Origin of the sequence: Roseburia sp. OM04-10BH (assembly GCF_003462605.1) — a bacterium.
Classification (GTDB): domain Bacteria; phylum Bacillota; class Clostridia; order Lachnospirales; family Lachnospiraceae; genus Roseburia_C; species Roseburia_C amylophila.
In genome coordinates this window covers 1-115,343 of record NZ_QTZI01000004.1, presented here as the reverse complement: position 1 = coordinate 115,343, position 115,343 = coordinate 1, and the positions used below count along the sequence as shown (strand labels likewise).

The window sequence follows — 115,343 nt, the reverse complement described above, 5'->3', positions numbered from 1 at the left end:
CAGATTAACTGGTACAGGCGGAACTGGTCTCTGGATAAAGATTCCTTTACCATTACCGGTGTTCTTGTAATATCAGACGGACGGATTGCTTCATGGGCATCCTGAATCTTGTTACTGCTCTTCTTTTCCTGTACATGGGAAGAAACATAATTTTCGCCATACTGCTCTGCAATAAAGCTGCGTGCCATAGCATCTGCTTCTTCTGAAATACGGACAGAATCTGTTCTCAGGTAAGTAATCAGACCAACCGTTCCGATTCCCTTTACATCCACACCTTCATATAACTGCTGTGCTAAGCGCATGGTTTTCTGTGTGGAGAAATTCAATACCTTGGATGCTTCCTGCTGTAAGGTACTGGTGATAAACGGCTGTGGAGCCTTTTTATTACGTTCCCCTTTTTTCACATCTGTTACGGTAAATTTTTCTTTTTCAAGCTCTGCCATAATAGCATCTGCCTGTTCTCTTGAGGTGATATTCATTTTTTCTTTTTCTGTTCCGTAAAACTTCGCAGTTAGTGGTTTCTTCTCACCTTTTACTTTCAGGCTGGCATCTAAGGTCCAGTATTCTTCCGGTATAAATGCATTGATTTCACTTTCACGGTCGCAGATCAAACGCAATGCCACAGACTGTACACGTCCTGCACTTAAGCCTCTTTTTACCTTTGCCCATAGTAACGGGCTGATCCGGTAACCCACCATACGGTCTAACATACGGCGCGCCTGCTGGGCATTCACTAAATCCATATCGATGTCTCTCGGTTTTTTTAAAGAAGTTTTTACTGCATTCTTGGTAATCTCATTGAAACTGATCCGGTAAACCTTTTTATCAGAATTTGCCAGATTCAGTGCCTGATATAAATGCCAGGAAATTGCTTCTCCCTCACGGTCCGGGTCAGTTGCAAGATAAATGACATCTGCTTTTTTCACTTCTTTTCTTAATTTTGCAAGTACATCACCTTTTCCCCGGATGGTAATATACTTTGGTTCAAATCCATGCTCTGCATCAAATCCTAAGGTACTCTTCGGTAAATCACGCACATGTCCATTGGATGCATCCACTTCATAATTTTTCCCAAGAAATTTTTTAATTGTTTTAACTTTTGCCGGTGACTCAACAATAACAAGATATTTAGCCATAACCCTGCTCCTTTATTTTGTTCTCTCTATGCGGTTATTCATGTATTTTTATATAATAATTCTTATATACTTCTTTGATAAAACCTGCATTTTCCAGCGTCAGCAGTATCTCACACATCCGGTCTACCGGAAGCTTTGTTTCTTCCAAAATCTGCTGGGCACTTTTCGGTTGCAAATCGAGAACACTATACACCACCCCTTCATCTTTTTCAAGTACCTTTTTTGAAAAAGCATTGGGAACTACTATATTGGCAAGGTCAATTTCAAGATCCTTAAGCCATTCCTCCGGAGACACAATGATGCCCGCCCCCTGCCGTATCAGGCGGTTACAGCCTCCACTTAACACATCTCCAACACGCCCCGGAAGTGCATAAATATCTTTTCCCTGCTCTAAGGCAAAGTCTGCCGTAATCAATGAACCGCTCCGCTCCTTTGCTTCTATTACAACTACCACATCTGAAAGCCCGCTGATTAACCGGTTCCGTTGCGGGAACAACTTTCCCAAAGGTTTTGTCTGTGGCATATATTCAGATAGAATTCCGCCTTTTTGTGTCATAGTCTGATAAAGACTCTGATTCTGTCTGGGATAACAGTAATCTGCCCCGCATCCCATAACAGCATAAGTTTCTCCCTCTGCCGCCATGGCACCACTGTGGGCTGCTCCATCAATTCCTGCAGCCAGTCCACTGATTATAATGCAGCCTGCTTTTACTGCCAGTTCCGCCAGATGTTTTGCATAGTAACGACCGTATTCACTGCATCTTCTTGCTCCCACAATAGCAATACTTTTCTTATCTTCCGGTGGCAGACTGCCCTTATAAAAAATTCCATAAGGTGGCTTATTGATATATAAAAGACGTTTCGGATAGTTTTCATCCTCTCTTGTTACAAGATACAGTCCACTTCTTTTTAAATTCTCCCATGCTTCTTCTAAGTTCCATGCTTTTTTATAGGTAAGAACAGACTTCACATCTGCTTCGGTAATGCCCTGAATCTGCATTAATTCCTTTTCTGACATGTCATATAAGACTCCTGCACTTCCGGCAAAACGAAACAGTTTTTCCACTTTTCCGGTTCCAATGTTTTCTGCCATCTGTGCCATACACGCCAGCCAGTATTTATATTTCATTCCATTTATCCCTCCCAGAATTTCTTATCTACATTCCGATAACAGACCGCCTCACTTAAATGTCTGGTTAGGATTTCATCTGAACCGTCCATATCTGCAATGGTTCTCGCCACCCGCAAAATCCTATGATAAGATCTGGCTGTCAATTCCAGCTTCTGATAAATGCTTTCCATATACTGTTTTTGTTTTGTCGATAATCTGCAATATTTTGTCAGTAATGCCACCGGAATTCTACTGTTATAGCGAATGTTAGTTCCGGCAAACCTTTGCTGCTGCCGCTCCATAGCTGCAACCACCCTTTTTCTAATTTCTGCCGAAGTCTCCTGATGCGGATTTTCTTTAATTAAATCCTGATATTCCACACGCTTTGTCTCTACACAGATATCAATTCTGTCCAATAAAGGCTGACTGATTTTCTTTAAATACTGTTCCACCATTCCTTTCGTGCAATGACAGCGGTTCAAATCCGGATAATATCCACACCGGCAGGGATTCATGGCAGCCACCAGCATAAAATCCGCCGGAAATTCATAATTTCCGGCAAGCCTTGCAAGCTTTACACAATGTTCTTCCATAGGCTGTCTTAAAATTTCCAAAGTTTCCCGCCGAAACTCCGCCAGCTCATCTAAAAAGAGCACACCATGGTGGGCGAGACTGATTTCTCCCGGTCCCGGAACCATTCCACCACCTGCCAGTCCCTGTGGTGTTATGGTATGATGTGGATTACGGAAAGGACGTTCCGCCATCCATGCTTCACTTTCCGTCAGAAGGCCCCTTACACTGTATATTTTTGTTACCTCCAGGGTCTCCTCTTCCGTCATCTCCGGCAGAATACCTGGAATTCTTCTTGCAATCATTGTCTTTCCTGCTCCCGGTGGTCCAATCATCAGGAGATTATGTCTGCCGCTTACCGCAATCTCACAGGCTCTTTTCACAAACTGTTGTCCATTAATTTCTGAAAAATCCGGTACTTCTTTTCTCTTAGCCTTTTTCTCATGCCCGATTTCTTCTTTCTCAGGCTCCCAGAATTTTATTTCATCATTAAAGCCTTTTATCACTTCTTCCAGTGTGCTTACACCAAACAGACGGATTCCTTTTACCAATGCAGCTTCTTTGACATTTTCCACCGGCACCATACAGGCGTCCATCCGCTCCTGCGTTGCCTTTGTCACGATGGGCAATACTCCATGAATCGGTTTTATTCTTCCATCCAGTCCTACTTCTCCTACAATCAGAAGCTGTTCCAGCCTGTCTTTCGGAATAATCCCCATTGCTGCAAGCACTGCCACTGCTACCGGCAAATCAAAGGACGAACCGGATTTTCTTACATATGCCGGCGAGAGATTAATCGTAATCCGTTTTGGTGGGAGACGGTATCCACAATTTTTAAGGGCTGTCCGCACCCGCTCTCTTGCCTCCCGCACTTCTGCCGATAAAAATCCTACCATTTCAAACACTGGCATACCATCCGTCACATCTGCTTCCACGCGGATAGGAATGCTCTCAATGCCACGCACGATTGCCGTTGATACAATACTGTACATTAAATTTCACCTTTCTGTTTTGCAATTATTCTGTTTTTTGTAATTATTTCATTTTCTCTGTTCATTTTGTTTGTCCGGGATTTTTCTGCAGAAGAACTCTGCAATTTACATGAGTAGCCCCAAGATGGGTTATTCATCATTTATTTCGATAAAAAAGATGGACTCATCATATCATGAAATCCATCCTTTTCAAATACCAATTTAACACATTATAAAAATTTAATAATTGTAACCTTTTTCAAAATAAGCTTTCAGCTTCTCCAATGCCCTTTTTTCAATTCGTGAAACATAGGATCTCGAGATATTTAAATTTTTTGCAATCTCCTTTTGTGTCACCGGACAGTCCGTTTTTAGGCCATAGCGCAGGTTTATGATAATCTGTTCCCGTCTGTTTAGTACCCGCGGCAGTATTTCATATAATGTCTTCACATTTCTGTCATACTCCATCTGCTCCACCACATCCGGTTCGTTATGCTCTACAATATCCAGTAAATGTATCTGGTTTCCCTCTTTATCTGTTCCGATTGGCTCATAAAGAGACACTTCCCTGGCAATTTTACGCTTACTGCGCAGATACATCAGAAGTTCATTTTCAATGCATCTCGCTGCATAAGTTGCCAGCTTATTTCCTTTTTCTACCCGGAAGGTATCGATTGCTTTAATCAATCCAATGGTTCCAATCGATATCAGATCTTCCATATCCTCTTCCACATTCTGATATTTTTTTACCACATGTGCTACCAGACGCATATTATGTTCTATCAGAATATGTTTTGCTTCAAGGCTGCCTTCCCCAAGCTGCTTTAAATATTGCTTCTCTTCCTGTATAGTCAATGGAGATAAAAATGTTTTCAATACAGCACCCTTAAAAAGCGATTTATTATATTCTATGCGTCTGCCAGGTTCTTCGTGCCTTTCCTCTTTTTTTATCTCTATCCTTTTCTTCTGTGTCTTTTTCCTTTATAATTATCTTTATGAAGCGAATATTAGACTATACCATAACAAATGAATACAAAAACTATACGATAAGAGAATTTCTTACGGAAAAAGGATACCCGAAAGGGCTCCGGGCACATCTTTTCCGCACCAAAGATGTTCTTTTCCGAAACGGTGATACCGGGCACAGCAGTGACCGGCTGAAGGTTTCTGATAAATTAAAGATTATTTTAGAAGAATCTATGCCAAAAAGCTATCCCGCACCGGAAAACATTCCCCTTTCCATCCTCTACGAAGACGAAGATATTCTCGTTATCAATAAACCGGCACATATGCCTGTCCACCCATCCATGACACATTACGAGCATACCCTCTCCAATGCTGTCTTTTATTATCTGGGCAGAAAAAACGAAGCCGGTCCTTTCCGCTGCATCAACCGGCTGGATAAGGATACTACCGGTATCACAATCCTTGCAAAAAACAGTCTCAGTGGCGGTATCTTAGGCAGACAGATGAATGAACGGAAAATCCACCGCACCTATCTTGCCATTGTCCGTGGTATTACCCCGGAATCCGGTACCATTACTGCGCCAATCGGCAGAAAGGAAGGTTCTGTATTAGAGCGTCAGGTAGATTTTGGGCAAGGTGAATACGCCTGCACCCATTACCGCAGACTAGCTGTGAAAGAAATTTTTCCAAAAAATACTTTTTCAAGGGAGCCTCTTTCACCGGATGCATTCTCCCTTATTGCTTTGCGGCTTGACACCGGCAGAACCCACCAGATTCGTGTCCATATGAGCTACCTCGGCTACCCTTTAATTGGAGATTTCCTTTATAACCCGGATTTTTCCCTGACAAAAAGGCAGGCTCTTCATGCCTGCCAGTTAAAATTCGAACATCCAATCACAAAGGAACAGCTCTGCTTTACAGCTCCACTTCCTGCCGATATGCAAATGCTGTTCCCTGAATTTCATGTTCCAGATTTGGACAATCTATTTTCGGATTAACGGATTCTTTCGGTAAGTCCGACTTTCTTCTGCACCTTACGCAAGGTCTTATTAGAATAATAAGCTGCTTTTTCGTCATTCATTTTAATCATGCTGTCAAGATAGGTCTTGTCTGCCATCAGTTCCCCATAACGTTTCTGCAATGGCTCTAACTCTGCAGCAACTGCTTCTCCTACTGCCAGTTTGAAATCACCGTAGCCTTTTCCGTCAAATTCTTTTTCGGTTTCTTCTCTTGTCTTACCGGTTACACAACCATAAATATCAATCAGATTACTAATGCCCGGTTTATCTTCACGATATACAATTTCACTGCCGGAGTCGGTTACTGCACGTTTAAATTTGCGGATAATGGTATCTTTATCATCTAAAAGGCGGATAGTTGCATTCGGATTCTCATCGGACTTTGACATCTTTTTCTCCGGCTCCTGCAGACTCATAATCTTTGCACCTGCTTTTCCGATATATGCCTCCGGAATTGTAAATACATCTCCGTAAATAGCATTAAAACGCTGTGCAATGTTTCTGGTAATCTCAAGATGCTGCTTCTGGTCTACTCCAACCGGAACCACATCTGCCTGATACAATAAAATATCAGCCGCCATTAATACCGGATAGGTATAAAGACCTGCATTGATATTATCTGCATGCTTTGCAGCCTTGTCCTTAAACTGTGTCATACGGTTTAACTCTCCCATATAAGTAAAGCAGCCTAATATCCAGCTTAATTCTGCATGTCCGGATACATGGGACTGATAATAAATACAGTTTTTCTCCGGGTCTAATCCTGCCGCTACATATAATGCATAAAGAGAACGAGCATTTTTACGGAACTCTGCCGGCACCTGTCTTAAGGTAAGGGAATGTAAATCCATAACACCATAGATACATTCATATTCATCCGTAAGATTTACCCAGTTTTTCAATGCTCCCAAATAATTTCCAAGGGTAAGGGTTCCTGTTGCCTGCATTCCACTATATAAAATCTTCTTTCCGTCTAACATTTATTTATCCTTCTTTCTTTTATTTTTCAATACTTCATATCGAATATATGCATAAGTCTCTTCTTCGCCGCGGTCTGCCAGCATATGAAGAAGGCTCTCTAAAAGTTCTCTTGATTCCTCATGAATAATATGATACTGCTTTCCATGTTCGTAATAAGCCAGAGGACTTTCGTCGGTATATTTTTCTCTCTGGTAATTCCTGCTTGCTGCCACCCGGTCAATAAACATCTCAACAACATATTTTGTTGGCATCTTCATTCCAGTAATTCCGGTGCATTTCTCCGGTCCGTAATCAATCCAGTATTCCATATGATGCTTGTTTCTGCCCTTGTGATGCAGCCACGCTGCGGAATACCCCTTGTCCTCACGTTCTGCATTATTCGGGCTCATATTTCCCTGAAAATACTTACAACCCACTAAAAATTCCGTTGGTGAATATTTCGACAAATCATGCAATAAACCCTGGCGGTAAAGTCCAACTTTAAAACAGCCTTTCATGACCAACATCTTGTGATGATTAATTGTGCAAAAATGTTTCCATGCTTTCATCTTACTTTATTTCCCTATTAATATCTGAATGGACATCCCGGCAATTTCTACCTGGACTGCATCCATTATCATTTCTTTCTCCAGAAAACCATTTTCATTTCCTGTATCCATTACTTTATACCATTTTTTGCTTTTTGGCAATTTCGGAAGTGCAAGGAACTGTTTTCCGGTGTGAAAATTATATGCCACATAAATCATTTCCTCACAATCCGCATACAGTCCGCAATAAAGCATCCCAACCGACTGGCGGTTCGGGCTAAATCCCACAGTCCATGCACTATCGCAATGAAAAGAAAGATCCGGATATCCCAGTCCCTTATAATCATTCATCCGCATCGGCTCTTCCATCCGAAGAACCGGGTGTGCCTTACGAAAGGCTGCCATTTTCTTTACAAACTGTTGTAAGGATGCATATTTCTTATCATTTTTCCAGTTTACCCAGCCAACTGCATTATCCTGGCAATAAGCATTATTATTTCCCCTCTGGGAATTACCAATCTCATCACCGGCAGCAAGCAGTGGAATACCCTGTGCTAAAAATACTGCCGTAATCGCATTTCGAAGCTGTTTTTTACGCAGGCTTTCTATATATTTTTTGCGGGTTGGTCCTTCAATGCCATAGTTGTCACTGTAATTCCAGTCATTTCCATCAGCATTGTTTTCCCCATTTGCTTCATTATGTTTCTCACTGTACATAAATACATCTGCCAGTGTAAAACCATCATTAGATGCTGCATAATTCACAAATCCGGCATATTTCTTCTGCTTACGCATCTGGTTTACAAAATCGGTAAGACAGATTTCCTTATGATTTAACATTTTCCGCAACGGATAATAAAATTCATCCCGGTAAACAAATAAATGCGGATATGCATAATCCTGTTCCAGCAAATCCTCCGGAATCGTATCTGCAAACAGCTTACTGCGGCACAAAATCAAATCCTGTGCCATAGCACGAACCGGAAGATTTGCTCCCATCAGACGGAATCCATCCACATGATATTCCATCACCCAAAAGCGCAGGGCTTCTAACATCAGATTCTGATTGATGGTATCAGGAAAATAAATTTCCATAATACATTCCATGTCATTTTTATGCAATGCCTTAATTAATGATTTCAAGGCATGCTCCGGCTGTCTGCTTCTGGTAAATGCAGCCTTCGGCGCAAAATAATTGCCTTCGGTATAGCCCCAGCAATTTATCTTCTCAACTTCCGGCAGCTTCTTTGTATCCGTCTTCTGTTCTTCCTTCCAGGTCACATAATCCGGCAGTTCACAGGTTGCCGGTATCATCAGTTCTTCAAATTCATAAAAAGGCATAAATTCAACGGTTGTAACGCCCATATCACGAAGATATCCTATCCGGTTCTCTACTGCTTCAAAAGTTCCTTTTCTTGCTCCGCCATTACTACCCTCCATGGTAAAATTTCTCACATGAAGTTTGTACATGACCATATCCTTTTTGGCAATTTCCGGTGCCACATCCTCTTCCCAGTCAAAAACATCTGTGGAGAAACCGCTTTTCACCTGATAATCCATACCAAAGCGTTCCTTTTCTCCCCACTTTTCCCTGCCTACAATTCTTCTGGCATATGGATCTGGCATAACCTTACCGTCTATTTCAAAATTATAATCAAAAGAAGCCGGTTCAATGCCCATTACCATAATTGAGCGAAGTGCACCCACATAGTAAGTATCCGGAACCGGTATTTTCTCAATTTTCCCTGTTTTCTTTTCATACAGTACAATACTGCATTTCTGCTCTTTTCTCCCCTCAAAGGTAAATACAACCCCATCACGATGCACAACTGCTCCCATGGTTCTGTAATCGCCTTCCCGAACATTGTATTTCATTTCATCATCCTGCACTTTCCTATATTCAAGTCTCTTGAAAAGATTATAACACGATTCATTGACAATTGATATGTAAATTTTTATAATTATAGTGTAGTGTATTGTTAATTAGTGATATAAGAGGTATATTCATGCATACAGTTGCAACAAAGGATTTACAACCTGGCATGGTGACTGCCGCTCCTGTCATGAGCAGGCATGGGCAGATGATTGTAGAAGAACACAAAATGCTGACAACCCAGATGATTGCGCACCTTGAGTTTTATGGAATTGAGAGTGCCAGAATAATAGACGGTGTTCTGCCTGTTGATGCCATTCAGTCAATGGCTGAAGAAAAGGAAGCAGTTGACCGGTATTCTGAACGGGTAAGAAACAGTAAAGAATTCAAAGTTTTTAAAGCAAATTACGAAAAAAAAGTACCTTTTTTAGAAAAATCCATCAATGATTTTGTCACAAAAAACATTCCTTTTGATCAGGAGGCTCTTTTATCCTGCGCTTTAGATCTTTTTGCCAGACATTCCACTACAATTTCCATGTTCGATATGCTGCACAATATGCGCAAAATTACCGATTCCACTTATGCCCACAGTCTGAATGTTTCTTTAATCAGCCGAATGATTGGTATGTGGCAGAATTATAATGCAGATGATTTAGAAACTCTGACTCTGGGTGGTCTCTTACACGATATAGGTAAAAGTAAAATTCCACCGGAAATCATTAACAAGCCAGGACGCCTGACCCCGGAAGAATATGAACTGGTGAAAAAACATTCCGAATATGGTTATGAACTGCTGAAAAATCAGAATGTATCTGTCCGCATCAAAAAAATTGCTCTCACCCATCATGAACGCTGTGATGGAAGCGGCTATCCAATCGGACTTATCGGAGATGATATTGATGATTTTGCCAATATCGTTGCTATTGCAGATGTCTACGATGCCATGACTGCTGACCGCTGTTATCGCCGCGGCGTCTGCCCGTTTGAGGTCATTGCCACTTTTGAGCGGGAGGGTCTGGGTAAATACAAACCCCAGTTTATTACCAGCTTCTTGGAGCATATTGCCAATACATATATTAACAATGATGTCATGTTAAGTAATGGCATGACCGGTAAAATTGTGCTGATTAACAAGCATCGCCTGACTCGTCCGGTGGTTCGGTTAGAAGACAGTATATTTATCAATCTGGAAAAACGTCCGGAACTCTACGTTCAGACAATTATATAAAGAAAGAGGTATTTTATGGAAAACAAACAGTTAAAAGATGAAGACGATATCATGGTGACATTGAATTTAGACAATGGGCAGGATGTGGAATGCAAAATTCTTACTATCTTTGAAGCAGGAAAACAGGATTATATTGCGCTGATGCCCTTAGATGAAAAGGGAAATGAAAATGCAGATGGTGAAGTATATATCTATCGTTACTCCGAGGATGAGGATGGAAATCCTTCTTTAGATAATATTGACAGTGACGAAGAATACGAAGTTGTCTCCGACCGTTTTGATGAATTATTAGATGAAGCAGAATTTGACGCAATGGACAACTAATCATCCATTACGTTTCCTGCAATTCTTTTAAGAACCGGGATGGTTCTGCACTGTGATTATTCAACAGCTCTACCGAGAAGAGGTAGAGCTGTTTTTTTGCTCTGGTCATCCCCACATAGAACATTCTGCGTTCCTCTTCCAGATCCGCATCTAAAACAGCTTTCTTATAGGGCATGATTTTCTCATTTACATCAATCAAAAATACCACATCATACTCTAATCCCTTCGAGCTATGTAGGGTTGATAAGACAACGCCCTCTCCCTTCGTCCGCTGCTTCTCCATGGCACGCTGTAATTCTTTTAAATATTTCTCTTTCTGTTTCTGCCAGTCATCAAAGCTATCGAACTCTTTGGTCATATCGGTAAGCTGTTCTAGAATATCCAAAAGTTCTTCCTCATTCATACCTCTCTGATCTGCATATTCTTTGATATAGTCATCGTAGCCGATTCCCTTGCGGATATAATTCACCGCTGCAAAAGGCTTCATTCCGGCTAACATTTTGCAGTCATGATAAAGCCGGTCGATTCTTCGTGCAATCCAGGACTGCTCCATTTTATCATAATAATCTGCCCAGACATCAAATGCTACAGTATCCTCTTCCAGGCTGTCCCGCCCAATATAACGGTTCGGCCGGTTCATAATCTGTAAGAAGTCTGCCCTTCTTCTGCTTCCATGGGCAATCCGAAGATAACTTTCCATATCTTTTGCAATCCAATGCTCATAAATATTAGGAATATTATCCCTTGTACGGAAAGGAATATTATATTCCATCAACTGCTGCATCAGAAGTCTTGGCTGTGTATTAGTGCGAAACAGCACCGCTGCGTCCGACCAGTCACCACCAGCTGCGGTATATTCCTTAAGTGCATGAATCAATCCTAAATTTTCTTCCCGCTGCGTCCGGTAAGTCTTACATACTACCGCTTCCTTTGCCGGATGAAATGCCTTAATATCCTTTGCAAACCGCCCTGTATTGTGGGCAATCAGTCTTCCTGCCGCTGCCACAATATTTCCATCGGAACGATAATTATAATTTAATACAATTCGCTTTGCATCAGCATAATCCTTCTCAAAGTTCAGCATAATCTCCGGTCTTGCCTGGCGGAACCTGTAAATAGACTGGTCATCATCCCCTACCACAAAGAGATTATTTTCCGGTGCTGCAAGCATCCTTATAATCTCATATTGTAATCCATTGATATCCTGAAACTCATCAATTAAAATATATCGGAACTTCTTCTGCCAGAGTGCTAAGATATCCTTCCGCTGGCTGAAAAGTTCATAGGTATAAACTAACATATCATCAAAATCAATCAGCCGGTTCTTCTGCAGCATCTTCTGATAATTCATAAATACATCCCGGAATGTATGCTCTGGAAAATTAGAAGAATAATAATGTTCAATGGGAATGTTCGAATTCTTTACACCGCTGATTTCAGATAACAGAGTCTGGATGCATTCATTTTCATCTTCATAGTCAATCGGAAAATGACGTAAAAGATTCCGGATAAATACCACCTTCTGCTCATCTCTTATAATATTTTCTGCCCGATAATGATAAGCATACTTTAATACCGTAAAAAACACCGCATGAAAAGTACCAAAAGTAGCCGTTGTGGATGTCTGATTCGTTAGCGAAAGAAAACGCTCCTTCATCTCCATAGCGGCTGCTTTTGTAAATGTCACCACCAGAATCTCTGATGGTGACACCCCATATTTTTCTATTAAATTTTTCGTTCGATGGGTAATTACGGCAGTTTTGCCTGAACCGGGCCCCGCCAGTGTAAGGCAGGGACCCTGATAAAAATCAACAGCTTCCTGTTGTGCTTCATTAAATTGCATGAAATGCCTCGTAACTTTTATTTCTCAAGTGCTTTCGTAAGAAGTGTAATTCCGGTACGGATACGTTTTAAGGACTCCTCCTTACCAATAATTTCCATAATCTCAGTTGCACCTGCCGGTGTCATCTGTTTACCGGAAACCGCTGTACGAACCGGCCATAATACATAACCATTCTTGCAGCCCTTCTCTGCCACAAAATCACAAAGTGTCTGATACAGTGCATCATTACTGTAATCCTGCTGAGCCTCTAATACCGGAAGAATCTCTGTCAAGACTTCCAAAGAGCTCTCTTCTGTGGTCTTCATCTTCTTATGGGTATACATTGCGGTATCATACTCTGGAAGTTCCTCAAAGAAGTCAATCAGATTCTCAATATCCGGGAAGATTTCAATTCTGGTCTTCACCATCTCTGCAATCTTGCGGATATCATAATCCCTGGTAATTACTTTCCGGATATATGGCTCTGCCATTTCAAAGTACGAATCAAAATCCATTGCCTTGATGTATTCGCCATTCATCCATTTCAGCTTTGTATAGTCAAATACAGCCGGTGATTTACTCATATGATGATAATCAAAGGCTTTTACCAGCTCCTCTAAAGAAAAGATTTCCCGGTTATCTGCCGGACTCCACCCCAGTAATGCCACAAAGTTTACAACTGCCTCTGTTAAAAATCCCTGTTCAATCAAATCTTCGTAGGAAGAATGTCCACAACGTTTACTTAACTTCTGATGCTCTTCGTTGGTAATTAACGGACAGTGTACATACACTGGCACATCCCAGCCAAAAGCTTCATACAGACGGTTATACTTTGGAGAAGAAGAAAGATATTCATTTCCTCTTACTACATGTGTAATTCCCATCAAATGGTCATCTACTACGTTGGCAAAGTTATAAGTCGGATATCCGTCTGATTTAATCAGAATCATATCGTCCAGCTCCGCATTATCAACGGTAATATCTCCATAGATTTCATCATGAAAGGTTGTTGTTCCTGTCTGAGGATTGTTCTGACGGATAACGTATGGAACACCTGCAGCAAGCTTTTCTTCTATTTCTTCCTTGCTTAAATGCAGGCAATGCTTATCGTAAACAATAATCTCTTTACCTGCAACAGTCTGACGCAGACTCTCTAAACGCTCCTTATCACAGAAACAATAGTATGCTTCTCCTTTTTCAATGAGTTTCTTCGCATACTCCAGATAAATTCCCTGTGCCTGACGTTCACTCTGCACATATGGGCCAACACCGCCATCCTTGTCCGGACCTTCATCATGTAACAATCCAGTCTTCTCAAGGGTACGGTAGATAATATCTACCGCTCCCTCAACATAACGTTCCTGGTCTGTATCTTCAATTCTTAAAATAAAATCTCCGCCCTCATGCTTTGCAATTAAATATGCATAAAGTGCTGTACGCAGATTTCCTACATGCATTCTTCCTGTAGGACTTGGTGCAAATCTGGTTCTAACCTTGCTCATTCTATTAACCCGCTTTCTTACTATTAATTTAATTCGATTTCCCGTAATTCCTTTGGAGGAAGCTGCTTGGTAGAAGCTTTCTTAATCTTCTCGATTTCCTGTTTTGCTTTCGGAATCGGAAGAATAGTTCCTGCTCCGGCGATACATCCGCCAGGACATCCCATTCCTTCAATCATATATCCATTCATCTTACCAGCCTTGGCAAGCATCAGCATCTTCTTACATTCAGCAAGACCTTCTGCATGTTCAATCTTAACATCCACATCCGGATAATATTCATGTACACATTTTTCAATGGCATCTGCAACACCACCGGCACATGCATATCCACGACCAGCAGCAGTTGCATCATGCATGGAGCTTTCACCCTCTGTCTGGTTCGGATCAATTCCTTTTGCTGCAAACATAGCGTCTAACTCTTCAAATGTGATTACAAAATCAACATCGCTTCGTACAGTTCTTCTGCTTGCTTCCAGTTTCTTAGCAGCACACGGTCCGATAAATACTACTTTTGCATTCGGATGTTCTTTCTTAATGCTTCTTGCTGTAGCAACCATAGGTGTAAGCTCAGAAGATACGCTCCCGATTAAATCCGGGAACTGTGTCTTTGCAAGCATGGACCATGCAGGACAGCAGGATGTAAGTAAGAAAGGAAGCTCTCCTGTTGCAACATGATTTGCATAGTGATGTGCTTCTGCTACTGCACCGATATCAGCTCCAAGTGCAACTTCAACAACTTCTGAGAAACCAAGTTCTAATAAAGCTGCCTTTACATGCTTTGGAGTAGCTCCAGGTCCGAACTGACCTACAAATGCAGGTGCAATTTCAGCGATAACTTCTCCGCCTTCTTTCATACAACGGATCAACTGGAAAATCTGTGATTTATCTGCAATTGCTCCGAATGGGCAGCTTACCATACACTGACCACAGGATACACATTTATCTGCATCAATCTTTGCTCTTCCGTATTCATCTGTTCCAATTGCTCCAATTCCACAAGCCATGGAACAAGGTCTTTCTTTCTTGGAAATTGCATCATATGGGCAGGCTGCTTTACATCTTCCACATTTGATACATTTCTCCTGGTCGATTACAGATTTGCCATCTACCTGGGAGATTGCTCCCTTTGGACATACCTCCATACATGGATGTGCAATACATCCCTGGCACATATTGGATACTTCATATTTCTTTTCTTCGCACAGATTACATGCAGATGGAATTACCTGCATAAGAGGTGGCTCATAATATTTTTCTGCCACATTGCTCTCTTCGAGACCACTGGTAACATGTACCGGTTTATCCTGTGGCCGTAAAGACATACCCATAGCAAGTCTTACTCTTTCTGCTGCAATCGCACGTTCTCTATAAATACTTTCACGGTATGTAGGAACATCTCCAGGGCAAACTGTATATGGAACTGCCTCAACGGCATCGTTCAGGTTTGCACTGTCTGCTTCATAAGCAATTTTTGCTACCTCCGTAAAAATGCTTTTTCTCAAATCTGATACTGGTGTACGTAGTCCTCTCATCGTTTCCTCCTAGAAAAAATTGTATTATATCATTGTTCATAACCACGCACAGTATTATCAATATATAACACTATGCTAACAATAATCTAGCACACCACTTTCAATAATACAAGTAGCCTGCTCTTATGTTCTAAAATAAATACTTTTTACAACTTTTTCCTCCGGGAACATTCTTTGCAGACCGCATCCGTATCTGTCCTTCCACTACATCCGCTGCAGCCAATGCAGCCTCCCTCTTTTTTCTTTTTCATCATAGCATATACCGCAAAGGCGCACCAGCAAAGAATCAGTAATAGCAAAATAATATCATTAACGCCCATACTATCTGCCTCCTAAAAAATCAGGCTGCCAATCTGAAAGACAACAAATGCTGCAATCCATGCAACCACGCACTGCATTACCACAACACCAAGTGCCTGAAGCTTTGAACCCATCTCCCGTCTGATTGCTGCAATCGCTGCTACACATGGTGTATAAAGTAACGTAAACACCAGGAAGCTGACTGCTGATACCGGCGTAAACAGAGTTCCAAGGCTGTTGCCCAAAGCAGTCACACTGGTTCCAAGAAGTACACTCATGGTACTGATTACTGCTTCTTTGGCAGTAAATCCGGTAATCAAAGAAGTGGATACTCTCCAGTCCCCAAATCCAAGCGGAGCAAAAACTGGTGCAATCACACGGCCGATTAATGCCAGCAGGCTGTCTGCGCTGTCAGATACTACATTCAGTCTGGTATCAAAAGACTGTAAAAACCAGATAATAATCGTTGCAAGGAAAATAACGGTAAATGCCCTCTCTAAGAAATCCTTTGCCTTGTCCCACATCAGGAGTACCACGCTCTTTAAAGATGGCAGCCGGTAATTCGGAAGCTCCATGACAAAAGGCATCGGTTTTCCACGGAATGCGGAATGCTTGAATAAAAGTGCCACCAGAATTCCCATTACCATTCCACCAACATAAAGTGCAATCATAACAAGTGCCTGATACTTTTTAAAAAATGCTGCTGTAAACACCGCATAAATCGGTATTTTCGCCGAACAGCTGATAAATGGTGTCAGCATAATGGTCATTTTCCGGTCTCTTTCGGATGCTAAAGTTCTGCTTGACATTACTGCCGGAACCGTACAACCAAATCCAATCAGCATTGGAACAAAACTTCGTCCGGAAAGTCCAATCTTACGCAGCAGTTTATCCATAACAAAGGCAACTCTTGCCATATAACCGGAATCTTCCAGAATAGACAGGAAGAAAAATAAAACCACAATAATCGGCAGGAAGCTTAACACACTTCCTACTCCGGCAAATACACCATCAATAATCAGGCTGTGAACCACCGGGTTAATTCCATAAGCAGTCAGCCCCTTGTCTGCAAGATTCGTTATGTATGCAATAAAAACAGCCAGATAATCGCTCAAAAATGCTCCGATCACACCGAAGGTCAGCCAGAATACAAGCAGCATAATCAGAAGAAACAACGGAATAGCAAGATATTTATTCGTTAATACATTGTCTATCTTCACACTACGAATATGTTCTTTGCTCTCATGGCACTTTGTTACTGATTTACTGCACACCTTTTCAATAAAGGTATATCTCATATCCGCCAGAGCGGCATTTCTGTCCATATGATGGTCTGTTTCCATTTCTTCAATACTGTGTTCCATCATATCCAGTTCGTTCTGGCTCAGCTTCAGTCTGTCAATAATGTCTGTATCCTGTTCTACAATCTTCGTTGCTGCAAAACGTGGTGACATTCCGATATTCTGTGCATGGTCTTCTACCTGATGGGATACCGCATGAATGCAGCGGTGCACAGGACCTTTCTCGCAAAAATCCGTTACCTTTGGATATATCTTCTGTCCTGCCACCTTCATGGCGCTGTGTACCAGGTCTTCCACTCCCTCTCCCTTTACCGCACTGATTGGAATGACCGGAATTCCCAGTTCTAAAGACATCTGTTTTACATCAATACTTCCGCCGTTGTTACGCACCTCATCCATCATATTCAGAGCTAATACCATCGGAATATGCATTTCTAACAACTGCAGGGTCAGATAGAGATTTCGCTCAATATTTGTTGCATCTACAATATTGATAATTCCATCCGGCTTTTCATTTAAAATAAAGTCTCTTGTTACAATCTCCTCACTGGTATAGGGACGCAGAGAATAGATTCCCGGCAGGTCAACTACCGACGCATCCTTATGTTCTCTGATTTCTCCCATTTTCTGGTCAACCGTTACACCCGGAAAATTTCCAACATGCTGGTTGGAACCGGTGAGCTGATTAAATAATGTGGTCTTACCACAGTTCTGGTTTCCTACTAATGCAAATATCATTCTAGTTCTCCTCCGGTTCTACTTCAATTTTTCCGGCATCTTCTTTTCGTATGGTCAGTTCATATCCACGAATCCGGAGTTCAATCGGGTCTCCCATAGGTGCTACTTTACGCACCTGCACCTTTGTCTTTGGAATCAGCCCCATATCTAAAAATCTACACCGCAGTGCTCCTTCTCCCCCTACTTTGGTTATTACCGCTTCTCTTCCAATTTCAAGTTCATCCAGTGTCATCTATTTTCCTCTTCTCTTGTTATTGATATTTTTTCTCAATTAAGTATTTTACCGCAGGATTCTTTTTTTCACAATATAAAATCTCACATTCCTTTTCATCTGCACATATATTAATATGAATATTTTTATTGAGGTCAGCATATGAACAACTGTAATTGTCAGCCACAAAGCAGCCGTCCGGCTGTTCCGACACCTTATACGAAACAGTTTGCCTGTAATCAGGAACTTGCCATGGCTTATGTTCCATGGCAGCAGTTCGGCAATCTGTACGAACCTGACCAGGCTCTGCGTAATGGCACAGTCTTTCAGGATTTAAATAAGCCTTTCCATGGTTCCATGAAAGGAGGCAGATTCTGATGAACAATATGCCAATGAACCAGTCCCAGCTTTTAGACTGGATTAATCAGGTCAGCTTTGTAGCTTATGATACTGCCCTTTACCTTGACACCCATCCTTATGATGAAGAAGCACTTTCCTTCTATAACCACTACCGTACCCTGCGGTTAAAAGCAGTGAAAATGTATGAAGAAAAATATGGTCCCCTGACTTTAGACGGTGCCGACACAGACGGTCACTGGAGCTGGGGAAGCATGAGAAATCCATGGGAAGGGGGAAATTGTTAAATGTGGCAGTATGAAAAAAGACTGGAATATCCGGTCAACATCAAACAGACCGATCCGAAAACCGCACAGTATATCTTAAGCCAGTACGGAGGTCCTGACGGAGAAATCAACGCATCCTTACGTTATCTCTCCCAGCGCTATTCCATTCCTTACCGTGAAGTAGCCGGACTGCTTACCGATATTGCGACAGAAGAAATTGCCCATTTTGAGATGATTGCAACCATCGTGCACCAGCTTACCAGAGACCTGACTCCGGAGGAAATCAAAGCCTCTAACTTCGGTCCTTACTATATTGACCACACCCTTGCCGTATGGCCACAGGCTGCCGGTGGTGTTCCACAGAATGCCTGTGAATTCCAGTCCAAAGGCGATCCGATTACTGACCTTATGGAAGATATGGCTGCAGAGCAGAAAGCCCGCACCACTTACGATAACATTCTTCGTGTCGTAAAAGACCCGGACGTTGTAGATCCGATTCGTTTCCTGCGTGCCAGGGAGGTCGTACACTTCCAGCGTTTTGGCGAAGCACTCCGGATGGTACAGGAACACCTTGACTCCAAGAACTTCTATGCATGTAACCCGGCTTTCGATAAGAGCTGCGGCTGCAAATAAAACTGTGATAGAAAAGAATGTGCCTTGGCACATTCTCGCGCCTGCGGCGATTGCTTGCGACATCTACCTTATACGCCGCAGTGTGCATCCTCGCGGAGCGTTTTTTACTTTACAGGAAAGCAATTTCCTGTAAAGTAAAAAATAGCGTATCACCGATATTTTCTATCGATGATACGCTATTTTCATTCTCCGGTTCCGCAGAGCCGGTCCACAGAATTAATAATCTCACGGACTTCCGGGATTTCCTCATGATACTCTTTCATGAGTTTTTCAATTTCTTCCTTCTGTTCTAATACTACATCCATGTTATATTCAATGGATGCCCGGATTTTCTGCCGCCGGCTCAATAATTCATGCTTGATTTCCACCATTTCACGCTTATCTACCAGTGCATTGGGTTGACTAATCCAGACCTTTGCATCATAAAGTTCATATTTTTGCAGCATGCGTACTAACTTTCCATTAAAATATTCCAAGTCATCACTATTCCGCTCAAATTTCTCTCTTTCCCGCTTGGCTTCTAAGTACTGCTCCCAGAGATAGGTCAGTTCATAGGAATTATGCACATGGTATTTCTCGCAGGCATAATCCACCGCATTCGTAGAATTTACATACTTTATTTTAGTACGGTTCAAAAGAGTAATGGCATGATTCATGTTCACTTCTGCCCGCTTGATTTCTCTTGTATTATTCTGATTCCGGAACAGCATAAAGAATCCACTGGCTGCCGCAGCTACCATCAGAATCGTAAATAGAATCCGTACATCCATTTCCAATGCCACATGAAGAACCAATATGACTGCAAGGAATGCCAGTACCATGCCAAATACTACATAGGATGCCTTCCGCAGAATCTTCTGTTCTTCCATTAACTCTTCCCGGTAATAAGCCCATTCATTCTTCTCCCCTTCCAGGTAATTCATATCACGCTTTACGGCCGCCTGATACATCTCATTTGCCTGCAGGGTCCGGATGGATTCCGTCAGAGTCTCCTCTTCCTGTTCCATCTGTGCATACTGCGTATCTGTCAGCTTCTTGGTTGCTTTCAGATAATCGGAACGGGACTGATCCAGTGTAAGAATACTGTTTGCAGTATCTCTTAAAGCAGCTGCCTCATCTTCCGGCAGTTCTTCAATAATCTGGATATCCTTTAAATAAGAAGTCACCACACGATATTCAGACTTTTCATTTTCCAGGGTCTTTGTGGTGTCAATCATCTGTTCACAGTGACCCAGAACATAATGTTGTACTTTATGTTCATCCTTCCGGTCTTCTTCCGATAACGTATCCTCTGTGATACATTCTAAGACCTCTTCGATTGTTTTCTTTGGTTTCCTTTTTCTTCTAAAAAATTTTATCAATGTTATGCCCACCGTCCATTGCTTTCGTAAATATATTTTTTCTTATCTAGCACATCTCGAAATGCTTCCAGTACTTCTTCCTCATCATTCCATTGCTTATGAATATCCTCTAATGTCTTTTGCAGTTCTTCTGATACTTCATAAACCTGTTCCTTTTCATCCGGTGCTGCCATCCGCCATGCTTCTTCCATCTCCCGCATACATGCCGGATTGTTATTATAGTCATAAGCTTTCTTAAAGCATCGTGCCGCATCCCGGTACAGGAATAATCCGGTATGTGCAACTCCAATATTATTCCATATATTTCCTATGACAGAAGTAGCCAGCTTCCCCGCCTCCTCCTTCTGCAGCAGACGCATATATTCCCTGATAGCCATGACATACCGATGATTCATAAGGCTTCTGTCTGCCCTGATTTTCATACATTCAATTTCTGATTTATTTTCTACTTCTGCCAGTGCATATTCGATTTCATCTTTTTCTTTCTTTGTGCAAAAGCCGCAGGCATCCATCAGAAGTCGGACTTTCTTTGCCAGCGTTATTTTCTTTCGGACAGCCTCTTTTAACTGCCCGGCTAACTCCAGGTCTTTTAACTCCTCTGCAATCCAGCTGATTAAATCATCCGACACAAAAGAATCGTCAAGATATTCCGTGTGGTTTAAAATATACCAGTTCAATTCCTCCAGGGAATAGATATTTATCATATTCTGTTCTAAATAATATGGCACATCGGTTTCTTTCCGATTGCATAAAATCAATTCTCCCATGAGGTCTCCTCCTACAGTTCCATTTTATATTCCCACACTTTTTCAGAGCTTTTATAAATCTCTCCAAATCCAAGGTCCCGTATGGTAACCTTTACAGCGGAATCCGACAGTGCTTCTGTCATAACAGAAAGTCTGGTCATACGTTCCGGCCGTTTTGGAATATCCGTAAGCTCTAAGGATTCTATCTTTGCTTCCCTGCTATCCGGAAGCTGCAGCCAGAAATCAACGGTATTCGTACCTGCCAGTAAAATCTCGCACTGATTCTTTGCTTCATACCAGTTTTCTCCTGCACTTACCAGTGTATGGAAAATAAGTTCTTCCCGGTCTTTTACTTTAAGGCTGATATTTACCTTCATCTCATTCTCGCCAATATAGACAAACTGCCATGGCTGCATTCCGGTATGGATGCAGGATGCATAACAGGCTCCCTTAGCATAAAGATTTTTGCCCAAGAAAACATGCCTTCCGTTGCAGAGAAATTTTAAGGATTCTCTCATCCATTCTCCATCAAAACCATCCCCGGTCAGATATACCGAAGAATAGATTTTACGGGAAACGGCATCTGTTACTACATCTAAAAACGCAGTGTCTTTATTGCCAATCAAAGGACCATAATCTTTCAGATAAATATGAACCAGCTGTGGTGTGGAATTCAGATTACGCTCCATGTAATAAAAACGCATACTGTTCTTGGAATAATCAAAGAGAACTGCATCATGCAGCCACAGTTCTTCCTTCTGGCTCAAAGCATAATAATAAAAGCTTTCTGCATAATCGATGACATGATACTGCTCTTTCGTCCACTTCATCCGTCCGGCTAATTTTTCAATCAATTCCATCTTCTCACGGTTTAAAGTGTCCATGGTAATGGTAATTCTTGCCAGCTTCATGGATGTGCCGAATTTCTGCGGTACCGTAAGAATTTTACGGACAAAGAGACTTAACAGTTCTACCGTATCATATGTTTCCCCTTCCACGGTAACCGGTTCGCCTGCCAGTGCCCGGCTGAAGAGCCGGTCACAGCCGCTTCCTTCACCATTTTTCATGACAGTCTCTGCTTCTTTTCCGTAATACCACTGTCCGATTCCCCTCCTCTTGCAAAGACTCAGCGGAATCTGATACAATTCACTGCCTGCCACGGTACTGATGGTATCCGGCTCTGACATATCGGATGTACAATATGATACTAATGCGTATTTTTTTCCAAAATCCAGTCCTATTGAAAGGCTTTTTTCCTTCATACCATCACCCTGTTATTGTTTTCCCTGTTATTACATCAGTTGAAAACGTTCTTCATTCCTTTTCTTCATACTGTCATATTTCCGTAAAAGACGTTCTAATTTTTCATAATCCTTTAAGGTATATTCTAATTCCATTTCATTCAGCATATCGTAGGTGCTTCCGTTTTCCCTGCCACAGACATCCTTACAGGAAAGCCGTCCACTCTCAGTCACAACGGACTCCCGTGGTGCTTCCTCTGAAATATAATACGGAATTTCTTCTCCAAAGAATACGATAAATTCTTTTACGAAAATGCCCTCATACATCTCATTCATATCTTCATCCACATAGGATTCACCTTTCTGATAGTGAATCACTACACGCTTGCTCGGATTTGTCCGGTATTCCACAAACTTCCGGTCGTAAAAATGAAATCGATAGCGAATCTCTTCCGGCATCTGCTGATAAAATGCGAAATAAAGATTCTGAACCAGCTGCTCCTGTAGAAGCTGCTCTGTCATCTCCATTACACCTTTTTCTTCTATGGACAAATCCCTCTTCGCAACAGCATAAAGCAGCGCCAGCTTCATCACCTGGCTTAATTCTTCCCGTTCCTCATAATTTTTCTTTAAGCCTTTAATGACATTTTCCGGTACAATGCCCTGATGCACAAAATAGAAATGTGCAAAATAATTTACATATGCTTTCCGCAGAAGATGTGGTGCTCCGTGTGACACAAAGCTTTCATAAATGCTCTGCACCTGTTCTACAAATTCTGCCGTATATAACATCTGCATCAATAACCGTTCTTCCAAGTCTCTGGTATCTATATCAAAGGTCTGCGCTGCTGACCAGACCGCCGCCATTACACGGGTCGGACCGCAGTAGAACTGTGCTAAATACTGCAGCATCTCTTTACTGTATTTCTTCGCCTGAAAAGTCACTGCACAAAGTGCCAGCAGGAAGTCATCACTTTCATAATCCGCTTCTTCTATTTCATAAGTCAGAAGTGCCGTCAGTTTCTCCAGACGGATGCCTTCCCAGCCAAATTCCCGTATATCCGGATATGCAATCTCATATAACCGGTATTCCAACATCAGATTCAAAAGATAGGCTCTGTCATCCCGCTTCATAGAAGAAATCGGTGCATGACGCAGACACTCTTCCACCAGTTCCTGATTATCTTCCTGCTCATAGAAATGTACTGCCTTTGCATAAAGCTCTGCCCGGTAACTTTCCCGCAATGCTTCCTCTTTTAAAAAGATGCGTAAATACTCACTGTCCTCCGGCATAAATGCACGGTGGGTATCCCTGGATGTAAAATGATACAAAAGATACGAAATCTCATATGGTGCATATTCCATGCAGGTACGGTAAAAGGCACCAGGCCTCATCAGCTTTTCCAGCTGGTATGAAATCTCACTGCCATACCGGTATCCCTTCGTATCCTCAAATACAATGACATAGTCCTTGCTGTATAACTCAAAATAAGCACTGCCATTTACAATCGGCACACACTGCACTTTTCGCAGCTGGTCATGCAAAACATACATCCGCACAATATTCGGTGCAAAACAGTTCATTTTATGGGTAAAGAGAATCTTCGCCAGTGGTCCTGCCATCTCTTTTTGTATCATGCCTTTATTTAATAAATCAGAATAGATAATCGCCAGATTATCATCGATATGACCTTCTTCTATCTGGGCAATTGCGAATTCTTCCATCCGCTTCCGGTAACTGGAATATACCTCCGGCTCTTTCTCCTTTAACGCTACTACATTTGCAAGCAGAGCCGCCTTCTGTTTGTATGGAATGCTGCTGTTATACTGAAAATACATCTGTATCATCCGTGGAATTTTCTTAATGGCAAGTAAATCCATGGACATTAAATATGCTTCATTTAATCCTGCCAGCCGCAAATCTTCTTCCACGCCACGTTCAAACCAGATATGATAATGCAATCCAAAACGCTGTCCTCTTATCAGGTAAGCACAGATTGCTGACAACATCTGATTATTCTGAAATTTATCATATGCCACGCACATAGTCTTATAAAGCAGCGGATGAAATACCCGTTTTTCCGATACCAGCGTCGTAATCTGCATGGCAAGGTCACTGGTCAACACACCTTTTTTTGCCGCCCAGTAAAGAATGCGGATTTCAAAATCAGTAAGTCTCGTTAAAAGATACGGATTCTGCCAGTATAAATAGAATCCTTCGATATAGAAAAACGGACTGTTACAGCCGTCTAACATCTGGCTCTCAATTGCCCGGATTTTTCTGGTATCATTTTCGCAATATTCTTTCTTTAAGAAAAGCAGCATCCAGAACACCCGGATATCATCTGTTTTCTGATAAATTTCTTCAATCTCTGCAGTCAGCCGGTTCACATAGGATTCTTCCCGCTCCCACAACGTACGGAGATAGAGGAAATATGCATAAAGCGGTGTATCTTTTGCTTCCTCTTTCCGCCGGAACTCATCAAATAACCACTCTGCTTCCTGCTTCTGTCCGCTTACCAGTAATGCCTGTATTTTCATCAGAAGATACCAGTCATTTTCCGGCCGCATTGCAATCAGATGATTCAGTGCATCTAACATTCCTGATGCAAAAAGTCCTGCGCCAATCTTTTTCAAACGATAATTGAGATAGATTCCGGTGATATGTGCAAGTGTTCTCTGCTCTTCCAGATAATCGATATGCTCCTGTTCTCTGCGCTCCGGCGTCCTGATTATGGTAATCTCATAAGTAAGATGCTGATAAATATTTTCTAAAGTAATTCTTCCATAATTTTTTCCGGTATGAAGTTCTGCCGGGTCAATATAATAAATAAGGTCGCAGATACTTCCGGTAAAATCATCTGAAGTATAAACATTCTTTTCCAGTTTTAAGAAGCTGCTGTCTGTCTGTGCTTCAAAGCTTATATACCCCCAGCCATTCTTCTGCACAAAAAGCGTTTCCTTCTGCTCCTCTTTGATATCCTGATAGGTAATTTCCTGTTCTTTTAACGCAAGCTCAATGCGTGGCTTGGCATTGATTGTAACCAAGAACTCCTCCATACCGGAAATCAATGCTCCCGGTCCGCCAAAGCCGGCATACCATAATAGTTCTTTTCCTTTTTCTTCTTTTAATACATGTTGAAAGCCCTGGGAAGCAAACAGGCGGTAAGCTTCCATATAATCCGTCTGTGCCAGTTTGATAAAATCACTGAGATTTCGGATTCTTCCGGTAGACGCATTTCCATAAGGCCGGATTATAGACACAACAAAAGAAAGGCTGTATTCCAACTGATTACAAATAATACAGAATTCACCCTTTTGTATATCACCAACCCGGAAACCCTCACTATGGAACTGAAATCCGATTCGGACTTCTTCCCCTTCAAATTCCGGTGTCAGACATTCCATATATGGATTAGAGGAATAAATCAGCCCCTTTACCGGAACATGGTTGGATACTTCAATCACAAATTCTCCCGTATAATCCTGTCCCTCTAATACCTCAATTTCAATCTTCTCTTCCGAAAGAGATAAAACCGGCTGTTCCTGTTCAAATTTTCCTGCTGCAAGTCTCTGAATCCGTCTACGCAAAATGTCACCTGCTTTTCCTTCTCCGATATGAGATTTTGTTGCTTTTTCTCTCATTACAGTTATAATAGATTATAAACTATTTAAAACACACATGCAACTTTCTTTCCGTTGTATTTTAACAGGAGGTCTTTTTCATGATAACACCAAAAGAACATTTTCACGGAAGTGATTTAGAGAAAATAGAAGCCGTTTACGGTATCAAAAAAGAGGATATTACAAGCTTTTCCGCCAATGTCAATCCCTTAGGCGTATCTCCGCTGCTGCGAAGTACTTTGGCTTCCCATATTGATGCCATTACATCCTACCCGGACCGGGAATATACTTCTTTACGAGAATGCATCGCCGCTTATACCGGCACCGATGCCAGCCAGGTCATTGTAGGAAATGGTTCCACGGAATTAATCTCTCTTTTTATTCAGATTGAGCATCCGAAAAAAGCCATGATTCTCGGTCCGACTTATTCGGAATATGAGCGCGAAATTTCCTTAGGCGGTGGTACTACACTCTACTATCCACTCCGTGAAAAGGACGATTTCGTCCTTGATGTGGATGATTTTACCGCTCACTTAAATGAAAGCATCGACCTTTTAGTACTCTGCAATCCCAATAACCCTACCTCATCCTGTATCAACCGGACGGATATGCGCCGGATTTTAGATATCTGCAAGCAATATGATATCTTTGTCATGGTGGATGAGACTTATGTGGAATTTGCCGATAACATGGATGAAATTACCGCAGTTCCACTGACCCACTACTATAACAATATTATTATCCTGCGTGGAACATCCAAATTCTTTGCTGCTCCTGGGCTCCGCCTTGGCTATGCTATCAGCGGCAATCAGGATTTAATCAAATCCATCAATACCAGAAAAAATCCATGGACCATTAACTCTCTTGCCGTAATTGCCGGAGAATTGATGTTTACCGATGAGGAATACATCCGGCAGACAAAATCTCTTATTTCTTCAGAGCGTGCCCGGATTTATGAAATCTTTAAAAATCACCCGGATTTCAAACCATACAAGCCATCCGGCAACTTCATGCTTCTTAAAATCTTAAGAGAGGACATTACTTCTGCGGATTTATTTGATAAAGCAATCCGGAAGAATATGATGATTCGCGACTGCTCTACTTTTCCTTTCTTAGATAACAAATACATCCGCTTCTGCTTTATGATGCCGGAGATGAATGATAAGTTGATTGACTGTCTTCTTTCGAAGTAATTTCTTATTTTTCTCCGCTAATCTGTGCCAGCCGGAACTGCCACTAACAGTTTCTATGGAATTCATGACGACGTAAAAAGGCGAAACCAGTCTATTTTTGATTGGTTCCGCCTTTTACTTTACAGGAAATTGCTTTCCTGTAAAGCGAAAAACGCTCTGCGAAGATACGCAACAAGTAGTTTTCTCATTTACTCCAGATTTAATTTCTTATGGGTAATCACTGCTGTTATGATATAGCATACAATTGATACCCCGATGGAAAATATCATGCTCTTTGAAAATATATTTCCATACATATTTGCAATGGTCAGGGTAAAGAAGCTGTCATCTCCCATTGCAGCCTGTTTCTCAACAAATCCATTTGCTGAATTAATGGATATCACAAAAGATATAATCTGAAGAATCGCATATAATACACCATACATTACAATAGACATTGCAACTTTGTGGCGGAACAACTGACCGATTGCCATGCTGGCATATACCATAAGCATAGCTGAAAATGCAGAAATCACACTATATAATATTGCCCAGCCAAAAAGTGCCGGAATCGAAATTCCTATCATATCTCCCAGCTGCTGCAGCAATTCTCCCAGCTTGATTCTTTCCCCTTCATTACCCAGATTCAATCCAGCTGTCACGATCAATGAAAATGCCGAAACATAAACAAGTATTGTCGTAATTGCATCCCAGAATACCGCCACCAAAAGCTTTCCGTTAATCAAGGAAAAAGTGGTTACCGGAAGGGTATGTGACAAATAACCTTCTGCACCATACATGCTGTGGTAAAACCGAACCAGCAGAAAAATAAATGCCGTAACACTCAATGCAATCAGCCCGATGATATACAAAAGAAGCATTGCCAGACCGACTAAGGCTCCCATATCTGTTTCGAAAACCTGCATATTCATCATCAGCATGCCAATTAACGTAACGCCGACTAAAACCATTGCCAGTGGAAATAATACTTTCCAGGTTGCTTTCATTTCATGTTTCATTACTTTTCCTAACATCTAAACACCTCCCGGAACAAAGCATCCACCGATTTGCCCTGATTAATTCTAATATCATCTACTGATGAAGTCAGGCTGATTGTTCCATTCTGGATAAAAACTACCTCATCTAATACATTCTCAACATCTGCAATCAGATGGGTTGAAATCAGAATCGTTGCATTCTCATCATAGTTGGTAAGAATCGTCCGCAATATATAATCTCTTGCCGCCGGGTCTACTCCTGCAATCGGCTCATCCAGAACATATAAGTCCGCACGACGGCTCATTACTAAAATAAGCTGCACCTTTTCTTTGGTTCCCTTGGACATGGATTTTAATTTATCATTGGGATTAATGGATAATTTTGCCAGCATATCATAAGCTCTTACCACATCAAAATCCTGATAAAAATCTTCAAAATAATCTAAAATATCACGTACCCGCATCCCCATGTTAAGATACGTATGATCTGGCAGATAAGAAATCACCTTCTTTGTCTCTACGCCAATCTTCATTCCTTCCACCAAAATCTCGCCCTCATCCGGAGTAAGGATTCCGTTAATCAGCTTAATCAGTGTTGTCTTTCCACTTCCGTTCGGTCCTAAGAGGCCAACAATATGTCCGCTCTCTAAGGTCAGGTTCAGATGGTCAAGCGCAGTTTTCTTTCCATATCGCTTGCATACATCTTTTACTTCCAATAATGTACTCATGCCTGCTCTCCCTCCAAAATCTCCTGAATCAAAGATAAGGTTTCTGATTTCTTATAGCCAAGCTTGCTCATATTTTCCAAAAATTCCTTAATCTGTTCCTGTGCCAGATTATTCTTCAACTCCTCAATCATTTTTGCATCCTCCGTTATAAATCTCCCGCTTGTACGCTGGGAATACACAAGTCCTGTCCGCTCTAACTCTGTCAGTGCTTTCTGCATCGTATTCGGATTTACTGCAGCTACCGCCGCCAGATCCCTGACAGAAGGTAACTTATCTCCCGGACTGTATTTACCGGATATTATTTCCATCTGAATCCGCTCCACAATCTGAATAAAAATAGGACGATCCGAATCCAATTCCCATGCCATGCAATCACCCCTTTCCGTATTTTTGTACTATATAAGTAATACAATATATTCTTACGACGGATTTGTCAAGAGGATTTTCATTACCAATCCTTAATTTATTCCTCATGTCAGAAATAGTGGCCACCAGGTGGACACCAGTAACCAATAAGGTGGTCACTTAGCCACCTGCTTAAAACAAAGAATGTGCCTTGGCACATTCTCGCGCCTGCGGCGGTCGCTTGCGACATCTACCTTATACGCCGCAGTGCGCATCCTCGCGGAGCGTTTTTTACTTTACAGGAAAGCAATTTCCTGTAAAGTAAAAAAGGGACGCAGAAAAATCCTGCGTCCCTTAAGCTATATTATTATGCTTTATTTATTGCGTAAGAATTCATCAATTCCCTTTGCTGCAGTTTTTCCTGCACCCATGGCAAGGATAACGGTTGCTGCTCCGGTTACTGCATCTCCACCGGCGTATACGCCATCTTTGGAGGTTGCTCCGGTCTCTTCTTCTGCAATGATACATTTTCTGCGATTGATGTCCAGACCCTTGGTAGTGGATGAAATCAATGGGTTTGGAGAGGTACCAAGAGACATGATTACGGTATCTGCTTCGATTTCGTATTCAGAACCTGGAATCTCCACCGGACTTCTTCTTCCGGATGCGTCCGGCTCACCTAATTCCATCTTGATGACACGGCAGCCTTTTACCCATCCGTCTTCGTCTACTAAGATTTCAGTAGGGTTCTGCAGAAGGTCAAAGATAATGCCTTCTTCTTTTGCATGATGTACTTCTTCTTTTCTTGCAGGAAGTTCTTCCTCGCCACGACGGTATACGATATGTACCTCTGCGCCGAGACGTTTTGCGGTACGGGCTGCATCCATTGCAACGTTACCACCACCAACTACAACAACTTTTTTTCCGGCTTTAATTGGTGTGTCATAGTCATCACGGAATGCTTTCATCAGGTTATTTCTGGTTAAGAATTCGTTTGCGGAAAATACTCCCATTGCCTGCTCGCCAGGGATTCCCATAAATCTTGGAAGTCCTGCACCGGAGCCGATAAATACAGCTTCGAATCCTTCTTCTTCCATTAATTCATCAATGGTAACTGCTTTACCAATGACAACGTTAGTCTCAATCTTAACGCCTAAAGCTTTTACATTTTCTACTTCTGCTGCAACTACTTTTGACTTTGGAAGACGGAATTCCGGAATACCATAGATTAATACTCCACCGGCTTCATGTAATGCTTCAAAAATAGTAACATCATAGCCAAGCTTTGCCAAATCGCCGGCACAGGTAAGACCTGCAGGGCCGGAACCGATAACTGCTACTTTATGTCCATTTAATTTTTCTGCTTTCTTAGGCTTGATTCCATGCTCTCTTGCCCAGTCAGCTACGAAACGCTCTAACTTACCGATTGCAACCGGCTCACCTTTGATACCACGGATACATTTTCCTTCACACTGGCTCTCCTGTGGACATACACGGCCACATACAGCAGGAAGTGCAGATGATTCACTGATAATATGATAAGCTTCTTCGAAGTTGCCTTCTTTTACCTGTGCAATAAATGCCGGAATATTAATGGAAACCGGACATCCTTTCATACACTGTGCATTTTTACAGTTTAAGCAGCGTTTTGCTTCTGCTACTGCTTCTTCTTCATTATAGCCAAGACAAACTTCTTCAAAGTTTGCTGCACGTACCTCTGGCTCCTGTTCACGTACAGGTACTCTTGTTAATCCTTCCATTATTTGTCACCTCCGCACTGACCGCATCCACCATGATGGGTATTGCCTTCCTGCAATTTTAACATTGCACGGCCTTCTTCTGTCTTATACTGAAGCTGTCTCTTCATTGCCTGGTCGAAATCTACCTGATGTCCGTCAAATTCCGGTCCATCCACGCATGCGAATTTTACTTCGCCGCCAACCATAAGACGACATGCTCCACACATTCCGGTTCCGTCTACCATAATCGGATTCATGGATACAACAGTTGGAATGCCAAGCTCCTTGGTCAGTTTACAAACGAATTTCATCATAATCATTGGTCCGATGGCAACACAATGGTCGTAACGGACACCTTTATCCCATAATTCCTGTAACTGGTTGGTTCCCATTCCATGGAAGCCATAAGTACCATCATCGGTTGTTACATAAAGATTGGTTGCAACTTTACGCATTTCTTCTACCAGAATCAAAAGGTCTTTTGTCTTAGAACCCATAATAACGTCACAGTCCACACCATGCTCATGCAGCCATTTTACCTGCGGATATACAGGTGCAGTTCCAACACCACCTGCAATAAATACGATCTTCTTTTTCTTTAAATCTTCTATATCTTCCTCAATAAGGTCGGATGGGCAGCCCAGTGGTCCAACGAAATCCTGGAATGCATCTCCTTCCTCTAAATATGCCATACGCTCTGTGGAAGCTCCAACTGTCTGGAATACAATTGTTACAGTTCCTGCTTTTTCATCATAATCACAGATAGTAAGCGGAATACGCTCACCTTCTTCATCGATTTTCACGATTACAAATTGTCCTGGCTTTGCAGACTTTGCAACACGCTCTGCTTTGACATCCATAAGATAAATCTTATCTGCCAGCTTTTCCTTTTTTATAATAGGATACATACTATACCTCCATACTTTGTTTACATCAACTCGTGGAATTCCAGACCACTAGATTTAATCATATAGGAAAAGTGTCAGAAAATCAACATTTTCCGACACTTGTTTCTTAAAAAAAATTTACCAATTTCAATTTTTACTGTGCAGACATTAAAATTCGGTCATTGTCGAGACGCTTTCCTGCCTGGATGCGGAATTGTTCCAAAAGGCTGTCTACCGTCATTTTCTTCTTCTCTTCATCCTTTAAATCAAGGACAATATTTCCGGAATCCATCATCAGAATCCGGTTGCCAAGCTCTAATGCCTGATGCATATTGTGGGTTACCATAAGACAGGTAATATGATGCTCTGCAATAATTTTTTTCGTCAGTTCCAATACTTTCTCTGCTGTTGCAGGGTCAAGTGCTGCCGTATGCTCATCTAAAAGAAGAATCTTCGGTGTTACCATCGTTGCCATCAGAAGGGTAAGTGCCTGCCTCTGACCGCCGGATAATAATCCCACCGGCTGCTTCATTCTGTCTTCCAGGCCCATATCAAGCTGGGATAACAGTTCTCTGAATTTTTCCTTATCGGATTTACGGATTCTGCTGAAAAATGCATTTTCTTTTCCGGATGCACGAAGATATGCCAGTGCCATATTTTCTTCAATGGTCATATGTGGAGCTGTTCCCTTTAACGGGTCCTGAAACAGATGACCAATGACTTTACTGCGCAAAAATTCTTTCTTATATGTAATATCCTCTCCATCGAGAATAATCTGTCCTTCGTCTACATAGAACGCACCTGTGATTGCATTAAATGTAGTTGATTTTCCTGCTCCGTTGCTTCCTACGATTGTAGCAAAATCTCCATCTTCAAGAACCAGATTCAAATCACACAATGCTTTCTTTTCATTTACGGTTCCCGGATTAAACGTCTTAGATACATGCTTCATTTCTAACATTATCGGTCACCTCCCATTTCCTTTGCATTTGCTTCTTCCAGACGCATATTGTCTTTTAATTTCTTCTGTGCTGTGCTCTTCTGTCTGACAAACGCTGCCTTCTTTTTCAGGAACGGGAATGCAATTGCAATTGCTACGATAATTGCAGAAACCAGTTTCAGTGCCTCTGCCGGAACATTCAGTCTTAATGCAACGGCTACTAAGAAACGGTACAGGCAGCTTCCTAATACAACGCCTAATACTCTGCGAAACATGGAGCCTTTTCCGATAATGGATTCTCCGATAATCAGGCTGGCAAGTGCGATGGTTACCATACCGGTTCCAAGGTTGATATCGCAGGATTTCTGGTACTGTGCTAATACACCGCCGGATAATGCAGTCATTGCATTGGCTACACAAAGACCTACGGTAATCGTAAAGGATGGATTAATGCTGGAGGCTTTTACCATGTCAGCATTATCACCGGTTGCCCGGATGGAAAGACCTAATCTGGTATTTAAAAATGCGGATAAAATCACGCCGATTACCAGTACGATTAATGCTGCCACAATCAGTTTATACCAGCCACCACCAATGGCATTTTTTGCCATGGTAAATATGGTATTGCAATTAAACAGGTTCACCTGGGAAGCAAATCCCATGACTGCAATATTAATGGTATAGAGCCCCGTATTTACAATGATTCCTGCCAGAATTGATTCAATTCCAAGCTTTGTCTGCAGAAATGCTGTGATAAATCCGGAACATACACCGGCTAACATTGCTGCTGCCAGTGCCAGAATCGGATGACCCTGTATCGTTACCATGGCACATACGGCACAGCCTAAGGTAAAGCAGCCATCGGTTGACAAATCTGCAATATTTAATATGGAAAATGAAACAAACAATGCCAGTGCAACCAGGGCGTATATACACCCTAGCTCTAATGCACTTTGTAAAATGGATATTGTAAATATGGAGCCCATTCTTTAATCCCCCTGACTATCTTATCATACTATCGTTTTATCTTTTTATTCAAACTCTTCTGCGGTCTGAATCTCTACTACTTTTTCACACATACCGTCAAATACGCTGTAATCAATTCCAAGCTGGCTTGCCACATCTGTATTTACAGTTGCGATTCCGTTGCTCATGGTCTGTACTGCTGTTGTTGCAGGATCTTTCCCATTTACTAAAATATCTACTACAATGTCTGCTGTTGCAGTACCAAGGTCAACATAGTTTACACCGAATCCACAGAAAGCTCCGTTTAATGCGAAAGAGTCAGCTCCTGCATAATGTGGAATGCCTGCTTCTGCAAATTTCTCATAAATTGCAAGTTCTGCTGTCATTACGGTGTTATCGGTCGGTGTAAATACGGCATCTACACCGGCTGCAACTAATGCATCTGCTGCAAGAGAGATTTCATCATTGGTTGTTCCTGTTTTTTCTACATATTCAACGCCTTTTTTATCAAGATAATCTTTTGCGTCCTGAATTGGAACAGTGGAAGAATCCTGACTCTTATTATATAAAAGACCTACTTTTTTAATGTCTTTATTTGCTGCAAACATTAAGTCCATTACAGCTTCTGTATTTAATGCATCCGATGTTCCGGTGATATTGGAACCAGGTTTATCCATACTTTCAACAAGTCCTGCAGTAACCGGATCACTGACTGCAGAGAATACAACCGGAATCTGATTTTCTTCTGTTGCTGCCTGCATAATCATTGCGGTTGGTGTTGCGATTGGAATAATCACATCTACATCTTCTGCAACCAGGTCTGTTGCAATCTGGTTTAAGGTAGAAGAATCTGCCTGACCATTGTAAGTATAATCTTTATAATCAAAAGTAACACCGAGCTCTTTTGCTTTTGCATCCAGCTCTGCTTCTACTGCTTTCTCAATCTGATTTAAAGAAGCATCATCTACATACTGTACGATACCTACTTTATAAACTTTACCATCTGCTGCAGCCTTCTCTGTTGTTGCTGCATCATTGGATGCACTGTTGCTTCCGCATCCTGCCATTGCTGCTACTGCCATAGCCATTGTTAATACTGCTGCCATCATTTTCTTCTTCATAATTACTACCTCTTCTTTCTTATATGATTTATTGTTGTTCATAAGAGAAAGCGCTTTTACTGTTTTCCAACAGTAAAAAACCGCCTCAAGCTTATGCTTGAGACGGTAATAAAATCTTATTATCGCGGTACCACTCATATTGACGAATTGTCCACTCATTCATGTACGAATCATACATGCCGGATTGGTAACGGGTTCGGTTCCCGGTGACGCCTACTGTTAATTCAGGCCACCCTCGAAAGTCCATTCAGCAAAATCTTCCATACTGCAATTCCACCACCTGCAGCTCTCTTTGATTTCCAATCAAGCTTACTACTCTTTCTCAACGGTTTCTCTTATTGAAGTTAGAATAATACTTTTCTTTCACATTGTCAACACTTTTTTATGAGAAATATACCAGTTCATCTTCCGGCTTCTCTGCCGGCTCGATGGATACCGGATAAAGGACAGGTCCTTTTCCTCTGTATTCCTTGGCAAATTCCACATGAACTTCTGCGGTAATATTTATCCATGATTTGTGACCGATTTCTTCCGACTTCGGATATTTGCATTTAAATCCTAAGAACTGTACATCCTCTACACAACAGGTCATGGCAAAACGTCCCGGCACGAACATGCCCTTCCTGCTCATCTTTTCCGGATTATATACCAACGCAAGGAATTTGATTTTCTTGCCATCGTATTTCTTCGGATTATCCTGTGCATCCATATACCAGATTGCATAATCTGCATCGGTAATATCAATGACATCTGCATTGATGTCAAATGGCAGTTCTTCATCGGCACTCTCATCAATCGTTCCATCGGCACGCTCGTATACAATCTGTGCCGGACGGTTCTGTGCTTTTACTGCACGACGGAACTTGCCCTTTGGTGTATTGTCATCACAACGGTTAAAGATTACTACGTCTGCCTTAAATAACTGCTCCATAATCATGGCACGCATATTGGCAAGATACATTTCAAATGTAGTGGCATCTACGGTTGCCAAAGACTGTACGATTACCCAGCCATCCGGCATCTTTGTCTCAAGCAACGTAGCAATATCCCAGGTACCGTTATACTCAATAAAAATCTGCTCCGGTTTGTATGTCTCCTGAATTTTCTGCAAGGTCTCTGTTGTAAAATCTTCCTGCTCCTCAATCATCGCAACCTTCGCATTAATGGTATTTAATTTTGCTTCATCATATTCTTCATCGCCGTCTTCACAGACAATAATTACCGTACGGTTGTCCCCGCCGAAATCATTTTCAAAAAGTGTTTCTTTGATTAATGTGGTCTTACCGCTATCCATAAATCCGGTAAATAAATATACTGGAATCTCCTGCATGGTTTCCCCTTTCCTATCTGACGGGCATTATGCAATGCCGAATAATTCTTCAATCTTGTGTTCGTCAATCTTAGAACCGATGACACAGAGTCTTCCGGTGTAATCCGGCTCTCCGTCTCTTAATTCATACTCGCCTGGAACCATATCAAAGTAAATCCAGGAACCATTGACATCCTCTACCATTCCTTTTGCACGGAGAATCATACCATACTCTTCGCTCTCGGATAAGGTCTTTAATACCTCTTCAATCTTCTCACGGGTAAATTTATGCGGAGTCTCTTTGCCCCAGCTTGTAAATACCTCATCTGCATGATGGTGATGATGATGTTCGTGGTCATGGTCATGGCATCCGCAGGTGCAGTTCTCGCCATGCTCATGATGATGTTCATGCTCCTCATGGTCGTGATTGTGATGGTGTTCATGCTCCTCGTGGTCATGGTCATGATGGTGCTCATGCTCTTCGTGGTCGTGGTCATGGTCTTCGTGGTCATGGTCATGATGGTGCTCATGTTCTTCCTCTTCTGCTTTATGATGTGCCTCTGCAAGAAGTTTCATCTCAAGAGAATCCTGTCCTTCCATAACTTTGAGAATCTGCTCACCTTTGATGGCATCCCAAGGAGTTGTAATGATTGCAGCCTTGCCATTTAATTCCTGCATCTGTTTTACGCAAAGTTCTAACTGCTCCGGTGTTGTGCTCTGGGTTCTGCTTAATACGATTGTTGTTGCAAATTCAATCTGGTTATTGAAGAATTCGCCAAAGGCTTTCATCTGTTTGGATGCTTTCTTTGCATTTACAACTGTAACCAGTGCATTTAATTTCACATCCTGCTCTTTTTCCACATCAATAACAGATTTCATTACGTCAGAAAGTTTACCAACTCCTGACGGCTCGATTAAAATACGGTCCGGATGGAATTTAGTAATTACTTCATTTAAGTTCTTTCCAAAGTCTCCTACCAGGGAACAGCAGATACATCCTGAGTTCATCTCGGTAATCTCAATGCCGGAATCCTTTAAGAATCCGCCGTCGATACCGACTTCACCAAATTCATTTTCAATCAGTACCAGCTTCTCACCAACAAAAGCCTCTTCTATCATTTTCTTGATAAATGTGGTCTTTCCAGCTCCTAAGAAGCCTGAAATAATATCAATTTTTGTCATTTTAACATCCTTCTTTCTAATAATTAAAGTGTATTTCACACTGAATTGATTTGTCTACCTATTGCAATATAGCAGAAAAAGTAAAATTTCTCAAGCAAACCGCGTGAACTTCATACAAATTTTATAAATAGCTTTTCTCAATATCAATGGGTATGATATAGCCCTGCATAAATTCCATTCCGTGCAAGCAGCTCCTCATGGGTGCCCTCTTCTTCGATTCCCTGCTCAGTCAGCACCAGAATACGCCCTGCATTTTCTATCGTAGAAAGCCTGTGGGCAATTACAAATGTTGTCCGGTTCTTCGCCAGCTTCTCTAGTGATTCCTGTACCACTTTTTCACTTTCATTATCCAGTGCCGATGTTGCTTCATCAAAAATAAGAATCGGCGGATTTTTTAAAAATACCCGGGCAATGGAGAGCCGCTGTTTCTGACCGCCGGAAAGTTTTACACCCCGCTGTCCGATATCTGTATCATAACCATCCGGCAGTGATAAAATAAATTCATGGGCATTGGCATTCTTTGCTGCCTCAATGACTTCTTGTCTTGTTGCATCCGGTTTGCCATAAGCAATATTTTCAAAAATGGTTCCGGCAAACAAATAAACATCCTGCTGGACAATGCCAATGTGGTCTCTTAAACTTTTTAATTTATAGTGGCGGATATCACAGCCATCAATTAAAATTCTGCCTTCTGACACATCATAAAATCTTGGTATCAGGCTGCAAAGGGTTGTCTTTCCGGCACCTGAAGTTCCCACCAGTGCCACATAGCTTCCAGCCGGAACTTTCAGATTTATATGCCTTAAAACGCGGCTTAAATGTTCTTCATACCGGAAGGAAACATCCTGAAATTCTACCTCTCCCCGCACATTTTCCATGACAATGGCATTTTCCTCATCCGAAATATCCGGTTCAATGGAAAGAATCTCCATAAACCGTTCAAAACCGGAATATCCATTCTGGAACTGCTCGGTAAAATCAATCAGTGTCTTAACCGGCTCGGTAAATACATTGATGTATAAAAGAAACGTAATCAAATCCGTAATACTCACACTGCCGCCCGGAATCCACAGTGCTCCGGCAATCACCACTACTACGGTAATCAACGTGGTAAATGCAGTCAGTCCCGCCTGATAGCCGCCCATAAAGAGATAACTGTTCTTCTTGGCATCTAAGAAACCTTTGTTTCCGCGGCTGAATTTTTCCTGCTCGACTTCTTCATTAGCAAAGGATTTTACTACGCGGATACCGGAAAGGTTGTCCTCAATCTGGCTGTTGATATCCGCTATCTTAATACGGTTCTGCCGGAACGCCTTTTTCATACGCTTATTAAAGAAATATGCATACGCTATCATAAACGGTACCAGTGCAAATGCCGCCACTGTAAGCTTCGGACTGATTCCCATCATAATAACAAATGCACCAATTATCTTAATCAGGGAAATCACGATATTTTCCGGTCCATGGTGCAGCAGTTCACTGATATCAAAAAGGTCTGTGGTAATCCGTGCCATCAGTTGTCCGACCTTCTGATTATCATAAAATGCAAAGGACAGTTTCTGATAATGTGCAAATATTTCTGCCCGCATATCATATTCTATTTTTGCACCCATTACATGACCATTATTAGAAATATAATAATTGCTGTAACACTGGACTGCTACCAGCACTACCATAAACAGTGCAAGTTCTCCAATTGTTTTTACTGCATCCTGCTGTGGCAGATATACCACGGTTGATGTAATATAACGCACAATCAGCGGAATCACCAGTGCCGCCACTGCTGCTAACAATGCAAAAAACATATCGGTAAAAAATACGCCAAGATATGGTTTATAATAAGAAATCATTTTCTTTAAATTCTGCTTCATCTGTCTATCCCTCTTGCCTTTACCAGCTTATTTTTCATCACAACTGTCCATCTTATACTGTTTCTTTTGCAAATGCAAGTTTCTTTATGCTACAATGACTTTTATAAACGTGGCGGATTGAAAAAGCTGCCTGCATAAAATAATTTCGGTTATCCGGAGGATATTTGTTTATGGGATGGAAAATGCCAGTTGTTCTTAGCTGCATGTTTTGCTTGATGATAAACTGTCTTTCCGCTTGCTTTGACCGGATATCTGCACTGTCCGCCGGGTGCGGATGCGGTATAAGACCTGTAAGGGGCACTAGGAATTTCGGCAGGCAAAATATTTTGTCCGGCAACCGGTGCAAATTCACATCCATGTTCATATGCACCTCGCTGGCACGTCCATGTACCAGCGTTGCCTGTTGCCGGACGAAATTCCAAGTGCCCCTAACAGCCCTTCTTAGGCATCCGCACTTCGACGGACGGTACAGATAGACTGTCAAACATTGGAAAGACGGTTTTTACAGGCAAAAGCAAAATATGCAGCTTAGAACTACGGTATTTTATATCCAAAACAAATATCCTTTGGATAACAGAATTATTTTAGCAAGTGCTCCCGTTGTCAATCCGTGCCTTCTATAAATTAATTGTAAGGAGAAGAAAACATGACACATGTACTTCTTGTAGATGATGATACAAGTATCGTTTCCAATTTACGCACTTTCCTGAATCAGGAGGGTTTTCAGGTTACTTCTGCAAATAACCAAAAGGAAACCATCGATTTATTAGATTCCGGGCAGTATCACTTTGACTTAGCGCTGCTTGATGTCTCCCTTCCGGATGGAAGCGGATTTTCTTTGTGCAGTGCCATCAAGGCAAATTCTGATATTCCTGTCATTTTTCTGACAGCATCGGATGATGAATACAGTGTGGTTGCCGGACTTGACCTTGGTGCCGACGATTATATTTCCAAGCCCTTCCGGCCGAGAGAACTGATTTCCAGAATGAACAGTGTTCTCCGCCGCTATCACCGTGGCAGCCAGCCGTTGGAATATCATGAACTAAAAGCTGATACTGTACGTGGACTGGTCTATAAGAATAATGTGGAACTGACGCTTTCTGCTTTGGAATACCGGCTGCTTTTACTCTTTCTTTCCAACCAGGGCATCGTCCTTACACGAAGCCGGCTCTTAGATGAACTCTGGGATATGGCAGGGGAATTTGTAAATGATAATACCCTTACCGTCTACATCAAAAGGCTCCGGGAAAAAATCGAAGCCGACCCGGCACACCCGGAATATATCAAAACCATCCGCGGACTGGGCTATAAGCTTGGTGACTAATTGAACTGCAGAAAACGCCAGTTATAAATTTGAGTACCATAATAACCGAAGAAAATGTATTTTCCCAAAGGAGTCTTTATGAAATTTTTACGCAATCCCGAAATCAAAAAATGCCTGTTTCTGCAACTGCTTGTATGCTTTATCTTTGCAGGCATCGGATTTTATTTTGATACCATCTGTGGTGTAATCATCCTTTTTGCATCACTTATTTTCATTCTTATTTTTATGATTTTCACCAAAAAGCGATACCGGAAAGTGGAATCCTTAAGTCAGCAGTTAGATGCGATGCTGCACAGTAACAGCAGTGGTGATTTCAGCGACTATATGGAAGGAGAACTTGCAATTTTACAAAATGAGCTTGCCAAGCTGACCAGACGCCTTGCGGAACAGAATCAGGCTCTTGAAAACGATAAAAAATATCTTGCGGATGCCATGGCTGATATTTCCCATCAGCTCCGCTCTCCCCTTACTTCCATCCGCCTTTTGCTGACTCTCTTAAAAGAGCCGGCTCTTTCCGATGAGAAGCGAAGGGAATCCCTGCGGGAATTATCCATGCTAATTGACCGGATGGACTGGCTCATTGAAACTTTGCTGAAATTATCTTCCATGGACGCAGGAACCATTACTTTTCACCAGACCAAAACCTCTGTCAAAGAACTGCTCTCCGCTGCGGCTGCACCTTTGCTCATTCCACTAGAGCTTCGCGACATCCAGTATCATGAAACCATAGAGCCGAAGGATTTTTCTTTTTCTACGGATTTACGATGGACGGCGGAAGCCCTTGGAAATATCTTAAAGAACTGCATGGAGCACACGCCTTCCGGTGGCAGGATTGATGTTACGGTTACCGACAATCCAATCTATGTTTCTATCGTGATTGAAGATAATGGAAGTGGTTTTCTGCCAGAAGATATTCCGCATCTTTTTGAACGCTTTTACAAAGGAAAAAATGCCACCGGCCAGAGCATTGGCATCGGTCTTTCCCTCTCCCGTATGATTGTTTCCAAAGAAAACGGAACCTTAAAAGCAGAAAACCGTAAAGAAGGCGGTGCACGTTTTATCCTGAAATTCTATAAAAAGTGACAGAACTGTCACTGAAAAGTCATGCTCCTGTCATCCGGGATGCTTATACTTCTCATTAGAATCGCATCAAATGGAAAGGAGTTACTTATGGAAATCTTACGAGCTGAAAATCTTACCAAAATCTATGGAACAGGAGAAAATCAGGTGGTTGCCCTAGACCACGTTTCTTTTTCTGTCAACAAAGGCGAATTTCTCGCTATCATCGGGCCATCCGGTTCCGGCAAATCCACACTGCTTCACATTTTAGGCGGTGTCGATACACCAACCTCCGGCAAAGTCTATATGGAGGGCACTGATGTCTACGCGCAAAAGGAGGAACAGCTTGCCATCTTCCGCAGACGGCAGGTCGGGCTGATTTATCAGTTCTATAATCTGATTCCGGTACTGAATGTCATTGAAAATATGACACTTCCTGTCCGCATGGATGGACGCCCGGTCAACAAAGAGCATTTAAATGAGCTGCTGGAAATTCTCTCTTTAAAAGGGCGGGAAAATCATCTTCCAAACCAGCTTTCCGGTGGTCAGCAGCAGCGTGTCTCCATCGGCCGTGCTTTAATGAACGCTCCTGCTGTGGTTTTAGCCGATGAGCCTACCGGAAACTTAGATTCCAAAAACAGCCAGGAAATTGTGGAACTCTTAAAATATTCCAACCAGAAATTTAACCAGACCTTAATTGTCATTACCCATGATGAAAACATTGCCCTTCAGGCAGACCGCATCATTGCCATTGAAGACGGCAAAATTACACGGGATGAGGTGATTCGTGCATGAATATCTTCCACAAAATCACACTCACCAACTTAAAGAAGAATAAAACCCGTACCATCGTCACGATTATCGGAATTATTCTTTCTACTGCCATGTTTACCGCAGTTACCAGCAGCATCAGCTCTCTTCATGCATTTATGAAGGAATATACCATTGATACCGAAGGAAGCTGGCAGGGTGCCGCTTTTCGTGTCACCCAATCAGAGTCAAAAGATTTTCTCTCCCATGATGAAATCGACTCTTCTGTTTCTTTAAAATATATTGGATATGCCAATCTTACCGATTCTGCTAACCAATACAAACCATACCTTTATATCTGTGGTGTAACGGATGATGTTACTACTCTTCTTCCGGTACACATCACGAAAGGACGGATGCCGGAAAACGATTCTGAGCTTCTGCTTCCTGAGCACCTTACCTATGACGGTGGCATTGCTTATAGCTTAAACGATGAAATTACCCTGGATGTTGGGGAACGTGTGGATGAAGATGGTTCTATTTTAGATAATAACACTTCACTGCTTGGTAATAAGTCAGAAAAAACAAAAGACGGAAAAGTAATTCCGTTAGAATCCATTACAAATACGGAGTCAAAAACTTATCAGGTGGTAGGTTTTTACAGCAGACCTTCCTTTGAAAGCTTTCAGGCTCCGGGTTATACAGCACTGACTCTCTCTTCTGCCCGGACATCCTATCAGGATATTTACTTCTGTCTTCATAACAGCAAGGATGTATCCAGTTTTTTAGAGCAGAATGCACCATATTCTTATACCATGAACTATGATTTACTGCGGCTTGACGGAGCATCCATGGAGGATTCCTTAAACCGCACCGTCACCAGTCTTGCGGTTATTTTGATTGCAATTATCGTACTTGGGTCTATCTCACTGATTTACAATGCATTTTCCATTTCTATCAGCGAACGAACCAGACAATTTGGTCTGCTTTCATCCCTTGGTGCAACCAGACACCAGATGATTCACAGCATCCTGTTTGAAGCGGCTTTCCTGTGTCTTATCGGTATTCCGCTTGGAATCTTCTTCGGTTTAGTTGGCATTGGCATTACCTTCTATTTCACTGGTGATACTCTTGCCATACTGTACCGAAGTGACACCACACTGCACCTGACCCTGCAGCCATCCGTTGCCGGAATTGTGATTGCCGTCACCCTCGCTTTTATTACGGTATTGATTTCTGCTTACCTGCCGGCACGGAAATCCATGAAGTTATCTGCCTTAGAAGCCATCCGGCAGACCAGTGATATTAACATCCGTTCCAAAAAAGTGCATACATTTCCACTTACAGAAAAATTATTTGGCTTTGAAGGAATGCTTGCTGCCAAAAACTATAAACGAAGCCGCAGCAAATACCGTGCTACTGTTATCTCTCTTTTCTTAAGTATTGTACTGTTTATTTCTGCCAGCAGCTTTTGTGCTTATCTGACACGTTCCGCCGGCAGCATTTATAACGGAAACGGCTATGAACTTTCCTGCACGATATATTCCGAAAATAACTATGACCCGGATACGCTTTTAACAAAAATCCGTGCTTTAGATGGTGTAGATAATGCTTCTTACAGTGCCAGCTTCGCTGCCTGCTTTACAGTAGCCAAAGAAGACTGTTCGAAAGAATTTGAAAGTTTCTATTCTGATTATGAACAGGCTTATTACAGCAATACACTCCCGGCAGATGACTCCTACGAGCTTACCACTTTGATTTATTTTGTGGAGGATTATTTATTTGAAGATTATTTAAAAGAAATCGGTGAAAATCCTTCCGATTATCAGAATTCTGATCATCCAACAGGTGTATTGGTAGACCGGCTTCATGTATTCAATGACAAATACTATGACATTAATATTTTCGCCAATCCTTCTTCGCAGGATATTGTATTATCCTCTTTAGACGAAGATGTGAAAAATACCTGCACCGTCACCGCTGGTGCTTTCAGTGATACAATTCCTTTCGGTGTCAGTGCTCCTTCCGATTATGCGAAATTTATTTTTCCATATTCCTGTAAGGATATTCTCTGGCAGGCACTCAGCCAGAACCCGGATAGCACACTTGGAAATTCATACTATATAAAAACAGATAACCACAAACAGGTACAGACAGATTTAAATACGCTCTTTGACAGTGAAAATATTTCAGCTGATATCTATGACTATATGGATTCCATTGAAAATGAGCGTGCCATAATTACCGTTATCAATATTTTCTCTTATGGATTTATTACATTGATTTCGCTGATAGCGGCAGCCAATGTATTTAACACAATTTCTACCAATATTATTTTACGGAAACGTGAATTTGCCATGTTAAAATCCATCGGTCTTTCTCCGAAAGGCTTCCGCAAAATGATGCAGTTTGAATGTCTGCTCTATGGCTGCAAAGGGCTTCTTTACGGACTTCCGGTTTCCATCGGAATCACCTGGCTTATTTATCAGGCAGTCAGTGATGGCATTGACTTTGGTTTCTTTATTCCATGGTACAGCTTCGTGATTGCTATTGGCAGTGTATTTACAGTGGTTGCTGCAACTATGATTTATTCCATGCGTAAGCTTTCTTCTGAAAATACCATGGATGCATTAAAAAATGAAAATTTATAAAATCTCTTTTTCTTTCAGATTATAAAAGGTAAAATCACCGGTATTTAAAAGCATTCCATTGGAATCCATAATTTCAAATGATACTACCGTAATGTTTCTTCCGGGTTTTACCACTTTGGCGGTGCATGTAACATATTCTGTTGCACGCGCCGCTTTTAAATAGCGGATCTGTCCGTCCACAGTAGTCACATAATATCCATAGGTTCCTGCCGCAATTCCGCATATGGTATCCACTGCCGAATACAGTACTCCGCCGTGCAAATCTCCATAGATATTTGTAAACTCTTTTTTGAATGGCAGTTCTGCCTTTACCCTTCCAAGTTCTGCCTCTGTTATCTTCATCTGCAGCAGACTTCCAAAGGGATTCTGCTCTAATAATTTCTGGCATTCTTCTATTGTAATTTTATTTTGCATTTGGTTCCTCTTTTCTTACATGTATCTTTTATCCTTTATTTGTACCCATTTTGTGCTCATTTATGTTTTTTGTCAATGAAACAATCTATCTGACTTTTCGGATTGCCAAATCCCCATCCTATGATGTAATATATTTTGTATGGTGTATATTAAGAATTTTTCTCACCATACACTTACGCATCAAGGAGGTATCTTTATGGATCCAAAGAAACAATTTTATGAAACACTCGCTACGTCCATGATTGAAAATTTCAAGAAAAGACAGATTGACGCATATTACTGTGCCACCAAAGAAGAAGCCGTTGCACTTGCCACTTCCATGCTGCCATCACAGGCAACCGTTGGTTTTGGCGGTTCCATGACTTTAACCGAAAGTGGTATGATGGCTGCTCTGCAAAATAAGACTGACATCACACTTTATGACAGAAGCAAAGCTGCCACACCGGAAGAAACAACTGCAATTTATCATCAGTGTCTGAATGCAGATTATTATTTTATGAGTTCCAATGCAATCACTTCTGACGGACAGCTTGTCAATATTGACGGAAATGGCAACCGGGTTGCAGCACTCATCTATGGCCCGAAGGAAGTCATCGTTATGGCCGGTATGAATAAGGTTGTAAAAACAGTTAACGACGCTCTTGACCGGGTACATAATACTGCTACTCCTGCCAACTGCATCCGCCTTAGCAAGAAAACGCCATGTGCACTCACCGGAACATGTGCCGACTGCCTCTCACCGGAATGTATCTGTAATCAGGTTGTTATCACCAGAAGAAGTGGTATTCCGGGAAGAATCAAAGTAATTCTCATCGGAGAGGAATTAGGATATTAATACGATTTCATAAAAAAATCCGCATACCAGATATACTCTGATATGCGGATTTTTATTTTATCCTATGCTCCGGCTGTAAATGTCGGTAGTTTCTCAATGACTTCCTGCAACGGACTCCAGTTCATCAGTTCTTCCTTTTCATCCTCTCTCTTGAAAGAAATCCCATTTTCCTTTTTCTGCTTTCTCTTTTCTGCACTTTCCTGAGTTCCCGGCAGTCTGCTATAGGCACCGGATTTATGGAATTCATCTGACACCCTGTTTACTGCTGCTACAATATATTCCTTATCCGGGTCATTGTCCGATATACCGGAAACAGCGGTGGATACAATACGATTTGCTTCTTCTTTGCTCTTTGCAGCTTTCAGTTCTTTCTCCACTTCCTCTGCAATCATCTGAACACGTATTGCATGAGCATAGGCAATGGGATCATTTCTTTGAAGCCAGGAAAGTTCCTCTTTGGTCAGCTTCTTTCCCGCCTCTAATTTCCATTTGATTTTTGCCATTTTTTCCTGCTTTGCTTCTTCACTTTCTTCTGCCACATTATTATCATAAATGCATTTCAGCATATACTGCGGCAATTCCTCCACCGTAGATACCTTCTTTGTATCCTGCTCCGTATTGGAAAATAAATTCAGTCTGACTGCCATCGCATTTCCTCCTGATTTCGTAATCTGTTCCTTGCATTTTATCTTACACTTATATATCGGAATATTTCTTCTTTTTCCATAGTCATTTGTAAATGCTTGACAGCAAGTAGCGAGAAACACGCTTTGCGAGTTTCTCGAGTAAAAAAAGACATCCGCACCGGCATTTTCCCGGATACGAATGTCTTTTCTGGTTACTTTTCATGATACTTTTCTATTTCTTTATTTCCAAGTTCCTTTTCAACTTCCTATCTGTCCCACTTATCTGCCAGAGAATTAATCTGGTCAGCAAATTTCGCAAGTTCTTTATTTGGGATACCTTCATTCTTCTGAATGACACTAAGCAGCCTCTGACCCGCCGCCAGCAGTCTTGCAAACACATTAGAGGATGCCTTTTCCGGTTTGTCTTTCTTCTTTTCAACCAGTTCACGGGTTCCTTCATGAACACAGACATTTTCTAATAAGTCATAGGTATCACCACTATATGGTGCAACCGCCTGATAGCCTAATTCCGTATGCAGATGCTCTGCAAATTCATCACAGACCTTATCCTCACCATGTACCACAAAGACACGCTTTGGTGGATTTTTAAATGCAGATGCCCATTTTGTCAGCATATCACGGTCTGCATGGCCACTGATACCAGGAAGATTTAAAATTTCTGCATGTACCTGAATATTTTCACCGAAAAGTTTTACTTCTTTGGCTCCATTCAAAAGTGCATGACCCAAGGTTCCAGGTACCTGGTATCCTACAAACAGAATCGTGCTTTCCGGTCTCCACAAATTATGTTTTAAATGATGGCGGATACGGCCAGCCTCACACATACCGGAAGCAGAAATGATAACCAATGGTTTCTTGCTGAAGTTAATCATTTTGGATTCATCACTGGTAACAGACGTTTTCAGTCCCGGGAATCCAATCGGATTAATACCCTGCTCCACTAATTTCTTTGCCTCATCAGAGAAGCAGTCTTCTACACTCTTATGGAAAATATTTGTTGCCTCCACAGCCAGCGGGCTGTCGATATAGGCCTCAAAATCTTCAAACTCCGGCAGCAGATGTTCTGTCTTAATCCGTCGCAGATGATATAGCATTTCCTGTGTACGACCTACAGAAAATGCCGGAATGACAAGATTACCACCTCTTGCAAATGTCCGCTTAATTACTGCCGCAAGTTCCGGTGCATAATCCGGCGGATCTGCATGTATCCGGTCACCATAAGTTGATTCAATCAATACATAATCTGCTTCATCGATAAACTGCGGATTTTTAATCAATGGCTTATTGCCATGACCGATATCTCCGGAAAATACAATTTTCACGGTCTTATCTTCTTCCGTCAGCCATACCTCAATGCTGGATGAACCAAGAAGATGTCCTGCATCTACAAACCGGATTTTTACTCCATCACAGATTTCAATGATTTTATTGTAATCACATGGTACAAAATGCTCTAAAACCCCCTGTGCATCATCCATATCGTAAAGAGGCACTACTTCCGGTAATCCGGCTCTCCTGGCCTTACGGTTTCTCCACTCTGCTTCAAACATCTGGATGTGTGCACTGTCCTTTAACATGATATTACAAAGTTCGCTGGTTGCTGTTGTCGCAAATATCTGTCCCCGGAATCCATGACTATACAGCAATGGAAGTAAGCCTGAATGGTCAATATGGGCATGTGTTACAAACACATAATCAATATTAGATGCATTCACCGGAATCTCCTGATTCACATATAAATCCGGTCCCTGCTCCATACCACAATCCACCAGTATCCGCTTATCCTGACATTGCAGAAAATGACAACTTCCAGTTACTTCATGTGCAGCCCCTAAAAACTCCAATAACATAATACCATCTCCTCGCCATCTCTTTATTGTCGAACTTATGATAGTATTATTTTATCATATTGGACAAAAAATGTATACATTTTATTCCTTTTTTATTCAAATCGCACAATTTCTTTCTTCAATCGTTTCATAATCTTTTTCTCCAGCCTGGAAATATAGGACTGGGAAATTCCTAATAAATCCGCCACCTCCTTCTGGGTCAGTTCATTATCATTTTTCGAATTGATGCCAAACCGCAGTTCAATAATCGTCCGCTCCCTGCCGCTTAAATGCTCAATTGCTTTATTCAAAAGCTTCTTTTCAACCTCAGTCTCAATATCCCGGTAAATGACATCTTCATCTGTTCCTAAAATATCCGAAAGTAGTAATTCATTTCCGTCCCAGTCCACATTTAACGGCTCATCAATGGATACCTCTAATTTCGTCTTATTATTTCTACGCAGATACATCAGAATTTCATTTTCAATACATCGGGAGGCATAGGTTGCAAGCTTGATATTTTTTTCCGGATTAAAAGTATTAATTGCCTTGATTAATCCGATGGTTCCAATAGAAATCAAATCCTCCACTCCTACTCCCGTATTGTCAAATTTCTTCGCTATGTATACTACAAGCCTCAGATTATGCTCGATTAATTTCTTTCTTGCAGTCTCACTCTGCTCCTTCACCAATTGTCCGATACATTCCATTTCCTCTTTCGCCGGAAGCGGTGGCGGCAGCACTTCTGCCCCTCCGATATAGTGAATCTCCGTCTCCTTACGAAGCAGCATATCTTTTAAACTACGCACAATGCGAAACTGAAAATGCTCCGGTATATCTACTTTTAAATACATTACAACTCCTCTTTCCTCTCTTATTCACATTCCATCCTATAGCAGATGGCAATTTAAAATCATCTGATATTCCTTCTTTTGAAACAACGATGGACTTCCAAGTGCAATCACCGCCTGTAAAATCTGCCGCTCTTTTTTTCCTTCTTTAATATAAAGTTCTTCTACGGTAAGTGCTTCTACCAAGCCGTTTTTCTCTCCCATACTGCTAAATGGCAACAGTCGTACTACCGGCTCATCTTCCCGGAAAATCGGCATCAGAAGCTCTTTATCTATGATACTGACCGGTTTTCCCACATAGGGGTCGATCAGCAGATTTCCGGTATCATAATAGGCTTCTAACAGCAATTCATGTTCATGATAACAAAGACGCACCTGATAAAGATGCCGGCTTCTCTCCTTTCTGCTGCGCCATATTATGGATGCTGACACAGCAATTCCCGCCGTCAGCACCATTGCCAGATAAAAATGCCGCCCATAAAAAAGGCTCTTATTGAGCCACTGCATGCAGCCTCCTGTCAGAATCGAAAACAAAAAACAGCCAAGCCAGTTTTTTATCAGAAAAGCGACTCTTTGTGTCGTATGTTTCCTCGTAAAAAATGCAATCATAACCATGCCAAGCGGAACCGGTACATACATAATCAGCCGATACAATCTATAGGATGAAAGCATCAGAAAACAAATGACTCCCATACCACTTCCAAATAAGGCAGCAAGCAGTATCCTGCCCTTATGTATGAGATTCCGCAAAAAAATGCCTGTCAGGAACAGATTCAGCACATCCATCAGGAAATTATTGACAAAAAGAACATCTAAATATATCTCATAAATACATGCCACCTCCCTTCCTTTCCTGCATTATACAAACTTTCCTCTGCATATTTTGTCAAAACAGATGCCGCCATTCTTTCATTTCATTGACAGAATCCGACTGCCCGGCAGGGAAGTTGCAAAAGAAACGTAATGCACTCTGCAAATCTTACCTACAGAAGCTGCCACCGGCAGCTTCTTACGGATGCCTGACAACGCAAAAAACGCTTAGAACAATGGCTGTCACCAGTATCTGGTACATTTCAAATGTTCTAAGCGTCGTATCATACAGGAACTTCAAATTCCTTTTCTACTCTTACACTATAATTTTATTGCTATCCTTTTCAAAATGATAGTTCTTATTTTTTGGTACTCTTTAAGAACTCCGGAATTTTAATATCCTTCTCATGAACAGTGCTTTCCGGTCTCTTTGGTTTGGTAATTCCAATAAATGGAGAAGCTGCCGGAGCCGGCTGCTGTGCAGCAGTCTGTCCCAGAGTAGATGTTGCTCCGAAACTGCTGTTGGTTGTAACATTAGCAGTACGGTTTACAAGTCCGGAATTAATGACCGGTCTGGTGGTTGCTGCTGTATTTGGATATTTCAATCCGGACATAAGATTAGAAGATGCAGTGGTCTTTGCTGCATTCTCTTCCAGTCCTGTTGCAATTACAGTAATCGTTGCAGCATCTGTCATAGTCTCATCATATTTTGCACCAAAGATAATATTTGCATTATCGCCGGCAAGATCTTCTACATAGCTTGCTGCATCATTGGCATCCATAAGAGAAATATCACCGGAAATATTGATAATAACATGGCTTGCTCCATTGATAGTTGTCTCAAGCAATGGACTGGTAACAGCCAGTTTGACTGCCTCAATTGCCTTATCATCACCCTTAGCCATACCGATACCGATATGTGCAAGACCCTTGTCCTTCATAACAGTCTGAACATCTGCGAAGTCAAGGTTAATCAATGCCGGCATATTAATCAGGTCTGTGATTCCCTGAACCGCCTGCTGAAGCACCTCATCTGCTTTCTTTAATGCATCCGGGAAGGTTGTTCTGCGGTCTACAATCTCTAATAATTTATCATTTGGAATTACAATCAAGGTATCTACATTCTCACGAAGCTTGTCAACACCGCTTAAAGCATTTACCATTCTTGCTTTTGCTTCAAATTTAAACGGCTTAGTTACAACACCAACGGTAAGAATTCCCTGATCCTTTGCAATCTTTGCCACAACAGGAGCTGCTCCTGTACCGGTTCCGCCACCCATACCACAGGTTACGAATACCATATCTGCACCTTCAATAGCTGCTGACAACTCTTCCATACTCTCTTCTGCAGCTTTGGCTCCAACCTCCGGCTGTGCTCCTGCTCCAAGTCCTTTGGTAAGCTTCTCACCAATCTGAATCAACGTAGGTGCTTTACATAAAAGTAATGCCTGTTTATCGGTATTTACTCCAACAAACTCAACACCACCAATATTTTCATCAATCATTCTATTTACTGCATTATTACCTGCACCACCAACACCAATTACAATAATTTTAGCACTGGATTCTGCTTCTGTTGTTTTAATTTCAAGCAAGGTAGTTCCTCCTTCTCTCCCTCATTCTATATGTAATCTATGAGAAATCTGCTTTACAGATTTCTCATAAAAAGTATGCCTTTATTTACTCATATACTCTATCATATAATTTTTCGTAAAAATAATCAACCTATATTTTCTGTTTTTTTGAAAAAATTACGCCGTCTTTTCAAAAGTAATATCTGTGGTATCTTCTGTCCAGTCTTCCAGATGAAGAATGCCTGTAAGTCCTTCCAGATTTGGCATAATTTTCTCCATACGAACTACTTTTTCCGTAAGGCTGGTTGCCTGTCCAAGATTCACCGTAATCGTTCCGTACTGCAGGGTCACGTTTCCCTGGTCATCATAATTGATGGTATCCGGAACCAGATTATACTTCTTTAAGGTCTGGGTTACTGCCAGCAAATCCTTTAGGGTATCTTTTCCGCTTACGTCAAGCTTTTCATAAAGTACTGCTTCCCCACAAGCCAGTCCGGTAATCTGCGGTACTCCTTCGATGACATCTGTAGACATTTCCACTACAAAGCCATCTTTGTCAAAATAGACATTCTGTCCCAGGGAATCCATATATAAGTAGCCCAGCAGTCCTTTTTCATATACTTCTACATGAAGGGTATGCGGTGATTTGACACTCACCTCCATCGTATCAATAAACGGAACTTTCTGTGTATCAAAGAAACGATATTTAAAATATACATATAATGTATTCCAGGAATAGTCATCATTTAAGACCCATTCCTTAATCTGCTCATCACTGTATAATTTATTGCCTTCTACTTCGACATTTTTTACGGTAAATACCTTGATTACAATGAGTGCTGCCAGTGCCAGAATCAACAGTGTAGTCAGAAATCCAATCAGGATATGTTTTCTTCTTCTCTTCTTTCTGCGTTCTTCTCGTATCATATCCTATCCCTCCAACTGAATTCCTCTGGAAACACTTAACGCAAGTCCCATTTCTGCTAAGAGGAATGATGCCGAAGTACCACCATAACTGATAAAAGGAAGTGTGATACCGGTATTTGGAATACTGTTGGTTACAACGGCGATATTAAGGATTACCTGAATGGCAATGTGAGCCATAATACCAACCACCAGCAAAGCACCATATAAATCTTTCGCATTATTGGCAATTACCATAAAACGCCACAGCATTAAGATAAACAGCAAAATCAGGCAGATTGCTCCGAATAATCCAAGCTCCTCACAGATGATGGAAAATACCATATCATTCTGCGCTTCCGGTACGAACCCAAGCTTCTGCATACTGGCACCAAGTCCTTTTCCAAAAAGTCCTCCAGAACCAATGGCATATAAGCCCTGCATGGTCTGATAACCTTTATCATAATTCTCCGGATGGAGCCAGATTTTGATACGTTCTGCACGATAGCTTGCCAGTACAATAAAGACTGCTCCGAAAGCGAATACTGCGATTGCCATTCCCACAAACTGCGCATATTTCGGGCTTGCCACGAACGCCATTGCCACTGCGATACCCACAATGATAATCGCGGTACTTAAGTTCGTATAAGCAACCGGTCCAACCAGCGGAAGCAGTAAAACCATTACCTTCATCAGTTCCTTCAGATCGCCAATCTTCTTTTGCATGCGGCTGATTACCGTTGCAAGAAAAATAATGACAGCAAGCTTTGCAAACTCAGATGGCTGGAAAGAAAGCGGACCAAGGCGGAACCATCTGGTAGAACCATTTCCATTCGATCCTAAAAAGATAACGGAAACGCACAGTAAAAATGCGCCTATGTATGCCACACCATACAGTCTCTTCCACACATGATAATCAATCTTGGAAATCACAAACATGGCAGCAAATCCAAGGCAGCATGCAAATGCCTGCCGCTTTAGATAATGAGTTCCATCGCCATACTCAATCTGTGCATTATAAGAACTGGTGCTGTACAGCATAACCAGACCAAAACACACTAAGAAAATAATAACAAACAAAAGTGTATAGTCAAAATATTTAATTGTCTTTTCTTTTGTGCCTGATTTTCTTCCCGGTCTGCGGCCCATAAATCACTACTCCTTTAAATTGCGCACCAAATCCTTAAATATTCTTCCTCGTTCTTCGTAGCTTTTAAACATATCCCAGCTTGCACATGCCGGTGATAATAATACGGCATCACCGGAAACTGCATTGTCATAGCAGATATTTACGGCCTCTTCGAGACTGTCTGCGAATACATACTCTGTAAATCCATGTCTCTTTGCACAGTCTGCAATCTTCTCTTTTGTTACTCCGATTAATACTAATTTCTTTACTTTACCATCGAAGCTTTCTATCCATTCATCATATTCAGACTGCTTATCATAGCCACCGCCAATGAGAAGTGTCGGACGGTTCATTGCCTGAATTCCCTTAATCGCTGCATCCGGGTTTGTTCCCTTGGAATCGTTATAGAATTTTACGCCACGTTTCTCCGTAACATATTCAATTCTATGCTCTACTGCCTGGAACTCACGCAGTGTTTTTACAATGACATCCATCGGTACTCCGATACTTATGGTCATGGCAACTGCCGCCATAACATTTTCATAATTATGGGTTCCAAGAATATTTAGCTCATTGACATCAATGACTTCTTCCTCTTTGCCCTCAGAGACATAAATAATCTTCTCACCATTTAAATAACATCCATTCTGTACCGGCTTTATACTGTCAAACCAGAGCACTTTCATGGATAAGGATTCCCCAAATTTGCGAAGTACTTCATCCTCATAATTTAAGACGCAGACATCGTTTGCTTTCTGATTCTTTGTAATGTCCTCTTTTGCCTTAATATAATTTTCCATGGTATGATGACGGTTCAGATGATCCGGTGTAATATTTAAAATAGCAGATACATCCGGAGCAAAATCTACAATTGTCTCTAACTGGAAGCTGCTGATTTCTGCTGCTGTTACCGTTTCTTCTGTGGTATCTGCCGCTACCGATGTATATGGAATTCCAATATTTCCCACGACTTTTACATCCTTAAAGTAATTGGATAAAATTTCTCCCACCAGTGTAGTGGTTGTCGTCTTGCCATTCGTTCCTGTAATTGCAAGGATTTTTCCTTTTGCCACCTGATAAGCAAGCTCAATCTCACCAATAATCGTAATTTTCTTATCACGCATGGCATTTACCAATGGTAAATCGGTTGGAACACCCGGACTTAACACAACAAAATCCAGTTTATCCATCACTTCTTCCGGAAGGGTGCCCACATAGATTTCTGCCTTGGCAAAGCTCTCCGATTTTTCTTTGATTTCTGCTACACTCTGCTTTTCATTTCCTTCAAAAACGAAAATATTCGCATTCTGTTTTTCTAACAGCTCTGCTGCAGCAATTCCACTTTTCCCAGAGCCAAATACCAGTACATTTTTCTCCTGAAATTCCATTTTATTCACTCCTGTCTCTTTATAATCCAATCAATGCAACCAGACATAAGATTGCTGTTACAATTGAAAATACTGCCACTACCCTGGTCTCTGACCAGCCACCTAATTCAAAGTGGTGATGAATCGGAGCCATACGGAAAATTCTCTTTCCACCTGTTTTTTTAAAATAGGTTACCTGAATGATAACAGATAATACTTCTACCAGATAAATCAGTCCCACAATCAGAAGGAAAATTGGCATCTGAAGCATATATGCGGTAGCTGCCACAAATCCACCCAGTGCAAGAGAACCGGTATCTCCCATAAATACACTTGCCGGATATACATTAAACAGAAGGAAGCCCATCAATGCACCTACTACAGCACAGGTAATCGGTTCGATTCCGCTGTTGGTTCCCACTGCAACTACAGTAAAGAAGGTTGCTACGATAATGGTTACGCTGGTAGCAAGACCATCTAAGCCATCGGTAAAGTTGACTCCGTTTACAGTTCCGATTACTGCAAAATACATGACCGGAATTGCAAGCCAGCCAATATTCCAGTATTTTCCACCGGAAAATGGAAGCAGCATTGTAAGGGAAACATCTGAAAACTTCACCATGTATACCACAAAAACAGTGGTCACTACAAGCTGGCATAACATTTTCTGCCATGCAAGCAGTCCATCCGACCGTCTCAGTACAACCTTCAAATAATCATCTAAAAATCCAATTACGCCAAATCCTACTACCATAAAGAGAATCGGAATAATCTTCGGATAATCTTTTACATAAATCAGACTGGTTACAATAATACTTGCGATAATCATCAATCCACCCATGGTAGGGGTTCCCATTTTCTTCTGATGGGATTCAAGCTCTTTCCGCTCCGTCTGACCAACTTTCAATCTTCTTAAAAAAGGAATTACGACCGGTCCTAACAATGCACTCACTGCAAAAGCGATAATAACCGGAAGAATAACATGATACGTCATAACTGCACCTCTTTTTATTTTCTTTTTGTATATCATTTCAACTTATCTAGTATACGTTATTTAGAGATTTCCTGCAAGATATCTTCCCAAAGTTTCACGGATTTTCCTGAATTTCCGCATCTTCTGTAACCAGTGCCTGCTCAATGCCAAGATATGGCAGAATATTGGAAAACAAATCCCGGCAGACCGGTGCTGCTATGGTTCCACCATAATAAACGCCTTGTGGATTATTGATAATAATTAAGGCAAGTACCTGCGGATCGTCAGCCGGAGCAAAGCCTAAAAAAGAAGAAATATACCTTTTTTCACTACGTGGAAGCGTCTGGGACGTTGCGGTTTTGCCGCCAATAGAAAAGCCTTCAAGAGCCGCATTCTTTCCACTGCCCTCAGATACCACTTTTTCCAGCAAATAGCGCATGGTGGTGGAAGTTTCTTCGCTTACAATATGTTCCTTTTGTCCATAGACAAAAGTATGTGTCACTTCTCCTTCTGCATTTTTCGTCTCCACGCCAAAATGCGGCGTCACACGGTTTCCTCCATTTATAATAGAGGAAACCGTAGTTGCAAGCTGAATCGGTGTAATCTGGAAGGACTGCCCAAAGGACATGGTTGCAAGCTCCACCTGACCGATATTTTCTCTTTTATGCATAATGGTGGATGCTTCCCCCGGTAAATCTATATTTGTCCTGGATAATAAACCAAACTGTTCAAAATAATCGCAGAAGCGGTCGGAACCGATACGAAGTCCGATTTCTATGAATACCGGGTTGCAGGAATTCATAATGCCATGGGTAAAATCCTCTGCCCCATGCCCTCCCACTTTATGGCAGCGGATTCTCCTGTCCTCCACAATCTTATATCCCGGACAGTTAAACTGGTCAGAAAGACTTACTTTTCCCTCCTCCAAGGCTGCGGATGCTGTTATTATCTTAAAAGTGGATCCCGGTTCATAAGTGTCATTGATGCACTGGTTTCTCCACATTTTATTTAAAGCATCCTGCTTCTCCTCTTCGCTCAATTCCGTGTCATTCTCCGTATTTAAGGCAAAAGGTTCATTGAGATTAAACTCCGGTTCATTTACCATAGCAAGAATTTCGCCGTTCTGTGGGTTCATCACAAGGATGCTGACACTATCTGCCTGTTTTTCCTCCCGCACCTTTACTGCCGCCTGCGCTGCATACATCTGGATATTATAATCAAGACTTAAATAAAGGTCATCTCCTTCTACCGGCTCACTCCGCCGCTCTCCGGCATTTTTTATCTCTACGCCTCTGGCATCTGTCAATGTAAGTATCTTTCCATTGATGCCCTCCAGATATTCATCATATTTTACTTCTATTCCGATAATTCCCTGATTGTCCCCGCCAGTAAATCCGATTACTTTAGAAGCCAGTTCATTATAAGGATAATACCGTTTATAATCTTCATCGATCTTCACGCCCGCCAGTTCATAAGATCGAATCGCATCTCCGGTTTCTTTCTCCACATTCGTCTTAATCCGTTCAATGGAACTAACCTTCTCTACCCGCTTCCGCACTGTCTCTTCTGACATGCCAAGCTCTTTTGTTAAAACTGCAATTACCTTTTCCGGGTCTTCTATCTGGCTGTGAATCACAGAAATCGTACATACCGTCTTATTTTCTGCTAAAACCACACCATTTCTGTCATAAATATTTCCTCTTGCCGCCTTGATATCCCTTTCTCTTTCATGTAGGTTCTCAGCCCGGACCCCATAGTATTCTGAACAGAATATCATAAGATACACCAGTCGTCCCATCAGAAATACCATCAGCAGTAATACTGCCACAAAAATAATCATAATTTTTCGTCGGTTAAAGGTTTTATTCCGATAGATGCAAAATCTGTTTTCTTCTTCCTCCTGCATTTTTTGCTGAAACATAAAAACATAACCTCATAAAAGCAGTTATTATAATCTATTACAACTTTTACAAGGTTATGTTGTTTTCTCTATTGTGCTACATCCTGTGGCTGTAAACCATCCTCCGGTGGTACTGTTTCCTCTGCAATATCCGGTGTCTGGTCTACCATAGAATCCTCCGGTGCAGAATCCGGAACATCTGTTGTTCCATCTGCCGGTGCTTCTGCCGGGTCTGTCTCTTCTGTTACAACAATGTCCTCATCCGGATAAATATTAAGATAAGGCAGTGTCTCTTCGAAAATTCCCTTTGCGATTTCCTGTGCAAAGGTACTGTGAAACTCTTCTTCTGCGTTTGGTTCGTCTACTACTACATATACCAAAAGCTGCGGATTGTCTACTGGTGCAAAACCGATAAAGGAAACCAGATAATTTCCCTGTCCTCGAGGAAGCTTCTGTGCTGTTCCGGTCTTTCCACCCATGGAGTATCCCGGCACTTTTGCATATTTTCCGGTACCATCGGAAACCGTTGCATAAAGATACTGTTTTAATAATTCACTGGTAGATGAAGACACTGTTTTCTTTAACAAGGTTCCATTGTCTTCCTGTATGACATTCCCATTTTCATCTGTTATTTTCTTTACCACATGTGGCTGATAATAGTTACCACCATTAATAATGGAACAAAAAGCACTTGCCACCTGTATCATGGTAACATTAAAGTTCTGTCCAAAGGAATTGGTAGCCAGGTTAATGGTGCTTAGCTGGTCTTCGGTATAAATTAAGGAATCGGTTCTAGCTTCTCCCGGTAAATCAATGTTTGTCTTGGTACCAAAGCCGAAAATCTGCTGATACTTGGAGAAATTCTCAGGTCCGATATCATAAGACATCTGCATCAGGGCATCATTACAGGAATTCTTTAAGGCATCTTCTACTGTTTCAAGTCCATGTCCGTTGGTATTTACACAGTGAATGTCATGACCGGAAATCGTCTCGTATCCATCACAGATAAAAGTACGGTTCGGGTCTAAAGTTCCGGTATCCAGACCACAGGCTACGGTAAAAGGTTTTACGGTAGAGCCCGGTTCATAAGTATAAGTAATGCAGAAATTAGACCATAACTGGTTTAAAGCATCCAGTTCTGCATCGTCATCCATAGCATCAATTTCTTCCTGGGTATAATAGGCAGACAAATCCCTTGGATTACTACTGTCATAATTTGGATAATTTGCCATGGCAAGCACTTCAGCATTCTGGGGGTTCATTACAATAACTCCCACATGTTTACTTCCAGCACCTTCTCTTGCTGCATCCCTGTATTCTTCTTCAAATGCAGCAATCTTATCTTCTACGATTTTCTGGATATTTGCATCAATGGTCAGTGTAACATCATTACCATTCTGGGCATCGATTACTGTCTTCTCAAAATTACTGTCGGAATTCAGATAACCATATTCTCTTCCGTTGGTTCCATTCAAAACACTGTTATAGGAATTTTCCACTCCATTCATTCCCAGATTACCGCTGGTAGTAAATCCTACTACCGCACTGGCTAGAGAACCATATGGATATTCTCTCTGGTATTCTTTTTCAAACCAAACTCCATTAATTTTTCCTTTTTTCTCTGCATCGCCGCTCTTCTTATCGGAAGCTTCCTTTTCTGCCGCCTGCATATCTTCAAACGCCCGAATCTCTTCATAGCTTAATTTCTTTGCCAGAACATTGTACTGGCTCTTTGGCTTATCCGTAATCAGATTACGTAAATCGGTTTCATTCAGCTGTGGGAAACAGGTTATCAGTGCATCGATGGTCGGGTCAATATCTGCCGAATCACTGTTTAATACCTTACAGTCTAATATCACATTGTATACATCCACGCTGGTTGCAAGTATCGTTCCCTTGCAGTCTGTAATATTTCCACGCTGATAAGGAATGACCGTACTGTCATATTTCTGCTGGGATAATACTTTCTTTTCGTATTTCTTTCCACTGGTGTGTTCAATATACATCAATCTTACAATTAATCCCAACAAAAGTAGTGCTATTATTACAAACAGCACTACAAGTTTCTTTTGCATTTTCTTACTAAATTTTGCTATTTTCTTTCCGCCGCGTCTCTTTCCTGCCATTTTACCACCACGTTTGTTTCCTACTTATTCGGAATATCCTCAAACTGATTCATATAATCTTCTTTATCAACCGTATAATGTATAATCTGGTCCGGTCCCGCATAGCTCATGCCAAGCTGGTTCATTGCTATATCCTTGATGGTTGAAAGATCTACTGCTGTCTCGATTCTTTTTTCTGCCGCATCATTATCTGCCTTTAATTCAGCTACCTGGCTTTCTAATGCAGAAATTGTCTTTAAATGCGTTGTAATTCCAGACTGCAGACGGATATACAGTACTGCTGCCACACACATAACCAGCAGCGATACAGATAAAAATGCCACATAACCCAAATCCATATGTGCTGACTTCTCCTGATTCTTCTGCGCCATACGTCTGTTGCGCTGTCTGATTTCCTCCCGCTGCTTTTCTTCCTGTTCTCTGCGGTAATCCGGTGCAGCTTCTAATTTACGGACAGTGTTTCCATCTATGTAAGTCCGTGTTCGATAATTTCTTCTTGTCTTCTCCATTTTCACGTCTCTCCCTAGTCATTGATATGCCGTTCAAATACTCTTAATTTTGCGCTTTTTGCTCTCGGATTCTCTTCCATTTCAGATTTTGTTGGAAGAATCGGTTTTCTAGTGATTACTTTTCCTTTTGGTTTCCTGCCACATACACACACCGGAAATTCTTTCGGACAGGTACATGGATTTTCATTTTTGCGAAAGATGTTCTTTACAATTCTGTCTTCCAGGGAATGGAAGGTAATGATACAGATTCTTCCATCTTCCTCTAAAAGGTCTATCATCTCATCCAGGGTATCCGATAAGACTTCCAGCTCACGATTCAGTTCAATACGAATTGCCTGAAACGTTCTCTTTGCCGGATGTCCGCCAGTACTCTGCACTTTCATCGGTATGGATGCCCGGATAATTGCGGTCAGCTCTCCGGTTGTCTCAATTGGTTTCTTTGCCCGGGCTGCGGCAATATGCTTTGCAATATTCTTTGCGAACCGGTCTTCCCCATAGTCTCTTATGATACGATACAACTCTGATTCACTGTAATCATTTACAATATCTTTTGCCGTTAATGTCTGACGCTGATCCATTCTCATGTCCAGTGGTGCATCTTCTTCCCGGTAGGTAAATCCTCGCTCCGGTGTATCTAACTGAAAGGAAGATACTCCCAGATCAAGAAGGATTCCATTTACCTTCGTCACTCCGATACGGTTCAATTCTTCTTTCATATTGCAGTAATTGCTGCGGATTATGGTTACTTTATCAGAATAATCCTTTAACCGCTCACTGGCTGCTGCAATTGCATCTTCGTCCTGGTCAATTCCTATCAGCCTTCCGTTCTCATTCAGCCTTTTTACAATTTCGGAAGAATGTCCCGCTCCACCGAGCGTTCCGTCTACATAAATTCCGTCCGGGCGAATATTCAGATTGTCTATGGTCTCATGCAAGAGAACCGATGTGTGTTTAAATTCCATGTTCACTCCTTTAGATACTCAAGCCAAGTTCTGCCATGTGTTCTGCAACTTCATCCATGTCATCATAAGTATTGGTATCCTGCCATCTGTTCTTGTCCCAAATCTCAATTCGCTTTAAGACTCCGACTGATACGACTTCTTTCTCTAATCCGGCAAATTCTCTTAACACTGCCGGAAGAAGAATTCTTCCCTGCTTGTCCACTTCACAGGTTGTTGCTCCTGCAAAGAAGAAACGTGAGAATTTTCTTGCATCTTTTGAGGTAAGTGGTACGTTGCGGAATTTTTCTTCAATGTTCTGCCATTCTTCATTTGGGTACACAAAAAGACACCCATCCAAACCCTTCGTTACTACAAACTCATCACCGAGCTGTTCTCTGAATTTGGAAGGAACAATCATTCTGCCCTTGGCGTCTATGTTGTGACTGTACTCTCCCATGAACATTGTCAAACACCTCAGTCCGGTTGCTATTTATCCACAAAGTTATCAACTTATCCACCACTTTGTGCCATTTTCAACCACTTTCCTCCACTTATGAATACATATTACCCCACTTTTGGGAAAAAATCAATATACTACACATAAAAATGCACAAAAAAAGAAGCACATTTCTCAATGTACTTCTTTCCACTTACTCTTTACTTTTATCTTATTGGTACAAGTTCTTTTTGCTCACATAGCGATACATAGTTCTCAATCAGTCTGTCCACTTCCAGGCTCAGGTCATAGCATTCATCCATACTTTTCGCTCGTTCCAGTGCTTCATCCAGTCGGATTCTTGCACGTTCAATCGCAATGCGAAGTGCTTCCCTTTCATCCATAAGCATTTCTCCTATGCTGTGTCCCATCTCTGTGTTGTTCTTTGTAAATTCATTTTACTCTGCTCATCACCAAAAATCAAACAAAATATAACATCTTTTTTCGTCAATATTCGACAGCAAGCGGCATTTTTTCCTTATGCTGTGTTTTATAAAACAAATCGGCAATGGCCTCCACCAGCATCCGGTTGGTTGCTACTATATTCCGAATATCTGTTTCTATATTAATTTTTCTTCCAAGATACTGTTTATGCCTCTCTAAAATATATTCATACAGTGCCTCTGCATCAGAAAAATCAGCCTGCACTTTTTCTCCTGCTTCCATATTCCGGCTCATGATATAATTTTTAAGGCTTCGCTTCAATTGTTCTTCATAGGAACAATGATCCTTTAAGTTTCCCGGATAAATCTTGTTATGCGGATAAGTAAAATAATCAGCTACATAATGCGTTACCTGCCCGAGATTCATATAATACCGGCGTTTACGGGTCAGTTTCCCCTGCTGTTTACCGAAAATCAATTGATTCACCATCTTTTTCACATCGGGAAACGTCCCATTGATTTCATGTTTCTTATATACAAAAGATGGTTTGCAATCCGGCAGGATGCTGCCAATATAAAAAGACAGTCTATGTTTCTTAAGTTCTTCATCCTCTGTATTCTTTGCAATATAACGTGCCAGCAAAATATGTGATTTTTTTCTCATTTGCTTCCTCCTGTTTACCATCTACACCTTACACATTACTTCTGCTTTATTTATGCTTCAATCACATTATACTTTCTTTCATCTCATTTACAATAGTATTTTTCTTAAGATTCTTCTAAATTTCTGTGTCCAATCTGTTAAGAGTAGACACAGAAATATTTTGCTAAAACTTACTGATATTCCACTTTTTAGGAACAACAGAAGCTGGCACACTCTGTTTCCATACAGGTACAGGCATTCGTTCCGGCTACCTGGATGTCTTTTGCATGACATTTTCTTCCTTCATTGAATTTACAGTTTACTGCCTCACAGGTAACATCGCTCATCTTAGGCGGTTTACCGGTCGAATTGGCACATCCACAGTTTTTCTTCTCTTCAAAACTTCCACAGCTTGTCTCGCTGTTGCGGTTTGCATGTGCACCCTCTACCGTAATATTTCCACGGCAACAGCAATCATCTTTCTGGAAACTGCAGCTTCTTACAGAACATTTTAATTCTGTCACAAAAATCATCTCCTTTCTTTCGTTACATGTTTAGTATCTCCAAAGGAAATCTTTTTATGTTACCAACTTCATGTAAAAAAGAATGTATCTTGACACATTCTCGTGCCTGCGGCGGCCGCTTTCCTGTAAAGCAAAAAAGACTGTTGTCCGGTGCAAATGCCAGCAACAGTCTTTTTAAATCCATATAAATAATAAAATTAAAAATTAGATTTTATTGCATTTTTATTTTTCTTCTGCAACTTCTTCCTTACGGATTTCCTTTGTACGAATCTCTTCGCAGATTGCATCAATGAATTCTCCTAAAGGTTTTACACCTTCATCTCCTGCAAAACGGCTTCTTACGGATACGGTTCCGTCCTCTGCCTCCTGCTGACCAACTACCAGCATGTACGGCAGCTTATCCAGTCTTGCTTCACGAATCTTGAATCCGATTTTCTCAGAACGGTTATCAACCGTTACATCTACATCATGAGCTGCTAATTCTTTTCTTACCTGCTCTGCATAGTCTGCATATTTTTCAGAAATCGGCAATACTCTTACCTGTTCCGGGCAAAGCCAGGTTGGGAATTTTCCTGCATAATGTTCAATCAGCCATGCAAGGGTACGCTCATAACATCCCATGGATGTACGATGGATAATCCAAGGAAGTACTTTCTCACCCTTCTCATCGATATAGTACATGCCAAACTTCTCTGCACTTGCACAGTCAAGCTGGATGGTAACCATGGTATCTTCTTTTCCATATACATTCTTTGCCTGAATATCAATCTTTGGTCCGTAGAATGCAGCTTCCCCATCTGCTTCTGTATACTTGATGCCATTCTTATCCATAACATCACGCAGATACTGCTGGGTACTGTTCCAATATGCTTCGTCGCCCAGATATTTTTCTTTGTTGTTCGGATCCCATTTGGACAGACGGTAAGTAACATCTCCATCGATACCAAGTGTAGTCATTACATAATGGCAAAGCTCAGTACATCTGGTAAGTTCTTCTTCCGCCTGTTCCGGGCAAAGAATAATATGTGCCTCTGTAATAGTAAACTGTCTGACACGGGTAAGTCCATGCATCTCTCCGGAGTCCTCATTCCGGAACAATGTAGAAGTCTCTGACATCCGATATGGCAGATCTCTGTAAGAGTGCTGTTCATTCATGTATACATAATACTGGAATGGACAGGTCATCGGACGCAGTGCCATTGTCTCTTTGTCGTCGCTGTCCTTATTTAAAATGAACATTCCATCCATGTAGTGATCCCAGTGTCCGGAAATCTTATAGAGGTCACTCTTTGCCATCAGCGGAGTTCTGGTACGTACATAACCCCACTCTTTATCCTCTAAGTCTTCTATCCAACGCTGCAGTTTCATAATCATCTTGGTTCCCTTTGGTGTAAATAAAGGAAGTCCCTGTCCGATAACATCAACAGTGGTAAATAATCCCATTTCACGACCAAGTTTGTTATGGTCACGGCGTTTGGCATCTTCTAATTTCTCTAAGTATTCTTTTAACTCTTCCTTCTTATTAAAAGCAGTACCATAAATTCTCTGTAATCTTGCTTTGTCAGAATTACCTCTCCAATATGCCATGGAAGATGATGTCAGCTTAAATGCCTTTACGCCCTTGGTTGTCATCAGATGTGGGCCAGCACATAAATCTACGAAGCCGCCCTGGTCATAGAAAGAAATTTCTTCTCCCTCTGGTAATTCTTCAATCAGCTCTACTTTGTATGGCTCATTACGTTCCTGCATGAATTTGATTGCTTCCTCTCTTGGAAGTGTGAATCGTTTTAATTCATGACCTTCCTTGATAATCTTCTTCATCTCTGCTTCCAGATTATCGAGGTCTTCTCTTGAAAATGGAGCATGATCAAAATCATAATAGAATCCATCTTCAATTGCCGGTCCGATCGTAATCTTTGCATCCGGGAATAATTTCTTTACCGCCTGAGCCAGCACATGGGATGCAGTATGGCGGATTACCTTTAATCCTTCTTCATCACTTGCTGTTATAATATTTAAATTGCAGTCCTTGTCAAGAACGGTTCGTAAATCCACCACTTCTCCGTCTACTTCACCGGCGCATGCAACTCTTGCAAGGCCTTCGCTGATATCTGCTGCAATATCATAGACTGATTTCGCTTCACTGTACTCTTTTACTGAGCCATCTTTTAATGTGATTTTCATGTTCAAGTCTCCTTTTCTTATTATATTAGTATTAATAACTGCAAAGTAAAAAATCCCTGATGCATAAAATTTATGCATCAGGGACGATACTCTATCGTGGTTCCACCCTGCTTGCTGTACTTATCGTACAACCGCTCATTCTGATGATAACGGAATCACCGGACCGGATTGGGGTCACTCAGAGCTGGTCTTCACATTACACTCCATCAGAATACTCTCACCAGATGTATTCCTCTCTTTGACTTCCTGTCATGCTACTCGTCTCTTCTTTGTTTTGTCCTTTTGACAAAAGCTATTGTATACTCTTTTTTCTGCTATGTAAAGAGTTTTTCTGTGAAATATTTTCCAAATGTTTTCCAAAATATTTTATTCTTATCTTCCGCAGCAGAATTTATATTTCTTTCCACTTCCACAAGGACACGGATCATTTCTTCCGACTTTCTTTCCAACTACAACAGTGCCGGATTTCTTCTGCTCTAAATAAAGCTTTCTCTTGGTATCTGCATCAAAAATTTCATCCCACTGTGGTAATTCATAGAGCCAGTCAGCTTTGGCATCTACCATGTTCTTGTATAATTTTTCTTTATCGAATGCAAGGCTTACCTTGGTATCCTCTTCCATAGTATCAATTGGGTTTGGTGTTACCAGGCTGTCATTGATTCCATCTAAGAATCCAGTCATATCCATAATGCTGAGGTCGTATTTCTCTGCCAGCTCTTTTACAGTTCCTTCTACCTTCTCATCCGGGTTTGTTAAAAGTTTCTCATATACGCCCTTCTCTAACATAAAATATCTCTGCCAGAACTTCTGTAATTTTCCTCTATCTGCCTGCTGATCATAAGCAATCTTCTGCCATTCTTCTAATAATGCCATTGTTCATATCCATCCTTTAATCCATATTTAGTCGTATAACGCTTGTTTCAGTATAGCATATTTTGTGCTTTTTTCAAGTATTTATCCTCTGCAACTTTACATTTTCTGATTGACTATCCGCTGTCAAATGTTAAAATAATATATATTGCTTTTTTCTAAAAACAGGTCATCAAAGAAAGTTGAGGTCATATATGAAAAAGACAAAACAGATTCTTGCAATTATCGGTGTTGTACTCTTAGTTGCCCTCTATGTTTCCACTCTTGTTTTTGCATTGATTGGAAGCGATTTTGCCACAAACTGTCTTAAGGCTTCCATCTATGCCACTGTGGTTGTCCCGGTTCTCATCTGGGCTTATACCATGGTATACCGCTTACTTAAGAATCATTACTCTTTAAGAGAAGATTTGGATTCCATCAAAAAAGAAGCTTCCGGGCAGGATGCTTCCGCAAAAACTTCAAATGAACCAAACATCAAAAAAGAGGATTGCGAATAACCACAATCCTCTTTTATAACTTGTCCACTTCTTTAAAACTAAGCAAGTTTTGTTTTTGCAAGCTCTGCTAATGTTGCAAATCCTTCTGCATCATTTACAGCCATCTCAGCTAACATTTTACGGTTCATATCAACACCAGCTAATTTTAAACCATACATAAATTTGCTGTAAGATAATCCATTCATTCTTGCTGCTGCGTTAATACGGGCAATCCATAACTGTCTGAACTGTCTCTTTCTCTGTTTTCTTCCTGCATAAGAACTTGTTAAGGCTCTCATGACAGACTGTTTTGCTACTCTATACTGTTTGGAGCGTGCTCCTCTGTAACCTTTAGCTAATTTTAATGTTCTATTATGTTTCTTTTTAGCGTTTAAGCCGCCTTTAATTCTTGCCATGTTCTATTCCTCCTTAACCAATTCTTATAAATATGGTAAAATCTTCTTCATATTCTTAACATTTGTTGCATCTGTCATTGCAGGTTTTCTAAGATTTCTCTTAGTCTTAGTTGTTTTCTTTGTTAAGATATGTCTCTTATAAGCCTTGTTTCTCTTTAATTTTCCTGTTCCTGTTAATTTGAAACGTTTTGCTGCTGCTCTGCTTGTTTTCTGTTTTGGCATAATTTATTCCTCCTTAAAATCATTATCTTTTCTCTGCCAGCACCATACCCATGCTTCTGCCTTCCAGCTTTGGTGCTTTCTCCACTACTGCAATATCTGCAAGTGCTTCTGCAAAATCATCCAGAATATGTTTGCTTGCCTGTACATGTGCCATTTCTCTACCACGGAAACGAAGTGTAACTTTTACTTTATTTCCTTTGGAAATGAACTTTCTTGCGGCATTCATTTTGGTATTCAAATCATTGGTATCGATATTTGGAGAAAGACGAACTTCTTTTAATTCAACCGTTTTCTGTTTCTTACGTGCTTCCTTCTCTTTTCTTGCAAGCTCATATCTGTATTTACCGTAATCGATAATCTTACATACAGGTGGCTTTGCTCCAGGAGCAATCTTTACTAAATCAAGTTCTGCTTCCTGTGCCAGCTTATATGCTTCTCTTGCTGACATGATACCTAACTGTTCACCATCCGCACCAATCAGGCGGACTTCCTTATCTCTGATTTGTTCATTGATCATTAACTCGCTAATGGTCGTACACCTCCAAAATTAAATTCACCACAGCTTTGCCAGACAACTTTCCGTTTATTTCCGCAAAAAAAGTGGATAGACAGACTATCCACTTCAAAATGATTCGCTCATTGCATACTCATTATAAACACTTAGTCACTTGATTGTGCTAAGGTGAGAGTGGATACTCTACTTTCTTCAACTTGCTTATAGTACCATATGTCATTTCGTTCGTCAAGCATTATTTTTACCGATATTCGCTTCTGATATTTTCCGCCCTCTCAATAATCGTTTCCGGGAACCCGGTAAAGGAAAGCAGGCGGATTGCATTCTGGGAATTTGCCGGTCCCTTCTGCAATTTATAATCAAATACAATATCCGCTTCTCCAAACTCTTCGGAAAAATGATAATTGTCATAACCAATTTTTTCAAGCTCCGTCAATTCCTTATCATGGGATGCCACAATTGCAATGCAGTTATGATGTGCCAGATATTCCATGATTGCTTTTGAAGCTGCAATACGCTCCTGGGTATTGGTTCCTCTTAAGATTTCATCAATAACACAGATAACCAGTTCATCCTCCGACAAAGCATCCAGGATACGTTTTAAATATTTAATCTCTTTAATAAAATAACTGTCACCGGATAAAATATCGTCTCTTACCGCCATGGAAGTAATCATTTTTGCATGAGGCAGGTGCATTCTTTTTGCGGTGCAGGTATGAATGCTCTGTGCCAGTATCACATTAACAGCTATGGTCTTGATAAAGGTTGACTTACCGGAAGCATTGGAGCCTGTGATAATGCAGTTATGCTGAAGTTCCATAGAATTGGTCACTGCTCCATGAAGCAGCGGATGATAAATTTCTTCCATCTCAAGCTGCTTTGCTTCCTCATATTCCGGTACTGTCACAAGAGGCAGACTCTTTCGGAAAGAGCCTGTGCTGACCGCTGCATCCAGTTCTCCTACCACCCGGTAAATCTTAAGATAAGCATCCTGGTTATCCATAAACTGATTCAATACTTTCATATAAGTAAGGATATGCCACTGGGTTACTCCCAGCAGGAAATCCTGCAGCATTTCAAACACATCTCCCATGGCATTTCTGCTCTGGATATTTAGCAGAAATGCCTTCTTATCCATTTTGGCAAATACCGGAAGCAGTGGTGCCAGTTCCTCACATATTTTGTCTTTCCGGTATTCCTGCTCCAGTTCTCGTGCTACCGTAATCAGGTATGCCGCCGTTCCCATCATATGAATCTCCTGGTCAAACTTCAGACGGACCGTAAAGATATACACCGACAAATTCACAAGAAATACTACCACCAAAGCTGACAGAGCATATATATTATGAAATACGACTGCCGCCACAACAACTACCACCAGCAATATCCGGAGCATCTGATAAACCCAGAGATTTGAAATTGCAAAATCCTCTACTGTCTGGATAAAGGATGGAATATAGTAAGCCTCGTCTCTCTTTCCAAGCTTTGACAAAGTTTCTTCCAAATGATAGCGTTTTTCATCATCTGCTTCACAAAAAGCTATTCTTTTTTCTAAAAGCTCCTCTTCTTCCTTCGTCTGCTTCGCATAATGAAGCTTTGCATATAAAATTTCTTCTCCCATGGTGGAATCACAGTTGTTGATTCTCTGGTACACATCATCCATATTAAGGTCATTCCATGTGACCTCATCCACCTGCTGTGTTCCACCCACAGTATCCAGATAATTTCTTATCAGTTCTCTTTTAAATTCCTTTTTCTCAGGTTCTTTTCCATATTTTTCTTTCAGTGTCCGTTTGCAGCGGTTCTTCCAACTTTCTTTTGTCTTAATTGCTGAATAAGTAAATCCTGCAATCATAATTACTACAAGGATTGCTGCTTCCATTTCTTCGCCTTCCTACTGCATGATCCCAATGGTATCTATCCAGTAAATATTATCTTTATCCATAATTCCATTTACAGTAACGGTATCTCCCGCATGCAGGAAAATCAATTGTTCATTATCAGAAAACTTCTGCCAGTATACCATACCGTCGTCTCCTGCCAGATAAACATAGGTCTCTCCTGCAATCTCAACATACTGCATTTCACTGATTACAAAACTTCTTGTCTCTGTCTCACCTTCCGGAATTGTTTTTCCTTTGGCTGCTGTCTGTGCATTACCTGCAGTGCTGTTGCTGTCCCCGGAAGAATTTTCTGCCTCTTCCGGATTCCCAGTGTTTTCTGTACCATCACTGCCTGTCATCTTACGATACTTTGCAAAGCACTCATCGAGACTGGCTGCTGTTGTTACCATATTATAAGATTCTACATTTACCATGCCATAAAGTTTCACTATGCCGCTGGCATCTTTTAATACCATGATATAAGTCGGCTGACCGTCTACATTAATCAAAGACGGGAAAGATGCACGGTATCCTTTCTCCTGCACTTCTCCTTCTGCAGCAGCCATTGCAGAGCTTTCATCTGCTCCTGCAATACTGTAATAATGTGCTTCTGAAGTCCGCTCATTTACCAGTATAAACCCGATATTAGAGGCATCATCATTGACAGAAGTAACTCCGGTATAAATCCAGATATCCCCGTCTTTGGCAACATAGCCGAAGTTTGCTTCGTAAGATTCCTCATCTCCGTCTTCATCCTCTACTACCGTTTCCGTACATTTCTTACAGCCTTTTTTGCCGAAGATGCTGTTCATAAATCCATTAGATAATTCTCCATACCAGTTATACTGTTCCACCAGAAGATCCCCGTCAAAGACGTCATCCATCCAGTTCGGCACTTCTGATGCATCATAATACTGACAGTCTCCGCTGATTGGGTCACAGCTGATTGCACCCTCAACAGTTTCTCCACCAAATAAACCGATGGTGTATTTGTATACACTGGCAATATAGTATGGGTTTCCATCTTCGTCCACTTCAAAATGAAGATTTCCGAAAAGTTTATCCGGGTAATTCATACGGATATGCCTTCTTAAATCCTTGCCAAAGTAAGCAGACGGAACATAAATCATTCCTTCCTTTACCGGAACATACTGCGCCTTCTGTCCTACCGGATCAACAGTTATATAACCTGGAACACCATTTTCCTTATTTCCCATATATTTAAAGAAGCCGGCATACTCTAATGCAGATACTTTCGCTGGTGCCCCCTGATAATCAATCTGTGTGTAGTCTTCCGATACATTATACTGGCTCACCACTTCTGAAAGGCTTCCGATTTCACGATTACCCAGCAGCACTGCACTGTCCGTATCCATTAACGCAATCTTTGATACAGAAGATGCTGTATTGATATCGCTGTTAAAATCACTGTCTTCGATGGTCAGGATATCTGCATATGCTTGTGCATGGAACATTTTGCTGCCATAAAATAAAAGAAGCAGGAACAGAATTCCGATTACTCCAACTGCTGCAAAAATACCGTTTACCGGCTTTTCCAGCTTTCCTGCTGACTTACCTTCCGCCTTCCTGGCTGCCGATACCAACGCACCTATTATTCCTAACGGGAATAATATAACGCCTAATACAAACAGCCATAAACCTCTGGAATGAATATTCAGTGCCGGAAGCAGGAGATAATACATCACTGCTATCCATAAAATATAAATAACCGGAAGCACAATGGACAACCCCTTTACATGAGGCAGCTTTACCTGCATTGTTTCAAACTCCATTTTCTTCTTTTTCTTTGCCATACCTAATCTCCCTTTTCTTCTTTGCAATTATTATTGTATTATTTAATTAATACAATAACTCAATTTCAAAATAATGTCAAGTGAAAGCTTTCTTCAAATGGCTGGCAACTAAAAACAGCAGGACGACAAAATGTATTTTCATTTTCTATCGTCCTGCCTGCAATACTTATTTATATTATTTTTTTAAGCTCTTGCTGCTTTGCTATCACGCTTTTTATTCTGGATAACCATACATGCTACTGCAGCTGCGGTAACAGCCAGTGCCAGAATTCCCATTGGAAGATCTTTCTCACAGTCTCTCAAGAAAAACAGCACTGCCATAGCAATTACATATATAACAGCAATGATTCCATCTACTATTTTCATACTTTCTGCCTCCTGCCTTTATGCATTTCTCTTCTGACGAAGTACTGCCCTTACTACATTATATCCTGCAAATACAATCGTAAGAATCATCATAATCCAATGGATGATACAGTTATCTTCTCCCGCCGGATTTGCTGCCAGAGGAACTGCTTCATCTTCTAATGCAGTTACTTCCTGTTTTGCATTATCGTCCGTTACATTCGCCAGCGGAACCTCTTCATCTTCTAATACCACCGGTTCTTCTGCATCCTGTGGCTGCTGTGCTGCCTGCTGCTGTCTGACTGGTGTCTGTGCCACCTGGGTCTGTGTAACCGGAGTCTGTGCCTGGATTACCGGTGTCTGTACGGCTGTCTCCGGCTGTGTATTGTTATCTGCCGGAGTTACCGCTGTTTCTGATGATGCTGGCTGGGCTGGATTTGCCGGCTGTGCCGGTTCCGTTGATTCTGCCGGCTGGGTTGGTTCGGTTGGCTCGGTCGGCTCAGTTGGCTCGGTCGGCTCAGTCGGTTCGGTTGGCTCAGTCGGTTCGGTTGGCTCAGTCGGCTCAGTCGGCTCAGTCGGCTGGGTTGGTTCGGTTGGTCCAGTCGGTCCAGTCGGTCCAACTGGCTCGGTCGGCTCAGTTTCTTTCTCCTTTTCATCAAAAGAAGCATACACTACGGTACTATCATTTAAATCTGCAACATTTACTTTACTGCCATCTTCTAAAGTCCAGCCGGTAAATTCATAGGTTGTTGTCTCTGTCTCTGCCTTTACAGGATCTGTTACAGAAACTTCCGTTCCCTTTACTTCACGTACTTCCTGATATACATTTCCGTCTACCATAAAAGTAACGGTATAACTGTTATCAACAATTTCTCCATCAATATGCCAGGAATTCGGATTAATCATCCGGTACCATTCGATGCGGTAGAATCTTGCATCATCCCCTGCAATGCCGCTGTTCGCTGCATATGCATCTAAAACAGATGCAAGTGTTACCGGCATCTTTCCATCATAATTCTTTTCTGCATCAAAAGAGGCTGGTGCAGTAAAACCAGACATATCCGTTGTCACTTTCAGCTGATTTAAAGAAACTGCTGCTCTTCCTATATAGTCATAATTTGCTGTTGCATCACCAACTGTTCCTTCCGGACGGACAGTTCCTGCTTTCCGGATGTAGAACTCTGCCTTCTGTGTAAATGTATCTGCTACTTTTACATATACGTTATAACCCTCTGTATTGCGGAAAAGTTTTGTATATGTTGTCACTACACCTGCATTTTCATCCTCTAAGATGAATCCTTGGATTACGCTTTCCTCTGTGATTGCATAATCTGCTGCTTCTTCTAATACAGCCGGGTCTAAAATACAGTTTCCACTTAACAGCAGCAGTTTTCCATTTCCATATTTGGCATATACTTTTGCACGAATCTTACTGATTCCAAAGCTTACATTTACAGTTCCACTATAGTTACCGGTAAAGGTTACGGTTGCCAGAGCAGTTCCCTCTTCTACATTATCTTTGTAATTACCAACAATATAATCAGTTCCTGCTGTTAATACTTTTCCATTATAAGTTACGGTCACATCTTCTTCACTGAGTGTTACTGCTTTTCCGGTATAATATTTTTCCTTTGCAGCTGCAATCACGCTGTCATTTTCCACTTCTTTCGGAAGAATGGTATAGGTTGTATTTACCGTTCCTTTATAGTTACCGATTCCGGTAATTGCTGCTGATGCCTCTCCTGCATTTGGATTACTTCCACTGTATATTACAGTATAATCTTTTCCTTCTACTAATGTTTTGTCTCCATCCTTTACCACAACTGCAACTGTGTTTCCAGTATACTCAGTATCCTTTGCAGTTACCATTTCATTCGTCAACGTTTTCTGCCGGATAGTAAAGGTTGCTTCATTACTGTCTGCGGATTCAAATTTCTTTGCACTGGCTGTTGCAATTACCGTATAAGTTCCTGCATCCACCGGTGCTTTGCTTAATTTATTTCCTGCCTCATCAAAATAAGTATACGTGATGGAAATGCTTGGATTCTTCTCAATTCCCCAGCTGTATGCATTCGCATCACAGCTTAAGTTTTTCTCATCATTACTGCCATTATATTCAAAATCACTGGCTGTAAGATTTGCATACAATGCTTTTAAATAGGTTCTTACCGGTACAATAAATACAGTCTCTTTATAGTTCTCTGCTGCATTTCCTTCCGGCACAAATACTACATGATGGTCTACATCTTCAAAGATTGCAGTTCCAGTAGTATTAAACCACAGTGTCTCATCCGGGCTCTGCCACTCAAAATGGCCTTCCAGTTCCTGGTTCTCATCATTGACCGCTACTGCCATTCCGCCATTCAGATGGGACTCTCTCAGTTTTCCGGACATATGATTGATTGTTGCAGATGGTTTTTCCTTAATTACTGCCTCTGCCTTATTTACAGTTACCGTATAAGTCCTGCTTCCTGCCTCATATACATCTGTTGCCGGTGTTGTAATCGTATAAGTATAAGTTCCTGCATTTAAAATCTCTTTGTCACAGGTTCCAACAATACCACTCTTTGGACCATCCTTTACAAAGTTCTTTGCATTCAGTGTCTGGACTTTTCCGTTATAAGTCAGATTTGAAATGCTCTCTTCAAATACCGGAGTTCTCTTACTGATTTTAATAGTATATTTTTCTGTTTTCCATTGAAAGAGATAATTCTTATACTTGCACTTCAAGGTAACTGTTCCTGTCTTATCCGCAGTTACAGATACCTCTTTCTTATTTGTATTTTTTAATGTTACCTTATCTTTTCCACTGGTAACACTCCATTTGGTTTCGTAAGCAATCCATGCAGAACACTCGATTTTCTTCGTATCCTGCAGCTGCATCGTAATTGTATTATCCTTTTCGGCAGCTTTTACTGTCATCCCGGTTATTCCGGATAAGGACAATACCATCAATGCTGCCATTACAAAAGCTGTAATTCTTTTTCCCAACATTTTGGCTACTCTCATGTTTTTTCTCCTTTTATTCATTTTATCCATTTCCTGTTGATTTATGAATTGTATAACTAATCATAGCCTACTCCATGTTATAAAAAGCGTTACATTTTTCTATTTTTTCTTTATTCTTCCGAATTGTACTTAAATCTTCCTGTTTGTATTGTATTTCTCCTCGTATCTACTCGTCTGTTCCATTCACCAATACTTTATGATATTTCACATATTTCTTTCCAGCCGTCCGTTCCATGTTGTCATTGATTCTTTCTATCACAAGTCCGCAATTTTCTTCTTCAATACCTATTAAAAGTATCAGATACTGGTTTGTGCTGTATCTGGTATACAGGTCACCGCTGCGCAGGGAGTTTTTCAATGCCTGCTCCAGTTCTGCCCGGATGTATTCGAAATGAACACCGCCTTCTGAAGCATACCCCTTCCCATCGGTAATGGTGCTCATAAGAAGCCACGCGCTCTTTCCCGTACGCTGCAAAACCCGTTTTGCAAAGCGGTAATTTTCAATGAAAACAGGATACGAACAGTAAAATGCTCCTTCCTCTCTCTCTTCTTCCAGCTTCTCCTGTATTGCCTGAATATGAGTGGCATCATCCTCCGTAACACAGCTGCTAATTCGTTTTAATTGTTCCAGCATAGACTTTGAAGGCTCACTGCCAAGCTCTGCCAGCAGCATTTCTTCTGTCTTATGATATAATGCCACCGCCTCTTTGGAACGCTTCATGGCAATCAATGCCTCCATCTGGTATACCTGCCAGTCATCCAGTGGATAAAGAACCGCTGCTTTTTCTGCTATCTCATATAATTTCTGATACTCCTGCTCATCCCGGTAAATTCCGCACAGTCTCTTTACACAGGACATATATAATTTCCGGTATTTCGTTGCCCAGAAAATTACCCATTCCGATGCTCCCAGTGCCGGCAAAAATTCTCCACGGTACAGCCTGACTGCTTCCTCTAATTCTGTTTTTCCAAAATCTTCCGCCTGTTTCAATGCATGCTCTGCCTTCTCTTCAAAAGAAATGCAATCACAATGATACGGAATTTCCGGTGTCCAGTAATAAACTCCCTTTCGGCTTATAATATAATCGCTCTCCGGCAGTCCCTGCTCCTTAAGCAGTTTCCGCACCCGGAAAAGAATTGCCCGGAAACTGTTGGATGGGTTTGCGACCTCCTCATTTTCCCATAGTCTTCCCACCAGTTCTTCCCTTGTTACCCCTTCTGTACCCGCATGCAGAATAATCTGAAGCAGCCGGTTCGTCTTTGTCGTTGATTTCCGGTCTATGATAAAGGAATGATTTCCATATTGCATTCGAAATGTTCCAAGCATACTTACTTCTAAAATTTTTTTCATGCTTCCTGCCCCCCTGCAGATTATTTTTCCTAATTGCAGTATAAAGGACTTTGTTTTTATACGCAAAAGATTTTTCTCATTTCTTCCGGATTGTCAAAACGAAAGATTACTCTTATAATCATATTCATAAATAATTCTAAAAAATAATTGTTTCGAGCTGTTAGAAAGGATTATACCATGGAAACAGGATTTATTGATTTACATGTACATTCAACCTGCTCTGACGGAACTTTTACTCCATCTGAGCTGGTTCATGAAGCCAGACGTCATTCGATATATGCCTTTGCCCTTACTGACCACGACTGTATCGATGGTATTAGAGAAGCGCAGGAAGAAACCTTGCGGCTTAACTCCCCGGATGCACCGGAAGTCATTGCCGGTGTTGAACTCTCCTGTGAACTGGATGACCGTGAAATCCATATGGTCGGGCTATATATTAACCCGGACGATAAAGTATTTAATGATAAATTAAATGCATTCCGTTCTTCCCGCACAGACCGCAACCGCCTGATGGTTGATAAACTGCAGCAGGAGGCACACTTTGCCATTGATTATGACAGTCTTATCAGAGAATTTCCGGATGCAGTCATTACAAGGGCACATATTGCAAGATACCTTGTAAATCATGGTCTTGCCAAAGATATGAATGCAGTATTCAGTAAATATATCGGGGATGACTGTCCTTATTATGTAGACCGTCATAAAATCACTCCGCAGGAAGGTATTTCCCTGATTCATCATGCCGGTGGTCTTGCCATTTTAGCCCATCCGGTACTCTATCGCATGAATGCAGACCGATTGGACACTCTGGTTCAGACACTGGTAGAAGAAAGCCATTTAGATGGTATTGAAGCCGTCTATTCCAGCTACCAGCTTGGTGACGAACAGAACATCAAGAAGCTTGCGCAAAAATATCATCTGCTTATTTCCGGTGGCTCTGACTTCCACGGAAGTAACAAACCTTATATTTCCATGGGAAACGGAACGAGACATATGCCGATTCCTTATTATATTTTATCAGATATTAAAAATGCGCTGCATTGCAGATAGCTTACTACTCATGTACACCAAGAGGGACTGTCATTTTACAATTTCTGTAAAACAACAGTCCCTCTTTATAGATACTTTCTATTTTTTGTCTTTCACCTCGTCTAATGCATTTCGAAAGATTCGTTCAAATTCATTTTCGGAACATTTTTTCCGGCTGGATTCATCCGAATACCCTCTATTCTGCTGTCTTGCCTGCTCGTGAACGAGCAAAACAACCGGAACCTTAAAATAACCGTCATATCCGTATGCGACAATCCCCTCCCTGGAGCTTTATTTCAATGGTTTCATATTATATATCGGCAAAAGTGTCTGATTTCTTTAGTCCTCTACCGGTTCTGCCGGAATAAAAATACGGTCTTTTACCACATCCGCAGGCTTTGGTGCTGCTTCTTCTGCTTCCCTGCAGAACTGCAGCTGTGAATTCACCAGCACCTTTCCACGTTTGTCAACCTTTTCATAGGTGCCATCCTTCTGAAGGAGATGTGCTTTCGTATTATCTGCCAGTTCCACATCCAGAATATGCATTACTTTATGCTTTAACTCTTCATTTTCTACAGGGAAAATAATCTCTACACGGCGGTCTAAGTTACGCGGCATCCAGTCAGCACTTCCCATGTAAATTTCATCCTGTCCATCATTATAGAAATAGAAAATTCTGCTGTGCTCCAAGAAATTTCCTACAATGGAACGCACTCTGATATTTTCACTGATCTTTGGAATACCTACCTTCAGGCAGCAGATTCCACGTACCACCAGATCAATCTGCACTCCCGCTGCTGATGCTTCATACAAAGCTGCAATAATATCACGGTCACAAAGAGAATTCATCTTGGCAACAATTTTGGCTGTCTTTCCCGCCCTGGCGTATTTTGTTTCACGCTCAATTAATTTCAAGAAACGCTTCCGCAGCCAGATTGGTGCTACCACCAGCCGGTTCCAGGACAGCGGTTCAGAATAACCAGATAACATATTAAATACTGCTGTTGCATCTTCACCGATTGCTTCCGAACAGGTAAAGATACCACAGTCTGTGTACAGCTTTGCAGTGGAATCGTTATAGTTTCCGGTTCCAAGATGTACATAACGGCAGATGCCTTCTTCTTCTCTTCTTACGACCAGTGCAATCTTGCTGTGGGTCTTTAAGCCCACCAGACCATAGATGACATGGCAGCCTGCTTTCTCTAATTTTTTTGCCCAGACAATGTTATTTTCCTCATCGAAACGGGCTTTTAATTCTACCAGAACAGATACCTGTTTGCCATTTTCTGCTGCCTGTGCCAGTGATGCAATAATCGGCGAATTGCCACTGACACGGTAAAGTGTCTGTTTGATTGCCAGTACATCCGGATCTTTGGCTGCCTGACGGATAAATTCGACTACCGGATCAAAGGTCTGGTATGGATGATGCAGTAAAATATCACCTTTTTTAATTGCATCAAAGATACTCTCTCCCTGCTGGATCTGTGGCACCGGCTGTGGCGTATATGGTTTGTAACGTAAATCATCACAGCCTTCCAGTCCATACATCTTCATCAGGTAAGTCAAATCAATCGGTCCATTGATTTTAAAGATATCATCCTCTGACTCTACCCGAAGTTCATCCTTTAAAAATGCCAGCAGACGCTTATCAATGCCATATTCCACTTCCAGCCGGATAACTTCGCCCCACTGCCGTTTCTTTAAGGATTTTTCAATTTCTTTCAGTAAATCCTCTGCTTCGTCCTCATCAAAGGAAAGGTCCGCATTACGCATAATACGATACGGATAAGCACAGACCACTTTATGGCCTAAGAACAATTTGGAAATATTCTTCTCAATAATCTGCTCCAACAGGATAAAGGATTTCTCGCCTTCCTTTACGGATGGAATCGGAATCAGCCTTGGTAATACAGATGGCACCTGAACGGTTGCATATTCATAAATGGATCCGCCCTTCTTCCCCTCTGCCTTAAGCTTCTTCTCTTCTGCTTTGCCAAGGAGGTCATCCTTCTTCGGATTTTCTTCCAGTAAAGCTACAATGTTTAATGTCTTATTGCGAATCAACGGAAATGGTCTGGATGCATCCACTGCCATCGGTGTCAGTACCGGATATATATTTTCTTCAAAATAACGGTCTACATATTCTGCCTGAAAATTTTCCAAATCTTCATAGGCATCTACAATATAGATTCCTCTTGCATTCAATAGCGGAATCAGGGAACGGTTATAAGTAGAATACTGCAGTTCTACCAATTCCCTGGTATCATGATTAATGGCTGCTAACTGTTCAGACGCTGTCATACCGGCAATATCTGTTTTCTTATAGCCCGCATGTACCATATCCTTTAAAGAAGCCACACGTACCATGAAAAATTCGTCCAGATTTGAAGAAGTAATGCTGACAAATTTTAACCGCTCCAGCAGCGGAATGGATTTGTCTCTTGCTTCATTCAATACTCTGCCATTAAATTTAATCCAGCTCAACTCACGGTTTTCATAATATTCCGGATTCGTATATTCTTTTAATTTTTCCATTCGCATACTCTCCTAACTATAGACCTTTTTCACTTTAATCACCGGTTTCATACTGAATACTTCTTCAAAGAAGGACGCCTTGGACTCAAACAGTCCCTTTTCCAAAGTCACATCATCTTCCGTCTCTATGGTAATAATCAGATTTCTTCCGGAAACAGATGTCTTTACATTCTTAAATTTCTGTTTGTGGCTTCTATCCATGGCATTTGCCACCTTAAGGATAGCTGCAAGCTTGGCTACAGTAAGATAACTGTCATGATCCATCTTATCTGCCAGTCTGTCATAGCTGTCTATCGGTAGTGTATTATAAAGTACCGTAGACGCCACAATTTCACGCTCCAGATGAGTCAATCCAATAATTTCCGAAGAAATAATAATGTCATAGGAGCACTGCGGTCCATTAACCAGACTGACAAATTTACCACAGTCATGGAGAATGGCTGCTGTCCTTAGCATCAGCCGCTCTCTGTTTCCCAATCCATGAATCTTCTTCATGGCATCAAATATCCGGACTGCCATCTGCTCTAATGCTTCAAGATGTGGCTGATAGCCGAAATATCTTTTGGACATACATTCCGCCGCAGATATTACATCTTCTTCGAAATCATGTGTTGCTTTCACCATATTATGCCGCTGTGCATAATCATATGCTATACCATCATTTACATTCACACCCGGAACTACTACATTCTGGGCATTTAATGTGGTAACTAACTGACGGTAGATAACCAGTGCCGGAATCAGCAATGTATCACTCTCGTTGGTGATTCCTAATTCTCTTGCAATCTGTCCTGTATTCTTTGCTCTCAGCTTCTCCGTATAACGATAGAACTTGTCCGCATCTACCATACATTTGCCATTTTCTTTACTGATTTTCGGCATAAATGCAGAGATATAATCTCCCATAAAAATAACATAACGGATGCCATCCTTTGGCAGATAAAGAGCTTTAAAGACCTCTAATTCCTTATCTACGACTTCCTGTATCTGCTGCTCATAATTACCGCTGCTTTGCATGCCAAGGTCAAAGAGTTTCTCCTGCACACGCATAATTCCAATCAGAAGATGCTGCGTGGTAACTACCTTTCCTTTTACAAAAAGTGTTATCTGCATACTGCCACCACCTACATCAACTACTGCTGCATTCTGACTGGTCATATCCTCAAAATTCTTCTGGGATGCCACCGTCTTATAACTGATAAAACGATGTTCCGAATTGCTCAGCACTTTCACATTAAGTCCGGTCCGAATCCGTATCTGGTCTAAAATAAATGCTTCGTTCTGTGCATCCCGGATGACAAGACCTGAATATGCTTCATACTCATCCGTCCGGTACATCTCCATAATCCCCACGAATTCTTTCAGCACCTGACACAATTCATCCGCTGTTTCATATCCAACATATCCCTGGGAATAAACATCCCTTCCCAATTCTATTCTATGGCGGACATGGTCAATTTCCCGGATTCCTCTCTTAATGGAAAGCTCAAACACTTTCATGCTGATTTCATAAGACCCGATATAAATTGCTGCAAAAGTCTTCATCCGTGCTCCTCCTCCTGTGTAAATCTTCTGTTACACTTCCTGTCCTAACATATAATTGATAAACTGCTGTGCGGTTCTTCCGGAAAGTCCACCATGACTTAACTCCCATTTGTTGGCTTCTGCTAAAAGCTCTTCTGCCGGAAGATGTACTCCCTGCTTTTCTGCCAGTTCTACTACAATCTGCTGGAATTCTTTCTTGGTCGGTGCTCCAAAGTAAATAGATACACCAAAACGATATACCAGCGAAAGTTTTTCCTGTACGGTATCAGAAGTATGCATATCCTCACGCACTTCCTCTTTATCTGAAAAGTTCTCACGAATCAGATGTCTGCGGTTTGAGGTTGCATAAATCAGCACATTGTCCGGTTTCTTCTCCAGCCCACCTTCAATTACAGCTTTCAAATATTTGTATTCAATTTCAAATTCCTCAAAAGATAAATCATCCATATATATAATAAATTTATAATTACGGTTCTTTATCATGGAAATAACCGTGTTCAAATCTTTAAACTGATGCTTATAAACTTCAATCAGGCGAAGTCCCTGCTCATAATACTGATTGGCAATTGCCTTTATGCTGGTTGATTTACCGGTACCTGCATCACCAAACAACAGACAGTTATTGGCACTCTTTCCCTTTACAAAAGCTTCTGTATTATCCACCAGCTTCTTCTTGGCAATTTCATAGCCTACCAGGTCATCGAGTTTCACATGAGCGATTCTGGTAATCGGTGCCAGTTCTACAACACCATTGGTATTCTGGATACGGAATGCCTTATGTAAGCCTAGATTTCCCACACCAAATCTTGCATAGAATCCGGTTACGCTGTCCTGAAATGCATTGGTATCCTTTGCTCCTGCCAGTTCTACAGCCAGTTCACAGATGCAGTCACGGATACGTTTGTTAAATACGCTTCCATTATCATCCGGTCCCTTGAAATTCTGAAGCACATCCATATCATCAATTTCCAGAGTCTTTGCCACTTCATTTAAGTTATAATCAAACATTTCTTTTAAAATAGCAAAATCATGGGCTGCAATCGCATTGATACTTCCGTTTACTGCTCCTTTCATTTCGCAGGCGGTACTGTAGGCATTTTCATTATTTACCATAATAAACGCAAGAAAACAGTGCCACAGATTTCCTTCAAAACCGTGGCTCACTGCCAGTTCAATCAGTTGGTTCAAACATCTATAATACAATTCTACTATATCAGACCGATTGTAAAATTCACTATCATAGTTTTCCAAAATCCATGTAAAATTATAAAATAATTCTCCATTTTCAAAGTTCTTATATAAAATTAATTCTCCTGAATGTTTCATCTTAATGTCTTACCTGTCTTTCTAATAATTTCCAAGAATTTTAAAGTTTTCAGCTTCTTCTTTGATTCCATGCAATGCATTCTTTACTGCACTCTCATTTAAATTTCCTTCAAAGTCAATAAAGAAACGATATTCCCAGTTCCGCTCTCCTAATGGTCTTGATTCTATCTTATTCATGTTCAAATCATTAAAAATAAAATGGGATAACATATGATAAAGAGATCCACTTTCATGCGGAATTTCAAAGCAGATACTGATTTTTCCGGCATTCTTTAAGAATATCTTACGGCCGGTTACAATGACAAACTTTGTACAGTTATTGCTGTTATCCTGGATATGCTCGTCCAATATATCAAGCCTGTAAATATCGGCAGTAAGACGGCTGGCAATGGCTGCCTGTCTTAGGAGACCATCTTCTTTTACTTTTTTTGCTGCCATGGCAGTATTCTTAAAGCTGTGTTTTTCCCAGTTCCGATGCTCGTCCAAATATCTGCCACACTGCATCAGTGCCTGCGGATGGGAATATACCTGTTCAATATCAGATAGCTTTGAGCCTTTCGTTCCGAGCAGGCAGTGGTCTATTGGAATAATCTGTTCTCCCACGATACAATTATCATATTCTACCAGCAAATCATAATTTTCTGACACAATTCCGGCAGAAGAATTCTCAATCGGAAGCACTGCATAATCTGCTTCTCCTTTTGCGATTGCTTCCATGGCATCCCGCCAGGTCTGCACATGATAACTGTTTGTGGTATCATGGAAAAACTGCTGCATTGCCATCTGGCTGTATGCGCCCTCTTCTCCCTGATATACGATTCTTATATTTTTATCCGGAAGTGCCGCTACCTCTTCAAATGGTATCGGCTCCATAATGCCTTTTTCTGCCAGCTTCTGATACTGCCGTTTTCTGCTCATGCTCATCAGATGTTCAAAAAGTTCTCTTGTTCCACGCTTTAAAAACGGGTCATCTACCATGGAAGTTACCTTTTCTAACTTCTCTTCTTCCCTTGCCTTATCAAAGACTTTTTTCCCGGTAGAAAGCTTATAATCTGCCACCTGTTCAGTCAGTGCCATACGTTTTTCATACAGTGACACCAGCTCTTTGTCCACGCTGTCAATTTCTGCTCTTATCTCTTTTAAATCTTTCATTGTTATCTTTCACCTTATTATTTTTTTCTATCATATACCATTCCCATTTCGGTTGCAAGTTTCCCGAAAGAAAGTTATAATTTTTATCGTAAGAATTGTGGAATTTGGAAATGTTATAGGAAAGTTCTTTCCTGTCGTATTTCCAAATTTCACAATCGTCTGATTACATATAACATCAAAGGAGGATTCTTATGAAAAACAAACGAAAAAAACAGCTCTTTATCACGATTGCAATTATTCTTATTCTGATTACAGTGTTTTGTCTGATTCATTTTCTCAACCGCACAAAAATGAATTCCGGTTATGTCAATGGAAATTCTGCCGGTAATCTTTATAACGGTGGACTTTTCTGTGAAAGCAACGGCACTGTTTTCTTCAGTAATCCTTCCGACAACCACCGACTCTATTCCATGAATCCTGATGGTTCTGATATGAAGAAGCTTTCCGATGATACCGTCTCTTATATCAATGCAGATGATCACTATGTTTACTATGTCCGAAACAACAAGAGTGAGGATACTAATTTCTCTTTTCTGAATTTTGGAACTAACAGCTTATGCCGTATCAACCGTGATGGAGGCAGGGTTACCATTTTAGATGACGACCCAAGTCTTTATGCCGGACTGTACGGAAATTATATTTACTATATCCACTATGACAAAGAAACGGCTTCTACCCTGTATCGGATAAAAATCGACGGAACAAAAAAAGAACAGGTTTCTAAGTTTCCTTATAAGACCTGCTCCTCTAATGGACAGTATATGTACTTTAATGGCGAAAACGATTCCCACTCTCTCCTGCAGCTTGATACTGCTGACAACTCTGTTGCTACACTCTATAGCTGCACCTGTTATGAACCGACTGTAATCAATGACACGGCTTATTACATGGATGGAGACAACGATTATGGACTAAGCACTTATTCCTTAAGCAGCGGTACTGCCAACCTTATCATCCCATCCAGAATTGACTGCTACAACGTCACCGGGGATTATATCTATTATCAGAAAAATGGCGAGGGTGCCGGTATCTACCGCTGTCTCACCGACGGAAGCAATGAGGAATTACTGATATCCGGTAATTATACCGCATTACATACCACCTCACAGTACCTTTACTTCTATGAATACGGCAATGACTCTGTCTGTTATCAGATGCCACTTAGCGGAACCGGAAATGATATCGGTGTATTTACGCCGGAGAAATTATAATCTACCATTCCAAAAGCCGCATCAGAGCTGAAGTTTTTCTTCCTCTCCAATGCGGCTTTTTCTATTTTATTACAAACTATACTTTTTTCTTCTGTCTGCAAAGAAATTGAAAAATATCCTTTTCCAATAAACGTCCCTTACAGGCTGGTACGAACCTGTTTTGGTTTATAGCCTTCTTTTTCCAAAGCATTGATAATCTGCTGTTTATGCTCCGGTCCAAAGCACTCTAATGTAATGCGAAGTTCAACTGCTGCGGTACGGTTGGTTGTTACAAACTGGTTATGCTCCAGCTTGATAACATTTCCCTGCTCTCTTGCGATGATTCCGGACACTTTACAAAGCTCACCCGGCTTATCCGGAAGCAGTACAGATACAGTAAAGATTCTGTCACGGAAAATAAGTCCCTGCTGAACAACGGAAGACATGGTAATGACATCCATGTTGCCACCGCTCAGGATGGATACGACCCGTTTGTCTTTCACATTCAGATGCTTTAATGCGGCAACGGTAAGTAAACCGGAGTTCTCTACCACCATCTTATGGTTTTCTACCATATCAAGGAAAGATACGACCAGCTCATCATCACTTACGGTGATGATATCGTCTAAGTTCTTCTGAATATATGGGAAGATTTTTTCTCCCGGAGTCTTTACTGCGGTACCATCTGCAATGGTATTTACTGCCGGAAGTGTTGTAACCTTACCCGCCTTAAAGGAAGCCTGCATACAATTTGCTCCAGCCGGTTCTACACCAATCACTTTAATCTTTGGATTCAGTAATTTGGCAAGAGTGGAAACACCGGTTGCCAGTCCGCCTCCTCCGATTGGAACTAAAATATACTCAACCAGCGGAAGTTCTTTAAAGATTTCCATGGCAATGGTTCCCTGACCGGTTGCAACCGTCAAATCATCAAAAGGATGGATAAAGGTATATCCATGCTTCTCAGCCAGTTCATAAGCATGTGCACATGCTTCATCATAAACATCTCCATAAAGTACTACATCAGCACCATAGCTCTTGGTACGGTTTACTTTAATCAGTGGTGTTGTGGTTGGCATAACGATGGTTGCTTTACAACCATAGCATTTTGCTGCATAGGCAACACCCTGGGCATGGTTTCCTGCGGAAGCTGTAATCAGTCCCCTCTCTCTTTCTTCTTCGGATAAAGTGCTGATTTTATAATAGGCTCCACGTACCTTATATGCTCCGGTAAACTGCATATTTTCTGGTTTCAGATATACTTTGTTACCGGTCTGCTCACTCAAATAATTGCTGTAAATTAATTTGGTCTCCAAAGTTACTTCTTTTACTTTTTCACTTGCTTCTTCAAATTTATCTAATGTTAACATTCTGTCTCTCCTTCTTCTCCCGAATCTTCCTTTACATCAAACAATGCATTTACAAACTGCCCGGAATCAAATTTCTGTAAATCATCTATGGTTTCACCGACACCGATATATTTTACAGGGATGCCAAGCTCTGACTGAATGGCAACTGCGATACCACCTTTTGCGGTTCCGTCCATTTTCGTTAAAATAATTCCGGTAATGTCTGCCACCTCTGCAAACTGTCTTGCCTGTGCCAGTGCATTCTGTCCGGTTGTAGCATCCAATACTACCAAGGTCTCGCGGTATGCATCGGAATACTCTTTTTCCAGAATACGGTTGATTTTGCGAAGCTCTTCCATCAGGTTTTTCTTGTTATGAAGCCGTCCGGCAGTATCGCACAAAAGGACATCTGCCTTTCTTGCTTTCGCAGCTGCTACTGCATCGTATACCACAGAGCCCGGGTCAGCACCCTCCTGGCCGCCAATCATGTCTACTCCGGCACGGTTCGCCCATTCCTTTAACTGGTCTCCTGCCGCTGCACGGAAGGTATCTGCCGCAGCTAAAACCACGCGTTTACCCTGACTCTTTAATTTACCTGCCAGCTTGCCAACAGAGGTTGTCTTTCCGACTCCGTTTACACCAATGACTAAAACGACAGATTTTTCTTCCTCGAAGCGGTATGCAGTCTCGCCTACATCCATCTGCTCTTTGATACTCTGAATCAGAAGCTCTTTACAGTCTGCCGGCTCTTTGATTTTTTCTTCTTTGACACGTTCCTTCAACTTGTCCAAAATTGCCTCTGTGGCATGTACACCAAGGTCTCCCATAATCAGAATCTCTTCGATTTCTTCATAGAAATCATCATCAATATGTGAAAATCCATGAAATACAGAATCAATACCGGATACAATGTTATCTCTTGTCTTGGTTAATCCTGATACAAGGCGGGCAAAAAAGCCTTTTTTCTCTTTCTTTTCTTCTTCCATCTTGTCACTTCTTTCTCTGTTCATTTCTCTTATTTATCTAAATCTTCTTCAATCAGATTTACACTTACCAGTGTGGATACACCCTTCTCCTGCATGGTAATTCCGTATAGGCGGTCGGCTGCTGCCATGGTTCCTCTTCGGTGCGTAATGATAATAAACTGCGTATTCTTCGTTAATTTATGCAGATATTTTGCAAAACGTCCTACGTTAGAATCATCTAACGCTGCCTCAATCTCGTCTAAAAGACAGAATGGGGATGGCTTTAAGTTCTGAATTGCAAATAACAGTGCAATGGCTGTCAACGATTTCTCTCCACCGGACAACTGCATCATGTTCTGCAGCTTCTTTCCAGGTGGCTGCGCAATAATACGGATGCCGCACTCTAAGATGTCCTCATCCTCGACTAACTCTAAGGTTCCTTTACCACCACCAAAGAGGTCCTTAAATGCCTTATCAAATTCATGCTGGATTTCCGCAAACTTCTCGGTAAACTGCTTGCGCATTCCGGTATCCAGATCTTCAATGATACCCACCAGCGTCTGCTCTGCTTCTACTAAATCATCATGCTGCGTCTTTAAAAACGTATAACGTTCACTGATTTCTTTATATTCTTCAATGGCATTGACATTGACATCACCCAATTTTCGGATATCATCCTTGATACCGTAAATCTGTTTCTTAAGTTCCGGCAAATCCTGATATTCTTCATTGCGAAGCAGCAATGCGTTATGCGGAGTCAGCTCATATTCCTCCCACATATAATTGGTCTGGTATTCACCTGCCTCTTCTAACTTCTCTCTCTGGCTGTTCAGTCGGAAAATCTCTTTGTCAAGATTTGCAATCCGCTTGGAAATCTCTTCTCTTCGTTCAAAGAATCCCTTATACTCTGCTGACATCTGTTCTTTTGCAGCAATGCTCTCAGAAAGCTTCTGATTCAATGCCGCATAATTCTCATCGGATGCAAGAATGGTCTTTCGGATGACTTCAATGTCTGCCTCATGACGTTTTGCATCTTCTTTGGATTCTGCTGACTGATTCTTCAAAGACTCCTGATTCTTGTATACACGCTCTAATTCTTCTTCCACACGTTCTAAGTTTTCCTGTATGAATTCCTGTTTCTGTGTGAATCCGGCTTCCTCTAACTGCACCTTGGAAACAGCTTCAGTTGCAGCCTCTTCCAGTTTCATCTGTTCTTCTAAAATTACCTGGAACTGCTCTGCCTGGGCTTTGATTTCTTCTTCCCGTACTTCTGCTTCTTTGATTTCCTCTTCCGTACGTTCCTTGCCCTTCTTAATATCCGTCAACTGTTCTTCAATATCCTGGCTCTCATTCTTTAAGCCTTCAAATACGCTCTCGCTTTCATTCTTCTGCTGCAAGGTACGGTCTACATTCATCCTGGCTGTATTCTGCTGTAAATACTGTTCCTGTAAATCAGTCCGTACCTTTTCCATATCCTGCATGGCAAGTTCCTGTGCAGTGCGGATTTCTTCGCTCCGCTCCTTGCAGGATGCAATGGTTTTCTTCAGTTCTTCCAGTCTCTTCGTCAAATCGTCAATTTCGCGTTTTCTTCCCAGAAGATTACCGGTATTCTTAAAGGCACCACCGGCAATGGAACCACCCGGGCTTAAATACTCACCCTCCAAGGTTACCATATGTAAAGAATAATGGCTCTTCTTCGCCAGTGCCAACGCATGGTCAATGGAGTCCATAACAAAGACTCTTCCAAGAAGATAGGACATTACACCGTCAAATTTTGCATCATGTTTTACCAGCGTATCTGCCTTTCCGATTACGCCTTCTTCTTTTAAGAATACATCCTGCTTGCTGTTATCCTTACCGGTAACACTGGTCAGCGGCAGGAATGTGGCACGTCCCAGACGATTCTGTTTCAGATAAGCAATCATTTTCTTTGCTGTCTGCTCGTCTTTCGTAACAATGTTCTGGATGTTTCCACTGAGTGCAACTTCAATGGCTGTCTCATACTTCTTGTCCACCTGAATAAGGTCTGCCACAACGCCGAGGATTCCGCCTTCCCTATCCTTCTGCTCCATTACCTTACGGATACTGTTTCCATAGCCTTCATAACGCTCTGCAATATTTTTTAAGGTCTCAAGACGGGATTCTCCCTTATTATAATCAATAGTTGCTTTTTCTAAGGCACTCCGGTTCTCTGCTGTTTTCTTACGCCAGCTTTGAATTAAGTCTGCGGTCTCTTTTTCTTTTGCCTTTAATGCTTCAATCTCACGACTTACTTCTGCTAATTTGTCCTGATATTCTGACAATACACTCTGCAAATCTGCTTCTTCGCTTTTACGCTTTAAAAGCCGCTGATTCAACTGGGCTTTGCGGATATTTACCTGCTCTGCCATGGTATCGAATTTCTGTAATTTTGCTTTTGTGGAAGCTTTATTATTCAGAATCTCGATAATCTCATTCTTGCCTTCTTCGATGCCCTGTGTACAGCGGGCAATTTCCTTCTGAATCTTTTCTAACTCATCAGAAGCTGCCTGCTTGCGTGCTTCAATCTCTGCTACCTGGCTGTCAATTTCCTGCTTCTGTGCAAGATAATGCTCCTGCTGTTCTTTTCTTTCTTTCCGGTCACTTTCTAACTGTTCCAAACGTGCTTTTAAGCTGTCATCTGTCATCTGTGCAGCCTTAATCTGCTCATTTAATACATTAATCTGACCTTCCAGTTTTCCCTTCATGACATTGGTATTGCTGAGTTCTTCGCGGATTTCTGTGATTTTCGCATCCATTTCTTCCATGTCCTGCTCTTTTTTCTCATACTCCGCTTTGATATTCTCGTATGCCTCGTTGTCTTCTTTTAACTGGGTATCTGCAATTTTAAACTTTTCTTCTACTTCTTTGGTCTGGGTCTCAATCCGCTCCATCTCTAAAAGGAACATGTTAACATCCAAGGTCTTTAACTCTTCCTTTTTCTTAAGATAGATTCTTGCGGTCTCTGACTGTTTCTCCAACGGTCCTACCTGACGCTCCAACTCTGTCAAAATGTCATTGACACGTACCAGGTTCTCCCGCTCACTTTCTAATTTCTTCTGGGCGGTTACTTTTCTTCTCTTATATTTTACAATTCCTGCCGCTTCATCGAAAAGTTCTCTTCTTTCCTCCGGCTTACCGCTTAAGATTCGCTCAATCTGACCCTGTCCGATAATAGAATAACCTTCTTTACCGATACCGGTATCATAAAAAAGCTCGCTTACATCCTTCAGACGGCATGGATTGCCATTGATAAGATATTCACTTTCTCCGGAACGGTATACTCTTCGGGCTACCGTTACTTCTGAATAATCTACCGCAAGCTGATGGTCTGCATTGTCTAATGTAATCGCAACATATGCATAACTTAATGGCTTACGATTCTCTGTTCCCGCAAAAATAACATCCTGCATGCTTGCACCACGTAGCTGCTTGGCACTCTGTTCTCCCAATACCCAGCGCACTGCGTCCGCAACATTACTTTTTCCACTACCGTTTGGCCCCACAATGCCTGTGATTCCGTTGTGAAAATCAAATACAATTTTATTTGCAAATGATTTAAAACCGTGAATTTCAATACTTTTGAGATACATAACTTCCTCCGTTTAAGAGCGCTTATTCTCCTGCTGTTTCAGCTTAAGCAGCGCCTGATATGCAGCTTCCTGTTCTGCTGCTTTCTTTGTATGTCCCATTCCCTCTCCAATGGACTTTACTCCGATTCTGGCTTCTACCACAAACCGCTTATCATGATCCGGTCCTTCTTCCCGGATCAACTGATAATTCAGTTCTTCATTATATCCTGCCTGTACTATCTCCTGCAGGATAGTCTTGCTATCATAAAAGAGCTGTTTGTGCTCAATGTCTGTCAGAATGTATTTTAACACAAACTCTTTTGCATTAGCAAAACCACCATCCAGAAAAATTGCTCCTATTACTGCTTCCAATGCATCCGAAAGAATGGATTTCCGATTTCTTCCTCCTGTTAAATCCTCTCCTTTTCCCAGATACAGATATTTTCCCAAATCAATTGCTCTGGTACAAAATGCCAGTGTCGGCTCACACACAAGGCTTGCCCGGAGCTTGGTCAGTTCACCTTCCGAATAATCCGGATACTTCTGGTATAAGAATTCACTGGATGTAACCTCAAGCACTGCATCGCCTAAGAATTCCAGCCGCTCATTATCTGAGTGCTTCTTCATATGTCTTTCATTGGCATAGGAACTATGGGTTAATGCCTGTCTTAATAATCCCTGATTGTTGAAATGATATCCTATCACTTCTTCAAATTCATGTAATCTGCTCACTGTTTTCTCCTTCTAACTGTCGTTGCTGCCCGCAAACTACGGGAAACACGCTTTGCAAGCCGCCTGCGGCGGTCGCTTGCGACATCTACCTTATACGCCGCAGTGTGCATCCTCGCGGAGCGTTTTTTACTTTACAGGAAAGAAATTTCCTGTAAAGCAAAAAAGAATCCGGCATGCCGGACTCTTTCGCACAATATGCTTCCTTTGAAGAATACTATCTATTCTGCTTTTAGTTCAGCGCACTCTTTATCTGCTCTACCGCATCGCCTACAGTAACAATTTTCTCTGCTTCTTCATTTGGAATCTCAATATCAAATTCTTCCTCCAGACCCATGATAATCTGGAAAACATCCAATGAATCTGCGCCAAGGTCATCTACAAAAGTAGTTTCCATACTAATCTCTTCTTCGTCCACATTCAGGACTTCTGCAATAATTTTTTTCAGTTTTTCAAATTCCATAATCTTTTCCTTTCTATTCTTCTGTTTCAGAAATTACTATATTTTTTTTGATTTTATTATTGATATCCTGTTCTTTAAATGTAACACACTGAATGATGGAATTCTTTACTTCCTTCGCCTTGGAGCTTCCATGTGTTTTAACCACCAGTCCATTCAGTCCAAGCAATGGTGCCCCGCCATACTGGGATGCATCGAAAGATTTTAATGTCCTCTTCAGTGCCGGCAATGCCAATGCTGCACCAATCTTACTCTTTAGGCTGCTGAGCATTCCCTGCTTTACTACACCAATCAGCGTACTGGAAAGTCCTTCATAAAGTTTAAGGATTACATTTCCTACAAACGCTTCACAGACAATGACATCTGCTCCGCCATGTGGTATCTCTCTTGCTTCAATACTTCCCACAAAATTGATATCCTTGCATTCTTTTAATAAAGGATATGTTTCCTTTACCAGTGCATTTCCTTTTTCTTCTTCTGCTCCGATATTTACGATTGCAACTCTCGGGTTCTTGATTCCCACAACATTTTCCATATAAATGGAACCCATCCTGGCAAACTGTACCAGATGTGAAGAACGGGCATCTACATTTGCTCCACAATCAATGAGCAGGGATACTCCTGTCTCGGTCGGAATCAGCGGTGCCAAAGGCGGACGCTCGATACCACGGATTCTTCCTACAATCACCTGTCCACCAACTAATACGGCTCCGGAACTTCCTGCCGATACAAATGCATCTGCTTCCTTCTGTTTTACCATATTCATTCCCACAACAATTGATGAATCCTTTTTCTTACGAATTGCATTTACCGGATGTTCCGCAGTCTCAATTACTTCTGTTGCATTCTTAATTTCAATCTGGTCTTTCTCATAGGTATACTTTTTCAATTCTTCAGCAATAACTTCCTGCTGTCCAACCAGTACAACCTGTATATCTCTGCGTGTATTTACTGCCTCGATGGCACCTTTTACAATTTCGCCCGGCGCGTTGTCGCCTCCCATTGCATCAACTGCCACTCTAATGACTTCCTGCATATACATTCCTCCTGTAAATCTGCCATCACATTAAGCCTATATTGAAATATACTATAACTTTCCATAGAAATCAACAGAAAACTAATTGAAATATTCCCGGTTCCGTTCCTCTTCTTTGGCAATGTCCTCCTCTGACATATAACGCAGGAAAATCTTCTCCATAATTCCATTCTGAATTGCAATAAATGCCGCCGGTGCAAAAATTAATAAAAATGGAATCAGATATACTAAAAATGCAATTACCAGCAAAATCACCAGCATAAGAATGGTCTTTGGCAGATGTGCAAATGACATCAGTGCCGCATTCTTTACAATTGCTTTATTGGTATTTTCAAAACGGGCAATGTTCGGATATACATATAACCAGATTGCAATCTCAAATACCAGCATAACAACGAAAATCACAAAAGCCTTGCCCCACGCTGCTCCGGCTTTCATAAACTGGAACATGATAAACCAGTCTGCTCCCATAACAAGACCAATCAGTAAGAAAATCAGCCAGATTACGGTTGCCTGTTTGAAATTAGAACGGAAGGATGACCAGAACTCTTTCCAGATATATCCTCTGCCATGGCGGATTACTTTATTCACTGCATAATAAAGTGCAGTGCAGGATGCTCCAATGGTAAAAACCGGAATACATGCCATGAACCAGATTAAACTCAGGCAGAATATGTTAATCACTTTATCAAATGCACTAAAGAGCTTATTATTATAATTAAAAATATTGCTCATACCTTCTCCTTTTCTATGAATAGGCATTCGCAAAACCTGAATTGTTCTGCAAATGCCTATCTTTTTCATAAAGTAAAAAGGGAGTGTTTTTGCAAACACTCCCGGTCACTTCTTAATTAGTCCTGAGGAATAATTTCTTTCTTGTTGTATGAACCGCAGTTCTTACATACTCTGTGAGGCATCATCAAAGCGCCGCACTTACTGCATTTTACTAAACTTGGAGCAGTCATTTTCCAGTTTGCTCTTCTTTTATCTCTTCTTCCTTTGGAAGATTTGTTCTTTGGACAAATTGACATCTGGTTACACCTCCTTAAATTTATTGAAAATATCTTGAATTGCTGCCATTCTCGGGTCCAGCTCAGATTTCTCGCAGTCACAAGTCTTGACATTCAGATTCGTACCGCATTTCTTACAAATCCCCTTGCAATCCTCTCTGCACAGAACCTTCATTGGCCAGTTCACCAAGATTTCATCATAGACCATTTTATCAATATCAAGCTGAAATCCTTTCATGTAGTCTGCCTCATCCATCTCTTCTTCCGAAGCATCCGCATCTTCCAATGGGAACTTCTTATCGAATACAAGGTGGAAATCTGTTGGAACTTCTTCCAAGCAGCGGTCACATGGTATTGCTATCCTTACGTCCGTTTCTCCGTGAATCAGTAAATCCTTATTCTCTTCATTAACGATACGCAGCTCGAATGGCTTTTTCTCTATGAACGGAAACACACCTAACTTTGAATCAAAGGATGTCAATTCAATTACAGCCTCTTTCGTAAGCTCTTTATTTTCACATGAACATACATCGGTTAAATCTAATATCACGTTTGTCTCCTTTTCACACCTAAACAATTATACATAGCACTATAGCTTTTGTCAACAATATTTTTCCTTTTTTAGCCTACCAAAGCTACGGTTTCTCTTGCGATTGCAAGTTCCTCGTTGGTCGGGATAATGCATACGGTTACTTTGGAATCCGGAGTAGAAATAATCTTATCCTCTCCACGAACCATATTTGCTTCCTTATCCATGGTAATTCCAAGATATCCGAAGTATGCAAGAATCTTCTCACGGATGAAAGATGTATTCTCACCAATTCCTGCGGTAAATGCAATGGCATCTACTCCGTTCATTGCAGCCACATAAGCACCGATATATTTTGCTACACGGTAAGCAAATACTTCACATGCTGCAATTGCTCTTGGATTTCCTTCATGATAAGCAGCCTCGAGGTCACGGAAATCACTGGATACACCGGAAAGTCCCTCTACACCGGATTTCTTATTTAATACATCCATAATTCCGTCGATGTCAAGGTTTTCTTTCTTTGCAATGAATTCCATGATTGCCGGGTCAATGTCACCGGAACGTGTTCCCATTACAAGTCCCTCTAATGGAGTAAGTCCCATAGAGGTATCTACACATTTACCATCTAATACAGCACTGATGGATGCTCCGTTTCCAAGGTGGGCAACAATCAGTCTGGAATTGTTATAATCAAGATTTAAGAACTCAGCCAGACGTTTGGATACGAAGCTGTGGCTTGTTCCGTGGAAACCGTAACGTCTTACCTTGTATTTCTCATAATATTCATATGGCAGACCATAAAGATAAGCCTTCTGCGGCATGGTCTGATGGAAAGCGGTATCAAACACACCTACCATTGGTACACCAGGCATAAGCTCCTGACATACACGAATACCAATTAAGTTTGCAGGGTTATGAAGTGGTGCAAGCTCATTACACTCTTCCACTTTTGCTAATACTTCTTCATTTAATACAACAGACTGGGCGAATTTCTCACCACCATGTACAACACGATGTCCTACTGCATCAATCTCAGAAAGGCTCTTTACCGCACCTGTCTTTGGATTTACCAGTGCATCCAGTACCATCTGGATACCTTCCTTATGGGTCGGCATTGGTGCTTCTGTTATCTCTTTATCATGGCCAGCAAGCTGGTATACTAATCTTCCATCAATTCCGATTCTTTCACAAAGTCCTTTAGCCAGTACAGCTTCTGTATCTGAATTAATAAGCTGATACTTCAAAGAAGAACTTCCACAGTTAATAACTAATACGTTCATCTGTTTTCTCCTCACTGCTATTTTTTTACGGTTCATTGTTATAAATCCGCATATGTATGTTTAGTATACGCCTATTTTAAATGGTGTTCAAGTACAGTGTCTGAAAAAATGCAAAGAAAAATATTTTTTCGAAATTCTTCTTATGAATACTTTCCATAAGTAATTTGCCAAAAATATGGGAATAATGCTATGATAGAACTATATTATTTGTAACTTTGGAGGACTTATGCGTATCATAGGAATCATTGCAGAATACAATCCGTTTCATAACGGTCATGCTTACCAGATAGAAAAAATCCGTTCCCTGACCCAGGCTGACTTCGTTATCGCAGCCATGAGTGGAAATTTCGTCCAGCGGGGAGAACCGGCTCTTATTGACAAATATGCACGAACAGAAATGGCTTTAAGCTGCGGTGCTGACCTGGTAATTGAGCTGCCAGCCCTCTGGGCAACTGCTTCTGCCGAACTTTTTGCTTCTGCAGGTGTTGCACTCATGCGTAAATGTGGCTGCGTAGACACCCTCTGCTTTGGTGCAGAAACAGACAACCTTTCTTTATTAAAAGAAGTTGCTTCCCTGCTCGTATCCGAACCAGAGGACTACAAAGGAGTTCTCTCTTCCTGTCTCAAAAAAGGAATGTCCTATCCTGCCGCAAGAAGTCAGGCGGTATGCAGCTATTTAAAAGAAGCCAACCCGCAAATCCCGGCAGATGAACTTGCCTGCCTTTTAAATGAGCCAAATAATATTCTTGCTATTGAATATTTAAAAGCGATTCAGGCTCAGAATGCCGCCATCACCCCTTATCTGATTCAGCGGACCGGAGACAGCTATCACGAAGCGGCACTTAACAGCAGTCTTTCCTCTGCCACTGCCATAAGAAAAGAGCTTCTTTCAAACGGCTGGAATGACATCACTGCATTAAATCCATATCTGCCGGAAGCTGCTTATTCTATTTTAAAAGAATATCTTAATCTTTATCCGCCGGTTTCTGCCAATGATTTTTCTGCTCCGCTCTCTTACCTTCTGTTACAGCAGAGTGAAGCACAACTGGCTTCCTATGGTGATTCCACTGAAGCAATTGCCCGCCGGATAAAAAATATGCAAAAACAGTTTCATTTCTTTGAGCAGTTCTGCCAGTTACTGAAAACAAAGGATATGACTTATACCAGAATCAGCCGGATTTTCACGCACCTTCTGCTTCAGATTACATCTGAAGATTATCGTTTGGGAAAATCCTTAGATTACATTCCTTATCTTCGTATCTTAGGATTCCGCAAAGACGCCTCCCGGCTCCTCACGATTTTAAGCAATTATGCGGATGTTCCAATGATTTCTAAGAGTGCCAACGCAGCCTCTATGCTATCTTCTGATGCTGCACGCCTTTTTGTTCTGGATGTCTTTGCCGGAGAATTATATGAAAACATCCTGTCCGGAAAAACCGGGCAGGATGCCAGAAGCGAGTTTGTACGCAATATTGTAAGGGTGTGAATTTTCCGTGCCGTCTGATTCCACCATTTGGTTGGTGGGAAAATCAAAAGAGCGTTTGATAAGAACTAAGATTTTGATTGTAAAAGGATATCTTAGTTCTTTGGCAGTAAAATTTCAGCAGTTCTTAGCAGTTTGTTTTTCTTGAATGTAAACTGTCTTTCCGTTGCTTTGACCGGATGTCTGCACTGTCCGTCGGGTACGGATGCTCTATAAAGCCTGCAAGGGGCACTGGGAATTTCGGATAATACATCACATTATCTGGCAACCGGCGCAAATTCACATCCATGTTCAAATGCGCCTCGCTGGCACATCCCTGTGCCAGCGTTGCCTGTTGCCAGACGAAATTCCAAGTACCCCTAACAGCCTTTATTATGCATCCGTACTTCGACGAACCGTACAGACATCTTGTCAAACATTGGAAAGACTGTTTTTATCTCAAAAAGAAAAACAAACTGCTTAGTAACTGCGGAATTTTATAGCAGGAACTAAATGTCCTTTCACAAAGCAAAATCTTATCTTTCAAATCCTATCTGATTTTCCAGCTCTTAGTGGTGGAACAGACGGATTCCGGTAAAGCTCATTACCATACCATATTTGTTACAGGTTTCGATTACATGGTCATCACGGATAGATCCGCCCGGCTGTGCTACATACCGCACGCCACTTCTGTGGGCGCGCTCGATGTTATCTCCAAATGGGAAGAACGCATCAGAGCCAAGAGATACTCCGGTATTCTTATCTAACCATGCACGTTTTTCTTCTGCCGTAAATACAGCAGGTCTGGTCTTAAATATCTTCTCCCATTCGCCATCTGCAAGTACGTCCATATAATCCTCGCCAATGTATAGGTCGATTGCATTATCACGGTCAGCTCTGCGGATTTTATCTAAAAATGGCAGATTCAGTACCTGTGGAGACTGGCGTAACCACCAGTTATCTGCTTTGGAGCCTGCTAATCTGGTACAGTGGATACGGGACTGCTGTCCGGCACCAATACCGATTGCCTGTCCGTCTTTTACATAACATACGGAGTTAGACTGTGTATATTTTAAAGTAATCATGGAAATTGCCAGATCTCTCTTTGCTGATTCCGGCAGCTCTTTGTTTTCTGTTACAATATTGTCAAAGAAATGCTCGTCAATATTTAACTCATTTCTTCCCTGCTCAAAGGTAACGCCAAATACCTGTTTCCGCTCGATTGGGTCCGGAATATAGTCAGGATCAATTTCAATGACATTGTAATTGCCATTTTTCTTTGCTTTTAAAATTTCTAATGCGTCATCATCATAGCCCGGTGCAATGACTCCATCAGATACTTCTCTTTTAATTAAAAGTGCGGTTGCTTTATCACAAACATCAGAAAGAGAAATGAAATCTCCGAAAGAGGACATACGGTCAGCGCCTCTTGCTCTTGCATATGCATTAGCAATTGGTGTAAATTCTACATCCATGTCATCTACCCAGTAAATCTTACGCTCTACTTCAGAAAGTGGAAGTCCCACTGCTGCACCTGCCGGAGAAACATGTTTAAAAGAAGTGGCTGCCGGAAGTCCGGTTGCTTTCTTTAATTCTTTTACTAACTGCCAGCCATTGAATGCGTCTAAGAAGTTAATATAACCTGGTTTACCATTTAATACTTTGATTGGCAATTCGCCATTTTCCATGTAAATTCTGGATGGTTTCTGATTTGGGTTACAACCATATTTTAATTCTAATTCTTTCATTTTATTTTCCTCTCTCGCACGAATCTTATTCACAAAATCTTATTTGTTCTTGTTTACAATGCGGCTTTCATATTTTCCGGTTTCAATATCAATATATCTTACAAATAAAGATACCTTATTGTCTGCATTCAGTTTATTCCATACCAGTTCGGTAAATGCATCAATGTCATCTCCAATATCAACCAGTACCGGCTCGCCCTCAAAGCTTGGTAATGGATTTCCATCATTCATATAAGTATGAATGAAATGTCCTTCCCCAGCTACCGGATTCTCATAAGCAAATGTATAACGGTTGCAGGCATCCGGATTACCATTGTTGCTCTTTAAAATAGACATTGCATAATTGTATTTTCCATCTTCCACATGCATGATTCCGGAAATACGCGGTGTATAGTTAGGTGCGTCCGGCTCAAATTCTCTGGTTCTTAATGCCTGTTCGAAGGTCTGCTGTTTATCCATCAGTTCATAAATGGTATCTGTCTGGTCTCCATTGGTTACAATGGTCTTATTGCCCAGTACACGAACCGGTGCATAAATAATAAGACTTGGGTCACTTAATTTTGCAGGGTCAAATGCCTGGGTACGGATTCCTTCTCCATCCTCAACAAATACACGGTTACGGCTGTTCTCGCTTCTTCCCATGATAAAATAAGCAGTTACCGCATACTTTCCATTCTTCGACTTTCCAATTACAATTCCTCTTCCCGGATAAGTAGTGCTTCCAAGTTCTTCTGCTAATGAAGTCATCTTCATTTTTGTTCCTCCTTCTTACGCTCCATGTAATTTTTAAAGTTGCTGCAGCTTTTGTCAAAGTCTCTTTCTCTTTCGAATTTTTCCTGTGACTTTTCCTGTTTGCATACATAAAAAATACCGACACGTATCCCGAGCTTAACTGCCCAGACGGTCGGCTTTCTCAGGTCATACTTCATGTGGTTATTCCCACGGTTCCGTCAGTCATATGACCTGAATTTAGTAAAACATATTCCAAAACACTTGTCAAGGAATTCTTCCTATAAGAACTCTCTCAGACGTTCTGCACGGTTCGCCCAGGTATCTTCCTTAAGTGCCCGTTCATAAGAATATTCTATGATTTCTTTCATTTTCTTCGGATGTCCCAGCATGGATAATACCTGTTCCGGCAATGCATCCAGATGCTCTAACTCATAAAATGCCAGATCTTTTCCATCGCAGAAACGCTCCTTTAAATAAATGCTGCCATCTGTCAGGGATACTGCTTTATTTAACATGGCTGTAAAAATTCTGTCATGGGCTCCATCCTTAAACCATGGCATGGTATTCAATGCAATCTTGGTATTCCGAATGATTTTTACGCATTCGGCAGAATCAAGCTGCCTTCCGTTTAAAATAAGATTCTCCGGATGTTTTACCTTAAGATTCTCCCACCCTTTGCCAAAAACATGTACCCGTACTCCATTGTCTACCAATGTCCGCACCGTTTCTCCACGGAAATAAGTCCGGTTATACATATCCAAAAAAAGTATTCCTGCAAAGCATGCCATCAGCTCCCGCTCCGTTACTTCCGGAATCTCCCGGCGGACAAAATGCTCCATGGCAGAATCTAACGGCTCTGACGGATGCAGGCGGAGATAATTTAATATCTCATGATAGAATTCAATATATTCCTTCGTCTGGCTGGTAAAATGCTCTTCAATTGCCGGAAGATGCACATAGTTTGCGATAAAACCCACTTCATATTCCCGATTCTCATATGGAATAAAATCTGTTGGGACTCGCTCTTCCCCATCCATCAGAAAATTCCCTGCCAATGGTAAAAAATGACAGGGAATCCCTTTATAAAACCGTTTCATATAAGAAATATGCTGACGGTCGATACAGAACACAGTCAGATTCGGAATTGTCTCATCAAGCTGCTTATGATAATACAACGGATGGTCCACAAGAATACAATAGACCGGAATATTTCTGCTGGCAAAGACAGACTGAGACTCTGTTTCCAACAGGAACTCCTCTCCGCTTAATCCGATAAAGTTAAAGGTAATGACTGCGGTCTCGCCACTTTTTAAAAAGCGGCTTAATCGTTTCGTGTCAGCATATTCTGCCTGAATGTCAAAGAAGAAAATCTGATATCCCATCTTGCGAAATGACGCTGCCATCTCATGTGAAAAATAAGTTAATGTTTCTACGCCTCGTTCAAAAAACACAAGTTTACGGATATCACTCATTTTCTTTCTCCATTTCAAAAAATCCTAGTTCTTAAAGCTGTGAATTGGTGCAGGAATTCTTCCCCCACGGTTGATAAATGCATCACAGGAATACTGGTTTACCGGCATAATCGGTGCATAGCCGAATAATCCACCAAATTCTACAGTATCGCCTACTCCCTTTCCGATTACCGGAATCAGACGGGCTGCTGTAGTCTTCTGGTTAATCATTCCAAGTGCCATTTCATCTGCAATAATACCGGAAATGGTAGTTGCCTTGGTATCACCCGGAATTGCAATCATATCGAGACCTACGGAACATACACAGGTCATTGCTTCTAATTTCTCCAGTGTAATGGCATTTGCCTGTACTGCATTAATCATTCCCTGGTCTTCGCTGACCGGAATAAATGCACCACTTAAACCACCGACATAAGAAGATGCCATTACGCCGCCCTTCTTAACCTGGTCATTTAAAAGAGCAAGGGCTGCTGTCGTTCCCGGTGCACCTGCATATTCCAGACCAATTTCACAAAGAATATCTGCTACACTGTCTCCGATTGCAGGAGTTGGTGCCAGAGATAAATCTACAATACCAAATGGAATATTTAAAATTCTCGACGCTTCCTGTGCTACAAGCTGACCTACACGGGTTACTTTAAATGCAGTCTTCTTGATGGTCTCACATAATACTTCAAAGTTCTCTCCACGGACTTTTTCCAATGCAGTCTTTACAACACCCGGTCCGCTGACACCAACATTGATTACCGCATCTGCCTCTGTTACACCATGGAATGCGCCTGCCATAAACGGGTTGTCATCCGGTGCATTACAGAATACAACCAGTTTCATACAGTCTACAGAATCTCTGTCCTTAGACTGCTCTGCCACCTCTAAGAGAATCTCTCCCATTAATTTTACAGCATCCATGTTAATTCCGGTTTTTGTGGATGCAAGATTTACAGAACTGCAGACTCTTTCGGTACGGCAAAGTGCCATTGGAATAGAACGGATTAAAAGCTCATCTGCCTTTGTCATTCCCTTGGATACCAGTGCAGAATATCCACCAATCAGGTTTACTCCTACTGCTTTGGCTGCTGCATCCATAGTATCTGCGATGGTTGCAAAATCTTCCGGTGTCTTGCAGGCTGCCCCGCCAACCAGTGCAATTGGTGTAACGGAAATTCTTTTATTTACGATTGGGATTCCAAATTCCTGCTCAATCTGATTTCCTGCTGATACCAGATCCTTTGCCACTGTAGTAATTTTCTTATAAATGTTATCGTTTAACTTCTTTAAATCAGAATCAATACAATCCAAAAGACTGATTCCAATGGTAATGGTACGGACATCTAAGTTCTCATGCTCCACCATTTTATTGGTTTCGCTTACTTCCATTATATTAATCATTTTTTGTCTCCTATATTCTGCCTTTCTACACAGCTCATTTCCTGTATTTTCATTGATACGCCTTAGTGACCTGCCAACAGCAGTTCCCTTTTATGTAAGTCGTATTAAATTCTGTGCATCATATCAAAGATTTCTTCTCTCTGACATTTGATGGTAACACCGATTTCCTCACCTAATTTTTCCAGTGCTGCAGAACACTCAGCAAATGGTGTTTTGGATGTATTTAAATCAACAATCATCATCATATTGAAGAATCCGTCAATGATAGTCTGTGAAATATCCAGTACATTGATATGCTGTTCTGATAAATAAGTACAAACTTTTGCGATAATTCCTACAGTATCTTTTCCTACTACAGTAATAATTGTCTTGCTCTGTGTCTTTTCCATTTTGTTCTCCTCTTATTTTTGCTTTCTTAATATTCTTAAATCCGGATAAGCTCAGACACTTCGTCCCGCTTTGCTACCTGGATTGGAAAATCATTTCCGTGGTACGGGTTCTCACCCTGTTCTACTTCCTGGCGCACTGTCTCATATGCCAGTTCTGCCAGATTATTTTCCTTGCTCAGATGCCCCAATACTACTTTTTTAAACTTATCATGCAGAAGCTGCCCTAAAAATTGTCCACTGCTCTCATTGGAAAGATGTCCTCTGTCCCCTAATATCCGCTGTTTCAGAGGATAAGGATAACTGCCCACCTGAAGCATACGCACATCATGATTTGCTTCTAACAATAATACATCTAAATCCTGCAGCTTGTCTATAAGATAATTGTCATATTTCCCTAAATCAGTAATGACCGCCATCTTTTTATCTGACTGTTTCATGATGTATGCCACCGGATTTGCGGCATCATGGGAAATGGATACCGGCTCCACCGTAATATCTCCAATCTGAAATTCCACTCCGGCTTCGATAGGATGAAACAATGTCTCATCTACTTTTCCCACACTGGAAATCCCTTTGACTGCCTCAATGGTCTCTGCCGTGGCATAGATTGGAATTCCATATTTTCTTGCTACCACGCCAAGACCGGAAATGTGGTCTGAATGTTCGTGGGTCACAAGCAATGCCTGCATTTCCGCGGTTTTCAAACCGATACTGTTTAATCCTGCTTCAATGCGCTTTCCACTGATTCCGGCATCAATCATCAGATGGCTGCTTTCTGTTCCTGCGTAGATACAGTTTCCACTGCTTCCACTTGCAATACTGCATAATTCCATTTTCTTATGTCTCTTTCTATTTAGTAATTCTCTTTCCAGTACACTTCAATTTTATCGCCGTCCTGCAATACCTGTGTATACTGGGCATCCACGCCATTGATTAAAGTTACAATTGCTCTTCCGTGGGATGCTGACAAATCAAAATCAATATAATCAAAAATATCCACGAATACATATTCTTCTTTGCCACTTAAAGTAATTTCCTGATTGTTTGCAATAATATGTAATTCTTTGCTTTCCGGCTCTGTCGGTTTCTGCACCGGTGCATCGGCTGCTGCTTCTGCTGCAGAATCTGTATTCGTTTCAACTGCCGGCTCTGCACCTGCCGTTTGAATGCCATCTGCTGCATTTTCATCCGCAGCATTTTCGTCTGTCACAGATTCAGCTGCCACAGAAGCTTCTGTCTCATGAACTTCAGCTGCACTGTCTGCGCTTTCTTCTGTTGAAACTTCTTCCGGTCCGGCATCAAATCTGTGGTCTGCCTGTCCATAGGAAATATGACGTTCACCGCTTTCATAGGCAGAAGCACTCCATTCGATTTCAAAGTTCTCATAACAAAGAGATCCCATATCTGCCGGTTTTCCATTTAAGATAATTCCGGCTTCTTCATCAATCCGCACATCCATAAACTCTGCCAGCTGTCCAATGGTATAGAAGTTTCTGGTTTCGATTTCGTCCCCTTCCTGAATAACATAATTAGAAGGTTCAAGGCTTCCATTGACCTGAACAAATTTCGGGCAGGTAATATTGATGCCATTGACCTGGAAGGTAATGGTGGAGGATGTATATTCATCTAACTGTTCAATCGTAGATACGGCTTCTTTTCCAATGGTAGAGGCTTCTATGGTAATCTCGGAATTCGGAACCAGTGGTGTATTGATGCTGACTACTCTTCCGTCCACTTTAACAATGGCTGATTCTCCCGGTTCTCCACGGACGATTCTCGGCTTGCCATTTACGGTAAACTCTACTGCCTTGCCCCGTCTTGGGAACAGTGCTTCATTCGGGAAGCCCGCCTGCAATGCAGCGTCCACAATGGTAAGATGGCTGTTATCATAAAGCTTTAAGCGTTCTCCGTTAAACCGGACCATAATGAAATTATTCTTCTGGTCATAATAATTAAGACAGATTCCAATCGGTGTTACCAGTAATGGGTCTTTCTTAATCTCTTCCTGTGCAAAATGAACCTCTTTTAAAACTTCTTCTCCACGTAATGCTACACGCTCTCTTGGAATTTCAAGCTTGTCTGCAAGCATTTCCGTAAATCCATGGATTTTGCCGCCACCACCAACTACGAAGGCTGCACTGACTGATTTATCACCATTTAACTCTTTGATTTTCTCTGCTACTTCAGTGGTAATCTTATCTACCGTATCATGGGTTAAATCCCAGATTTCTTCAGATGGAATCGTATGGGTAATGCTCATGATATCGGTAAATTCCACTTCATCCGCCATACCGGATGTCAGCTTCATATGTTCTGCCATATTAAAATCCACCAGATAATGCTGTACAATTAATTCGGTCAGCTCATCTCCGGCATAAGGAATCATGCCATATGCAATAATGCTTCCGTCTCTGGTGACACAGATGTCGGATGTTCCGGCTCCCACATCAACCAATGCAATATTTAACATTCGAAAGGCCTCCGGAATTGCTACGTTGATTGCAGCAATAGGCTCCAAAGTCAGATTGGCAACATTTAATCCAGCCTGCCCTACTGCGGAATACAGACCATCTACAACGTCCTCCGGCAGGAAGGTTACGATAACATCCTCCGAAATTTTCTCTGCCTTATGTCCTTCGATATTGGAAAAGACTTCATCATTGATATAATATTTTACAACGGAATATCCCACACAGTAAAATTTGTAACGGGTATCATTCCTCTCTTTTAAAATCTGCTGGGCATGGTCTACTCCCAGTAAATCCAGAGTATGTATATGTTCTGCAGTTACTACGGTCTCTTCTGCGAATTCATATTCCACGCTGGTGGTCACGGTTTTCAGTACACGACCAGCGGCAGCAATGCAGACATCGGTAAGCTTTGCCTCTAACTGCCCTTCTAATTCTGCCTTTACTTCTGCAATTGTTCTGCCTACTCTTCCGATGTCATGAATCTGACCATCCAGCATAGCTCTGGTTTCATGCTCTTTCATATACTGGGCTGCCACATAGAAGTCTTTGCCTTCCCGATATCCAACTGTTCCAACTACGTTTCTTGTTCCGATATCCAAGCCAAATACAAATTGATTTGCATTCTGTTCTGCATTATCCATTGGTATTTTCTCCCTCATTCTCTATTATCGTTCTTACCTGTGCAATGGTTTCTTCCGTCGTACCATTATTATCAATTACCACTTTGCAATGTCTGCGGTATTCGTTCTCGCAAAGCTGGCTTTCAAACATTTCACTGATTTTTTCATCACTGTAGCCTCTCGACTGCTTCAGCCTTGCTCTGCGATTCTCCTCTGAAGTATAAATATACCATAATTCATCGCAAATTTCATCATAATGTTCTTCGATTAATAATGCCGCTTCCAATACCAGATAACGAAGCCTGCCTTCTTCCTTTTCCTGCTCTAATACATGGAGCACATATTCCTTTACTGCCGGATGCAAAATCTCATTCATTCCATTCCGCCTGGCTTCATCCTTGAAAATAATGGCTGCCGCCTTCGGACGGTTCATCTTCCCCTTTTCATCAAAAACATCTGTTCCCGCAAACAGCTCCTGCAATTTTTCGTTACAGGACTGTCCCGGCTCAGAAAGTTCTCTTGCGATATCATCCGCCAGCATTACTTTCGTATCTTCTCTGCCGGCAAGGTATTTTAATATTTCTGTTTTTCCGGCTCCTACGCCTCCGGTAATTCCGATAAATTTCATAATTTCTGCCTTATCCTATTTTGCTTCGTACCAGTTATTTCCGGCATGCATATCTACCTCTAAGGTTACCGCAAGGTCTGCTGCATGAAGCATTTCTTCTTTCAAAATCTTCTCTACCTGCTGCTGTTCTTCTTTACAGGTCTCAACCAAAAGTTCGTCATGTACCTGTAAAATCAGTTTTGATTTCAAGCCTTCCTCTTTCAGGCGGTCATGTACATGAATCATGGCTATTTTAATAATATCTGCTGCAGAACCCTGAATCGGTGCATTCATTGCCACACGTTCTCCAAAGGAACGCTGCATGAAATTACTGGAGGATAACTCCGGCACCGGTCTTCTTCTGCCAAACATTGTTGTGACATAGCCTTTTGTCCTGCCATCCTCTACCAGTCCGTCTAAGAATGACTTGATTCCCGGATAGGTTTCAAAATAGCTCTTAATATACTGTTCTGCTTCTTTTCTTGTAATACTTAAATCCTGACTTAATCCGAAGGAACTGATTCCATAGACAATACCAAAGTTTACCGCCTTTGCATTTCTTCGCTGCAGTGGTGTTACTTCTTCGAACGGCACATGAAATACCTTGGATGCAGTAATCGCATGAATATCTTCTGCATGCTTATATGCATCAATCAGATTTTTATCTCCTGACATATGTGCCAGCAAACGAAGCTCTATCTGGGAATAATCCGCGTCTAAGAATACATAACCTTCTCTCGGTAAAAACACTTTACGAATCAGCCGTCCCAATTCCATCCGGATTGGAATGTTCTGTAAATTCGGGTCTGTACTGCTTAAACGTCCGGTGGCTGTTATGGTCTGCTGGAATGTACTGTGAATCCGTCCATCCTCTGCAATAAATGCAGCCAGTCCGTCGGCATATGTGGATTTTAATTTGGTCAGCTGACGGTACTCTAATATTTTTGATACAATCGGATAATCCGGTGCCAGCTTTTCCAGTACATCTGCTGCAGTAGAATATCCGGTCTTGGTCTTCTTGCCATTTGGCATCTGCAATTTTTCAAAAAGAATCACACCAAGCTGTTTTGGTGAATTGATATTAAAGGTCTCACCGGCTTCTTCATAGATTTCTTTTTCAATTTTATCTATGGATACTGCAAGATTCTCTCCATATTCTTTTAAGGCATCTGCATCAATAGCAATGCCTTCCTTTTCCATATCAGATAAGGTATATACCAGCGGCATTTCTATTTTATCAAAGAGTTCTTTCATGCCCTCTTCTTCTAACTGCTTTGCCAGCGGCTCTTTTGCCATTAAATTAATATATGCCTGATAACACGCCATTTTCAAGAATTCTTCCGGCTTTTCTTCCGATGCTGTGACAAAATCTTTCTTTCCAAGATAATCCTCTTTTGATGGCACCATCAAATCAAGATAGTCTTTTGCAATGTCTTCATAAGCATAGTCATTTTTCAATGGGTTTAATAAATAAGCTGCTATTTTCACATCAAAAATATGACTCTTTTCATCGGCTTCTATCCATTTAAGCTGTGGTTTTAAATCAAAGGTGCGAATCTCTGTGCCTGCTGCAAGAAGCTGTCTGCTCTGTTCGAATAGATACTGCTCTGTCACAAATCCCGCAACCGGAATATATGCCACATCTTCTTTTGTGCATGCAACTGCAAGTCCAAGCACAACATCCTTTTCATAAATCAACTGGAAGCCTGCTGCCTGCTGCTTCTTTGCCTTTTCAAAAAAATCTTCTACCCCAGCAAAATCCTCGATTCGTTTAAAGTTTTCCTCTCCGGTATTTACCGGTGTGTCCACTTCAAACCGTTTCAAAAGATTCTTAAATTCCAGACGCTTACACATCATATAAGCTTCCGGTGTATATAAATTGCCAATTCTTGCTTCCCTGATATCATATGGGATGTCTGCATCTATCTTAATGGTAGCCAGTGTCTTACTCAACTGTGCCATATCATAATGCTCTTTTAACATCTCTTTCGCACGGTTTGGCTTAATCTCTTCTACATGGGCATATGCATTTTCAATGCTGCCATATGCCACAATCAGGTTCGTGGCTGTCTTTTCGCCGATTCCCGGTACACCCGGAATATTATCTGCGGTATCGCCCATCAGCGCCTTTACATCAATAAACTGCAATGGTGTAACCTGATATTTTTCCAATACCTCTTTGGTATTATAATCTTCGATTTCCGTTCCGGTCCGCTTAGTCTTTGGAATCCGGATCTTAATATGGTCACTGGCAAGCTGCAATAAGTCCCGGTCTCCGGACACTACAGACACTTCATAGCCTGCTGCTTCACTGCGCTTTGCTATGGTTCCCAATAGGTCGTCTGCTTCCAAGCCTTCTTTTTCAATTACCGTAACTCCCATGGCACGCAGCATTTCTTTCATCAGCGGTACCTGCTGCCGCAATTCTTCTGCCATCGGTTTTCTCGTTCCCTTGTATGCATCAAACATCTTATGACGGAATGTTGGTGCATGCACATCAAAAGCAACCGTAAGATACTCCGGCTGCTCTTCCTCTAATATTTTAAATAAAATGTTTAAGAAACCATATACTGCATTGGTATGAAGTCCCTCTGCATTGGTCAAATCCGGTAATCCAAAAAATGCCCGGTTTAATATACTGTGTCCATCGATCAGAACTAATTTTTCGCTCATCTTGTCCTAACTTTCCTCATCCATCATCTGGAAGAATTTTGTATCTATCTCAGGGTATGACCGTTTCAAGGAAATCGGCTTGCCATTACGATCTAAGAAGCAGTGCTCACTGGCTGCAATGGTACGGAGTTCTCCGGTCTCTTTGTCTGTCATACGATAACGGACACTGAGTTTGATTCCATTGTAACCTGCAATGGCTGTTTCAATAACAACAGTATCTCCGAATCGTACCATGCTCTTATATTCACACTGTACAGACAGCACCGGACTGATAATTTCCTGGTCTTCCATCTGTTTATAGCTGAAGCCCATCTGATCCATCAAGTCCATGCGTGCCTCTTCCATCCAACGGATATAATTGGAATGATGCACAATCCCCATCTGGTCTGTCTCATAATATTTTACATTGTGCTCATACGGTTTTACCTTAATTGGTGTTACTCCATGATAAATATCAACTCTTGTATCCTTCATATCTGTCACCTTCCTTACGAAACGATTATACTCAAAAAACGAACGACGTTCAAGCGTCGAAGGGATTCTTTTCGAATTATTACGCCTTTCTACTCTCCAATTACCTGAATCTGACACATTTTCATAGTAGTAAGCGCCGCCTTATGGGATTCCGGCGTCACTCCGGCACAACATGTAGCATCTACTGTAATCTCTACATCTGGAAATTCCGCTTTCAAAATCAAGGCATTAGATACCACACAGATATCCGTACAAAGTCCGCATAATTCTATTTCTTCAAAGTTTCTCTCCGACCAGTGTGTCCATCCAAAGGTCGGTTTATTAATACAGCTGCATCCCGGCACCTCCAAGCCTTCTGCAATCTCCCAGCCCTTTGTTCCTTCAATGCAATGCTCCACCGGAAGCTTCTTTCCCTCCGGTGTACTAAGATAATCTGACTGATGGGTATCCCTGGTAAAAATGATCTCGTCCCCACGCTCCTGATACTCTTTGATTTTCTCTTTTACCTTCGGTACAATTTCTTGTGCCTCTCTGGTTCCAAGTGAACCATCGATAAAGTCATTCTGCATATCTACTACAATCAGTGTTTTCATATTTGATTCCTTTCATTCCCTTTTACCAATTATCTATCGGAAGTTATTTTCTTTTATTATACACATTTTCTCTGACAGTTGCATACCATATCATAAATATCTTATGGTCAACCGCTATGTCAAACTGTACAAATCTTTTTTACCTCTCCACAATTTCCTGCCAGTTGTCCGAATGCCTGTCGACCGATGAACTTACGCTCCTTGCTGCAGACCTGGTGGTATTAAGTGATATGCTTGCAAATCTTGCCGCCCGGAAATCAATCTGTGAGCCTGCTGCTTCTGCGGAAGATGTACCATAACTTACCTACCGGACTTGCCACCGGCAGCCTCTTTCGGATGCCCGACAGCAAAAATGCAGAGAAGTATCTCTATAAACTACTTCTCTGCATTCTTTTATAATGTCTTGGTAAAGCAAATAATTCTGTTTGCTTCTGTAAAATTCATTGCTTTATGAAATAGAACACTATCTATAGTATCCAACCGGACTGGTTTTTGTTCCTTCTACATAATCATACCGCAACTGGCATTGTGCAAAGCCAATTGGAATATCATTTTCATATTTCAAAAAAATTGAGTGTTTCTTTTTTCCATAATTTCTGAGAATTCAGTAATCAGTTCACTGACCGAATGGCTGTCCCACATTTGTACTGCTAAATTTGCCAGTATTTCTAAATCCTGTTTTTCTGCTTTTCGTACCATATTGTTCCTCCAAACCTGAATTGTCTACTTCTTCATTTTTTCGCTCATTTCATGGCTACTTATTACCGGTATAAATGTAAAATCAGTAACATCATTCCAATTCGAAGCCCACTCCTGCAACACTTCCAAACTTTCAGCTTCATTGATTTGATAACAGGTATTACCGTCTTCTGCAACCCGACTGTTGACATAGGTTACACCTGTTGGCATCATCCGCCCTTTTTCATGAAATCTCCTGTAAACAGCTTCTTTGTCTTTATATTTTTCAATTACCATGTATAGCATAGTTCCTACCTCCAAATCAGACTTTCTACTTTACTCAACTCCTCTGTAATCTCATTTACACGCACCTCGTTACAATCCCCCATTTTCATCATTTCCAAAATCATATGCTGTCTATTTTCATCTCCCAGTGCAAGCAGAATTTTCTGGCATTGTTCAAAATCTGCCGCCAGCTTATCTATATCTTTCTTTGTATGCATCATTTTACCTCATGTCCAGTTACTGCTTCAAAGTGATATTTGACAATTCCAAGATCTATCTTAGAATAAAATCCTCCAAGATTTTTTGCTGTAACTTTTCCATTTTTCAGTTCCAACTGAAACTTCTGCTGGTTTACGGCAGTAGGTGCAAGACTTACTGCTTCCATACCTCTGTCAAACCATTCTGTACTCTGGTCTGCCTTTCCAAGTTCCACTATACTCTTACTTTTATGTGGAACTCCCTGTGTTTTTCCATATCCCAGTGAAATAATGATTAACAGTTTCTGTCCTCTTTCTATTTCTGCTTTTGATTTACCATGCGTCATTGCTACCCAGCAGGTATTAAGACCAAGTTCCTGACATTTCAAAACAATCTTCTCACCATAATATCCCGCCTTTTCCTGATCATTCTTATTTCCAACAATGGCAATATAATTCTTCACATTTTCAAACTTCCCATAATGAGCCATAAAGGAATTAAAGCACTTCGGTTCGTCATAAAAAGCCTGAATTGATAATTTACTCTCAGCATTGACGTCATTTATCAAAGAGTTGATTTCTTCTCTTTTCGATGGTTCGATAGTCTGATTTTTATACTGTCTTACGCTGTGTCTTTCTTTCATAATTTCTAATATATCCATTACAATATCCTCGCTTTCGTTCATCTAATTAAATCAAGTATATCATATCTTCCCATAAAAAATTCAATGGTAAAGAAAATCAAGACGATTAAAAATAGATAACCATATTTCAGGTTATCTACTCTTAATTTCTGATTTATTCAGTTTTAGAACCTGTAATTGATAAAACATACAACTTCCGGTTTTCCAATTCCATAAACTTGAATTGAGATTTCACCTGTTTTAAGAGATTTAATAACTGTTATATTTTGTTATTAAATTCTCCACAAGCCCTTGAAAACACTGGATTTATCGCAGGTGAGCTTTTCCTTATTGTTTCCCTTGTGTTATATCGTCCCATCAGTGTTTACGAACTCTGATAAGGGCAAATACAAGGGCAAGAAAAATCTATAAAACAGTATAACACAAAATAAAAGTGACATGGTGAACTGATTGAAATGCTTCTGATTTTTGTAACTGATAATTGATTGAATGATAAGGAGAGATAAGATACGATGAGAACAATATTTGCAGAATACAATCCACAGCGCAATAGTATTGATGTTTACACCTCTGCTGGCTATATGCTCCGCATTGATTGCTGGGAAGCTGAAAAGAATTTAAAAACTACACCCGGATCAGACTGTGCATTAAACGCACTTGCTATTGATGAACCACTTGAATATGTACGATTATATTTGGACGGGAATATGCAGATGTGGGTAGATGCAGAAGATTCATTAGAACTATGGTGATTTTTCGACGGTGTGAAATTTTTTCTGTAAATTCAGATCTTCTATGATAATTGATGCGGCTTAACAGCAGTTTTCTGTTGTTAAGCCGTTGTTTATTTAATAGCAAAAATAAGCCGGTATGTCAAGAGCACCCAGAAAATCTGAACGTACATTTACTCTTGATCATCCGGCTTATTTTCAACAGCACTAAGATTACCTTTTTTAATATTGTTTGGGATACTCCCTCCATAACCGTCACATCAATTTTATACTTTACTTCGATTTCAACTTTTTCTGGTGGATTGACTAAAAGCCTGTCAATATCATTTTCCTCAACACCAGCCATTTTTGCTATCGTTAGCTTGGATATGCCATAATAGGAAACAAGCAGTTCCAACCAATGCACCAATTTGATATTTCCCTTTTACCGAATCCTTTTATGCCTTAACATCACAACTTCCTCCGATAGATGGAGCTGTACCTACTGCCTGTGCTACAACATTCTCTGTAATGCTTTTCATATCCGTACCAATTGCAAATATTGTGCGTCTATCTTCCTGAATTTTCTTCATCTGCTCTTTTCTTTCAGCTCTCCGTTCCACAAGTTTTTGTTCATTTTCTTTCTTTTTCTCGATTTTTCTATCTTCATAAGCCCTTTTTTGTTCTTCGCTTGGTCCTGTAATAACCATGGAGCCCATATTACCATCCTTATCTATCCATATCTGACGATACTTAACTTCACTACCAGTCATTGATTTAATCATTGAGTCAGCCCATCTATCTAATGCTGGAATTTTTGACAACATATTTTCATATTTTGTGGCAACCTTTGGATTACTCATCATCCTATTTAAAATCTCAGGAGCAATCCTCACATCCGTTTTTCCTGTACGATTAGCTGTTTTTACATTTTTATCCGAACTTCCTGCCACAATATCTATTTGAGGATTTTTTTCCTGCAATTTTTTTACATAATCTTCCTGACTCTCTTCTGTTTTGCCCACCAGTGAATTTTCCTTTGTTTTTTGAATATCACAAGCTGCCTTTTTAACCGTGTTCTTGTACCCTGATGCATAATACGATGTGTAACTACTGTTATTGATACCTGTAATTGCCATAATCCTACCTCC

104 protein-coding genes, 1 pseudogene, 1 riboswitch and 2 other annotated features (1 of these 108 running past the window's edge) are annotated in these 115,343 nt (G+C 41.2%); of the genes and pseudogenes, 18 read left to right on the top strand and 87 right to left on the bottom strand.

Annotated elements, in window-relative coordinates; all coding sequences use genetic code 11:
• The 4 genes from topA to sigK all read right to left on the bottom strand — a co-directional run.
• On the bottom strand, positions 1–1,136 hold the 5' portion of the coding sequence (topA, locus tag DXB43_RS05745) for a type I DNA topoisomerase (RefSeq protein WP_117947049.1). 955 nt of this gene lie to the left of the window's left edge; only the first 1,136 of its 2,091 coding nucleotides appear in the window; its start codon is at positions 1,134–1,136; its stop codon lies beyond the left edge, outside the window.
• A 34-nt stretch (positions 1,137–1,170) separates the two neighbouring features.
• Positions 1,171–2,265: a DNA-processing protein DprA gene (dprA, locus tag DXB43_RS05740; protein WP_117947048.1), complete on the bottom strand. Its 1,095-nt coding sequence runs from the start codon at positions 2,263–2,265 to the stop codon at positions 1,171–1,173.
• 5 nt (positions 2,266–2,270) lie between these two features.
• Positions 2,271–3,809 (bottom strand): YifB family Mg chelatase-like AAA ATPase, encoded by a 1,539-nt coding sequence (locus tag DXB43_RS05735; protein ID WP_117947047.1) that lies wholly within the window; start codon positions 3,807–3,809, stop codon positions 2,271–2,273.
• 219 nt (positions 3,810–4,028) lie between these two features.
• Positions 4,029–4,664, bottom strand: coding sequence for an RNA polymerase sporulation sigma factor SigK (gene sigK, locus DXB43_RS05730; RefSeq protein WP_117698280.1), 636 nt, complete (start codon positions 4,662–4,664; stop codon positions 4,029–4,031).
• A gap of 119 nt (positions 4,665–4,783) precedes the next feature.
• Here sigK and DXB43_RS05725 point away from each other — a divergent pair, with 119 nt between their 5' ends.
• Complete coding sequence (locus DXB43_RS05725) at positions 4,784–5,752, top strand: RluA family pseudouridine synthase (protein ID WP_117947046.1); 969 nt, start codon at positions 4,784–4,786, stop codon at positions 5,750–5,752.
• Here DXB43_RS05725 and trpS read toward each other — a convergent pair.
• The 3 genes from trpS to DXB43_RS05710 are packed head-to-tail and all read right to left on the bottom strand — an operon-like array spanning position 5,749 to position 9,156.
• On the bottom strand, positions 5,749–6,753 hold the full coding sequence (gene trpS / locus DXB43_RS05720; RefSeq protein WP_117947045.1) for a tryptophan--tRNA ligase: 1,005 nt from the start codon (positions 6,751–6,753) through the stop codon (positions 5,749–5,751). The two genes, DXB43_RS05725 and trpS, sit on opposite strands and share 4 nt — an antisense overlap.
• On the bottom strand, positions 6,754–7,302 hold the full coding sequence (locus DXB43_RS05715) for a DUF5662 family protein (protein WP_117947044.1): 549 nt from the start codon (positions 7,300–7,302) through the stop codon (positions 6,754–6,756). It lies immediately after the preceding gene.
• Positions 7,303–7,308: 6 nt separating this feature from the next.
• Positions 7,309–9,156: a glycogen operon protein GlgX gene (locus DXB43_RS05710; RefSeq protein WP_117947043.1), complete on the bottom strand. Its 1,848-nt coding sequence runs from the start codon at positions 9,154–9,156 to the stop codon at positions 7,309–7,311.
• Between the two features lie 131 nt (positions 9,157–9,287).
• Here DXB43_RS05710 and DXB43_RS05705 point away from each other — a divergent pair, with 131 nt between their 5' ends.
• Positions 9,288–10,382: an HD-GYP domain-containing protein gene (locus tag DXB43_RS05705; RefSeq protein WP_117841176.1), complete on the top strand. Its 1,095-nt coding sequence runs from the start codon at positions 9,288–9,290 to the stop codon at positions 10,380–10,382.
• A 15-nt stretch (positions 10,383–10,397) separates the two neighbouring features.
• Positions 10,398–10,706, top strand: coding sequence for a DUF1292 domain-containing protein (locus DXB43_RS05700; RefSeq protein WP_022243329.1), 309 nt, complete (start codon positions 10,398–10,400; stop codon positions 10,704–10,706).
• A 7-nt stretch (positions 10,707–10,713) separates the two neighbouring features.
• Here DXB43_RS05700 and DXB43_RS05695 read toward each other — a convergent pair whose 3' ends face one another.
• From DXB43_RS05695 to feoB, 5 genes and pseudogenes are all read right to left on the bottom strand, one after another.
• Complete coding sequence (locus DXB43_RS05695; protein WP_117841178.1) at positions 10,714–12,549, bottom strand: ATP-dependent helicase; 1,836 nt, start codon at positions 12,547–12,549, stop codon at positions 10,714–10,716.
• A gap of 17 nt (positions 12,550–12,566) precedes the next feature.
• On the bottom strand, positions 12,567–14,030 hold the full coding sequence (gene gltX / locus DXB43_RS05690) for a glutamate--tRNA ligase (RefSeq protein WP_117841179.1): 1,464 nt from the start codon (positions 14,028–14,030) through the stop codon (positions 12,567–12,569).
• A gap of 23 nt (positions 14,031–14,053) precedes the next feature.
• On the bottom strand, positions 14,054–15,562 hold the full coding sequence (locus tag DXB43_RS05685) for a 4Fe-4S dicluster domain-containing protein (RefSeq protein WP_117947042.1): 1,509 nt from the start codon (positions 15,560–15,562) through the stop codon (positions 14,054–14,056).
• 146 nt (positions 15,563–15,708) lie between these two features.
• Positions 15,709–15,882, bottom strand: coding sequence for a FeoB-associated Cys-rich membrane protein (locus DXB43_RS05680; protein ID WP_117947041.1), 174 nt, complete (start codon positions 15,880–15,882; stop codon positions 15,709–15,711).
• Positions 15,883–15,894: 12 nt separating this feature from the next.
• Positions 15,895–18,133, bottom strand: a pseudogene (feoB, locus tag DXB43_RS05675) (ferrous iron transport protein B).
• 141 nt (positions 18,134–18,274) lie between these two features.
• Between feoB and DXB43_RS05665 the strand changes: the two are divergent.
• Genes DXB43_RS05665 through DXB43_RS05655 form a run of 3 tightly spaced genes read left to right on the top strand, consistent with a single transcriptional unit; the run spans position 18,275 to position 19,368 of the window.
• Positions 18,275–18,490 (top strand): spore coat associated protein CotJA, encoded by a 216-nt coding sequence (locus DXB43_RS05665; protein ID WP_022243335.1) that lies wholly within the window; start codon positions 18,275–18,277, stop codon positions 18,488–18,490.
• Positions 18,490–18,756 carry a spore coat protein CotJB gene (locus tag DXB43_RS05660; RefSeq protein ID WP_117698289.1) on the top strand — a complete coding sequence of 89 codons (267 nt, stop codon included), beginning with the start codon at positions 18,490–18,492 and terminating at the stop codon, positions 18,754–18,756. Before DXB43_RS05665 ends, DXB43_RS05660 begins: the two co-directional genes overlap by 1 nt.
• Entirely contained in the window at positions 18,757–19,368 is a 612-nt protein-coding gene (locus tag DXB43_RS05655) for a manganese catalase family protein (RefSeq protein WP_022243337.1), read from the top strand.
• 182 nt (positions 19,369–19,550) lie between these two features.
• Here the strand turns inward: DXB43_RS05655 and DXB43_RS05650 are convergent, their stop codons facing one another.
• The 4 genes from DXB43_RS05650 to DXB43_RS05635 are packed head-to-tail and all read right to left on the bottom strand — an operon-like array spanning position 19,551 to position 26,307.
• The gene (locus tag DXB43_RS05650) at positions 19,551–20,729 is read right to left on the bottom strand and encodes a hypothetical protein (RefSeq protein WP_117698290.1); all 1,179 of its coding nucleotides are present in this window, start codon (positions 20,727–20,729) and stop codon (positions 19,551–19,553) included.
• 2 nt (positions 20,730–20,731) lie between these two features.
• Positions 20,732–21,496: a hypothetical protein gene (locus tag DXB43_RS05645; protein ID WP_117947039.1), complete on the bottom strand. Its 765-nt coding sequence runs from the start codon at positions 21,494–21,496 to the stop codon at positions 20,732–20,734.
• A gap of 11 nt (positions 21,497–21,507) precedes the next feature.
• Positions 21,508–22,737: a DUF5716 family protein gene (locus tag DXB43_RS05640; RefSeq protein WP_117947038.1), complete on the bottom strand. Its 1,230-nt coding sequence runs from the start codon at positions 22,735–22,737 to the stop codon at positions 21,508–21,510.
• Positions 22,738–22,767: 30 nt separating this feature from the next.
• Positions 22,768–26,307, bottom strand: a complete 3,540-nt coding sequence (locus tag DXB43_RS05635; RefSeq protein WP_147422397.1) for a DUF5717 family protein — start codon at positions 26,305–26,307, stop codon at positions 22,768–22,770.
• 134 nt (positions 26,308–26,441) lie between these two features.
• Between DXB43_RS05635 and DXB43_RS05630 the strand changes: the two genes are divergently transcribed.
• Positions 26,442–27,533 (top strand): pyridoxal phosphate-dependent aminotransferase, encoded by a 1,092-nt coding sequence (locus DXB43_RS05630; protein WP_117947036.1) that lies wholly within the window; start codon positions 26,442–26,444, stop codon positions 27,531–27,533.
• Between the two features lie 188 nt (positions 27,534–27,721).
• Here DXB43_RS05630 and DXB43_RS05625 read toward each other — a convergent pair whose 3' ends face one another.
• From DXB43_RS05625 to DXB43_RS05570, 12 genes are all read right to left on the bottom strand, one after another.
• Positions 27,722–28,546, bottom strand: a complete 825-nt coding sequence (locus tag DXB43_RS05625) for a hypothetical protein (RefSeq protein WP_117947035.1) — start codon at positions 28,544–28,546, stop codon at positions 27,722–27,724.
• Entirely contained in the window at positions 28,540–29,238 is a 699-nt protein-coding gene (locus tag DXB43_RS05620; RefSeq protein ID WP_117947034.1) for an ABC transporter ATP-binding protein, read from the bottom strand. The genes DXB43_RS05625 and DXB43_RS05620 overlap by 7 nt, the downstream gene beginning before the upstream one ends.
• Positions 29,235–29,606 (bottom strand): GntR family transcriptional regulator, encoded by a 372-nt coding sequence (locus DXB43_RS05615; protein WP_022243345.1) that lies wholly within the window; start codon positions 29,604–29,606, stop codon positions 29,235–29,237. The genes DXB43_RS05620 and DXB43_RS05615 overlap by 4 nt, the downstream gene beginning before the upstream one ends.
• A gap of 351 nt (positions 29,607–29,957) precedes the next feature.
• Positions 29,958–31,343: an NADPH-dependent glutamate synthase gene (gltA, locus tag DXB43_RS05610; RefSeq protein ID WP_117947033.1), complete on the bottom strand. Its 1,386-nt coding sequence runs from the start codon at positions 31,341–31,343 to the stop codon at positions 29,958–29,960.
• On the bottom strand, positions 31,343–32,230 hold the full coding sequence (locus DXB43_RS05605; RefSeq protein ID WP_117947032.1) for a sulfide/dihydroorotate dehydrogenase-like FAD/NAD-binding protein: 888 nt from the start codon (positions 32,228–32,230) through the stop codon (positions 31,343–31,345). The genes gltA and DXB43_RS05605 overlap by 1 nt, the downstream gene beginning before the upstream one ends.
• A gap of 133 nt (positions 32,231–32,363) precedes the next feature.
• Positions 32,364–33,170, bottom strand: a complete 807-nt coding sequence (locus DXB43_RS05600) for an ABC transporter ATP-binding protein (protein WP_022243348.1) — start codon at positions 33,168–33,170, stop codon at positions 32,364–32,366.
• A complete protein-coding gene (locus DXB43_RS05595) occupies positions 33,170–34,135 on the bottom strand; it encodes an ABC transporter permease (RefSeq protein WP_117947031.1) in 966 nt (321 codons plus the stop codon). Before DXB43_RS05595 ends, DXB43_RS05600 begins: the two co-directional genes overlap by 1 nt.
• 45 nt (positions 34,136–34,180) lie before the next feature.
• Positions 34,181–35,236 (bottom strand): ABC transporter substrate-binding protein, encoded by a 1,056-nt coding sequence (locus tag DXB43_RS05590; protein ID WP_117698297.1) that lies wholly within the window; start codon positions 35,234–35,236, stop codon positions 34,181–34,183.
• A gap of 95 nt (positions 35,237–35,331) precedes the next feature.
• Positions 35,332–35,571 (bottom strand) — a binding site (T-box leader).
• A 47-nt stretch (positions 35,572–35,618) separates the two neighbouring features.
• Entirely contained in the window at positions 35,619–36,566 is a 948-nt protein-coding gene (locus DXB43_RS05585; protein ID WP_022243351.1) for a TIGR03943 family putative permease subunit, read from the bottom strand.
• 27 nt (positions 36,567–36,593) lie between these two features.
• Positions 36,594–37,727 (bottom strand): CobW family GTP-binding protein, encoded by a 1,134-nt coding sequence (locus DXB43_RS05580; RefSeq protein WP_117947030.1) that lies wholly within the window; start codon positions 37,725–37,727, stop codon positions 36,594–36,596.
• Positions 37,728–37,870: 143 nt separating this feature from the next.
• Entirely contained in the window at positions 37,871–39,598 is a 1,728-nt protein-coding gene (locus DXB43_RS05575) for an ABC transporter ATP-binding protein (RefSeq protein ID WP_117841191.1), read from the bottom strand.
• Between the two features lie 52 nt (positions 39,599–39,650).
• On the bottom strand, positions 39,651–39,962 hold the full coding sequence (locus DXB43_RS05570; RefSeq protein WP_147343668.1) for a hypothetical protein: 312 nt from the start codon (positions 39,960–39,962) through the stop codon (positions 39,651–39,653).
• Positions 39,963–40,244: 282 nt separating this feature from the next.
• On the opposite strand from DXB43_RS05570, the gene DXB43_RS05565 reads away from it, so the two are divergent.
• The 4 genes from DXB43_RS05565 (at position 40,245) to DXB43_RS05550 (ending at position 45,382) form a co-directional block, all read left to right on the top strand.
• Positions 40,245–40,922 carry a response regulator transcription factor gene (locus tag DXB43_RS05565; protein ID WP_117947028.1) on the top strand — a complete coding sequence of 226 codons (678 nt, stop codon included), beginning with the start codon at positions 40,245–40,247 and terminating at the stop codon, positions 40,920–40,922.
• A gap of 78 nt (positions 40,923–41,000) precedes the next feature.
• Positions 41,001–42,005 (top strand): sensor histidine kinase, encoded by a 1,005-nt coding sequence (locus DXB43_RS05560; protein WP_158552075.1) that lies wholly within the window; start codon positions 41,001–41,003, stop codon positions 42,003–42,005.
• An 87-nt stretch (positions 42,006–42,092) separates the two neighbouring features.
• Positions 42,093–42,776, top strand: a complete 684-nt coding sequence (locus tag DXB43_RS05555) for an ABC transporter ATP-binding protein (RefSeq protein ID WP_117698304.1) — start codon at positions 42,093–42,095, stop codon at positions 42,774–42,776.
• Positions 42,773–45,382: an ABC transporter permease gene (locus DXB43_RS05550; protein ID WP_117947027.1), complete on the top strand. Its 2,610-nt coding sequence runs from the start codon at positions 42,773–42,775 to the stop codon at positions 45,380–45,382. The genes DXB43_RS05555 and DXB43_RS05550 overlap by 4 nt, the downstream gene beginning before the upstream one ends.
• On the opposite strand, the gene DXB43_RS05545 is transcribed toward DXB43_RS05550, so the two are convergent.
• Complete coding sequence (locus DXB43_RS05545) at positions 45,377–45,796, bottom strand: PaaI family thioesterase (protein WP_117947026.1); 420 nt, start codon at positions 45,794–45,796, stop codon at positions 45,377–45,379. The two genes, DXB43_RS05550 and DXB43_RS05545, sit on opposite strands and share 6 nt — an antisense overlap.
• 196 nt (positions 45,797–45,992) lie before the next feature.
• Between DXB43_RS05545 and DXB43_RS05540 the strand changes: the two genes are divergently transcribed.
• Positions 45,993–46,631 (top strand): lactate utilization protein, encoded by a 639-nt coding sequence (locus DXB43_RS05540; protein ID WP_117947025.1) that lies wholly within the window; start codon positions 45,993–45,995, stop codon positions 46,629–46,631.
• Between the two features lie 62 nt (positions 46,632–46,693).
• Here DXB43_RS05540 and DXB43_RS05535 read toward each other — a convergent pair whose 3' ends face one another.
• The 19 genes from DXB43_RS05535 to DXB43_RS05450 form a co-directional block, all read right to left on the bottom strand.
• Positions 46,694–47,278, bottom strand: coding sequence for a hypothetical protein (locus DXB43_RS05535; protein ID WP_117947024.1), 585 nt, complete (start codon positions 47,276–47,278; stop codon positions 46,694–46,696).
• A 245-nt stretch (positions 47,279–47,523) separates the two neighbouring features.
• Complete coding sequence (locus DXB43_RS05530; RefSeq protein WP_117947023.1) at positions 47,524–49,128, bottom strand: MBL fold metallo-hydrolase RNA specificity domain-containing protein; 1,605 nt, start codon at positions 49,126–49,128, stop codon at positions 47,524–47,526.
• A 92-nt stretch (positions 49,129–49,220) separates the two neighbouring features.
• Positions 49,221–49,961 carry an RNA polymerase sporulation sigma factor SigE gene (gene sigE / locus DXB43_RS05525; protein WP_022243362.1) on the bottom strand — a complete coding sequence of 247 codons (741 nt, stop codon included), beginning with the start codon at positions 49,959–49,961 and terminating at the stop codon, positions 49,221–49,223.
• 36 nt (positions 49,962–49,997) lie between these two features.
• The gene (locus DXB43_RS05520) at positions 49,998–50,798 is read right to left on the bottom strand and encodes a sigma-E processing peptidase SpoIIGA (protein WP_117947022.1); all 801 of its coding nucleotides are present in this window, start codon (positions 50,796–50,798) and stop codon (positions 49,998–50,000) included.
• A 329-nt stretch (positions 50,799–51,127) separates the two neighbouring features.
• On the bottom strand, positions 51,128–52,363 hold the full coding sequence (ftsZ, locus tag DXB43_RS05515; RefSeq protein WP_022243364.1) for a cell division protein FtsZ: 1,236 nt from the start codon (positions 52,361–52,363) through the stop codon (positions 51,128–51,130).
• 156 nt (positions 52,364–52,519) lie between these two features.
• Positions 52,520–53,269 carry a cell division protein FtsQ/DivIB gene (locus DXB43_RS05510; protein WP_117841198.1) on the bottom strand — a complete coding sequence of 250 codons (750 nt, stop codon included), beginning with the start codon at positions 53,267–53,269 and terminating at the stop codon, positions 52,520–52,522.
• Between the two features lie 3 nt (positions 53,270–53,272).
• Positions 53,273–54,394, bottom strand: a complete 1,122-nt coding sequence (gene ftsW, locus DXB43_RS05505) for a putative lipid II flippase FtsW (protein ID WP_117841199.1) — start codon at positions 54,392–54,394, stop codon at positions 53,273–53,275.
• A gap of 6 nt (positions 54,395–54,400) precedes the next feature.
• Positions 54,401–55,762: a UDP-N-acetylmuramoyl-L-alanine--D-glutamate ligase gene (murD, locus tag DXB43_RS05500; protein WP_117947021.1), complete on the bottom strand. Its 1,362-nt coding sequence runs from the start codon at positions 55,760–55,762 to the stop codon at positions 54,401–54,403.
• Between the two features lie 19 nt (positions 55,763–55,781).
• Positions 55,782–56,735 carry a phospho-N-acetylmuramoyl-pentapeptide-transferase gene (gene mraY / locus DXB43_RS05495; protein ID WP_117698314.1) on the bottom strand — a complete coding sequence of 318 codons (954 nt, stop codon included), beginning with the start codon at positions 56,733–56,735 and terminating at the stop codon, positions 55,782–55,784.
• Between the two features lie 94 nt (positions 56,736–56,829).
• Positions 56,830–58,635 carry a peptidoglycan D,D-transpeptidase FtsI family protein gene (locus DXB43_RS05490; protein WP_243006644.1) on the bottom strand — a complete coding sequence of 602 codons (1,806 nt, stop codon included), beginning with the start codon at positions 58,633–58,635 and terminating at the stop codon, positions 56,830–56,832.
• A 68-nt stretch (positions 58,636–58,703) separates the two neighbouring features.
• Complete coding sequence (locus DXB43_RS05485; protein ID WP_022243370.1) at positions 58,704–60,740, bottom strand: peptidoglycan D,D-transpeptidase FtsI family protein; 2,037 nt, start codon at positions 60,738–60,740, stop codon at positions 58,704–58,706.
• A gap of 20 nt (positions 60,741–60,760) precedes the next feature.
• A complete protein-coding gene (locus tag DXB43_RS05480; RefSeq protein WP_117698315.1) occupies positions 60,761–61,249 on the bottom strand; it encodes a hypothetical protein in 489 nt (162 codons plus the stop codon).
• A 14-nt stretch (positions 61,250–61,263) separates the two neighbouring features.
• Positions 61,264–62,211: a 16S rRNA (cytosine(1402)-N(4))-methyltransferase RsmH gene (gene rsmH / locus DXB43_RS05475; RefSeq protein WP_117947020.1), complete on the bottom strand. Its 948-nt coding sequence runs from the start codon at positions 62,209–62,211 to the stop codon at positions 61,264–61,266.
• 10 nt (positions 62,212–62,221) lie between these two features.
• Positions 62,222–62,653 (bottom strand): division/cell wall cluster transcriptional repressor MraZ, encoded by a 432-nt coding sequence (mraZ, locus tag DXB43_RS05470; RefSeq protein ID WP_022243373.1) that lies wholly within the window; start codon positions 62,651–62,653, stop codon positions 62,222–62,224.
• Between the two features lie 200 nt (positions 62,654–62,853).
• Positions 62,854–63,030 carry a hypothetical protein gene (locus tag DXB43_RS15095; protein WP_022243374.1) on the bottom strand — a complete coding sequence of 59 codons (177 nt, stop codon included), beginning with the start codon at positions 63,028–63,030 and terminating at the stop codon, positions 62,854–62,856.
• Positions 63,031–63,133: 103 nt separating this feature from the next.
• Positions 63,134–63,733: a zinc dependent phospholipase C family protein gene (locus DXB43_RS05465; protein ID WP_022243375.1), complete on the bottom strand. Its 600-nt coding sequence runs from the start codon at positions 63,731–63,733 to the stop codon at positions 63,134–63,136.
• A 188-nt stretch (positions 63,734–63,921) separates the two neighbouring features.
• Positions 63,922–64,236 carry a DUF1540 domain-containing protein gene (locus tag DXB43_RS05460; RefSeq protein WP_022243376.1) on the bottom strand — a complete coding sequence of 105 codons (315 nt, stop codon included), beginning with the start codon at positions 64,234–64,236 and terminating at the stop codon, positions 63,922–63,924.
• A gap of 222 nt (positions 64,237–64,458) precedes the next feature.
• Positions 64,459–66,420: a threonine--tRNA ligase gene (gene thrS, locus DXB43_RS05455; RefSeq protein WP_117698317.1), complete on the bottom strand. Its 1,962-nt coding sequence runs from the start codon at positions 66,418–66,420 to the stop codon at positions 64,459–64,461.
• Between the two features lie 76 nt (positions 66,421–66,496).
• Positions 66,497–66,699 (bottom strand) — a binding site (T-box leader).
• A gap of 93 nt (positions 66,700–66,792) precedes the next feature.
• Positions 66,793–67,293, bottom strand: a complete 501-nt coding sequence (locus DXB43_RS05450) for an SEC-C metal-binding domain-containing protein (RefSeq protein WP_022244108.1) — start codon at positions 67,291–67,293, stop codon at positions 66,793–66,795.
• 191 nt (positions 67,294–67,484) lie between these two features.
• On the opposite strand from DXB43_RS05450, the gene DXB43_RS15700 reads away from it, so the two are divergent.
• A complete protein-coding gene (locus tag DXB43_RS15700) occupies positions 67,485–67,787 on the top strand; it encodes a hypothetical protein (protein ID WP_330408315.1) in 303 nt (100 codons plus the stop codon).
• Positions 67,788–67,825: 38 nt separating this feature from the next.
• Here DXB43_RS15700 and rplT read toward each other — a convergent pair whose 3' ends face one another.
• The 8 genes from rplT to DXB43_RS05405 all read right to left on the bottom strand — a co-directional run bounded on the left by rplT (position 67,826) and on the right by DXB43_RS05405 (position 77,320).
• Positions 67,826–68,182, bottom strand: a complete 357-nt coding sequence (gene rplT / locus DXB43_RS05440; protein WP_022244106.1) for a 50S ribosomal protein L20 — start codon at positions 68,180–68,182, stop codon at positions 67,826–67,828.
• A 24-nt stretch (positions 68,183–68,206) separates the two neighbouring features.
• The gene (gene rpmI, locus DXB43_RS05435; protein WP_022244105.1) at positions 68,207–68,404 is read right to left on the bottom strand and encodes a 50S ribosomal protein L35; all 198 of its coding nucleotides are present in this window, start codon (positions 68,402–68,404) and stop codon (positions 68,207–68,209) included.
• Between the two features lie 22 nt (positions 68,405–68,426).
• Positions 68,427–68,921 (bottom strand): translation initiation factor IF-3, encoded by a 495-nt coding sequence (infC, locus tag DXB43_RS05430; RefSeq protein WP_022244104.1) that lies wholly within the window; start codon positions 68,919–68,921, stop codon positions 68,427–68,429.
• Positions 68,922–69,159: 238 nt separating this feature from the next.
• A complete protein-coding gene (locus DXB43_RS05425) occupies positions 69,160–70,800 on the bottom strand; it encodes a MutS-related protein (RefSeq protein ID WP_117698318.1) in 1,641 nt (546 codons plus the stop codon).
• 12 nt (positions 70,801–70,812) lie between these two features.
• A complete protein-coding gene (locus DXB43_RS05420; protein WP_117947019.1) occupies positions 70,813–72,615 on the bottom strand; it encodes a hypothetical protein in 1,803 nt (600 codons plus the stop codon).
• A 183-nt stretch (positions 72,616–72,798) separates the two neighbouring features.
• Positions 72,799–72,981, bottom strand: coding sequence for a hypothetical protein (locus DXB43_RS05415; protein WP_117841205.1), 183 nt, complete (start codon positions 72,979–72,981; stop codon positions 72,799–72,801).
• Between the two features lie 18 nt (positions 72,982–72,999).
• Positions 73,000–75,969, bottom strand: a complete 2,970-nt coding sequence (locus DXB43_RS15415; protein WP_243006643.1) for a hypothetical protein — start codon at positions 75,967–75,969, stop codon at positions 73,000–73,002.
• 166 nt (positions 75,970–76,135) lie between these two features.
• Positions 76,136–77,320 (bottom strand): AfsR/SARP family transcriptional regulator, encoded by a 1,185-nt coding sequence (locus DXB43_RS05405; protein ID WP_117947018.1) that lies wholly within the window; start codon positions 77,318–77,320, stop codon positions 76,136–76,138.
• Between the two features lie 177 nt (positions 77,321–77,497).
• Here DXB43_RS05405 and DXB43_RS05400 point away from each other — a divergent pair, with 177 nt between their 5' ends.
• A complete protein-coding gene (locus DXB43_RS05400; RefSeq protein WP_117947017.1) occupies positions 77,498–78,370 on the top strand; it encodes a PHP domain-containing protein in 873 nt (290 codons plus the stop codon).
• A gap of 318 nt (positions 78,371–78,688) precedes the next feature.
• On the opposite strand, the gene DXB43_RS05395 is transcribed toward DXB43_RS05400, so the two are convergent.
• Genes DXB43_RS05395 through pheA form a run of 4 tightly spaced genes read right to left on the bottom strand, consistent with a single transcriptional unit; the run spans position 78,689 to position 84,907 of the window.
• Positions 78,689–80,884, bottom strand: a complete 2,196-nt coding sequence (locus DXB43_RS05395; RefSeq protein ID WP_117947016.1) for an RNA degradosome polyphosphate kinase — start codon at positions 80,882–80,884, stop codon at positions 78,689–78,691.
• 12 nt (positions 80,885–80,896) lie between these two features.
• On the bottom strand, positions 80,897–82,429 hold the full coding sequence (locus DXB43_RS05390) for a Ppx/GppA phosphatase family protein (protein WP_117947015.1): 1,533 nt from the start codon (positions 82,427–82,429) through the stop codon (positions 80,897–80,899).
• A gap of 30 nt (positions 82,430–82,459) precedes the next feature.
• Positions 82,460–83,755: an ATP-binding protein gene (locus DXB43_RS05385; protein ID WP_117698734.1), complete on the bottom strand. Its 1,296-nt coding sequence runs from the start codon at positions 83,753–83,755 to the stop codon at positions 82,460–82,462.
• A 21-nt stretch (positions 83,756–83,776) separates the two neighbouring features.
• Positions 83,777–84,907: a prephenate dehydratase gene (pheA, locus tag DXB43_RS05380; protein WP_022244094.1), complete on the bottom strand. Its 1,131-nt coding sequence runs from the start codon at positions 84,905–84,907 to the stop codon at positions 83,777–83,779.
• 191 nt (positions 84,908–85,098) lie between these two features.
• Here pheA and DXB43_RS05375 point away from each other — a divergent pair, with 191 nt between their 5' ends.
• Positions 85,099–86,118 carry a DUF5050 domain-containing protein gene (locus DXB43_RS05375; protein WP_117841209.1) on the top strand — a complete coding sequence of 340 codons (1,020 nt, stop codon included), beginning with the start codon at positions 85,099–85,101 and terminating at the stop codon, positions 86,116–86,118.
• 137 nt (positions 86,119–86,255) lie between these two features.
• On the opposite strand, the gene ilvA is transcribed toward DXB43_RS05375, so the two are convergent.
• The 10 genes from ilvA to DXB43_RS05325 form a co-directional block, all read right to left on the bottom strand.
• Positions 86,256–87,467 (bottom strand): threonine ammonia-lyase, encoded by a 1,212-nt coding sequence (gene ilvA / locus DXB43_RS05370; protein WP_117947014.1) that lies wholly within the window; start codon positions 87,465–87,467, stop codon positions 86,256–86,258.
• Positions 87,461–88,456, bottom strand: a complete 996-nt coding sequence (ftsY, locus tag DXB43_RS05365) for a signal recognition particle-docking protein FtsY (RefSeq protein ID WP_117841210.1) — start codon at positions 88,454–88,456, stop codon at positions 87,461–87,463. Before ftsY ends, ilvA begins: the two co-directional genes overlap by 7 nt.
• Before the next feature lie 5 nt (positions 88,457–88,461).
• Positions 88,462–92,022, bottom strand: coding sequence for a chromosome segregation protein SMC (smc, locus tag DXB43_RS05360; RefSeq protein ID WP_117947013.1), 3,561 nt, complete (start codon positions 92,020–92,022; stop codon positions 88,462–88,464).
• Between the two features lie 12 nt (positions 92,023–92,034).
• Entirely contained in the window at positions 92,035–92,733 is a 699-nt protein-coding gene (rnc, locus tag DXB43_RS05355; RefSeq protein WP_117947012.1) for a ribonuclease III, read from the bottom strand.
• A gap of 229 nt (positions 92,734–92,962) precedes the next feature.
• Positions 92,963–93,193 (bottom strand): acyl carrier protein, encoded by a 231-nt coding sequence (gene acpP, locus DXB43_RS05350; protein WP_022244086.1) that lies wholly within the window; start codon positions 93,191–93,193, stop codon positions 92,963–92,965.
• A gap of 13 nt (positions 93,194–93,206) precedes the next feature.
• On the bottom strand, positions 93,207–94,226 hold the full coding sequence (gene plsX / locus DXB43_RS05345) for a phosphate acyltransferase PlsX (protein ID WP_117841212.1): 1,020 nt from the start codon (positions 94,224–94,226) through the stop codon (positions 93,207–93,209).
• An 81-nt stretch (positions 94,227–94,307) separates the two neighbouring features.
• Positions 94,308–94,961 carry a YesL family protein gene (locus DXB43_RS05340; RefSeq protein ID WP_022244084.1) on the bottom strand — a complete coding sequence of 218 codons (654 nt, stop codon included), beginning with the start codon at positions 94,959–94,961 and terminating at the stop codon, positions 94,308–94,310.
• Between the two features lie 116 nt (positions 94,962–95,077).
• Positions 95,078–95,257 (bottom strand): 50S ribosomal protein L32, encoded by a 180-nt coding sequence (rpmF, locus tag DXB43_RS05335; protein WP_022244083.1) that lies wholly within the window; start codon positions 95,255–95,257, stop codon positions 95,078–95,080.
• Positions 95,258–95,261: 4 nt separating this feature from the next.
• The gene (locus tag DXB43_RS05330) at positions 95,262–95,786 is read right to left on the bottom strand and encodes a YceD family protein (RefSeq protein ID WP_197420842.1); all 525 of its coding nucleotides are present in this window, start codon (positions 95,784–95,786) and stop codon (positions 95,262–95,264) included.
• Between the two features lie 71 nt (positions 95,787–95,857).
• Positions 95,858–97,048 carry an acetate kinase gene (locus DXB43_RS05325; protein WP_022244081.1) on the bottom strand — a complete coding sequence of 397 codons (1,191 nt, stop codon included), beginning with the start codon at positions 97,046–97,048 and terminating at the stop codon, positions 95,858–95,860.
• 226 nt (positions 97,049–97,274) lie between these two features.
• On the opposite strand from DXB43_RS05325, the gene DXB43_RS05320 reads away from it, so the two are divergent.
• Complete coding sequence (locus DXB43_RS05320) at positions 97,275–98,534, top strand: nucleotidyltransferase (protein WP_117947010.1); 1,260 nt, start codon at positions 97,275–97,277, stop codon at positions 98,532–98,534.
• A 545-nt stretch (positions 98,535–99,079) separates the two neighbouring features.
• On the opposite strand, the gene DXB43_RS05315 is transcribed toward DXB43_RS05320, so the two are convergent.
• From DXB43_RS05315 to DXB43_RS05260, 11 genes are all read right to left on the bottom strand, one after another.
• Entirely contained in the window at positions 99,080–100,258 is a 1,179-nt protein-coding gene (locus DXB43_RS05315) for a phosphoribosylaminoimidazolecarboxamide formyltransferase (protein ID WP_117947009.1), read from the bottom strand.
• Positions 100,259–100,297: 39 nt separating this feature from the next.
• Complete coding sequence (locus DXB43_RS05310) at positions 100,298–101,011, bottom strand: IMP cyclohydrolase (RefSeq protein ID WP_117947008.1); 714 nt, start codon at positions 101,009–101,011, stop codon at positions 100,298–100,300.
• Between the two features lie 134 nt (positions 101,012–101,145).
• A riboswitch (ZMP/ZTP riboswitch) is annotated at positions 101,146–101,226 on the bottom strand.
• 42 nt (positions 101,227–101,268) lie between these two features.
• Positions 101,269–102,462 (bottom strand): glycosyltransferase family protein, encoded by a 1,194-nt coding sequence (locus DXB43_RS05300; protein WP_117947006.1) that lies wholly within the window; start codon positions 102,460–102,462, stop codon positions 101,269–101,271.
• Between the two features lie 24 nt (positions 102,463–102,486).
• A complete protein-coding gene (locus DXB43_RS05295) occupies positions 102,487–103,851 on the bottom strand; it encodes a PFL family protein (RefSeq protein WP_117698745.1) in 1,365 nt (454 codons plus the stop codon).
• A 104-nt stretch (positions 103,852–103,955) separates the two neighbouring features.
• The gene (locus tag DXB43_RS05290) at positions 103,956–104,240 is read right to left on the bottom strand and encodes an ACT domain-containing protein (protein ID WP_022244074.1); all 285 of its coding nucleotides are present in this window, start codon (positions 104,238–104,240) and stop codon (positions 103,956–103,958) included.
• 35 nt (positions 104,241–104,275) lie between these two features.
• Positions 104,276–105,073: an MBL fold metallo-hydrolase gene (locus tag DXB43_RS05285; RefSeq protein ID WP_117698746.1), complete on the bottom strand. Its 798-nt coding sequence runs from the start codon at positions 105,071–105,073 to the stop codon at positions 104,276–104,278.
• A 20-nt stretch (positions 105,074–105,093) separates the two neighbouring features.
• On the bottom strand, positions 105,094–107,352 hold the full coding sequence (locus tag DXB43_RS05280) for a cell division FtsA domain-containing protein (RefSeq protein ID WP_117947005.1): 2,259 nt from the start codon (positions 107,350–107,352) through the stop codon (positions 105,094–105,096).
• Positions 107,345–107,959 carry a dephospho-CoA kinase gene (coaE, locus tag DXB43_RS05275; RefSeq protein ID WP_022244071.1) on the bottom strand — a complete coding sequence of 205 codons (615 nt, stop codon included), beginning with the start codon at positions 107,957–107,959 and terminating at the stop codon, positions 107,345–107,347. The genes DXB43_RS05280 and coaE overlap by 8 nt, the downstream gene beginning before the upstream one ends.
• A gap of 15 nt (positions 107,960–107,974) precedes the next feature.
• Positions 107,975–110,611, bottom strand: a complete 2,637-nt coding sequence (polA, locus tag DXB43_RS05270) for a DNA polymerase I (RefSeq protein ID WP_117947004.1) — start codon at positions 110,609–110,611, stop codon at positions 107,975–107,977.
• Between the two features lie 6 nt (positions 110,612–110,617).
• A complete protein-coding gene (locus DXB43_RS05265; RefSeq protein WP_117947003.1) occupies positions 110,618–111,085 on the bottom strand; it encodes an acyl-CoA thioesterase in 468 nt (155 codons plus the stop codon).
• A gap of 89 nt (positions 111,086–111,174) precedes the next feature.
• Positions 111,175–111,678, bottom strand: coding sequence for a cysteine hydrolase family protein (locus tag DXB43_RS05260; RefSeq protein ID WP_117698751.1), 504 nt, complete (start codon positions 111,676–111,678; stop codon positions 111,175–111,177).
• A gap of 116 nt (positions 111,679–111,794) precedes the next feature.
• Here DXB43_RS05260 and DXB43_RS15005 point away from each other — a divergent pair, with 116 nt between their 5' ends.
• On the top strand, positions 111,795–111,977 hold the full coding sequence (locus DXB43_RS15005) for a DUF6774 domain-containing protein (protein WP_147337975.1): 183 nt from the start codon (positions 111,795–111,797) through the stop codon (positions 111,975–111,977).
• Positions 111,978–112,239: 262 nt separating this feature from the next.
• Here DXB43_RS15005 and DXB43_RS15410 read toward each other — a convergent pair whose 3' ends face one another.
• The 4 genes from DXB43_RS15410 to DXB43_RS05240 are packed head-to-tail and all read right to left on the bottom strand — an operon-like array spanning position 112,240 to position 113,500.
• Positions 112,240–112,377, bottom strand: a complete 138-nt coding sequence (locus DXB43_RS15410) for a hypothetical protein (RefSeq protein WP_242986207.1) — start codon at positions 112,375–112,377, stop codon at positions 112,240–112,242.
• 24 nt (positions 112,378–112,401) lie between these two features.
• Positions 112,402–112,662 (bottom strand): DUF3303 domain-containing protein, encoded by a 261-nt coding sequence (locus tag DXB43_RS05250; RefSeq protein ID WP_117947002.1) that lies wholly within the window; start codon positions 112,660–112,662, stop codon positions 112,402–112,404.
• 5 nt (positions 112,663–112,667) lie between these two features.
• Positions 112,668–112,862, bottom strand: a complete 195-nt coding sequence (locus DXB43_RS05245) for a hypothetical protein (RefSeq protein ID WP_147326044.1) — start codon at positions 112,860–112,862, stop codon at positions 112,668–112,670.
• Positions 112,859–113,500 carry a nitroreductase family protein gene (locus DXB43_RS05240; protein ID WP_117698757.1) on the bottom strand — a complete coding sequence of 214 codons (642 nt, stop codon included), beginning with the start codon at positions 113,498–113,500 and terminating at the stop codon, positions 112,859–112,861. The genes DXB43_RS05245 and DXB43_RS05240 overlap by 4 nt, the downstream gene beginning before the upstream one ends.
• A gap of 494 nt (positions 113,501–113,994) precedes the next feature.
• Between DXB43_RS05240 and DXB43_RS05235 the strand changes: the two genes are divergently transcribed.
• On the top strand, positions 113,995–114,234 hold the full coding sequence (locus DXB43_RS05235; protein ID WP_055232114.1) for a DUF6061 family protein: 240 nt from the start codon (positions 113,995–113,997) through the stop codon (positions 114,232–114,234).
• Positions 114,235–114,355: 121 nt separating this feature from the next.
• On the opposite strand, the gene DXB43_RS05230 is transcribed toward DXB43_RS05235, so the two are convergent.
• Together DXB43_RS05230 and DXB43_RS05225 are read right to left on the bottom strand one after the other, a co-directional pair.
• Positions 114,356–114,619 (bottom strand): HTH domain-containing protein, encoded by a 264-nt coding sequence (locus DXB43_RS05230; RefSeq protein WP_306723538.1) that lies wholly within the window; start codon positions 114,617–114,619, stop codon positions 114,356–114,358.
• 31 nt (positions 114,620–114,650) lie between these two features.
• Positions 114,651–115,343 (bottom strand): DUF6033 family protein (locus tag DXB43_RS05225; RefSeq protein ID WP_243006642.1); only part of this gene is annotated, 693 nt, incomplete at its 5' end.

Coding starts and splice junctions, on each gene's coding strand:
- dprA (WP_117947048.1), bottom strand. CDS start 2,265: ATGAAATATAAATACTGGCTGGCGTGTATGGCACAGATGGCAGAAAAC.
- DXB43_RS05735 (WP_117947047.1), bottom strand. CDS start 3,809: ATGTACAGTATTGTATCAACGGCAATCGTGCGTGGCATTGAGAGCATT.
- DXB43_RS05725 (WP_117947046.1), top strand. CDS start 4,784: ATGAAGCGAATATTAGACTATACCATAACAAATGAATACAAAAACTAT.
- trpS (WP_117947045.1), bottom strand. CDS start 6,753: ATGTTAGACGGAAAGAAGATTTTATATAGTGGAATGCAGGCAACAGGA.
- DXB43_RS05715 (WP_117947044.1), bottom strand. CDS start 7,302: ATGAAAGCATGGAAACATTTTTGCACAATTAATCATCACAAGATGTTG.
- DXB43_RS05710 (WP_117947043.1), bottom strand. CDS start 9,156: ATGAAATACAATGTTCGGGAAGGCGATTACAGAACCATGGGAGCAGTT.
- DXB43_RS05705 (WP_117841176.1), top strand. CDS start 9,288: ATGCATACAGTTGCAACAAAGGATTTACAACCTGGCATGGTGACTGCC.
- DXB43_RS05700 (WP_022243329.1), top strand. CDS start 10,398: ATGGAAAACAAACAGTTAAAAGATGAAGACGATATCATGGTGACATTG.
- DXB43_RS05695 (WP_117841178.1), bottom strand. CDS start 12,549: ATGCAATTTAATGAAGCACAACAGGAAGCTGTTGATTTTTATCAGGGT.
- gltX (WP_117841179.1), bottom strand. CDS start 14,030: ATGAGCAAGGTTAGAACCAGATTTGCACCAAGTCCTACAGGAAGAATG.
- DXB43_RS05685 (WP_117947042.1), bottom strand. CDS start 15,562: ATGAGAGGACTACGTACACCAGTATCAGATTTGAGAAAAAGCATTTTT.
- DXB43_RS05680 (WP_117947041.1), bottom strand. CDS start 15,882: ATGGGCGTTAATGATATTATTTTGCTATTACTGATTCTTTGCTGGTGC.
- DXB43_RS05665 (WP_022243335.1), top strand. CDS start 18,275: ATGAACAACTGTAATTGTCAGCCACAAAGCAGCCGTCCGGCTGTTCCG.
- DXB43_RS05660 (WP_117698289.1), top strand. CDS start 18,490: ATGAACAATATGCCAATGAACCAGTCCCAGCTTTTAGACTGGATTAAT.
- DXB43_RS05655 (WP_022243337.1), top strand. CDS start 18,757: ATGTGGCAGTATGAAAAAAGACTGGAATATCCGGTCAACATCAAACAG.
- DXB43_RS05645 (WP_117947039.1), bottom strand. CDS start 21,496: ATGGGAGAATTGATTTTATGCAATCGGAAAGAAACCGATGTGCCATAT.
- DXB43_RS05640 (WP_117947038.1), bottom strand. CDS start 22,737: ATGAAGGAAAAAAGCCTTTCAATAGGACTGGATTTTGGAAAAAAATAC.
- DXB43_RS05630 (WP_117947036.1), top strand. CDS start 26,442: ATGATAACACCAAAAGAACATTTTCACGGAAGTGATTTAGAGAAAATA.
- DXB43_RS05625 (WP_117947035.1), bottom strand. CDS start 28,546: ATGTTAGGAAAAGTAATGAAACATGAAATGAAAGCAACCTGGAAAGTA.
- DXB43_RS05620 (WP_117947034.1), bottom strand. CDS start 29,238: ATGAGTACATTATTGGAAGTAAAAGATGTATGCAAGCGATATGGAAAG.
- DXB43_RS05615 (WP_022243345.1), bottom strand. CDS start 29,606: ATGGCATGGGAATTGGATTCGGATCGTCCTATTTTTATTCAGATTGTG.
- gltA (WP_117947033.1), bottom strand. CDS start 31,343: ATGGAAGGATTAACAAGAGTACCTGTACGTGAACAGGAGCCAGAGGTA.
- DXB43_RS05605 (WP_117947032.1), bottom strand. CDS start 32,230: ATGTATCCTATTATAAAAAAGGAAAAGCTGGCAGATAAGATTTATCTT.
- DXB43_RS05600 (WP_022243348.1), bottom strand. CDS start 33,170: ATGTTAGAAATGAAGCATGTATCTAAGACGTTTAATCCGGGAACCGTA.
- DXB43_RS05595 (WP_117947031.1), bottom strand. CDS start 34,135: ATGGGCTCCATATTTACAATATCCATTTTACAAAGTGCATTAGAGCTA.
- DXB43_RS05590 (WP_117698297.1), bottom strand. CDS start 35,236: ATGAAGAAGAAAATGATGGCAGCAGTATTAACAATGGCTATGGCAGTA.
- DXB43_RS05585 (WP_022243351.1), bottom strand. CDS start 36,566: ATGCAGGAGATTCCAGTATATTTATTTACCGGATTTATGGATAGCGGT.
- DXB43_RS05580 (WP_117947030.1), bottom strand. CDS start 37,727: ATGACAAAAATTGATATTATTTCAGGCTTCTTAGGAGCTGGAAAGACC.
- DXB43_RS05575 (WP_117841191.1), bottom strand. CDS start 39,598: ATGAAGCAGAATTTAAAGAAAATGATTTCTTATTATAAACCATATCTT.
- DXB43_RS05570 (WP_147343668.1), bottom strand. CDS start 39,962: ATGAACATGGATGTGAATTTGCACCGGTTGCCGGACAAAATATTTTGC.
- DXB43_RS05565 (WP_117947028.1), top strand. CDS start 40,245: ATGACACATGTACTTCTTGTAGATGATGATACAAGTATCGTTTCCAAT.
- DXB43_RS05560 (WP_158552075.1), top strand. CDS start 41,001: ATGAAATTTTTACGCAATCCCGAAATCAAAAAATGCCTGTTTCTGCAA.
- DXB43_RS05555 (WP_117698304.1), top strand. CDS start 42,093: ATGGAAATCTTACGAGCTGAAAATCTTACCAAAATCTATGGAACAGGA.
- DXB43_RS05550 (WP_117947027.1), top strand. CDS start 42,773: ATGAATATCTTCCACAAAATCACACTCACCAACTTAAAGAAGAATAAA.
- DXB43_RS05545 (WP_117947026.1), bottom strand. CDS start 45,796: ATGCAAAATAAAATTACAATAGAAGAATGCCAGAAATTATTAGAGCAG.
- DXB43_RS05540 (WP_117947025.1), top strand. CDS start 45,993: ATGGATCCAAAGAAACAATTTTATGAAACACTCGCTACGTCCATGATT.
- DXB43_RS05535 (WP_117947024.1), bottom strand. CDS start 47,278: ATGGCAGTCAGACTGAATTTATTTTCCAATACGGAGCAGGATACAAAG.
- DXB43_RS05530 (WP_117947023.1), bottom strand. CDS start 49,128: ATGTTATTGGAGTTTTTAGGGGCTGCACATGAAGTAACTGGAAGTTGT.
- sigE (WP_022243362.1), bottom strand. CDS start 49,961: ATGTATTTAAAAGTAGATATACCGGAGCATTTTCAGTTTCGCATTGTG.
- DXB43_RS05510 (WP_117841198.1), bottom strand. CDS start 53,269: ATGATACGAGAAGAACGCAGAAAGAAGAGAAGAAGAAAACATATCCTG.
- ftsW (WP_117841199.1), bottom strand. CDS start 54,394: ATGGGCCGCAGACCGGGAAGAAAATCAGGCACAAAAGAAAAGACAATT.
- murD (WP_117947021.1), bottom strand. CDS start 55,762: ATGGAATTTCAGGAGAAAAATGTACTGGTATTTGGCTCTGGGAAAAGT.
- mraY (WP_117698314.1), bottom strand. CDS start 56,735: ATGACGTATCATGTTATTCTTCCGGTTATTATCGCTTTTGCAGTGAGT.
- DXB43_RS05490 (WP_243006644.1), bottom strand. CDS start 58,635: ATGTTTCAGCAAAAAATGCAGGAGGAAGAAGAAAACAGATTTTGCATC.
- DXB43_RS05485 (WP_022243370.1), bottom strand. CDS start 60,740: ATGGCAGGAAAGAGACGCGGCGGAAAGAAAATAGCAAAATTTAGTAAG.
- DXB43_RS05480 (WP_117698315.1), bottom strand. CDS start 61,249: ATGGAGAAGACAAGAAGAAATTATCGAACACGGACTTACATAGATGGA.
- rsmH (WP_117947020.1), bottom strand. CDS start 62,211: ATGGAATTTAAACACACATCGGTTCTCTTGCATGAGACCATAGACAAT.
- mraZ (WP_022243373.1), bottom strand. CDS start 62,653: ATGTTCATGGGAGAGTACAGTCACAACATAGACGCCAAGGGCAGAATG.
- DXB43_RS15095 (WP_022243374.1), bottom strand. CDS start 63,030: ATGGATGAAAGGGAAGCACTTCGCATTGCGATTGAACGTGCAAGAATC.
- DXB43_RS05465 (WP_022243375.1), bottom strand. CDS start 63,733: ATGAGAAAAAAATCACATATTTTGCTGGCACGTTATATTGCAAAGAAT.
- thrS (WP_117698317.1), bottom strand. CDS start 66,420: ATGAAAATCACATTAAAAGATGGCTCAGTAAAAGAGTACAGTGAAGCG.
- DXB43_RS05450 (WP_022244108.1), bottom strand. CDS start 67,293: ATGGCATTATTAGAAGAATGGCAGAAGATTGCTTATGATCAGCAGGCA.
- DXB43_RS15700 (WP_330408315.1), top strand. CDS start 67,485: ATGAAAAAGACAAAACAGATTCTTGCAATTATCGGTGTTGTACTCTTA.
- rplT (WP_022244106.1), bottom strand. CDS start 68,182: ATGGCAAGAATTAAAGGCGGCTTAAACGCTAAAAAGAAACATAATAGA.
- rpmI (WP_022244105.1), bottom strand. CDS start 68,404: ATGCCAAAACAGAAAACAAGCAGAGCAGCAGCAAAACGTTTCAAATTA.
- infC (WP_022244104.1), bottom strand. CDS start 68,921: ATGATCAATGAACAAATCAGAGATAAGGAAGTCCGCCTGATTGGTGCG.
- DXB43_RS05425 (WP_117698318.1), bottom strand. CDS start 70,800: ATGGAAGCAGCAATCCTTGTAGTAATTATGATTGCAGGATTTACTTAT.
- DXB43_RS05420 (WP_117947019.1), bottom strand. CDS start 72,615: ATGGCAAAGAAAAAGAAGAAAATGGAGTTTGAAACAATGCAGGTAAAG.
- DXB43_RS05415 (WP_117841205.1), bottom strand. CDS start 72,981: ATGAAAATAGTAGATGGAATCATTGCTGTTATATATGTAATTGCTATG.
- DXB43_RS15415 (WP_243006643.1), bottom strand. CDS start 75,969: ATGAGAGTAGCCAAAATGTTGGGAAAAAGAATTACAGCTTTTGTAATG.
- DXB43_RS05405 (WP_117947018.1), bottom strand. CDS start 77,320: ATGAAAAAAATTTTAGAAGTAAGTATGCTTGGAACATTTCGAATGCAA.
- DXB43_RS05400 (WP_117947017.1), top strand. CDS start 77,498: ATGGAAACAGGATTTATTGATTTACATGTACATTCAACCTGCTCTGAC.
- DXB43_RS05395 (WP_117947016.1), bottom strand. CDS start 80,884: ATGGAAAAATTAAAAGAATATACGAATCCGGAATATTATGAAAACCGT.
- DXB43_RS05390 (WP_117947015.1), bottom strand. CDS start 82,429: ATGAAGACTTTTGCAGCAATTTATATCGGGTCTTATGAAATCAGCATG.
- DXB43_RS05385 (WP_117698734.1), bottom strand. CDS start 83,755: ATGAAACATTCAGGAGAATTAATTTTATATAAGAACTTTGAAAATGGA.
- pheA (WP_022244094.1), bottom strand. CDS start 84,907: ATGAAAGATTTAAAAGAGATAAGAGCAGAAATTGACAGCGTGGACAAA.
- DXB43_RS05375 (WP_117841209.1), top strand. CDS start 85,099: ATGAAAAACAAACGAAAAAAACAGCTCTTTATCACGATTGCAATTATT.
- ilvA (WP_117947014.1), bottom strand. CDS start 87,467: ATGTTAACATTAGATAAATTTGAAGAAGCAAGTGAAAAAGTAAAAGAA.
- ftsY (WP_117841210.1), bottom strand. CDS start 88,456: ATGAACAGAGAAAGAAGTGACAAGATGGAAGAAGAAAAGAAAGAGAAA.
- smc (WP_117947013.1), bottom strand. CDS start 92,022: ATGTATCTCAAAAGTATTGAAATTCACGGTTTTAAATCATTTGCAAAT.
- acpP (WP_022244086.1), bottom strand. CDS start 93,193: ATGGAATTTGAAAAACTGAAAAAAATTATTGCAGAAGTCCTGAATGTG.
- plsX (WP_117841212.1), bottom strand. CDS start 94,226: ATGCAGGAAGTCATTAGAGTGGCAGTTGATGCAATGGGAGGCGACAAC.
- DXB43_RS05340 (WP_022244084.1), bottom strand. CDS start 94,961: ATGAGCAATATTTTTAATTATAATAATAAGCTCTTTAGTGCATTTGAT.
- rpmF (WP_022244083.1), bottom strand. CDS start 95,257: ATGTCAATTTGTCCAAAGAACAAATCTTCCAAAGGAAGAAGAGATAAA.
- DXB43_RS05325 (WP_022244081.1), bottom strand. CDS start 97,048: ATGAACGTATTAGTTATTAACTGTGGAAGTTCTTCTTTGAAGTATCAG.
- DXB43_RS05320 (WP_117947010.1), top strand. CDS start 97,275: ATGCGTATCATAGGAATCATTGCAGAATACAATCCGTTTCATAACGGT.
- DXB43_RS05315 (WP_117947009.1), bottom strand. CDS start 100,258: ATGAAAGAATTAGAATTAAAATATGGTTGTAACCCAAATCAGAAACCA.
- DXB43_RS05310 (WP_117947008.1), bottom strand. CDS start 101,011: ATGAAGATGACTTCATTAGCAGAAGAACTTGGAAGCACTACTTATCCG.
- DXB43_RS05300 (WP_117947006.1), bottom strand. CDS start 102,462: ATGAGTGATATCCGTAAACTTGTGTTTTTTGAACGAGGCGTAGAAACA.
- DXB43_RS05295 (WP_117698745.1), bottom strand. CDS start 103,851: ATGATTAATATAATGGAAGTAAGCGAAACCAATAAAATGGTGGAGCAT.
- DXB43_RS05290 (WP_022244074.1), bottom strand. CDS start 104,240: ATGGAAAAGACACAGAGCAAGACAATTATTACTGTAGTAGGAAAAGAT.
- DXB43_RS05285 (WP_117698746.1), bottom strand. CDS start 105,073: ATGGAATTATGCAGTATTGCAAGTGGAAGCAGTGGAAACTGTATCTAC.
- DXB43_RS05280 (WP_117947005.1), bottom strand. CDS start 107,352: ATGGATAATGCAGAACAGAATGCAAATCAATTTGTATTTGGCTTGGAT.
- coaE (WP_022244071.1), bottom strand. CDS start 107,959: ATGAAATTTATCGGAATTACCGGAGGCGTAGGAGCCGGAAAAACAGAA.
- polA (WP_117947004.1), bottom strand. CDS start 110,611: ATGAGCGAAAAATTAGTTCTGATCGATGGACACAGTATATTAAACCGG.
- DXB43_RS05265 (WP_117947003.1), bottom strand. CDS start 111,085: ATGAAGGATACAAGAGTTGATATTTATCATGGAGTAACACCAATTAAG.
- DXB43_RS05260 (WP_117698751.1), bottom strand. CDS start 111,678: ATGAAAACACTGATTGTAGTAGATATGCAGAATGACTTTATCGATGGT.
- DXB43_RS15005 (WP_147337975.1), top strand. CDS start 111,795: ATGTCAAACTGTACAAATCTTTTTTACCTCTCCACAATTTCCTGCCAG.
- DXB43_RS15410 (WP_242986207.1), bottom strand. CDS start 112,377: ATGGTACGAAAAGCAGAAAAACAGGATTTAGAAATACTGGCAAATTTA.
- DXB43_RS05250 (WP_117947002.1), bottom strand. CDS start 112,662: ATGCTATACATGGTAATTGAAAAATATAAAGACAAAGAAGCTGTTTAC.
- DXB43_RS05245 (WP_147326044.1), bottom strand. CDS start 112,862: ATGATGCATACAAAGAAAGATATAGATAAGCTGGCGGCAGATTTTGAA.
- DXB43_RS05240 (WP_117698757.1), bottom strand. CDS start 113,500: ATGGATATATTAGAAATTATGAAAGAAAGACACAGCGTAAGACAGTAT.
- DXB43_RS05235 (WP_055232114.1), top strand. CDS start 113,995: ATGAGAACAATATTTGCAGAATACAATCCACAGCGCAATAGTATTGAT.